This window comes from Anaerobium acetethylicum (genome assembly GCF_900096945.1).
Lineage (GTDB): Bacteria > Bacillota > Clostridia > Lachnospirales > Lachnospiraceae > Anaerobium > Anaerobium acetethylicum.
Map to the genome: position 1 here is coordinate 1 of NZ_FMKA01000016.1, position 87,254 is coordinate 87,254.

Annotated in this window: 84 protein-coding genes, 1 tRNA gene and 1 other annotated feature; of the genes, 84 read left to right on the top strand and 1 reads right to left on the bottom strand. The window is 44.4% G+C overall.

Going from position 1 to position 87,254, the window contains the following annotated elements; translation table 11 throughout:
• The 27 genes from BJR36_RS12265 to BJR36_RS12400 all read left to right on the top strand — a co-directional run.
• On the top strand, positions 1-279 hold a 279-nt coding region (locus BJR36_RS12265), incomplete at its 5' end, for a transposase (protein WP_207648864.1).
• 349 nt (positions 280-628) lie between these two features.
• Positions 629-802 (top strand): Flp family type IVb pilin, encoded by a 174-nt coding sequence (locus tag BJR36_RS12270; RefSeq protein ID WP_091234750.1) that lies wholly within the window; start codon positions 629-631, stop codon positions 800-802.
• Positions 803-905: 103 nt separating this feature from the next.
• Positions 906-1,475 carry an A24 family peptidase gene (locus BJR36_RS12275; RefSeq protein ID WP_091234753.1) on the top strand — a complete coding sequence of 190 codons (570 nt, stop codon included), beginning with the start codon at positions 906-908 and terminating at the stop codon, positions 1,473-1,475.
• Positions 1,476-1,561: 86 nt separating this feature from the next.
• Entirely contained in the window at positions 1,562-1,951 is a 390-nt protein-coding gene (locus BJR36_RS12280; protein WP_169823684.1) for a TadE/TadG family type IV pilus assembly protein, read from the top strand.
• 76 nt (positions 1,952-2,027) lie between these two features.
• Entirely contained in the window at positions 2,028-2,744 is a 717-nt protein-coding gene (gene cpaB / locus BJR36_RS12285; protein ID WP_091234759.1) for a Flp pilus assembly protein CpaB, read from the top strand.
• Between the two features lie 5 nt (positions 2,745-2,749).
• Positions 2,750-3,925 (top strand): CpaE/TadZ family protein, encoded by a 1,176-nt coding sequence (locus tag BJR36_RS12290; protein ID WP_139133552.1) that lies wholly within the window; start codon positions 2,750-2,752, stop codon positions 3,923-3,925.
• A 17-nt stretch (positions 3,926-3,942) separates the two neighbouring features.
• Positions 3,943-5,328: a TadA family conjugal transfer-associated ATPase gene (locus BJR36_RS12295; RefSeq protein WP_091234764.1), complete on the top strand. Its 1,386-nt coding sequence runs from the start codon at positions 3,943-3,945 to the stop codon at positions 5,326-5,328.
• A 2-nt stretch (positions 5,329-5,330) separates the two neighbouring features.
• Positions 5,331-6,308 (top strand): type II secretion system F family protein, encoded by a 978-nt coding sequence (locus BJR36_RS12300; RefSeq protein WP_091234767.1) that lies wholly within the window; start codon positions 5,331-5,333, stop codon positions 6,306-6,308.
• A 15-nt stretch (positions 6,309-6,323) separates the two neighbouring features.
• Positions 6,324-7,244 (top strand): type II secretion system F family protein, encoded by a 921-nt coding sequence (locus BJR36_RS12305; RefSeq protein ID WP_091234770.1) that lies wholly within the window; start codon positions 6,324-6,326, stop codon positions 7,242-7,244.
• A gap of 50 nt (positions 7,245-7,294) precedes the next feature.
• On the top strand, positions 7,295-9,835 hold the full coding sequence (locus tag BJR36_RS12310) for a vWA domain-containing protein (protein ID WP_207648865.1): 2,541 nt from the start codon (positions 7,295-7,297) through the stop codon (positions 9,833-9,835).
• The gene (locus tag BJR36_RS12315; protein WP_091234775.1) at positions 9,822-10,181 is read left to right on the top strand and encodes a DUF192 domain-containing protein; all 360 of its coding nucleotides are present in this window, start codon (positions 9,822-9,824) and stop codon (positions 10,179-10,181) included. The genes BJR36_RS12310 and BJR36_RS12315 overlap by 14 nt, the downstream gene beginning before the upstream one ends.
• Before the next feature lie 121 nt (positions 10,182-10,302).
• The gene (locus BJR36_RS12320) at positions 10,303-11,220 is read left to right on the top strand and encodes a pilus assembly protein TadG-related protein (protein ID WP_091234777.1); all 918 of its coding nucleotides are present in this window, start codon (positions 10,303-10,305) and stop codon (positions 11,218-11,220) included.
• A 568-nt stretch (positions 11,221-11,788) separates the two neighbouring features.
• On the top strand, positions 11,789-12,274 hold the full coding sequence (ybaK, locus tag BJR36_RS12325) for a Cys-tRNA(Pro) deacylase (RefSeq protein ID WP_091234780.1): 486 nt from the start codon (positions 11,789-11,791) through the stop codon (positions 12,272-12,274).
• A 316-nt stretch (positions 12,275-12,590) separates the two neighbouring features.
• Positions 12,591-13,370, top strand: a complete 780-nt coding sequence (locus BJR36_RS12330) for an ABC transporter ATP-binding protein (RefSeq protein ID WP_091234782.1) — start codon at positions 12,591-12,593, stop codon at positions 13,368-13,370.
• Positions 13,367-14,590 (top strand): ABC transporter permease, encoded by a 1,224-nt coding sequence (locus BJR36_RS12335; protein ID WP_091234785.1) that lies wholly within the window; start codon positions 13,367-13,369, stop codon positions 14,588-14,590. The genes BJR36_RS12330 and BJR36_RS12335 overlap by 4 nt, the downstream gene beginning before the upstream one ends.
• A gap of 654 nt (positions 14,591-15,244) precedes the next feature.
• Positions 15,245-16,711 (top strand): UDP-N-acetylmuramoyl-L-alanyl-D-glutamate--2,6-diaminopimelate ligase, encoded by a 1,467-nt coding sequence (locus BJR36_RS12345; RefSeq protein WP_091234791.1) that lies wholly within the window; start codon positions 15,245-15,247, stop codon positions 16,709-16,711.
• A gap of 119 nt (positions 16,712-16,830) precedes the next feature.
• Entirely contained in the window at positions 16,831-19,068 is a 2,238-nt protein-coding gene (gene priA / locus BJR36_RS12350; protein WP_091234794.1) for a replication restart helicase PriA, read from the top strand.
• 13 nt (positions 19,069-19,081) lie between these two features.
• On the top strand, positions 19,082-19,555 hold the full coding sequence (gene def, locus BJR36_RS12355; protein ID WP_091234797.1) for a peptide deformylase: 474 nt from the start codon (positions 19,082-19,084) through the stop codon (positions 19,553-19,555).
• An 11-nt stretch (positions 19,556-19,566) separates the two neighbouring features.
• Positions 19,567-20,496 carry a methionyl-tRNA formyltransferase gene (fmt, locus tag BJR36_RS12360; RefSeq protein WP_091234799.1) on the top strand — a complete coding sequence of 310 codons (930 nt, stop codon included), beginning with the start codon at positions 19,567-19,569 and terminating at the stop codon, positions 20,494-20,496.
• Positions 20,497-20,717: 221 nt separating this feature from the next.
• Positions 20,718-21,446 (top strand): zinc metallopeptidase, encoded by a 729-nt coding sequence (locus tag BJR36_RS12365; protein WP_091234801.1) that lies wholly within the window; start codon positions 20,718-20,720, stop codon positions 21,444-21,446.
• Positions 21,439-22,794 carry a 16S rRNA (cytosine(967)-C(5))-methyltransferase RsmB gene (rsmB, locus tag BJR36_RS12370; protein WP_091234804.1) on the top strand — a complete coding sequence of 452 codons (1,356 nt, stop codon included), beginning with the start codon at positions 21,439-21,441 and terminating at the stop codon, positions 22,792-22,794. Before BJR36_RS12365 ends, rsmB begins: the two co-directional genes overlap by 8 nt.
• Before the next feature lie 2 nt (positions 22,795-22,796).
• Complete coding sequence (rlmN, locus tag BJR36_RS12375) at positions 22,797-23,855, top strand: dual-specificity RNA methyltransferase RlmN (protein ID WP_091234806.1); 1,059 nt, start codon at positions 22,797-22,799, stop codon at positions 23,853-23,855.
• Positions 23,855-24,598, top strand: coding sequence for a Stp1/IreP family PP2C-type Ser/Thr phosphatase (locus tag BJR36_RS12380; RefSeq protein ID WP_091234809.1), 744 nt, complete (start codon positions 23,855-23,857; stop codon positions 24,596-24,598). The genes rlmN and BJR36_RS12380 overlap by 1 nt, the downstream gene beginning before the upstream one ends.
• The gene (gene pknB, locus BJR36_RS12385) at positions 24,592-26,652 is read left to right on the top strand and encodes a Stk1 family PASTA domain-containing Ser/Thr kinase (RefSeq protein WP_091234811.1); all 2,061 of its coding nucleotides are present in this window, start codon (positions 24,592-24,594) and stop codon (positions 26,650-26,652) included. Before BJR36_RS12380 ends, pknB begins: the two co-directional genes overlap by 7 nt.
• A gap of 1 nt (position 26,653) precedes the next feature.
• Positions 26,654-27,532 (top strand): ribosome small subunit-dependent GTPase A, encoded by an 879-nt coding sequence (rsgA, locus tag BJR36_RS12390; RefSeq protein WP_091234814.1) that lies wholly within the window; start codon positions 26,654-26,656, stop codon positions 27,530-27,532.
• Between the two features lies 1 nt (position 27,533).
• The gene (rpe, locus tag BJR36_RS12395) at positions 27,534-28,196 is read left to right on the top strand and encodes a ribulose-phosphate 3-epimerase (RefSeq protein ID WP_091234817.1); all 663 of its coding nucleotides are present in this window, start codon (positions 27,534-27,536) and stop codon (positions 28,194-28,196) included.
• A gap of 10 nt (positions 28,197-28,206) precedes the next feature.
• Positions 28,207-28,866 carry a thiamine diphosphokinase gene (locus BJR36_RS12400; protein WP_091234820.1) on the top strand — a complete coding sequence of 220 codons (660 nt, stop codon included), beginning with the start codon at positions 28,207-28,209 and terminating at the stop codon, positions 28,864-28,866.
• A gap of 154 nt (positions 28,867-29,020) precedes the next feature.
• Here the strand turns inward: BJR36_RS12400 and ychF are convergent, their stop codons facing one another.
• Complete coding sequence (ychF, locus tag BJR36_RS12405) at positions 29,021-30,118, bottom strand: redox-regulated ATPase YchF (protein ID WP_091234822.1); 1,098 nt, start codon at positions 30,116-30,118, stop codon at positions 29,021-29,023.
• Between the two features lie 415 nt (positions 30,119-30,533).
• On the opposite strand from ychF, the gene lgt reads away from it, so the two are divergent.
• The 57 genes from lgt to BJR36_RS12690 all read left to right on the top strand — a co-directional run bounded on the left by lgt (position 30,534) and on the right by BJR36_RS12690 (position 86,705).
• Complete coding sequence (lgt, locus tag BJR36_RS12410; protein WP_091234973.1) at positions 30,534-31,400, top strand: prolipoprotein diacylglyceryl transferase; 867 nt, start codon at positions 30,534-30,536, stop codon at positions 31,398-31,400.
• Positions 31,401-31,593: 193 nt separating this feature from the next.
• On the top strand, positions 31,594-32,025 hold the full coding sequence (gene mraZ, locus BJR36_RS12415) for a division/cell wall cluster transcriptional repressor MraZ (protein ID WP_091234825.1): 432 nt from the start codon (positions 31,594-31,596) through the stop codon (positions 32,023-32,025).
• A 67-nt stretch (positions 32,026-32,092) separates the two neighbouring features.
• On the top strand, positions 32,093-33,037 hold the full coding sequence (gene rsmH, locus BJR36_RS12420) for a 16S rRNA (cytosine(1402)-N(4))-methyltransferase RsmH (protein WP_091234828.1): 945 nt from the start codon (positions 32,093-32,095) through the stop codon (positions 33,035-33,037).
• 106 nt (positions 33,038-33,143) lie between these two features.
• Positions 33,144-33,662, top strand: a complete 519-nt coding sequence (locus tag BJR36_RS12425) for a cell division protein FtsL (protein ID WP_207648866.1) — start codon at positions 33,144-33,146, stop codon at positions 33,660-33,662.
• A gap of 15 nt (positions 33,663-33,677) precedes the next feature.
• Positions 33,678-35,696 (top strand): peptidoglycan D,D-transpeptidase FtsI family protein, encoded by a 2,019-nt coding sequence (locus BJR36_RS12430; protein WP_242875561.1) that lies wholly within the window; start codon positions 33,678-33,680, stop codon positions 35,694-35,696.
• A 436-nt stretch (positions 35,697-36,132) separates the two neighbouring features.
• Positions 36,133-37,089, top strand: a complete 957-nt coding sequence (gene mraY / locus BJR36_RS12435; protein ID WP_091234831.1) for a phospho-N-acetylmuramoyl-pentapeptide-transferase — start codon at positions 36,133-36,135, stop codon at positions 37,087-37,089.
• 15 nt (positions 37,090-37,104) lie between these two features.
• Entirely contained in the window at positions 37,105-38,466 is a 1,362-nt protein-coding gene (gene murD / locus BJR36_RS12440) for a UDP-N-acetylmuramoyl-L-alanine--D-glutamate ligase (protein ID WP_091234834.1), read from the top strand.
• 4 nt (positions 38,467-38,470) lie between these two features.
• Positions 38,471-39,634: an FtsW/RodA/SpoVE family cell cycle protein gene (locus BJR36_RS12445; RefSeq protein ID WP_091234838.1), complete on the top strand. Its 1,164-nt coding sequence runs from the start codon at positions 38,471-38,473 to the stop codon at positions 39,632-39,634.
• Between the two features lie 78 nt (positions 39,635-39,712).
• The gene (locus BJR36_RS12450) at positions 39,713-40,465 is read left to right on the top strand and encodes a cell division protein FtsQ/DivIB (RefSeq protein WP_091234843.1); all 753 of its coding nucleotides are present in this window, start codon (positions 39,713-39,715) and stop codon (positions 40,463-40,465) included.
• Positions 40,466-40,568: 103 nt separating this feature from the next.
• Positions 40,569-41,729, top strand: coding sequence for a cell division protein FtsZ (ftsZ, locus tag BJR36_RS12455; RefSeq protein WP_091234845.1), 1,161 nt, complete (start codon positions 40,569-40,571; stop codon positions 41,727-41,729).
• A 108-nt stretch (positions 41,730-41,837) separates the two neighbouring features.
• Positions 41,838-42,290, top strand: coding sequence for a transcriptional regulator NrdR (gene nrdR / locus BJR36_RS12460; RefSeq protein WP_091234848.1), 453 nt, complete (start codon positions 41,838-41,840; stop codon positions 42,288-42,290).
• Between the two features lie 190 nt (positions 42,291-42,480).
• Positions 42,481-43,221, top strand: coding sequence for a tRNA pseudouridine(38-40) synthase TruA (gene truA / locus BJR36_RS12465; protein ID WP_091234852.1), 741 nt, complete (start codon positions 42,481-42,483; stop codon positions 43,219-43,221).
• A gap of 40 nt (positions 43,222-43,261) precedes the next feature.
• Positions 43,262-44,248, top strand: coding sequence for a DMT family transporter (locus BJR36_RS12470; protein ID WP_242875562.1), 987 nt, complete (start codon positions 43,262-43,264; stop codon positions 44,246-44,248).
• Positions 44,229-44,765, top strand: a complete 537-nt coding sequence (locus tag BJR36_RS12475) for a hydrolase (RefSeq protein ID WP_091234855.1) — start codon at positions 44,229-44,231, stop codon at positions 44,763-44,765. Before BJR36_RS12470 ends, BJR36_RS12475 begins: the two co-directional genes overlap by 20 nt.
• Positions 44,766-44,873: 108 nt before the next feature.
• Complete coding sequence (locus tag BJR36_RS12480; protein WP_091234978.1) at positions 44,874-45,398, top strand: YqeG family HAD IIIA-type phosphatase; 525 nt, start codon at positions 44,874-44,876, stop codon at positions 45,396-45,398.
• Positions 45,399-45,424: 26 nt separating this feature from the next.
• Positions 45,425-46,303 carry a shikimate dehydrogenase gene (gene aroE, locus BJR36_RS20745; protein WP_242875564.1) on the top strand — a complete coding sequence of 293 codons (879 nt, stop codon included), beginning with the start codon at positions 45,425-45,427 and terminating at the stop codon, positions 46,301-46,303.
• Entirely contained in the window at positions 46,296-46,811 is a 516-nt protein-coding gene (locus BJR36_RS20750) for a shikimate kinase (RefSeq protein WP_242875565.1), read from the top strand. The genes aroE and BJR36_RS20750 overlap by 8 nt, the downstream gene beginning before the upstream one ends.
• 66 nt (positions 46,812-46,877) lie before the next feature.
• Positions 46,878-47,303, top strand: coding sequence for a type II 3-dehydroquinate dehydratase (gene aroQ / locus BJR36_RS12490; RefSeq protein ID WP_091234858.1), 426 nt, complete (start codon positions 46,878-46,880; stop codon positions 47,301-47,303).
• 73 nt (positions 47,304-47,376) lie between these two features.
• Positions 47,377-48,453 carry a M24 family metallopeptidase gene (locus BJR36_RS12495; RefSeq protein WP_091234862.1) on the top strand — a complete coding sequence of 359 codons (1,077 nt, stop codon included), beginning with the start codon at positions 47,377-47,379 and terminating at the stop codon, positions 48,451-48,453.
• Positions 48,454-48,631: 178 nt separating this feature from the next.
• Positions 48,632-49,189, top strand: a complete 558-nt coding sequence (gene efp, locus BJR36_RS12500) for an elongation factor P (RefSeq protein ID WP_091234866.1) — start codon at positions 48,632-48,634, stop codon at positions 49,187-49,189.
• 624 nt (positions 49,190-49,813) lie between these two features.
• On the top strand, positions 49,814-50,800 hold the full coding sequence (locus BJR36_RS12510) for a DUF5688 family protein (RefSeq protein ID WP_091234873.1): 987 nt from the start codon (positions 49,814-49,816) through the stop codon (positions 50,798-50,800).
• Positions 50,801-50,936: 136 nt separating this feature from the next.
• Positions 50,937-51,009 (top strand) — tRNA-Arg (locus BJR36_RS12515).
• Between the two features lie 32 nt (positions 51,010-51,041).
• Positions 51,042-51,818 carry a hypothetical protein gene (locus tag BJR36_RS12520; protein WP_091234877.1) on the top strand — a complete coding sequence of 259 codons (777 nt, stop codon included), beginning with the start codon at positions 51,042-51,044 and terminating at the stop codon, positions 51,816-51,818.
• Between the two features lie 88 nt (positions 51,819-51,906).
• Positions 51,907-52,171 (top strand) — a binding site (T-box leader).
• A 219-nt stretch (positions 52,172-52,390) separates the two neighbouring features.
• The gene (locus BJR36_RS12525) at positions 52,391-53,419 is read left to right on the top strand and encodes an ABC transporter substrate-binding protein (protein ID WP_091234881.1); all 1,029 of its coding nucleotides are present in this window, start codon (positions 52,391-52,393) and stop codon (positions 53,417-53,419) included.
• A 54-nt stretch (positions 53,420-53,473) separates the two neighbouring features.
• On the top strand, positions 53,474-54,358 hold the full coding sequence (locus BJR36_RS12530) for an ABC transporter permease (protein WP_091234902.1): 885 nt from the start codon (positions 53,474-53,476) through the stop codon (positions 54,356-54,358).
• Positions 54,351-55,124, top strand: a complete 774-nt coding sequence (locus BJR36_RS12535; protein WP_091234905.1) for an ABC transporter ATP-binding protein — start codon at positions 54,351-54,353, stop codon at positions 55,122-55,124. The genes BJR36_RS12530 and BJR36_RS12535 overlap by 8 nt, the downstream gene beginning before the upstream one ends.
• 57 nt (positions 55,125-55,181) lie before the next feature.
• Positions 55,182-55,694, top strand: a complete 513-nt coding sequence (locus BJR36_RS12540; RefSeq protein WP_091234908.1) for a dUTP diphosphatase — start codon at positions 55,182-55,184, stop codon at positions 55,692-55,694.
• Between the two features lie 130 nt (positions 55,695-55,824).
• Complete coding sequence (locus tag BJR36_RS12545; RefSeq protein WP_091234912.1) at positions 55,825-56,805, top strand: beta-ketoacyl-ACP synthase III; 981 nt, start codon at positions 55,825-55,827, stop codon at positions 56,803-56,805.
• A 186-nt stretch (positions 56,806-56,991) separates the two neighbouring features.
• Positions 56,992-57,861, top strand: coding sequence for a DegV family protein (locus BJR36_RS12550; RefSeq protein WP_091234915.1), 870 nt, complete (start codon positions 56,992-56,994; stop codon positions 57,859-57,861).
• A 169-nt stretch (positions 57,862-58,030) separates the two neighbouring features.
• Positions 58,031-58,255, top strand: a complete 225-nt coding sequence (locus BJR36_RS12555) for a FeoA family protein (protein WP_091234917.1) — start codon at positions 58,031-58,033, stop codon at positions 58,253-58,255.
• Complete coding sequence (feoB, locus tag BJR36_RS12560; RefSeq protein WP_091234920.1) at positions 58,252-60,246, top strand: ferrous iron transport protein B; 1,995 nt, start codon at positions 58,252-58,254, stop codon at positions 60,244-60,246. Before BJR36_RS12555 ends, feoB begins: the two co-directional genes overlap by 4 nt.
• An 89-nt stretch (positions 60,247-60,335) precedes the next feature.
• Positions 60,336-60,491 (top strand): FeoB-associated Cys-rich membrane protein, encoded by a 156-nt coding sequence (locus BJR36_RS12565; protein WP_091234923.1) that lies wholly within the window; start codon positions 60,336-60,338, stop codon positions 60,489-60,491.
• A gap of 1 nt (position 60,492) precedes the next feature.
• Positions 60,493-60,957: an acyl-CoA thioesterase gene (locus BJR36_RS12570; protein ID WP_169823686.1), complete on the top strand. Its 465-nt coding sequence runs from the start codon at positions 60,493-60,495 to the stop codon at positions 60,955-60,957.
• Positions 60,954-61,949 carry a Gfo/Idh/MocA family protein gene (locus BJR36_RS12575; protein WP_091234926.1) on the top strand — a complete coding sequence of 332 codons (996 nt, stop codon included), beginning with the start codon at positions 60,954-60,956 and terminating at the stop codon, positions 61,947-61,949. The genes BJR36_RS12570 and BJR36_RS12575 overlap by 4 nt, the downstream gene beginning before the upstream one ends.
• Positions 61,950-62,037: 88 nt before the next feature.
• Positions 62,038-62,289, top strand: a complete 252-nt coding sequence (locus tag BJR36_RS12580; protein WP_091234927.1) for a CPF_0552 family protein — start codon at positions 62,038-62,040, stop codon at positions 62,287-62,289.
• 184 nt (positions 62,290-62,473) lie between these two features.
• Complete coding sequence (gene acpP / locus BJR36_RS12585; protein WP_091234929.1) at positions 62,474-62,707, top strand: acyl carrier protein; 234 nt, start codon at positions 62,474-62,476, stop codon at positions 62,705-62,707.
• A 1-nt stretch (position 62,708) separates the two neighbouring features.
• Positions 62,709-63,635, top strand: coding sequence for an enoyl-[acyl-carrier-protein] reductase FabK (gene fabK, locus BJR36_RS12590; protein WP_091234930.1), 927 nt, complete (start codon positions 62,709-62,711; stop codon positions 63,633-63,635).
• Between the two features lie 96 nt (positions 63,636-63,731).
• Positions 63,732-64,661 carry an ACP S-malonyltransferase gene (gene fabD / locus BJR36_RS12595; RefSeq protein WP_091234932.1) on the top strand — a complete coding sequence of 310 codons (930 nt, stop codon included), beginning with the start codon at positions 63,732-63,734 and terminating at the stop codon, positions 64,659-64,661.
• 3 nt (positions 64,662-64,664) lie between these two features.
• A complete protein-coding gene (fabG, locus tag BJR36_RS12600; RefSeq protein ID WP_091234933.1) occupies positions 64,665-65,405 on the top strand; it encodes a 3-oxoacyl-[acyl-carrier-protein] reductase in 741 nt (246 codons plus the stop codon).
• A gap of 65 nt (positions 65,406-65,470) precedes the next feature.
• Positions 65,471-66,706, top strand: coding sequence for a beta-ketoacyl-ACP synthase II (fabF, locus tag BJR36_RS12605; protein ID WP_091234935.1), 1,236 nt, complete (start codon positions 65,471-65,473; stop codon positions 66,704-66,706).
• A gap of 18 nt (positions 66,707-66,724) precedes the next feature.
• Positions 66,725-67,177 (top strand): acetyl-CoA carboxylase biotin carboxyl carrier protein, encoded by a 453-nt coding sequence (gene accB, locus BJR36_RS12610; protein ID WP_091234937.1) that lies wholly within the window; start codon positions 66,725-66,727, stop codon positions 67,175-67,177.
• Positions 67,178-67,188: 11 nt separating this feature from the next.
• Entirely contained in the window at positions 67,189-67,611 is a 423-nt protein-coding gene (gene fabZ, locus BJR36_RS12615) for a 3-hydroxyacyl-ACP dehydratase FabZ (protein ID WP_091234939.1), read from the top strand.
• A gap of 9 nt (positions 67,612-67,620) precedes the next feature.
• Complete coding sequence (locus BJR36_RS12620) at positions 67,621-68,961, top strand: acetyl-CoA carboxylase biotin carboxylase subunit (RefSeq protein ID WP_091234941.1); 1,341 nt, start codon at positions 67,621-67,623, stop codon at positions 68,959-68,961.
• Positions 68,962-68,976: 15 nt separating this feature from the next.
• Positions 68,977-70,755: an acetyl-CoA carboxylase carboxyltransferase subunit alpha gene (locus BJR36_RS12625; RefSeq protein WP_091234943.1), complete on the top strand. Its 1,779-nt coding sequence runs from the start codon at positions 68,977-68,979 to the stop codon at positions 70,753-70,755.
• Between the two features lies 1 nt (position 70,756).
• Positions 70,757-71,818 (top strand): NAD(P)H-dependent flavin oxidoreductase, encoded by a 1,062-nt coding sequence (locus BJR36_RS12630; protein WP_091234947.1) that lies wholly within the window; start codon positions 70,757-70,759, stop codon positions 71,816-71,818.
• A 357-nt stretch (positions 71,819-72,175) separates the two neighbouring features.
• Entirely contained in the window at positions 72,176-72,901 is a 726-nt protein-coding gene (locus BJR36_RS12635) for an SIR2 family NAD-dependent protein deacylase (RefSeq protein ID WP_169823687.1), read from the top strand.
• A gap of 306 nt (positions 72,902-73,207) precedes the next feature.
• On the top strand, positions 73,208-74,290 hold the full coding sequence (leuB, locus tag BJR36_RS12640; protein WP_091234951.1) for a 3-isopropylmalate dehydrogenase: 1,083 nt from the start codon (positions 73,208-73,210) through the stop codon (positions 74,288-74,290).
• A gap of 82 nt (positions 74,291-74,372) precedes the next feature.
• Complete coding sequence (gene ilvD, locus BJR36_RS12645) at positions 74,373-76,037, top strand: dihydroxy-acid dehydratase (protein WP_091234953.1); 1,665 nt, start codon at positions 74,373-74,375, stop codon at positions 76,035-76,037.
• A 59-nt stretch (positions 76,038-76,096) separates the two neighbouring features.
• Positions 76,097-77,779: a biosynthetic-type acetolactate synthase large subunit gene (ilvB, locus tag BJR36_RS12650; RefSeq protein WP_091234955.1), complete on the top strand. Its 1,683-nt coding sequence runs from the start codon at positions 76,097-76,099 to the stop codon at positions 77,777-77,779.
• A 278-nt stretch (positions 77,780-78,057) separates the two neighbouring features.
• Complete coding sequence (gene serC / locus BJR36_RS12655) at positions 78,058-79,143, top strand: 3-phosphoserine/phosphohydroxythreonine transaminase (RefSeq protein ID WP_091234958.1); 1,086 nt, start codon at positions 78,058-78,060, stop codon at positions 79,141-79,143.
• Positions 79,144-79,161: 18 nt separating this feature from the next.
• Positions 79,162-80,325, top strand: coding sequence for a phosphoglycerate dehydrogenase (locus tag BJR36_RS12660; protein WP_091234960.1), 1,164 nt, complete (start codon positions 79,162-79,164; stop codon positions 80,323-80,325).
• A gap of 144 nt (positions 80,326-80,469) precedes the next feature.
• Positions 80,470-81,711 (top strand): DUF1015 domain-containing protein, encoded by a 1,242-nt coding sequence (locus tag BJR36_RS12665; RefSeq protein WP_091234963.1) that lies wholly within the window; start codon positions 80,470-80,472, stop codon positions 81,709-81,711.
• A 261-nt stretch (positions 81,712-81,972) separates the two neighbouring features.
• Entirely contained in the window at positions 81,973-82,746 is a 774-nt protein-coding gene (locus BJR36_RS12670) for a peptidylprolyl isomerase (protein ID WP_091234965.1), read from the top strand.
• A gap of 231 nt (positions 82,747-82,977) precedes the next feature.
• A complete protein-coding gene (locus tag BJR36_RS12675) occupies positions 82,978-83,544 on the top strand; it encodes a hypothetical protein (protein ID WP_091234967.1) in 567 nt (188 codons plus the stop codon).
• A 108-nt stretch (positions 83,545-83,652) separates the two neighbouring features.
• Positions 83,653-84,330 carry a response regulator transcription factor gene (locus BJR36_RS12680; RefSeq protein WP_091234969.1) on the top strand — a complete coding sequence of 226 codons (678 nt, stop codon included), beginning with the start codon at positions 83,653-83,655 and terminating at the stop codon, positions 84,328-84,330.
• Positions 84,330-85,793 (top strand): sensor histidine kinase, encoded by a 1,464-nt coding sequence (locus tag BJR36_RS12685; RefSeq protein ID WP_091234970.1) that lies wholly within the window; start codon positions 84,330-84,332, stop codon positions 85,791-85,793. Before BJR36_RS12680 ends, BJR36_RS12685 begins: the two co-directional genes overlap by 1 nt.
• A gap of 132 nt (positions 85,794-85,925) precedes the next feature.
• Positions 85,926-86,705, top strand: coding sequence for a hypothetical protein (locus tag BJR36_RS12690; protein WP_091234971.1), 780 nt, complete (start codon positions 85,926-85,928; stop codon positions 86,703-86,705).
• Positions 86,706-87,254: the final 549 nt, after the last annotated feature.

Here is an 87,254-nt window from a genome sequence, read left to right on the forward strand (position 1 = left end):
GGAACGGAATTCCTCCGCCTGTTCCTGCGGCATATACTCCCCAAAGGATTCAACCGTGTACGTTTCAGCGGCTTTCTGACAAACAGCCAGAAGACCAAGAAACTGAAGCTGATCCACCGGCTACGAAATACCATTTACAAAGGAAATCCCGTCAAAGAGCTGAAGACTGCTGATCTGATGATGCTATTATTTCAGCGTGATATCTGCCATTGTTCCAAATGCAGCGGAACGCTGATCCACCTGCCAAGAGGTGTTCCATTGACAGCCTTACAATTCTGATAATGACCAACTAAAAAGTCGCCTGAAACAGGACGGCTTATGAAGCATGCCATAAACAGGATATATTTTCGCTATATCGTCCTCCAACAGAAGATTTATCTGATCTGTTTGCCTGAGGAATGGCATATCCACACCTATTGGCAGACCTTCAAAACTGCATATACCGTCCGCATGCGTGACTTGGTTCAAAGGAAAAGTACTAAATCAGGGGCTTGAAGTATTTCTCAAGCTCTTGATTTTGAGCCCCTGACTTAGAACTTTTCTAATCTATTTCTTGAACAATATAACTTTTTCATCTAGCTAATGTTAATACTTATATTAGCTAAAGAAATAGGAAGGAGAAAGCGTTATGACATTAATTAGAAGATTATTTAAGGAAGAAGAAGGACAGGGAATTGTAGAGTATGCGCTGGTAATAGCAGTGATTTCATTGTTAGCAATAGCGACAGGTCCAACATTGGTAGCGGCCATACAAACTGCGTTTACTAAAATTTCAAATAAAATTAATAACCCAACCACTTGATTTGAAAACAAGTTAAACAGTAAATGGTTTTCTTTGTGATATTGATCATCTCCATTATCAAATAGGGATGATCAATATCAGTATTTAAAATGAGGTGAGTACCATGCAGATTGATATGAACAGATACGTACTGATAACGACTCTTCTCCTAGCAGCCTATCTGGATATTAAAGATAGAAAAATCCCGAATGTTTTGACCTTTCCGGTTATTCTTTGGGGCCTGGTTTCATCAACCATAATCAGCGGTTTCAATGGATTTCAATTCAGTTTGTTTGGATTCCTGTTTGGAATGGCTGCTTTTTTTATACCATTTGCATTGGGCCTCATAGGAGGCGGAGATGTAAAACTTATGGGAGCAGTGGGAGCTATAATGGGATGGGAGTTCACTCTGTCTGCGTTGCTGTATACTGCAATGGCAGGAGGAGTAGTTGCATTACTTGTTTTGATTTGGAATAAGAAATTTTTTAAGGTGATTTTAAATTGTTTCTGTTTGGCATTCAATCCGTTACTGGGTTGGTTTTATAAAAAGACGTTGAATCGATCGGTTTTAAAGGTACAGACATATACTGAAACCGTTAAAGCGGAACGAAAAAAAATGTATATTCCTTATGGTGTTGCGATAGCGATAGGGACCTTTTTAGTGTTGAGTGGAGCTGTTAATAGAATAATATAAGTCTGATCTTTGGAAAATAAAATGTTAATTATATGAAATACGAAAATAAAATTGAGTCCAGTATACCAGAGACGAAGGTGGTATCTATGAAAAAATGGAGAAATTTGAAGAAAAATGAAAATGCGCAAGCGCTGGTCGAATTTACTCTTGTTCTTCCAATCCTGATTCTGCTTGTATTAGGGATGATTGAATATGGATGGTTACTGAATGGCAAGATAACCTTGAACGGTGCTGCTAGGGAGGGCGCCCGAGCAGGAGTCGTGCTGGAGACGACGGAAGCTGCACGGAAGGTAGAAGTGATAAAGGTTATGAAAGCTGCTGCGGATTTGAGTGGACTGACTATTTTGGATACGAGTGATGCTACGGGAAGTGATTATCTGGTAGTAACAGCTAATGCAAAAATCAAATCCATTATCGGTCTTTATGTACCGGATGAGGTTGCTATGACATCTATAGTAAAAATGAAAATAGAGTAAGAAGTCGGGATAGAAATAAGCAAAGTTAAAAGTAGGTTTTTAAATCGATAAGACTAATTTCGAGGGGGGATATAGTATGAAGGTTAACAAGAAAGTTTTGATTCTGGCTATTATTCTTGGACTTATTACTGTAGGTACTACATATTATTACATCAGCAGTATTGAGACCGAAGGGGCAGAACCCGTTGCACTTACAGAAGTAGTAGTGGCAGTTGATACGATTCCGGAGCATGTAAAAATTATGGAGGAGATGCTGACAACGGCATCCCTGCCAACAGAGGCGGTGCATCCTGAGGCTGTATTACAGAAGGATCAGATAATAGGAGCAATCGCAAATTCGGAAATCGTGAAAGGGGAGCAGGTGCTTTCCAGCAGGGTGGCAACAGACAGCTCTGCATCATCTCTTTCCTACAGTGTTCCTGAAAATATGAGGGCAATAACGCTTCCCATGACAGAGGTGTCAGGAGTAGGCGGATACATAGAATCGGGCGACAGGATCGATATTATTGTAAGCTATGCGGATATTGAGATCAATCCCATGAAGGTGGTCTATACGCAGCTGCAGAACATTGAAGTTCTGGCTGAGGGACCCTCGGCTGTTGTAACTGAAGAACAGCAGAGCGGAGTAGCCACTTCATTAACAGTACTTGTAACGCCGGCGCAGGCGGAAGTTCTGGCATTTGCAAATATGAATGGAACCTTCCAGTTTACCCTTCGTAACCCGGTCGACAATACGAAAGCTGACCTGCAGCAGTTCGGTTCTGAAAATTTTAATACTTGGAGAGACAGGTGAATGGGATGGATAAAATAAAAGTGCTGGTACTGGATACGGTTGGCGAAGAGAGAAATAAAATGGCGCAGATGCTCCTTAATGTGGAATATATTGCATTGATTGGCGAAGTGGAATCATCAACAGAGGCAGCGGAACTGATTGAGAATAATAGCATAGACGTTGTACTCGTAGGTTCCGAAGTTGAAGATGACGGATATGCGGTTTCGGAAAAACTATATTCAGAATATCCCGAACTGGCAATCGTTATCATGGAGGAGAAACTTCAGGAAGAGACAATGCATAAAGCTATTTTTTCAGGTGCGAAGGACGTACTGATCAGGCCGATTGTACCTGCAAAACTGATTGACTCTATCTATAAAGCCAACCAGCATATGAAGACAAAGGTATTGGTCCATAAGGAGTCTGCACCGAAAACAAGGAGACGAGCAGCGGTGGGGCAGGTCTATACAGTATTCAGTACAAAAGGCGGAGTCGGAAGAACCTTTATTGCAATCAATCTTGCTGTTGCACTTGCAAAAACAACTGGTAAGCGGGTTGTTCTGGTGGACCTGGATCTGGATTTTGGCAATGCAGCATTGGCATTGAATATTGTTCCAAAATTCACCATAGCTGATATCGTGGATGACATCAGGAATATCGATCAGGATTTTATCGAGAGCTATCTGATTCCCCATGAATCCGGAATCAAAGTGCTGCCGGCAAATGCCCAGCCAATGATGAATGAGTTCATCAATGCGGGGGACATCGACGTAATCCTGAAGACATTGCAGAATGCATTTGATTACGTTGTGATAGACATGCCGGGAGGCTTTTCGGAGACAGTGAATCCAGCTTTTGCAGTGGCAGATAAACTGCTTATTGTAACAACACCGGAAGTTGCATCTGTCAGAAATGTGAAAGCAGCTCTGATTACGTTAGGAGAACTGAATTATCCAAAATCTAAGATTAAGGTAATATTGAACAAAGTAGCCAAGGGCGACAGGATAAAACTGAAGGATGTCGAGACCACATTGAACCAGGATGTTATGGCGGCACTGAGAGCCGATTATAAGGAGGTTATCTCTTCACTCAACCTGGGGATTCCTTTTGTGATCAAAAATTCATCGAGGCCTTTGACAAAGGATTTTGTTACTTTGGTGAAAAAATTAGTCGATAATGCAGAATTGAAGAGACGTAAATAAGAGAGGAGGTGGACTCCATGAATTTTGCAACCTATGGAATAAATGGGAATATCAGCAGCTTTGAAAAGGAACCAAAAGTTGATGTCATGGCAAAAAGAAAAAAGGAACTGGAGGATATTGCAAACCAGGTGCTTGATACTGTCATTGATGAAATCATACTTTCACCAAACGATTCAGAGGCGGTTCAGAAGAAAACCGCTTCCGATAAAATTAATGAGGTTCTGAATAATTATCTCAATGAATCAAAAACGCATCTTTCTCTTGTTGATAAACAGAAAATCAATGTTCTGGTAATGGATGAGATTTTTGGATATGGACCTATTACGAACCTGCTGAATGATCCGACTGTTACAGAAGTAATGGTAAACGGTCCTGATAAAATCTATATTGAACGTTCTGGAAAGATTGAAAAGACGGAGAATGCATTTCGTGATAACAAGCATGTCCTTCATATTATTGATAAGATCGTTGCTCCTTTGGGAAGAAGGGTGGATGAGAGTTCGCCTATGGTTGATGCAAGACTTCCCGACGGTTCCAGGGTGAATGTCATTATTCCTCCTCTGTCCATAAAGGGTCCTACCATTACAATCAGGAAGTTTGCCGTTGATCCCTATATGATTGATGATCTGATTGCCTTCGGGACACTGAATACGGACATGGCTAAACTGCTGAAAGCCAGCGTGAAAGGAAGAATCAATATAATCGTATCGGGGGGAACTGGAAGTGGTAAAACCACATTCCTAAATGTATTGTCAAGCTTCATACCTGATAATGAGCGAATTGTTACGATTGAAGATGCCGCAGAGTTGCAACTCAAACAGGAACATGTGGTAACGCTTGAAAGCAGACCTTCCAATATTGAAGGAAAAGGAAGGATTGGTATCAGGGATCTGGTGGTCAATGCCCTTCGAATGAGGCCTGACAGGATTATTGTAGGTGAGGTAAGAAGCGGGGAGGCACTGGATATGCTTCAGGCCATGAATACAGGCCATGACGGGTCGATTACGACAGTACATGCCAATACCCCGAGAGACAGCCTTTCCCGTCTGGAAACCATGGTAATGATGTCTGGTATGGAACTGCCCTCAAGGGCAATCAGAGAACAGATTTCTTCCGCAATCAACCTTGTCGTCCATGTATCCAGATATTCGGATGGTACCAGAAAGGTATCGAAGGTATCTGAAATACTGGGTATGGAAGGAGATACCATTACCATTCAGGACATCTACGTGTTCAGGCAGGATGGATTCGATGAACGTGGCGGCATTATCGGCAGGCATGTTCCGACAGGAATCGTACCAGGGTTTCTGGATAAAATAAGGGAACACGGTGATAATATACCGGTCAGTATATTTAAACCCCAGGAGCAGGCTTCAGACAATAGTATAAAAAGGAGGTACTAAAAATGTTAAAGTTCGTGCCAGTCATTTTAATAATGACATTTTTAACAACAGTACTTCTTGTCTATGGCTTATATAGCGTGTTTTATAGAAAAAGAATAGCCATTTTACACCGGCTTGAGACTAGCACGCAAGAGACCGGGGGATATGCCGGTGAAGTTTCAGCTGCAAAACCTACGACAAGGGAGCAGATGGGAGGAGTCTTCAATCTGATTGCAAAAATACTTCCACGAAAGGAGTACCTGGAACATAAAAAAGCAAAACTTGCCCAAGCGGCAATATTAATGAGACCCGAGGAATTTTTGGGGATTTCAGCATTAACAGGGCTTGTGGCTGGGTTGCTGATGTTTTTGGTAAGTCAGAATATCATAGTGGTGCCCATAGGATTTTTTGTTGGATTTAAGATTCCAGATCTGTTTCTTGACCAGGCAAAAAGGAAAAGATCCAGGAAAATCAATAACCAGCTGCCGGAGGCACTTACCATTGTGGCAAATGGACTCCGTGCCGGTTTTAGCTTCAACCAGTCAATGTCAGTTGCATCAAAGGAACTTGAAAATCCAATTGCAGATGAATTCGGCAAGGTCATAAGAGAGAATTCCCTTGGCAAACCAATAGAGGAGGCTCTTGTCGATATGTCGAGGAGGACCGAGGATGAGGATATTGATATGTTCGTGACGGCGTTAATCATACAGAGGCAGGTAGGGGGTAATCTTGCGGAGATTCTGGATACCATATCGGAAACCATCAGGGAGAGGGTAAAGCTGAAGGGAGAAATCAAGACCCTTACGACTGAGGGCAAGTTTTCAGCCGTTATCATAAGTATACTGCCCATCGCAATCGCAGCAGCTATGTCTATTTTGAATCCGGGGTATATAGGCACTCTGATTACTCATACAATTGGTATTGCACTGATTGTTGCAGCTGTAATTATGGAGATTATAGGAATCTATCTATTGGGGAAAATTGTGGATGTTGATATCTAGTGAGAAGGTGATGATATGGATCTAATGATATACTTTCTGGTTTTTCTGACAGCTGCTTTGCTGGTAATCAGTGTTTATGAAGTGGTTTTCAGCCAGAGAAGGATGGTTGGAGAGAGATTAGATGCTGTAAAGATGATGTCGGATGAAGATGACGGCAATGAGTTTAAAGAGCCTTTCATCAACAGGGTCATTAAGCCTGTCTATCAGCGTATAATCAGAATGATAGGAAACGCAGCTCCGCGGTCAATAAAGGAAAAATACACCCAGATGATACTGACTTCCGGCGCAGGTAAAAATGTAACGGTCAATAGCGTGATGATGACCCAGATCATGCTGTCTCTGGTATTTGGAGGGTGCATATATCTTGCTTTCAGATATCTGAGAGGAAGTACTAACATGCAGGCATTATTTTTAGCCTTGATGATTGGGTTTTTTCTGCCACTGTATTCGTTATATGCAGATTCAGTGAAAAGACAGGAGAAAATCAGAAGATCGCTGCCTGATCTGCTTGATCTGCTTTATGTAAGCGTAGAAGCCGGGCTTGGATTTGACATGGCGCTGAAAAAATCCTCTGAGAAAATGAGCGGACCTTTGAGTGAAGAGATTAATAAGACGTTGAATGAAATATCAAGAGGCAGGGGAAGGGAGGAAGCTTTCAGAGGGCTCTCATCCAGAACAGGAGTGGAAGATCTGAATGCATTCATAACAGCTGTCATACAGACGGAACAGCTGGGATCCAATATCGCAAACATGCTGAGAATCCAGTCAATGTCCATGAGGCAGAGGAGGAGGCAGAGGGCAGAGGAACGTGCAGCCAAGATACCTGTAAAAATGCTGTTCCCACTGATCTTCTTTATGTTTCCGTCATTATTTGTCGTTATTCTGGGACCGGCAGCAATAAACATATTTGAAAACTTCATATCGCTAAACAGGTAAAATCGAGACAGAGGGGATGTATGACTATGCGGAACGTTTATAAATTCATCATGATATCATTGATAATAGCCAGCTTTCTAGCAAGTGACTTTATCGTTGCAAAAGGTGAAGAGGTACAGGAACTGGTGCCGGAAACCTTAGCAGTATCATTAGTGATTGATACGTCCGGAAGCATGGCAGATACAGACCCTCTGAAACTGCGTGAAACGGCAGCTAATATTTTTATCGATCTGCTGAGTCCGGAGGACTATCTGGGGATTATCACGTTTGATACGGCTACAACAGTCGTGCAGCCTCTACAGAGGATAAATGATTCAGCCGGAAAAGCCATGTTCAAGCAGAACCTGGCACCAAATATTGAATCCAGAGGAGATACGAACTACAAGGTAGCTTTGGATGAAGCCTTTAACCAGCTGGCGGGGCTGCAGGAGAGTAATGTCAGGAAGGTGGTTGTGTTCATAACCGACGGCGAGCCGGATCCTGACAGCAGAAGAAAGAACGAGCCGGGATTTATGGATGCTTACATGGAGTCCCTGTGGGGAAGCGTTCAGAATTTTGCAGTCAATAAATTTCCTGTATATGCCATTGGGTTCAGTGAAGGAATCAGAGCGGATGTTTTATCAAGAATTGCTTCCGACACAGGTGGAGACTTTAAGGTTCTCAGTGATCCGGTCACCCTGGCATCCAGCTTTTTTGACATTCTTGGAAATCTAAAAAACCGGAAAGGGTTCATAAACCAGACTATGGAATTGAATGCCGATTCGGGATTTGATATCACCCTGGATGAATATACAAGCCAGTCCACTATAGTCATTGCCAACCGCGAAGGTGCTGCATATGAGGTGGAAATCAGGAATCCAGGTGGTGAGATCAGTAATGAAACAGCCAATATCAATAAAACAGACAAATACACAATCATAACGATGAACAATCGGGATAGTGCCTCCTACGGGAACTGGAGGCTGAACCTACGGGGGACCGGCATAGTGGATGTTTTCGGTGACAGGGATCTGAATATCAAATCCTGGCTCGTATCCCCCCTTGTATCATCCCAGCACCCTGTTAAGGAGCCGGTTAATATTGAAGTCAACGTTACCGGCGAATTGAAGGATGGAATATCGGCAATTGCGTATGTTACAGGTGCAGACGGATCCGGTGCAGAAGAGATTGTTTTGGAAAATGAGAACGGGATATTTACCGGAACTTATGATAAGACAGAGACGCCGGGAACATATTCCATTGAGGTCCGGGTTCTGCTGAACGAAGAGATTATCACATCGACTCAGGAAACGTTCAATGTCAGAATACTGCCGGTGTTGAAAAATAATTTCTATATGAAAGAAGAAGGCTACAGGGTAGGAGAGGTCATCGGTATAAACTCCAGCTTGAATATGAGTGAAACAAGATTGAAACAGGGCGGGGATTTAACCATAACCAACTACAGCCTGCTGATAAGTCATGAGGACGGCACCTCAGAGCAGATTATTTTGACGGATGACGGCCAGGAAGCGAACAGGGACATATTGCCCAATGATGGTATCTGGTCAGGGCAGATAACCCTTGTAAAGGCAACTACTGCAAAAGCGACCCTGATTGTTACCGGAATCTATAAGAACGAGAGCTTTGTTCTGGAAAACAGTCTGGGTACTTACAAGATCATGCAGCCCGGTGAAATTGTAATCGAACGGGAAGAAGAGGCGTTTTCCCTGATCAAGGGAGCCACACTTTCAATTCCGATTACCATAACAAACAGATCGGAATTTCGGGAAACCCTAAATTTCGCTATTGATGAGCAGGTTGGAAAACTGGTTCGTGATAAATTCATTCTTGAGCCGGGAGAAACAAAAGAAACTGCGATTGAGATCGAACTGAACAGAGATACCGGAGAAGGAAACCATGTTTTTGACATTTCTTTGAGGACAGAGAATGAGCTGACAGTTTTAAGTACGGACTATTTGACCTGCAAGGTGGAGGTTCTTTCCGGACTGCAGGGATATTTGAGAACTACGACGACATTCATGCAGAGAACATTTGAATCGCTTCCGATGCCGGTTCTTATCCTTGCTGCTGTTCTGATATTGATATTGCTGATATTTTTAATAGGAGGGGCAGTACTTTACAGGCGGATATATCTGGGGGCAAAAATAATTGGCGGACAGATGATTTGTCAGCCCAGGATTGCAGATGCTTCAGATGAGATAAGCAGCAGGTTTAATTTTGAAAGACTGAATAAGGATAAGATTATAATCAGTTTCAATGAGAAGAACGAGAATGCCGATTATCGCATCAAGGATACCGGATTCACTTATGATCTTATCATTACATCCGAAGTGAAAAAAGTAAAAAGTGCAGTCCTTGCAGGATGGAGAACATTATTCGGGAAGTCAGTGCCAGTAGAATATTTTATTAAGGCAACGGTTCCTGGCATACTTGAAAAGGACGGGGAGATACTGACGGGTAAGATGTTGGTAGACAATGATGAGTTTGAATCAGGAAACTATATATTCCGCTATACGATGCCTGCTGGAAGACAGATTGAAAAAAAAGAAGCGGGCAGCAATATCCTGGAGGGACGAGATGAAAAAGGTTAAAGTCTATAATGCTTCGAAGAACAGAATAATATTAGGCGAAGCGGAAATCGCAGATACATTTTTCACCAGGTTTCGTGGACTGCTTGGAAGAAAAGGGCTTGCGGCGGATGCTGGGCTGATCATCAATCCGTGCAACAGCGTGCATATGATAGGAATGCGGTTTCCGATTGATGTGATTTTTGTTAATCGCGATAACAGGATCTGCCATATTCAGCATTCCATGAGAAAGATGTCGGTAAGTCCGGTTGTCAGGGGAGCAAGATTTGTGATCGAGGCACCAGAAGGGATTTCGAAGAGGCTGAATATTGAAATGGGTGATGAGATTAAAATCATGATTATGGAATGAAGGGGTCGTACTGAAAAGAGTAAGGACGGTGGCATAAGAAATTCGTGAAACTACTGCTTATTTCTTTGATAAAAGAAGGCCGCATATGAGTGGGCTGGTATAAGTGAAAGGTGGGATCAGAATGAAAAAGCTAAAGAAAATAGTCAAAAATGAAGATGGTCAGGCATTGGTATTTTTTGCTTTATTACTTGTGGTTCTATTGGGGGTTGCTGCATTAGTTGTTGACGTGGGGATGATGAGGGTCACAAAAGTTGAAATGCAGACTGCTGCTGATGCAGCGGCACTAGCCGGAGCGCAGGATTTGCTGAACGGAGGTGATGCTGAAGGTACTGCAGTATATTATGCTGAAAAAAACGGTGCAGAGAATACAATGCTTCCAGAACAAGAAGATCCAACCAAGATTGAAGTTGTTTGTAAAAAAAATGTGAATTATACATTTGCTAGAATTTTGGGATTTGAGAAAAAAGAAGTATCCGCCCGTGCAGTTGCTGATATAAGCTCTGTGAAAAGCGCTTCTGGTGTTGTCCCTTTGGGCGTGGAAAGCCAAACTCTTGAATATGGCCAAACCTATGTTTTGAAAGAAAACGCTGGCGCTGGCCCGTATCATGGCAATTTTAATTGTTTAGCACTTGGTGGTCAAGGTGCGAATGTTTTTGGTAAGAATCTTAAGTTTGGGTATGATGGTATACTAACGATTGGGGATAAGATTGATACGGAACCAGGCAACATGGCTGGTAAAACAGCCGAAGGATTAAGCTACCGCATTAATCAAGATCCAACGGCTACGTTTGAAACTGTAAAAAAAGGATCTGCTCGCATTTGTGTTGTACCGGTAGTGAACACGCTGGAAGTAAATGGAAGGAAAGAAGTTACAATAGTGGGTTTTGCCGTTTTTTTTCTTGAAAGCAGTGGTACGACAGGGAATGGAAATAATGCGGAAGCTTATATCAATGGCAAATTTATGGAAATGGTGATAGGAAATTCAACCGGAGGTGCGGCGACTAGTTATGGAGCATATAAAGTAAAACTTATAGAATAAGGGGACTTAGTTAACTCCTGTTAATGTTTTCATTGAGATATCTTTACTAAATGCAAGCGATTCAAAACATAACTTCTACAAAAAAAAGAATTCCGAAATGATACATGGATATTTCAAAGGAATTCTTTTTTTTGTTCTTATTTAGAAACTGCATTTTTCAAGTGATTCTTTTAAAAATAGCAGCTAAGTATCGTTAAATTCTGAATGATTATGTTTTGTTTAAATAAAAAGAAATAGTGACATACAAAAACGCAAGTTTAATACAATTATATGCAATTATTTTAAATAATGGAAATAAATAATATATGGATTTTGATTCGATTCCATTTTTGCTTATTTGGGATGCTTATGAAGGATGGTATCCAGATAGTCCAGATATGCTTTTAGGTATGTGAAATAAGAATTGATTGTGCTGTCAGTAAGAAAACGAAGGGGAAATCTTCATATTATAAAAATGGTGGATGGTAACATATACCTAGGCTAGCCATAGTGCTAGCGATTTGGTACAATTGTGATTAGTAACAAATAATACTGTTTTATCAGTTACGGAACGGGAGGCACCAAAACAATGGCAAAACAAAAAGAAATCAAAACAAACGCCATGAGAATTCTGGATAAACTTAAGATAGCATACACCCACCAGTCATACGACTGTGATGAATTTATAGATGGGATTGAAACCGCAGACAAACTGGGTTTTCCCCATGAACTGGTGTACAAGACCCTGGTAACTGTGGGAAACAGCAGGGAATATTTCGTGTTTGTGATTCCAATTGCAGAGGAGCTGGATATGAAGAAGGCGGCCAGGGCAGCAGGTGAGAAATCTGTTGCAATGATACCTGTGAAAGATATCACATCCATAACCGGCTATATGCGGGGCGGGTGTACGGCAATCGGGATGAAGAAGCAGTACAGGACCCTGATCAGCAATACAGCAGAAAGCCTGGAAAACATCTATATCAGCGCCGGGAAAATCGGTGTGCAGATGAAGATCAGGCCGGAAAACTTTATCAAGGCGGCCAATGCGTCCTATGGGGATATTATTGTAAGATAGTAACTGTTCAGAACTCCTGTCTCGCAAGGTGTTTTTATGCTGATTTTGCATAAGAACCCGAGACATTCGTGCGCCAAATTGCTGGTTTTGCAATTTGTGTGCCTCATATGTGACTATGAAGGACGTAGTCCTGAATAGTCACATATGATAGACTGATACAGCAGCCAAGTGTGCAGGCGTCATCTTTCATCCATGTGGCGACGAAGGACATAATCCTTAGCAATTAAAGACTTAGGATTTTAACTGGAACACAATGCAGAACGAAAAGGGAATTAAGCAAAAATGGAAAACCATAGAAAGGAGAACACGCATTCATATGATCGAAATCAATAATCTCACAAAAATCTATAAATTAAGCAGAAAACAGATGCACCAGGTAAAGACAAAAAAGAACATGACAACAGCCATTGAAAATCTCAGCCTCAGGGCAGAAGATGGCCAGATATTCGGGCTCCTCGGTCCCAACGGGGCAGGAAAGACGACGGCTTTAAGGTGCATCGCAACTCTTCTAAAACCCACAGAGGGAGAGATCAGGGTTTCAGGCTTCGACACGGTGACCCGGTCCCAGGACGTCAGGAAGAAGATCGGCTTCCTGACAAACGACATCAAGCTGGATCCGCAGTTCTCGCCCAGGTACCTCTTCGAATTTTTTGGACGGCTCCATGGAGTTTCCAAAGACGAGGTGGATGCCCGGAGAGAGGAGCTTTTTGAATACTTCGGAATCACAGGATTTCAGGACAAGAAAGTGGATGAGCTGTCGACAGGCATGAAGCAGAAGGCGGCGATTGCCGTGAGTCTGGTCCATGACCCGGAAGTCATTATTTTTGACGAGCCTACGAACGGTCTGGACATCGTGACTGCAAGGAGCGTTACGGATTATCTGAAAATGCTGAAAGGCAGGGGAAAGCTTGTCATAATCTCCACCCATATCATGACGGAGGCTGAAAAGCTCTGTGACAGGATTGCAGTGATTATAGAAGGAAGAAAAGTCATCGAGGGGAGCCTTGATGAGATTCTGGAATCCACGGGCACGGAGAATCTTGAGGAAGCATTTTTCGAATTATACAGACAGGTGAATGGAGGGACGGCACAATGAAGGGAATCGGATACATCATGAAAAAAGAACTGACCAGGGTGTTTTCGGACAAGAAGCTGGTGCTGTCGCTTTTTGTTTTCCCAGTCGCGCTGATCATAGGAATGTATGCGCTGATCGGAAACCTGACAGCAAACGCAGAGGAAAATGTAAACGCCCACGAGCCTGCCGTATATATACAGAACAGCCCGGACGACTTCAGGGAAATCCTTGAATCGGTCAAAGGAGCCGGGGATCTGAAGTTCATGGATGCAGGGGATGATCTGGAAGTCGCAAAGGAAGAGATCAGGCAGGGAATAGCGGAACTGATCATCGTTTTCGATGAAGGATTTGCAGAGGCGGTGCAGGACTATAAGACCGGAGATGCGATACCCCAGATCAGGACATTCTATAATCCGTCGGAGGAGTATTCCGAAGCAGCCAGAAGCTTCTATCTGAATGGCATCATCGAGCCTTACAGGCAGACGATACTGGCAGGAAGAATAGGTGACGTAGAGCGGATAACTGTATTTACCATCGATTCTGACAATCCGGATATGATGATTCAGGACGAGGAGAAGGCAACAGGGAAAATGCTCGGAAGCATGCTGCCCTATTTCATAACTCTGATCCTGTTTGCAGGGGCCATGAACCTGGGAATCGATGCAATAACCGGGGAGAAGGAAAGGGGAACGATGGCAAGCATGCTGATATCTCCTATTAACAGGAGCTCTATCGTGCTTGGAAAGGTGTTTTCCCTTATGATACTATGCGGGCTGTCGGCAGCGATCTATGTCATTTCCATGGTACTGGCCCTGCCCCACATTTCCACTACATTTGGAGGCGGGGATATCCTGGAAGGCATGACAATCAGGTTCACCCCGGTGCAGATCATCGAAATGATCTGTATAGTCGTGGTACTTGTATTCCTGTATGTGGCAATCATATCCCTGGCTGCAGTATTCGCAAAAACAGTCAAGGAAGGCACAGCTTATGTCACCCCGATCTACATTTTCGTGCTCGGAGCAGGCATGGTGACCATGTTCAATCAGGGAGATTCTGCACTTTATTATTATATGATTCCCCTGTACAACAGTTCCATCGCCCTCAGGGATCTCTTCGCGAGAGACCTGTCCCTGCTGGAATTTGCAATTACCTTCATCAGCACCCTGGCGGCGGGCGGAATCCTGACGGCAGTAATCGTAAAAGCCTTCAACAGCGAGAAAGTGATGATGAATGCATAAGAGTTACTGGTTTTGCAATTTGTGTGCATCATATGTGACTATGAAAGACATAGTCCTGAATAGTTTATGAGAACCGAAATTCGTAACAGCATAGCCGGATAATAGAACGGACAGGACAAATCCAGATTTGGATTTATCCCGTCCGTTTATGTATTGCATGGTCTTACATGCAGCAGATGCATGCACAGACAGAAGGCGAGAGACATCCCCCCAGCTATCTGGAGGGATGCCTGCCGGATTACAGAACAGTAATCAGATAGGAGAGGCATTCAAAAACAGTCCTGAAACGGATAGAAAAAACGCCTCTATATATAAAGACGTATGAGAAAGCAAAACATCACGCGAAAACATAAAAAAATTTAAAAAATTTATGTTTATTGTTACGAAAGGTGGATGAATGTCATTGGTCGCCCCATTTCTGTGCATCGCGCAGCGTGTTACTGGTCACAGAGTGAACAGTAACGTCATAAAAACCCCGCCACCTTCGCGCCCATGTAAAATCTTGAAAAGTCGGAATACTTGTGTTATCCTAAATAGTATTGATTATATGGCAGATGTTGAAGTGTTGACAGCCTGCCAGGCACGAAATGGAATAATGGAAGAGGGCGGATTTCTGTGTCCGTTCCGAAAATGTGAAGAGGAGAATGGTATAATATGGCTGAATTGAAATATTTACTGGAACGTCTTTCGTACGAAACACTTTGCGGAAGCGTGGATATAGATGTAACGAAGGTTGTATATGATTCAAGGAAAGTAGAAGAGGGTTCTCTTTTTATATGTATAAAAGGTGCCGTTTCCGATGGGCATGAATTTGGAAAGCAGGCGGCTGAGAAAGGTGCAGCGGCCATCGTGATCGAGGATGATATCGAACTGCCGGAAGGCATAACGGTTATCAAAGTGAAGGACACCAGATATGCGCTGGCTCTCATTTCGGCGGCATATTTCGGGCATCCGGCAGAAAGCCTGAAGGTCATCGGCATTACGGGAACCAAGGGAAAGACCACGACCACCTACATGATCAAATCGATTCTTGAGAGCACCGGCCATAAGGTCGGACTGATTGGAACCATCGAGGCAATCATCGGCGACGAGGTGATTCCGGCTGCAAATACGACACCTGAATCCTACATCGTGCAGGAGTACTTCAGGAAAATGGTGGATGCAGGCTGTGACGCCGTGGTAATGGAGGTTTCCTCACAGGGGCTTATGATGCACCGAACTGCCGGGTTTGTTTTTGATATGGGAATCTTTACGAATATCGAGCCTGACCATATCGGGCCTAATGAGCATGAGAGCTTCGAAGACTATATGGCATGCAAAGGCCTGCTGTTCAGGCAGTGCCGCACGGGAATCATCAACAGGGATGACGTGCACTGGGAAAAGGTCATCGAGGGCCATACCTGTGAAATCGAGACTTTCGGATTTTCTAAGGAAGCTGACTTAAGGGCTGCAGATACAAAACTCGTTTCCCATCCTGGCTACCTGGGGATATCCTACAATGTGGAAGGGCTCATGAATTTCCCTGTGGAGATCGACATACCCGGAAAGTTCAGCGTCTACAACTCCCTTACGGCAATCGCAGTGTGCAGGCATTTCAACGTGCCGGTCGAAAATATACAGAAAGCCCTGAAGACCGCCCAGGTAAAGGGAAGAATCGAAATGGTAAAGGTGTCCGATGACTTCACCCTTATGATCGATTACGCACACAATGCAATGAGCCTGGAAAGCCTTCTTGGCACCCTCAGGGAATACAAGCCGGCCAGGCTGGTATGCCTCTTTGGATGCGGGGGAAACCGCTCGAAGCTTCGCCGGTATGAGATGGGAGAGGTCTCAGGAAGGCTTGCCGACCTGACAATCATCACATCCGACAATCCGAGATCCGAGGAGCCCCAGGATATCATTAACGACATCAAGACAGGAATCGAAAAGACAGACGGGAAATACATAGAAATCTGCGACCGCCGGGAAGCCATAGAATACGCAATCCGTAACGGGCAAAAAGGCGACGTCATCGTCCTCGCAGGAAAAGGCCATGAAGATTATCAGGAAATCAAGGGCGTCAAATATCCCATGGACGAGAGAATTATCATAAAGGAAATACTTGAAAAAGCGCACCTATGAAGGACGTAGTCCTGAATAGTTACCGAAAAAATCAAATAGCAGCCGCTTAAAGCACAGAAAAAAAGAAACCAGATAACAGCCGGTCACGGCACAGAGCAAACGGGAAGACAGGTGAGTCGGTGCAGAAGAAATATGCAGATATCATAGTAGACATATCACACGAGAAGCTCGACAGAACCTTCCAGTACGAAATACCCGGGGAACTGAGCGAACAGGCAGTCATAGGGGCGGCAGTGGAAATACCCTTCGGGAATGGCAACCGCATGATAAAAGGCTATATCGTGGGGCTGTCTGACAAGCCTGAGATAGAGGCTTACAGGATCAAGAAAATCGCAGACATAAAGCCGGAAGGCGTTAAGGTCGAAAGCCAGATGATCAAGCTTGCAGGATGGATCAAGGAAAATTACGGGTCCACTATGAACCAGGCCCTGAGGACGGTTGTTCCCATGAAGGAAAAGGTCAAGGCGAAGGAAAAACGCTGCATCATGCTTCTGGCTGACGAGGAAGAAGCTCACAGGCTGAAGGCCCAGTACGAAAAGAAGCACAGTACTGCAAAACTCAGGCTCCTGGAGGCGCTGATAGAAAATAAGACAATCAGTTATGAAACAGCAGCAAGGGACCTGAAGGTTTCGGCCACCGTGATCAAAGCTTTTGAAACAGAAAATATTGCGGAAGTCATTTCGGAAAACGTCTACAGGAACCCGGTCCGGGAGAGGGACCAGGATCAATATGACATCGAGCTGAATGCAGAACAGAAGTTTGTTGTGGAAGCCATCATGGATGACTACGATAAGGGGATCCATAAGACCTGCCTCATACACGGCATAACGGGAAGCGGCAAGACGGAAGTCTACATGGAGCTCATCGACAGAGTGCTTAAAAAAGGAAAGCAGGCAATCGTGCTGATTCCGGAAATCGCCCTGACCTACCAGACGGTCATGAGATTCTGCCAGAGGTTCGGGAACCGGGTATCGATCATAAATTCCAGGCTCTCCAAGGGAGAAAAGTACGATCAGATCCTGCGGGCTGAAAGAGGGGAGATCGATGTGATAATCGGTCCCAGATCCGCTCTTTTCACCCCTTTCAGAAATCTGGGCCTTATCGTGATCGACGAGGAGCATGAGGCGACCTATAAAAGCGAGACGATTCCCAAATACCATGCCAGAGAGACCGCAATCAAGAGGGCGGAGCTGGCCGGAGCTACAGTGGTCCTTGGGTCGGCGACCCCGTCGGTGGATGCCTATTACAGGGCGCAGAAGGGCGAGTACCGGCTGTTTGAAATAAATGCCAGGACAAATGAAGCGGAGCTCCCCGAGGTATATACCGTGGACCTGAGGGAAGAGCTGAAGTCCGGAAACAGATCGATACTCAGCCGGAAGCTCAGGGAGCTGATGGAGGACAGGCTGAGGAAGAAAGAACAGATCATCCTGTTCATAAACAGGAGGGGGTATGCAGGCTTCGTATCCTGCAGATCCTGCGGCCATGTGATGAAGTGCCCCCACTGCGATGTATCCCTGTCGGAGCACAGGAACGGAAAGCTGGTCTGCCACTACTGCGGACACGAGGAACCTTCGGTCAAAAAGTGTCCCGGCTGCGGATCTTCCTATATAGGTGGCTTCAGGGCGGGAACCCAGCAGATCGAGGATGTGGTAAAAAAGGAATATCCGGATGCCCGGGTCCTGAGGATGGATATGGACACCACCAGGGAAAAGGACGGCCATGAAAAGATACTTTCCGCATTCGCGGAAGGGAAGGCAGATGTGCTGGTAGGCACCCAGATGATCGTGAAAGGCCATGATTTCCCAAATGTAACCCTTGTGGGTGTTCTTGCGGCAGACCTTTCCCTTCATTCGAACGACTACCATGCGGGCGAACGGACCTTCCAGCTGCTGACCCAGGCTGCCGGCAGGGCAGGAAGAGGCGGAAAAGCCGGAGAGGTCGTGATACAGACCTACAGTCCGGACAACTACAGCGTGACTGCAGCCGCAAAACATGACTATGCCAGCTTTTACAGGGAAGAGATTGCATACCGGAGTCTGATGGGCTATCCGCCTGTTTCGAACATCCTGGCAGTGCTGGTTTCGTCAAAGAACAACGAAAAGGCTGCAGAGACGGCGGAATATCTCAAGCAGATGATCATAAGGGATTTTGCAGGAGAAAGGCTCAGGGTAATCGGCCCGGCCGATGAAAGCATTTCCAGGGTAAATGATTTTTATAAAAAGGTAATCTATATCAAAAACGAAGACTACACCCTTTTGACAAGGGTTAAGGATAATCTGGAAAAATACGCAGATGAAGGGGATTTGGGAAGGGAAGTGTATGTGCATTTCGATTTCAACCCCATGAACTCATATTAAAGGAGGATACAAAATGGCAATAAGAACTGTAAGAATTATGGGAGACGATGTATTAAGGAAAAAGGCAAGGGAAATAGATGAAGTGACGCCGAAAATCAGGACCCTGATCGACGATATGTTTGAAACCATGTACGACGCAATGGGAGTGGGCCTGGCGGCTCCACAGGTAGGAATGCTGAAGAGGATTGTCGTCATAAACACTGACGGAACGCCCTATGTGCTGATCAATCCCCGTATCGTGGAGGCTTCCGGCGAACAGACGGGAGATGAAGGCTGCCTCAGCGTGCCCGGAAAGGCTGGAACGGTTACCAGGCCGGATTATGTAAAGGCCATAGCATGCGACATCGACATGAAGGAATTCACCTTAGAGGGTACCGGACTGATGGCACGTGCAATCTGCCATGAAATTGACCATTTGGATGGAAAACTGTATGTGGACATGGTTGAAGGAGATCTTCACGAAGTCACATATGATGATGAAGACTAGGGGGTAGTACAATGAAAATCGTATTCATGGGAACACCCGATTTTTCAGTCGGGACATTGGAAAAGCTCATAGAAGCAGGACATGAAGTCCTGGCGGTGATCACCCAGCCTGATAAGCCAAAGGGCAGGGGAAAGGCCATGCAGCATACACCGGTCAAGGAGGCTGCCCTTCGCCATGGGATACCTGTCTACCAGCCGGTCAAAGTGAGGGAACCGGAATTCATAGAAATCCTGAAAGGCCTGAATCCTGAAGTGATCGTGGTTGTCGCTTTCGGACAGATCCTTCCAAAATCCATACTCGAAATGCCAAAATACGGCTGCGTGAACGTGCATGCATCCCTGCTTCCGAAGTACCGCGGTGCGGCTCCGATCAACTGGTCCATCATCGATGGAGAAGAAGTGACGGGAGTCACGACCATGAAGATGGATGTCGGGCTTGACACCGGCGACATGATCATGAAGACAGCAGTGACAATCGAAAAGGATGAGACAGCAGGCAGCCTTCATGACAAACTGAGCATGGCAGGCGCGCTTCTCTGCGTGGAGACCCTCAGGAAGCTTGAAGACGGGACAGCTGTCTTTGAAAAGCAGGATGACAGCCTTTCGAATTATGCGAAAATGCTGGATAAAAATCTGGGAAAGATTGATTGGAGAAATGATGCGGCTTATATCGAACGCCTGATCAGAGGGCTCAATCCATGGCCTTCCGCTTACAGCAGCTTTGAAGGGAAAACCCTGAAAATCTGGGCGGCCGAAGTAATCGAGGATGAGGCGGATGGTAAGGCCGGAGAAATCGTGGCTGTCACGAAAAACGGCATACAGGTTAAGACGGGAAAAGGGATCCTTGAAATCAGGGAGCTCCAGCTCGAAGGAAAGAAAAGGATGGAAGCAGGGGCTTTTTTAAGGGGTTATCCTGTCGCAATCGGAACAATTTTAGGATGACGTGAAAAGTAGAGTTTTGGAATCAATGTCCAGGACTTTACTTTTTGCACGTTATTATGGCCTGCGTGGGAAAAACACGGACAGGCAAAGGTCTAAAATAAATATTAAATAACAGTGAAAAGCAGGATTTTCTAAAATAACTGTTATATAATAGGAACTATTCGGAACTACTGCTTTGCAGGGTGAATTTTATAATCTCATATCAATTAAGGAGGAAATTTATGTTGAATATTTTAGGAGCTTATTATAACACTGGATACATGAACTATTGGGATCCAACCTATATTCTGGTAATCATAGGAGCGGTCATATCCCTGATCGCTTCAGCAAAGGTCAAAACGACATTCGCGAAATATTCGAAAGTTAGGAGCAAGGCCAGGATGACAGGCGCCGAGGCGGCCAAGAGGATCCTGAATGCTTCGGGAATCTACGGAGTCAGAATTGAAAGGGTGGCAGGCAGCCTGACGGATCACTACGACCCGAGAGACAAGGTCTTAAGGCTTTCCGACGCCGTTTACGGAGATACTTCCGTGGCAGCAATCGGGGTGGCAGCCCACGAGTGCGGACATGCGATTCAGGATGAAAAGGGTTATGCCCCTCTTGTATTGAGGAGCACCCTGGTTCCTGCGGCAAACTTCGGTTCGAAGGCCGCATGGCCTCTCATCATACTGGGCGTCGTAATGGGATCGCTGCAGCCGCTGATTTTCATCGGGATTCTGATGTTCTCGATTTCGGTACTGTTTACCCTGGTAACGCTCCCGGTAGAATTCAACGCTTCAAGAAGGGCCATCGCAGTCCTTGGAGATACGGACATTCTGAACCGCGAGGAATTGAAAGGCACGGAAAAGGTACTCACTGCAGCCGCACTTACCTATGTTGCCAGCGCGGCAGCGGCAATCCTTTCCCTCCTGAGGCTTATCCTGATATTTGGAGGAAGAGACCGTGACTAAATCAGTAAATTCAAGGGAGCTTATCCTCGGCATTTTGATGGATGTAACAAGGGACGGGGAATACAGCCATATCGCAATCCGAAATGTGCTGTCAAAGTACCAGTACCTGGACAAACAGGACAGGGCTTTCATCACGAGGATTACCGAAGGAACAATCGAGCAGATGATACTGCTCGATTACATCATAAACCAGTTTTCAACGGTGAAGGTCAATAAGATGAAGCCCGTAATCCGCAACATTCTCAGAAGCGCCGTATACCAGCTGAAGTTCATGGACAGCATACCGGCTTCGGCAATCTGCAATGAGGCTGTGAAGCTTGCAACTGCCAAAGGCTTCTCGAACCTGAAAGGGTTTGTAAACGGGGTTCTGAGAAATATCAGCAGGAACCTGGATGACATTATATATCCGGGTGAAGACGGGGATGAGATCCTGTATCTGTCTGTGAACTATTCCATGCCCGAATGGATTGTGAAAAAGTGGTATTCGGAATACGGGTTCCTGCAGACCAAAGCAATGCTTGAGAGCTTTCTCATGGATCGGAATACGAGCATAAGATGCAACCTGAACAAGATTTCGCCGGAAGATCTTATGAAGAGGCTGGAATCTGAACACGTGAAGGCGGAAAGATCCGAATATCTGGACTATGCCATTGAAATCAGCGGATATGACTACCTGAATGCGGTGCCTTCCTTCAGGGAGGGCCTTTTCCAGGTGCAGGATGTGAGCTCCATGCTGGTATCAGAGATAGCGGCCCCCAAAAAGGATGACTATGTAATAGATGTCTGTGCCGCACCCGGAGGAAAATCCCTCCACATCGCTGAAAAGCTGGCCGGAACAGGCCATGTGGAAGCCAGGGACCTTACGGAATACAAAGCAGGCATGATAAGAGAAAACATAGAACGGGCAGGAGCATTGAATATTGAAGCAATGGTCGCGGACGCCTGCGTATTCGACAAAGAATCAGTGGAAAAAGCGGATATACTGATCGCAGACCTGCCATGCTCCGGACTCGGCGTAATCGGACGAAAGACAGACATTAAGTATAAGATGACTCCTGAGAAGCAGAAGGAGCTTGTACAGCTTCAGAGAAAAATTCTGGGTACTGTAAAGGATTACGTGAAAAAAGGCGGAACGCTGATTTACAGCACCTGCACAATCAATCCCGAAGAAAATCTTGAAAACGTTAAATGGTTCACGCAGGAATATCCGTTTACGATGGAATCGATTGATCCATATATCTGTGAAAAACTGCAGTCTGTGGAAACAAAACAGGGGTACCTGCAGATGCTTCCGGGAATACATCACGGCGACGGATTTTTTATCGCAAGACTGAAAAGGAATGAATAAGGATGGAAAAGATAGACATTAAATCATTGAACCTGAACGAACTCCAGGATGAAATGAAGGAGATCGGGGACAAGCCCTTCAGGGGAAAACAGATATACCAGTGGCTCCATGTCAGGCTTGTTGAGAATTTCAGCGACATGACGAATATTTCGAGGGAACTTCAGGAGAAGCTGGACGCCCGCTATCACCTGACGGCACTGAAGCCTGTAGAGGTCCAGATTTCAAAAATAGATGGAACAAGCAAATACCTTTTCAAGCTCGAGGATGGAAATGTCATAGAAAGCGTGCTTATGAAGTACAAGCATGGAAATTCCGTGTGCATCTCGTCCCAGGTCGGCTGCAGGATGGGGTGCCGTTTCTGCGCCTCCACGATCGGAGGTCTCGAGAGGAGCCTGACGGCTTCTGAGATGCTCGATCAGATATACAGAATACAGAGCGATTCCGGAGAGAGGGTGTCGAATGTTGTGGTCATGGGAACAGGCGAACCCCTTGACAATTACGACAACCTGCTCAAATTCATACATCTCCTTTCTGACGAGAATGGCCTGAACATCAGCCAGAGGAATATCACCGTATCGACCTGCGGCATCGTTCCTAAAATCAGGGAACTGGCAGACGAGAACCTGCAGATCACCCTCGCTCTTTCTTTACATGCTTCAAACGATGAAAAACGAAAGGCGCTTATGCCGATTGCCTTCAAATACACACTGAAGGAAGTGCTTGATGCATGCAGGTATTATTTTGCCAAAACGGGAAGAAGGATCACCTTTGAATACAGCCTTGTCGGAGGGGTAAATGATACCGACCGTGATGCGAAGGAACTGATTGCTTTGATCAAGGATATAAACTGCCATGTAAACCTGATTCCGGTCAATCCCATAAAGGAAAGAGATTTTGTCCAGTCACAGAAGAAGGTGATTGAGAATTTCAAAAATAAACTTGAAAAAAATGGGATAAATGTTACTATAAGAAGGGAAATGGGCAGGGATATAGACGGTGCCTGCGGCCAGTTAAGAAAGAGCTTTGCCGACCGGGCAGAGAAGAAAGGTGAAGAAAAGTAATGAAGTCATTTTCGATTACAGATGTTGGGAAAAAACGCAAAATGAACCAGGATTATGTATTCACTGCTGATTATTCAATCGGAAATCTTCCGAATTTATTTATAGTAGCAGACGGGATGGGCGGACACAATGCAGGCGATTTTGCCTCCAAGTACACTGCGGAAACCCTTCTTGAAGCTGTCAGAAGCAGCCAGGAGAAAACGCCGGTTAAGATCATGGAAGAGGCTATTCAAAAAGCAAACAGAAGCCTCATAGAAAAAGCAGAAGAAGACCAGAACCTTGCAGGCATGGGGACGACTCTGGTTGCTGCAACAATCGCAGAGGGCTGCCTTTATATCGCCAATGTTGGAGACAGCAGGCTTTATGTAGTCGGTAAGGAGATCAGGCAGATCACCAGAGACCATTCCCTTGTGGAGGAGATGGTCCGCATGGGTGAAATCAGGCGGGAAGATGCCAGAAGCCATCCGGATAAGAATATCATCACCAGGGCGATCGGAGCAGGCAGCGATGTGACTGCTGATTTTTTTGAAGTCGATCTGGAAAACGGAGACATGATTCTGATGTGCACCGATGGGCTGACAAATATGATGGAAGATGAAATGATTATGGAAATCATGAAAAAGCCAGCTGATCTGGGAGCCAAAGCAGAGGAACTCGTTGAGACAGCTAACAGGAACGGCGGAAAAGACAACATCGCCGTATTGATAATAGAACCATTTTCAGGTGAGGTGAACAGATGTTAAGAGAAGGAATTTTGCTGGGCGGCAGATATGAGATTATCGGACAGATTGGCTCAGGCGGAATGGCAGTGGTGTACAAAGCCAAAGACCATAAACTGGGAAGGTTTGTGGCGGTCAAAGTACTGAAGCGCGAGTTCAGCGAGGATCAGAATTTCGTGCAGAAATTCAAGGTCGAAGCCCAGTCGGCAGCAGGACTTGTGAATGCAAATATCGTCAATGTTTTCGACGTCGGAAATGACGGCGATGTCTATTATATCGTAATGGAACTTGTTGAGGGAATTACGTTAAAAGAATACATCCAGAAGAAAGTCAGATTATCTGTAAATGAAGCTGTCAGCATCGCAATCCAGGTTGCCATGGGAATTGAAGCAGCTCATAAGAACCATATCATACACAGGGATATCAAGCCCCAGAATATCGTTATTTCAAAAGAAGGAAAAGTCAAGGTGACGGATTTCGGAATTGCCCGGGCCGCATCTTCGGAAACGATCGTCTCCAACGTCATGGGATCTGTCCACTATACATCCCCGGAACAGGCAAGAGGCGGATACTGCGATGAAAAGAGCGATATTTATTCTCTGGGAATCACCATTTATGAAATGCTTACGGGAAAGCTTCCCTTTGACGGGGATACGACGGTGAACGTTGCGATCAAGCATCTGCAGGAAGAAATTGAGCCGCCAAGGACGTTTGTTCCGGATATACCAGTCAGCCTCGAGAAGATTGTTCTGAAATGTACCCAGAAAAGCCCGGACAGAAGATATGCGGATGCAGCAGAGCTGATCTCAGATCTGAAACAGTCTCTTGTGGAGCCGGAAGGGGATTTTGTTAAGATAATCCCAATCAACAATTACGGACAGACCAGGACGATGACTCCCCAGGAAGTTGCAGATATCAAGAAAGAAACGGGCAGAATCAGCCTGGGAGACGAACCAGGGCTTTATGAGGAAAATCCGGAGGAGGAAGAGGACGCAGACATCAATCCGAAACTGGAGAGACTCATGACTGTTCTGGGAATAGTCGCTGCGCTGATCATCGCATCCATCGCAATCTACCTTGCAGGAAGCGCCGCCGGACTTTTTAAACACAGCAGTTCACCGAAAAAGGAAACGACGCAGCAGGAAACAGAGAAGGAAGAGACTGAAGAAAACGGCGATATTGTTGAAATGCCAGATCTTGCAGGCATGACAGTGGATGAAGCTACGGAGGTCCTCAACAAACTCGGACTTGGAATCAAGGTCGATTCCTATGAATTTTCAGAAACATTTGAACCGGATACCATAATCAGCCAGGATATAGCCGAAGGTGAAGAGGTTGAGAAAAACACCACAATCAAAGTGGTGGTAAGCGAAGGTACGGAGGTTTTTGATCTTCCTTCAGTGGCAGGCCTGGAAGAAGAAGCTGCAAAAAACAAACTGGAGGACAACGGGCTGACCGTGAAAAGGGAATATGAGTATGACGATTCGGTGGAAACAGGATGCGTGATCTCAAGTTCTCCGAAGGCAGGAACGAGCGTTAAAGAAGGCGACACTGTAACGCTTATCGTCAGCAGGGGTAAAGAAGTGGTCGAAGCTTCGGTTCCGGACATCAAAAATCTCAGCGAGTCAGATGCGAGAGCTAAGATTACGGCAGCGGGCCTGACGGTCGGAACTGTGTCGGAGGCAAACAGCGAAACGGTTGCCGAAGGCCGGGTGATCAGCCAGAGCCCTGCAGGCGGGGCGACCCTGGAGAAAGGGAAGACGGTTGACTTTGTACTCAGCCTTGGACCTGAAGATGTACCGGAAGTGGCATATGATGTCACAATAGAAATCGACAGCATCGAATTTCCTGAGGGAATGACGGATGCGGCTGTAATCATCCAGTTTAGCCAGACCTCTCTGGATGGATCAAAGGTAGTAAAAGAACTTTACAGCGGCACCACCAGCGATGCATCTTCCATACCGTCAACCTACACGGTTGCCGGACTTCCTGGAGTAACTACGGGAACGGTCAGTGCATTTATGAACGGAAAGTCCGTCAGTGTAACTTACGGATTGACCTTCAAAGAAGTGAATTGATATGCAGGGGAAGATAATTAAAGGGATTGCCGGATTCTATTACGTCCACGTTGCGGGAGCCGGAGTCTACGAATGCAAAGCAAAGGGCATCTTCAGAAAACAGAAGATAAAGCCCCTGGTTGGAGATAACGTGGCCATCGATATCCTCGACGAAGCTGAGAAAAAAGGAAATATCAATGACATCCTTCCGAGAAAAAATGAACTTATACGGCCGGCGGTCGCAAACGTCGATCAGGCCCTGGTGATTTTTGCCATAACAAGGCCCAGCCCGAACTTCAACCTTCTTGACCGGTTTCTCATAACCATGGAGAGGCAGGGGGTCGAGACCATTATCTGCTTCAATAAGAAGGACATTGCCCAGGACAGTGAAATTGAGCAGCTTCAGGACATATACAGGAAATGCGGCTACAGGATCGTATTTACAAGCACGGTGGATGGAGTGGGACTGGACAAGTTAAAGGAGCTGATGGAAGACAGGACTACGGTTGTGGCAGGACCATCAGGCGTTGGCAAGTCATCCATTATAAACATACTTCAGCCGAAAGCCGGAATGGAGACAGGCGGGTTAAGCGAGAAGATCGAAAGAGGAAAACATACCACCCGCCATTCGGAAATCATCAATATTGAAGGAAATACCTATATTATGGATACGCCGGGATTCAGTTCCCTGGCACTGCTTGATTTCACCAAAGAGGAGCTCAGGGATTATTTCATCGAGTTTGAGGAATATGAGCCTGCATGCAGATTTCAGGGCTGCAGCCATATCAATGAACCTGACTGCGGAGTGAAGGCAGCCCTGGAAGCTGGGGATATCAGCAGAACAAGATACAGCAACTATGTTGAAATGTACAATGAATTAAAAGACCAAAGGAGATATTAGCATGTTAATAATGGCACCGTCGATTTTATCGGCAGATTTCAAGAACCTTGGAGAAGATTTAAGAAGAATAGACAAAGCTGGAGCTGAATATGTCCATGTTGATGTCATGGATGGGGAGTTCGTACCAAGCATCTCGCTTGGAATGCCCGTGATCAAGTCGGCAAGAAGCGCGACTGACAGGGTTTTCGATGTGCATCTGATGGTAAACAATCCGGAAAGATACATCGATGATTTTGTGGAGTGCGGAGCAGATCTGATAACGATCCATGCGGAAGCCTGCAACCATCTAGACAGGACCATCAACCAGATCAAGGACAAGGGAGTCAAGGTAGGAGTATCGCTGAATCCAGCTACGCCACTGTGTGTTCTGGACTATGTCCTGGACAAGCTTGACATGGTCCTGATCATGTGCGTGAACCCGGGATTCGGCGGACAGAAGTACATAGAAAGCTCAACGAGAAAGATTAAAGAGCTGAAAAAAATGATTGATGACAGAAATCTTGAAACTGATATCCAGGTTGACGGCGGCGTTACTGTTGACAACGTAAGGATGATAATCGAAGCAGGCGCCAATATTATCGTAGCAGGTTCGTCGGTATTTAACGGCAACATTGAGGAAAATATGGAAAAATTCCTTGCAATCTTTAAGGAATACGAGAAATAGGGAGCTTGCCATGAAGACTCTGATTGTGAGCGGAGGCAGCATCAACCGTGAATTTGCGCTGGACTTCTGTGCCGGGCAGGAGTGGGACCGAATCATAGGCGTAGATGCAGGAACGGAGTTCCTGTTCAGGAATGGTCTTCTTCCGACTGATCTGGTAGGGGATTTCGATACCATATCCAGAGAAGTGATGGACAACTACCAGGACAGGCCGGATGTAAACATAAGAAGATACAGGCCGGAAAAAGACGTGACGGATACCCAGGCGGCAGTTGAGCTTGCCCTTGAATACGGGAGCAGCGAGATTTATATAATCGGCGGACTGGGCGGAAGGATGGATCACACCCTTGCCAATATCAATATTCTGACAATTCCCCTCGAACACGGCGTCCCCTGCTATCTCGTGGACGAAAGCAACAAAATCTGCCTTCTGGACCATGGAATGGTGCTGAAAAAGTCGGATCAGTACGGGAAATACGTTTCCTTCCTGCCGCATACGACAGAAGTGAAAGGCCTCACGCTGAAAGGCTTCAAATATCCTCTGACCAACCACACCCTTACCTGCAGGGACAGCCTGGGCGTCAGCAATGAAATCGCAGAAGAGGCGGCGGAGGCGGACTTTTCGGAAGGCATACTGATCATGATTCAGTCGAGGGACTGGAAAGACAGATAAAAATCAGGGAAAAGACAGAAAGCCCTAACGGAAACGTCATGACAGAAAAAAATGTAACAGAAAAAGTTATAATAAAAAAACGCAATAGAAAAAGTTATAACAGAAAAAGCGCATATCAGAATGATATGCGCTTTTTCTGTCAGTTGACAGGATTTTATACGTTGAATCTGAACAGAATGACATCTCCGTCCTTAACCACATATTCCTTGCCTTCAAGCCTTACGAGGCCTTTTTCCTTGGCTGCCGCATAGGAGCCGGCATTCAAGAGTTCCTGGTAGTTTACGACTTCGGCGCGGATGAATCCACGTTCAAAATCGGAGTGGATTTTCCCGGCAGCTCCCGGAGCTTTGGTTCCCCGTGTGATTGTCCAGGCCCTTGTTTCCTGTTCTCCGGCAGTCAGGTAGCTGATGAGGCCTAGGATGTGGTAGCTTGCTTTGATGAGCTTTTCAAGGCCTGACTCTTCAAGTCCCAGTTCCTCAAGGAACATCTTCTTTTCGTCTTCTTCAAGCTCTGCGATTTCCTGTTCGATCTGCGCGCAGATTACAAACACTTCGCTGTCTTCAGAAGCGGCATACTCTCTGACTTTCTTCACGAAATCATTGGATGCGCCGTCGTCTGCGAGATCATCTTCCATTACGTTTGCAGCAAAGATGACAGGTTTGTAGGTGAGGAGGTTGAATGACTTCAGTAATTCCAGTTCCTCATCATCGTCAGTCTCAAAGCTTTTTGCAAGCTTGCCTGCTTCAAGATGTTCCTTGATCCTTGTAAGGAGATCGAGTTCCTTGGCAAGCGTTTTGTCATTCTTTGCGCCCTTTGCTGTCTTGGAGATACGTCTTTCGAGGATGTCGATATCTGAAAAAATCAGCTCGAAGTTGATTGTTTCGATGTCGCGAAGCGGATTTACGTTTCCGTCGACATGAACGACATTGGCGTCTTCGAAGCAGCGAACTACATGCACGATGGCATCAACTTCGCGGATGGTTGACAGGAACTGGTTTCCAAGGCCTTCGCCCTTAGATGCTCCTTTTACAAGACCTGCAATATCGACGAATTCGATTACGGCAGGAAGAATCCTTTTTGATTTGTAAAGGTCTGAGAGGAGCTGCAGCCTTTCGTCAGGAACAGTAACGATTCCTACGTTAGGGTCTATGGTACAGAACGGATAGTTTGCTGATTCTGCTCCAGCTTTTGTTAATGAGTTGAATAAGGTGCTTTTTCCAACGTTGGGCAAGCCCACGATACCTAATTTCATGATTAATCCCTTTCTATGACGAATTATTTATTATGATTGTTTAACAGTAATGTTTTGCAAACATGTTTCAGACGGCAGCCAGACATTCCTGCGCCGTATTGCTGACCGGTTTTTACACCTAGTACAGTTTAGCATATTTCGAAGAAAAATCAAGAGGATTTAGGCATAAGCTTAGCAGTCCAGTCAGAAATGGAATATCAGCTTTGACATTGATTTTTAGTGGTTGAAAGAGTAAAATGAAAAGTAACTGTTCAGAACCCCTGTCTCGCAAGGTGTTTTTATGCTGGTTGTGCAAGGGCAAAATTGTGGGTTCTGCAAGCTGTGTGAACCATATCCGGTTATAAAGGACATCGCCGGGATTGATGCAGACAGAGTTCGGAATGAAAAAATGAAGGCAGAAGAGGAGACCATATTGATGAATGGAATGATTAGATTTCCCAATCTTGGGATAGAGCTTGAAAACGTAGGTAAAACAATTTCCCTGTTCGGATTTGAAATTGCCTATTACGGCATCATAATAGGGCTGGCTATGCTTGTGGGGATTTTCCTGGCAGAGCGGGATGGAAAGGCTACGGGGCAGAATCCTGAGAATTATACGGATTATGCCATTTACTGCATCATTTTCTCAATCATTGGGGCAAGGCTGTATTATGTGATGTTCGCCTGGGAAAATTATAAAGACAACCTCTTAAGCATTTTCAACCTGAGAGAAGGTGGCCTTGCCATATACGGCGGCGTCATTGCAGCAGTGATAACACTGTTTGTGTTTGCAAGAATCAGGAAGCTGTCCTTCTGGCAGATGGCAGATTCGGGCTGCATCGGACTGGTCGCAGGCCAGATCATCGGAAGATGGGGTAATTTTTTTAACAGAGAGGCGTTTGGCGGATATACGGAAAACTTTTTTGCAATGCAGATTCCGCTGACGGATGTAAGAAACTCGGATCTGACGGCAGAGATCCTGGAGAATATCAAGAACATCGGCGGTATCGAGTTTATCCAGGTGCATCCTACGTTCCTGTATGAGTCCCTTTGGAATCTTGGGGTGCTGATTTTCATACTCTGGTACAGGAGAAAGAAAAAGTTCCATGGTGAAGTGTTTCTCATCTACCTGCTGGGATACGGAATCGGCCGTGCATGGATAGAAGGCCTGCGCACTGACCAGCTTCTGATTCCCGTTCTGGGGCTTCCTGTTTCCCAGGTTCTCGCGGGAGTGCTTGTAGTTGTTGCGGCAGTGCTGATCGCGGTCAACAGAAAAAGGGCAAAAACCAGCGAAAACAGCTAAAATATGAAAAAACAGCTCCGGGAACCTACCGTTCCCGGAGCTGTTTTTTTGAAAAAAATTCCTAATACTATTGCTATTTCCCTATCGTTAGGCTAAAATATCTTTATAAGTGGTGAGAAGTGGTAGAAAGTGGTAGATAATGGCGAAGATGTGGCAGCAAGTGGCATACCATTTTGAAAGAGGGTGCAGCTAGATGTTTATGGGCGAATACAATCATACGATTGATTCAAAGGGCAGACTGATTATCCCTTCCAAATTCAGAGAAGTATTAGGTGATGAATTTGTAATAACAAAGGGATTGGATGGCTGTCTGTTCGTGTACCCAAATGACGAATGGCAGGCTTTCGAAGAGAAACTGAGAACACTTCCGCTTACCAATAAAGATGCAAGGCAGTTTTCAAGATTTTTCCTGGCCGGAGCGGCAGCCTGTGAAGTCGATAAGCAGGGAAGGATTCTGCTTCCGATGGTTCTGAGGGAATTTGCAGAACTGGAAAAAGACGTGGTTCTCGTGGGCGTCCTGAGCAGGATCGAAATCTGGAGCAAAGCCAGATGGGAAAACAGCAATGTATTTGACGACATGGACGAGATTGCAGAACATATGGCAGATTTAGGACTGAGCATATAGAAACATGCGGGGATTTAACGGACAGCCGGAAGAGGCATCCCAAAAACCTGACATCAGGAGGATAAACATGAGTTTTGAACATAAATCTGTACTATTAGATGAGACGATAGAAAATCTGAATATAAAACCGGACGGAATCTATGTGGATGGCACCCTTGGAGGCGGCGGGCATGCATGGCATGTGTGCAGCAGGCTTTCGGAAAAGGGACGGTTCATAGGGATCGACCAGGACGAGGCGGCAATCAAAGCAGCCGGCAAGAGGCTTGAGGAGTTCGGTGACAAGGTTACGATCATAAGAAGCAATTACTGTGACATGAAAGAAAAGCTTCATGAAATCGGAATAGATAAAGTGGATGGAATATTGCTGGATCTTGGAGTTTCATCCTACCAGCTGGATACAGTTGAAAGGGGCTTCACCTACAGGGAAGACACGGCTCTTGACATGAGGATGGACCAGCGGCAGGACAAGACAGCAAGGGATATCGTGAATGACTACAGTGAATTCGACCTGTACCGCATAATCCGGGACTACGGCGAAGATAAATTTGCAAAAAACATTGCCAAGCATATAGCGAGAGCGAGAAAAGAAAAGCCGATTGAAACAACGGGGGAACTCATCGAAATCATCAAGGGAGCGATTCCGATGAAGCTGTGGATCAACAGCGGGCATCCGGCCAAGAAGACTTTCCAGGCACTCCGGATAGAGCTCAACAGGGAACTGGAAGTCCTGAAGAATTCCCTTGACGAGATGATAGATATCCTGAATGAAGATGGCAGGATATGCATCATAACATTCCATTCACTGGAAGACAGAATCGTGAAGACGATTTTCAGAAAAAACGAGAATCCTTGTACATGTCCAAGCGACTTTCCGATATGCGTTTGCGGGAACAAGTCAAAGGGCAGGGTCGTGACAAGAAAGCCAATCGCGCCTGGTGAAGAAGAGATCGCAGAAAACAAAAGAGCGAAAAGTTCAAAATTAAGAGTTTTTGAAAAACATGAAAACAGATGATTCATATAGACAAAATCAGCTTATTTGCAGAAACAGACGGCTGAAAGCATCCGGTTGACAGCAGGGAATATTGATCGGAAATACTACATGCAGGGGGAGAAACAATATGTCGGCAGTTCAGAGAAACAGGTATATGACAGAAAGAAATACGGGTTATGTAAATGGAAATGTTGTCAGACAGCATGCTGTTCCGTTAAGGGAACAGAGAATCGGTGAAATTGAGAAGGATGAGTCACGCAGAAGGGCCGCAAACAGAAACAGAGAGAAAGCACTGCAGATGAATGCCGGCTATGTATTCTTTTTGGCAATCGCAACTATCATCACACTGTCAGCTTCTACGCTTTATCTGATGTTCCAGTCTGATATCACAAACAAAATTTCCAATATCGCAACCCTGGAAAGCCAGCTTGCTGATTTGAAATCAGATAATGACGAGGCTTATGGCAGAGTAACCCGTTCTGTGGATCTGGAATATGTAAAGCAGGTCGCGATCGGTGAACTTGGAATGGTTTATGCAAGTGAGGAGCAGGTAGTGCTCTATGAAAGCACAGAAGATGATTACGTCAGGCAGTATGCAGACATCCCTTCAGATGAGAAGTCCGGCCTTTCATCTTTGTTGAAATAGAAGCAGGTGTAGAAATTGAAGAATAAAGCAGTTAAAGTAAAGAAATTCACTCGCAGAATGCAAAAAAAACTTGCAGTATTATTTATTATGATCATGCTGGCTTTAATTGGATTGGCAATGAGGATAACCCAGATACATGCCCAGAACGGCGAGAAATATGCAAAGCAGGTACTTTCGCAGCAGGAATACGACAGCAGGACCCTTCCTTATAAGAGGGGGGACATCGTAGACAGGAAAGGAACTGTAATCGCCACAAGCGAAAAGGTCTATAATGTCATCGTGGACTGCAAGCTGATCAATTCTGATGAAGACTACGTGGAGCCGACGATAGCCGCTTTGATCAAATGCTTCGATGTTGAGGAGGCTGTTTTAAGGGAGGCCTTGGCGACAAGGGCAGACAGCCATTATTATGTCATGAAGAAGCAGCTTAGCTATGAGGAAATCCAGGATTTCGTCGTTTTGATGAATGACAAGGAGAACAACCCGGACATAAAGGGCGTATGGTTTGAAGAAGAATACCTCAGGAAATACCCGTATTCGACTCTTGCATCTGATCTCATCGGATTTACAGCCAAGGACAATGTCGGATACTGGGGGATTGAGGAATACTATAGCGAAACGCTGAACGGCACCAACGGCAGGGAATACGGATATCTGAATGATGATTCGAACCTTGAAAGGACCATCAAACCGGCTACGGACGGAAATACGGTCGTGTCGACAATTGATGTGAATATACAAAATATTGTAGAAAAGCATATCAAGATCTTCAATGAGACCCATAATTTTGACGAAAGCGGATTGGGAAGCAAGAATACGGCCGTAATCATTATGGATCCCGATACGGGTGAAATACTTGCAGAGGCAAGCTACCCTGATTTTAATTTGAACGAGCCATATGATCTGTCATCGCTTTATACAGAAGAAGAAGTAAACGCGATGAGCAGCGAAACAAAAATGGAAACATTGAACGCCTTGTGGAGGAACTACTGCATCAGCGATACATTCGAACCAGGTTCGACTGCCAAGCCGTTCACGGTTGCGGCAGGTCTTGAGACGGGCAAACTTACAGGAAATGAAACATATGTCTGCGACGGAAGCGAGACTGTAAGCGGAAGCAAAATCAGATGCGTGAAAAGGACCGGGCACGGATTGGAAACGATTGAGCAGGCAATCATGAATTCCTGCAATGATGCCCTGATGCAGATGTCTTATGCCATCGGCATTGATACATTTGCGAAATACCAGAGCGTTTTCGGTTTCGGTAAAAAGACGAATGTGGACCTTCCGGGAGAGGTGAATGCAGCCAATCTGATGTATACGGCAGACACGATGACTGCAGTTGACCTGGCTACGAACTCGTTCGGCCAGAACTTTAATGTCACTATGACCCAGCTTGCTGCCGGATTTTCATCGCTTATTAATGGCGGATATTATTTCCAGCCTCACGTGGTCAATAAAATTCTGGATGCAAACGGGGGGACTGTCAAAACGATCAACCCGGTACTGCAGAAACAGACTATATCATTAGCCACATCTGAAAAGGTAAAACATTATCTTTACATGACGGTGCAGGAAGGTACCGGTAAAAGCGCAAAGGTTGACGGATACTCCATGGGTGGAAAGACAGGTACTGCAGAGAAGACACCGAGAGGCCAGGGGAACTATCTTGTCTCTTTCATTGGCTTTGCACCGGCTGATAAGCCTGAAGTAGTCATCTATGTCGTAATCGACGAGCCGAATATTGAAAATCAGGCACAGAGCTCAATGGCAACGAATCTCGCCAAGGACATCATGACTGAAGTATTGCCTTACATGAATATATTCCCGGATCAGGAAACAGCCGCAGAAGCAGAAGCAGCAGAAGCAGCAGAACCGGCTGCCGGCGGCACAGAGGCTGCCACTGAAACCCAGGCGGAAACGCCAGCTGGAGAGTCGGAAACCCCTGCATCCCAGAATCAGGGCAGCGCAGAAGAGAACCTTGATCCTGAGACAGGCGAATCCCTTGATCCAAATGCAAGTATATTTGAGTAGGAAAGTGAAAGCTTCTAAATACCTTTTCGGGACCGCATGACTGTCTGGTTTCCTTCAAATCCCATAAAAGTGGAACCATATATCAAACACTTTTATGGGATTTGTTTGTTTTAACGGGAGTTCGGTTACTGTTCACTCCGTGACCAGTAACACGCTTCGCGATGCACAGAAATGGTTGAAATGCACCATTTCGTGCTGTAATCCTCGGGTTTTATGTGACTTTCGCTCCGCTGCACTCACAAAAACACCTCGCGCCGGATGACGTATGAACAGTAACGGAGTTCGCTCATATATACACGAACCAGGTGATACAGGGTTGATAAATGGCAGAAAAAGAACTATACTAGTTGAAGATTGCAGAAGCAGAGGATAAAACGGTAAATTTTCCGGGAAAACATCCGATGTATAAATAGAAAAGAAATTAAGAGGTGCAGAAATGAACAATTCATTTGTAATGCCGGCTCTTATTGCATTTGGCGTAAGCACGGCATTGAGTCCGGTAGTAATACCATTTTTAAAGAAGCTGAAATTCGGTCAGAACGTCAGAGATGACGGGCCTCAGTCCCATCTGAAGAAAAGCGGTACCCCCACAATGGGCGGGGTCATCATACTGGCGGGAATCCTGGCTTCATGCCTGTTTTATGTGAAAGATTATCCGAAAATAATGCCGATCCTTCTGATGACCCTTGGGTTTGGAATAATCGGATTTCTGGACGACTATATAAAAATCGTTAAAAAACGTTCCGAGGGGCTGACTCCCAGACAGAAAATGTTCGGACAGCTGCTTGTTACAGCAGTATTTGCCTTCTACATGCTGAAAATTTCGGATGTGGGCCTTGAGATGCTGGTTCCGTTCTCGGGCGGAAAATTCTGGGATATAGGGATTTTGGCAGTTCCTTTGATGTTCGTTGCCATCCTGGGCACTGTCAACGGGGCTAATTTTACAGATGGTCTTGATGGCCTTGCTTCGACGGTAACAGTCGTAGTAGCAGGCTTTTTTACATTTACTGCATCAGCAGCGGGAAGCGGGATAGAACCAGTAACGGCTGCTGTCCTGGGAAGCCTGATGGGATTCCTGCTGTTCAATGTCTACCCGGCGAAGGTATTCATGGGAGATACGGGATCACTGGCACTGGGTGGCTTTGTTGCTGCAACCGCCTACATGCTGAGGATGCCGCTGTTTATACTGATCGTTGGAATCATCTATCTTGCAGAGGTTATTTCGGTAATGCTTCAGGTCACTTACTTCAAGAAGACTAGCGGCAAGAGGCTGTTTAAAATGGCTCCGATACACCATCATTTTGAACTGTGCGGATGGTCAGAGACGAGAGTAGTTGCAGTGTTTTCAATAATAACGGCTGTGTTATGCCTTGTGGCGTTGCTGGCCCTGTAAATACGGAGGGAAGAAATGGACTTTAAAGGTAAAAGGGTACTGGTAGCAGGTACCGGACTTAGTGGAATCAGTGCAGCCCGGCTGCTTGAAAAGAAACATGCAGAAGTCATTCTGTATGACGGGAACGAAGCCCTGAAGGAAGAAGACATAAGGAGCAGGTTCGAGGAAGGAACGGAAGCGGAAATCGTCATAGGAGAACTTCCGGACAGAATCGTCGATGCACTTGACCTGACGGTGTTCAGCCCCGGGATTCCTCTGGACACACCGGCTGCTGTCAAGCTGAAGACGAAGAATGTTAAAATCTGGGGAGAAATCGAGCTGGCATACCAGGCAGGAAAAGGCAGGGTAGCTGCAATCACCGGTACGAACGGAAAGACCACCACCACAGCCCTGGTGGGAGAGATCATGAAGAACTATTTTGACAGCGTTTATGTCGTTGGAAATATAGGTACTCCTTATACGGGCGCGGCTCTCGAAATGACGGACGACACGGTTACTGTAGCAGAAGTCAGCAGCTTCCAGCTTGAGACGATTGAGAACTTCAGGCCGGATGTAAGCGCGATCCTCAACATCACGCCCGACCATCTTGACAGACATAAGACGATGGAGAACTACATTGCGGAGAAAGAAAAGATTGCAATGAACCAGAGGAGCACAGACACCTGCGTGCTGAATTTTGACGACGCGGTGACCAGAAAGTTCGGGGAAGGCCTCCAGACGAAAGTACTTTATTTCAGCCGTTTTGAAGAGCTTCAAAAGGGCGTGTATCTGAAAAGCGGGGCGATCTGCTACAATGATGGCAGCCGCATAACGGAAATATGCCGGCTTGATGAACTGAAGCTGCTGGGAAGCCATAATCATGAAAATGTAATGGCGGCAGCTGCAATCGGTATCAGCATGGGCGTTCCAATGGATGTAATCAGAAAGACGGTTAGAGAATTCGTAGCTGTCGAGCACAGAATCGAGTATGTGGCAGAAAAGAATGGCGTCAAATATTATAATGACTCAAAGGGAACAAATCCCGATGCTGCCATAAAGGGCATTCAGGCAATGGTCACTCCGACACTTCTGATCGGCGGAGGGTATGACAAGAATTCGGAATACGAAGAATGGATTGAGGCTTTTGACGGCAAAGTCAAGCTGCTGGTACTGATCGGCCAGACCAGGGAAAAGATTGCGAAGGCAGCAGCTGACTGCGGATTTACGAACGTAAGGTTTGCAGACAGTTTGGAAGAAGCTGTTAAGATCTGCGCTGCCGAGGCAGTCAGCGGAGATTCGGTTCTGCTGTCGCCTGCATGTGCAAGCTGGGGGATGTTTAAGAACTATGAAGAACGAGGCAGAATGTTCAAGGAGTATGTCTATCATTTAGAGGGGTGATTAAGTGGCGCAGAGAATCAGAGAAAGACGAAGGAAAAATAAAGAAGGCCTGTATTTCGATTACAGCCTCCTGTTCATAGTGATATTCCTGGTGAGTTTCGGGCTGATCATGCTTTACAGCGCAAGTTCCTTCGAAGCCCAGGTCAAATTCGGCCACTCGTCCTATTATTTAAAAAAGCAGCTTTTATGTACAGCAATAGGGTCTGCGTTTCTGATCATTCTGACTTTGATCGATTACCGATTCTGGCGTTTCCTGAGGATTCCCATCTACATTGTCGGCCTGTGCCTTATATTTCTTGTAAGGACACCACTTGGAATTACGGCAAACGGCGCAACCAGATGGGTCAGCCTGCCGGGCGGATTTTCCTTCCAGCCTTCTGAAGTCGCAAAGGTCGCCGTCATCATATTTTTCTCGGATGCTCTCTGCAGACTTGGAAAGAGCATACAGAAACCATCGTCTCTGGTCAAGCTGGCCATATACGGAATGCCGTTTCTCCTGGCGATCATGTTCCTGACAGACAATATGAGTACGACAATCATACTGGCGGGAATCATTTTTGTAATGATATTCGTTGCGACGCCACAGTACGGAAGGTTCGTGGTCCTGGGACTCGGGGTGCTGGCTATTGCAGGAGGAATGATTTATGCCATTTCGGCAGAACTGATACCTTCGGAAATCAGCTTCAGGCTTGTAAGGATACAGACATGGCTGAATCCTGAGGCATATGCCCAGGAAGGTGGGTTTCAGACCATGCAGGCATTGTATGCAATAGGTTCCGGCGGCGTATTTGGAAAAGGGCTTGGTAAAAGCATACAGAAGATTGATTTCCTCCCGGAAGCCCAGAACGATATGATATTTTCAGTAATCTGCGAAGAATTGGGCGTGGTCGGTGGAATTGCTGTAATACTCCTGTTCCTGCTTCTGCTCTGGAGGTTCATGATCATTGCCAATAATGCCCCTGATCTTTTTGGTTCCATGCTGGTGGTAGGAGTAATGAGCCATATAGCCCTGCAGGTAGTCTTCAATATAGCCGTTGTTACCAATACCATTCCGAATACGGGTATAACACTTCCGTTCATCAGTTACGGAGGGACTTCAGTAATATTCCTGATGGCAGAGATGGGGCTTGTGCTCAGTGTATCAAAGAGGATCAGGCTGGAAGACTAAATAAGGATGAAATCATGCAGCTTGAAAGGACAAAATCCTGGACGGCTGTAAAATCAGAAAGGAGGTGGCGGCATCCGGATGGAAGTAAATGGAAAACAGAAAGGAAGCACAAAGCTCGGGAAGGCAGTATTGATCATGCTGGGAGCGGCACTTGTTTTAGCGATACTCGTGCTGGGGGTCTTTACGATTACCGGACTTGAGATTGAAGGAAACGAGCATTATTCAAAGAAAGAACTTGAAAAGCTTCTTATGCAGGAAAAGTTCGACAGCAATTCCCTCTATTTCTATTGGAAATATAAGTACGGAGAACCGGAAGAAATCCCTTTTATTGATACCATTGAAGTGGAAATGCTGTCGCCCCACAAGCTGAAGGTCACTGTTTATGAAAAGGATATAGTGGGTTATGTTGAATATCTTGGAAACTGCATGTATTTTGACAAGGACGGAATCGTTGTAGAAAGCTCGGGTGAAGTGGTGGAGGGCTTTCCGCTGGTTAAGGGGCTGTCTTTCGATCACATGGTCCTTCACGAAGCGCTTCCGGTTGAGGATGCAGAGGTGTTTAAAATCATACTTAATCTGACGCAGCTTTTCAAAAAGTATAGCATCAAACCCGACAAGATTTATTTCAGCGACGACCTGCAGATGACACTCTTTTTTGACAAGGCAAGAGTCCTGCTGGGGGATGATGGAAATATTAATGAAAAGATTGTGAGGCTGCAGAACCTGCTGCCTGGTCTGGAGGGACTTGAGGGCAGCCTGCATATGGAAAACTTTAGTGAGAATACCGAAAACATAACATTTGAAAAAAAGTCAAAGGCAGTGCAGAATTAATTGCCGAAAACAAAAATTTGGGTTGATAAATTTTCAAATAAAAGATATTATATAAAGTAAAGATGTAACTTGGGACAAAGTAATTGTTGAAGGAGGAAATACCTTGCTTGAAATTATGACTAATGAAGCTGAATCTGCTGCAAAGATTATTGTAATCGGTGTGGGTGGGGCAGGCAATAATGCTGTAAATAGAATGGTTGAAGAAAATATCGGGGGTGTTGAATTTATTGGAATCAATACCGACAAACAGGCGTTGCAGCTTTGTAAGGCACCAACCCCTATCCAGATAGGTGAAAAACTCACAAAAGGCCTTGGCGCAGGAGCAAAACCTGAAGTTGGCGAAAAGGCAGCTGAGGAAAACGAAGATGAACTTGCACAGGCTATGAAGGGTGCAGATATGGTATTTGTAACCTGTGGAATGGGCGGCGGAACAGGAACAGGAGCAGCCCCTGTAGTTGCAAAGATAGCGAAAGACATGGGAATCCTGACGATCGGTGTCGTTACAAAGCCTTTCAAATTTGAAGCAAAGACAAGAATGAACAATGCGCTTTCAGGAATTGAAAAACTGAAGGAAAGCGTTGACACCCTGATTGTAATACCAAACGACAAGCTTCTTGAAATTGTTGACCGCAGGACGACAATGCCAGATGCCCTTAAGAAGGCAGATGAAGTGCTTCAGCAGGCGGTTCAGGGAATTACAGACCTGATCAACCTTCCGGCACTGATCAACCTGGACTTTGCTGACGTGCAGACGGTAATGACAGATAAAGGAATTGCCCATATCGGTATCGGAAAAGCAAAAGGCGATGACAAAGCGATTGAAGCTGTTAAACAGGCTGTCGCAAGCCCTCTGCTTGAAACAACAATCGCAGGAGCTTCTCACGTAATCATCAATATTTCCGGCGATATCACCCTTATGGATGCTAACGATGCAGCAAGCTATGTACAGGATCTGGCAGGAGACAATGCCAATATCATTTTCGGTGCTATGTTCGATGACACATATCCAGATGAAGCCAGCATAACGGTTATAGCAACGGGACTTGACTCAGCTCCTTCAGGAGTGGCTATGTCAAGCTTCTCATATACAAACAGCAATTTTACAGGTGCGGCGGCAAAGAAGCCTGAGGCAGGATTTGCATCAGCAAAGACTCCGTCATTCACAAACCCTGTTTCAGGAATGATAAAACCACAGGCACCTGAAAGTGCTGTGGAGGAAAGAGCGATCAAGATTCCAGAATTCCTTCAGAAAAACAGAAGATAAGAGAGCATTATATGATCAGCACCTCCGGAGAACCGGCGGTGCTGATTGTTTGTGACTGTGAGGATGCTGTCCTGAACAGCAAAGAGGCGATTGTGGAGGAGAGAAAAAATGAAATGTCCATACTGTAATCAGGAAACCACGAGGGTAATAGATTCAAGGCCCGCAGACGACAACAGTTCGATAAGGCGGCGCAGGCTCTGCGATGAATGCGGAAAGCGCTTTACTACATACGAGAAAGTCGAGACGATACCGCTCATAGTTATAAAGAAGGACAATAACCGGGAGCAGTACGACAGATCGAAGATTGAGGCAGGTGTCCTCAGGGCATGCCATAAAAGGCCTGTATCGGTGAACCAGATCAATGCTCTTGTGGATGAAGTCGAAACAGAAATCTTCAACCGTGAGGAAAAAGAGATAGAAAGCAAGCTGATTGGGGAAATCGTAATGGACAAGCTGAAGGATCTGGAGGCAGTAGCCTACGTACGATTTGCGTCGGTCTACCGCGAATTCAAGGATATCAACACCTTTATGAACGAACTCAAGAAGATATTAGATAAATAATCCGGAATAGTTACATATAACCGGTAGTCCGGCAGTAAGCCGGTGAATAGGAGTAATTCCTGCAATTTCCACGGCAGGGGTATAAAAGCAGCAGACAATAAGACAGCCGCACACTGACTTATTGTCTGTTGCTACGAGTGGGCAGGCATGAGGGCAGCCTTCGGACAGAGGGCTGCCATAAGGAGAAAAAATGAAAAATAATTATATGATAATTCTCAGATACGATGGCAGCCGATACGACGGATGGCAGAAACAGGGGAATACATCGAATACGATACAGGCCAGGATAGAATCCGTGCTGGAAAAAATGACAGGAGAACCTGTTGAAATAGCAGGATCCGGGAGAACAGATGCAGGTGTACATGCGTATGCCCAGGTTGCCAATTTCCACATACGGGAGAATCTGGATCCGGGAGAAATAAAGCGGTATCTGAACGAGTATCTTCCTCAGGATATCAGGGTCATGTCGGCGGAAAAGGCAGCGCCAAGGTTCCACAGCAGGCTGAATGCGGTATCGAAGAAATATGTCTATGTGATAGACAATGCAGCGGTCGCAGATCCGTTCAGAAGAAAATATGCTTTTCACCATCCGGGACGGCTGGATATAGAAGTGATGAGGGCTGCAGCTGCATACATGACAGGAGAGCATGATTTCAGGAGCTTCTGCTCCAATAAGAAAATGAAGAAATCCACTGTGCGCACAATCTATGGAATCACCATAGAAAGAAAAGGTGAAGAAATCCATATTGTGGTGGACGGAGACGGTTTTCTGTACAATATGGTAAGAATCATCGCCGGAACCCTGATAGAAGCAGGGGAAGGCACCAGGCAGCCAGCGGAAATCAGCGATATCCTTGAACACAGGGACAGGGCATTTGCAGGCCCCATGGCGCCGCCTCAGGGACTTTTTCTGATGGAAGTAAAGTATTAAAATTTGCATGAAATAGATGCGGACAGGGACGTCTGCAGGAATGGAAGAAACGGACACAATGGAAAAGAAACGTAAACAAAAGATGACAGGACATCTTCTTGCCCTGGCTACAATCAGTGTATGGGGGGTTACCTTCATCGCTTCAAAAATACTGCTTGCATATTATAACCCGGCACAGATCATTCTGATGAGGTTTTGTATTGCATATATTATTCTGGTAATTGCAACAATTTTGAACAAAGATAAGATTGGAACGGGAAAACCGCGGAATTGGAAGGATGAAGCTGGATTTTTCGTTCTCGGGATAACGGGAGGTTCCCTGTATTTTCTGTGCGAGAACCAGGCCCTGGTCTATACCCTGGCAACCAATGTCAGCATTATATTGTCAGCAGCACCCATTTTAACAGCGATATGCGCTCATTTCTTTCTGCATGACGAGAAAATGAGGAAGGAAATCATGACCGGATTCATCGTGTCATTTGCCGGTGTAATGCTTGTTGTCTTCAATGGTACCTTTGTGTTAAAATTAAATCCATTAGGTGACACCCTGTCCATCGGTGCGGCGATCTGCTGGGCTGTCTATTCGGTTATGCTGAAAAATTACCTGCACCGGTATGACAATGTGTATATTACAAGGAAAGTCATGTTCTATGGCATGCTTACCACAATACCCCTGATAGCGGCATATGGCGGAAGTTTTGACTTTCGGGCGCTTTTAAAGCCTTCGGTCATCCTGTGCCTGCTCATTCTGGGGATACTGGGAAGCTGTGTCTGCTATATCGCATGGAATATTGCTATAAAATATATAGGGGTAGTGACCACGAATAACTATATTTACTTCAGTCCTTTTGTAACCATGCTGGCCGCAGCAGCCGTTCTGGGGGAGAAGGTTACGCCCATCGGACTGATTGGAGCCGTTCTTATAACATGCGGAGTCATAATTTCTGAAAAGAAGCAGTCCGGCATAGCCGCCGACAGTGACAACAAAGGAAGGGGAGGATACACGTATGAGGATAAAAATGGATGAAACAGCTGCGCTGATTATTGATTATCAGGAGAGGCTTGTTCCGGCAATGCATAACAAGGATGAGCTTATAAGAAATTCGAGGATTCTGATAGAAGGCCTTCAGGTGCTTGGAGTGCCCCTGATTGTCAGCACCCAGTATAAGAAGGGGCTGAAGGAGACGATTCCGGAAATTTCTGAGGCGGCATCTGGAGCTGAGACAATTGACAAGATTTCGTTCAGCTGCTTCGATGAGGAAAAAATCAGGGAAGCCTTTAAAGGCAGAAAGACAATCATCGTCTGCGGAATAGAAGCGCATGTATGCGTGCTTCAGACCGTGATCGATCTTTGCGCCGCAGGCTATCATGTCGTTCTTGTAGAGGACTGCATCGATTCGAGAAGAGAGAATGACAAACGTATTGCGCTCAGGAGGGCGGAAGCGGAAGGCGCCATGCTGACCACATATGAGGCAATCCTGTTCGAGCTCACACGCTATGCCGGAACTGACAGGTTCAGGGAAATATCCGCCCTTGTCAAATGATTCGGTTTTTTTATCTCATAAGAAAGTTCGTCCTGTGAGATAAAAAAACGCTCCGCGAGGAGGCGCATGGAACTGACATCAATTAGAAAATGGAGGAGCATCATGAAAATATTTGAAAAATTCTACCCGGATGAATATACGGATTCAACATATATTGTTGATTATAAGGAACTCTATGACGAAGGCTACAGGGGGATCATATTTGACATAGATAACACCCTGGTGCCCCATGGAGCCAAGGCCGACGAAAGGGCGAGGAACCTTTTTAAACACCTGAAGAAGCTCGGATTTAAAGTATGCCTCCTGTCAAATAATAAGGACAAGAGAGTAAGGCCCTTTAATGACGCCGTGGATGCCATATACATCAGCAATGCGGCGAAGCCGATGGTGAAGAACTATCTCAGGGCCATGGAGCTCATGGGCACAAAGACTGAAAACACGATTTTCATCGGAGACCAGCTTTTCACAGACATTTACGGAGCAAAAAGGGCGGGCCTGCGGACGATCCGTGTAAGCCCCATACATCCGAAAGAAGAAATCCAGATCGTTCTGAAAAGACATCTCGAGAGGATCGTGATTCACGTTCATAAAAAAGAAATGAAGAACAGTGAACGCAAGAAGGACAAAAAATAACAAACTGAAGATCCGGGGGATAAAAAATGATTGATCAGATTAATGGGATGACAAGGACCTGCGGGCTCATTGGAAATCCCGTAGAACATACGCTGTCGCCTGTAATCCACAACAGCCTGGCATCCAGAACGGGAATAAACCTGGTCTATGTGCCATTCCATGTGGAAGAGGGCGGTCTCGAAAATGCTGTGAAAGGCGCATACGACCTTAATATATTAGGCATGAATGTAACGGTCCCGTACAAGACGAAGGTTATGGAATACCTTGCTGAAATTGATGATGATGCCCGCAGAATCGGTGCCGTGAATACCCTGGTCAGAGTACCGGGCGGCTATAAGGGCTACAATACAGACCTGTCAGGCCTCTATCGGGGAATGGTATCCGATGGAATCAGGATAGAAGGCGAAACGGTTATCATACTCGGAGCCGGAGGGGCAGGAAAGGCAGTGGCAAGTTTGTGTGCCGCAAAGGGAGCAAAAAAGATATACATTCTGAACCGCAGCCTGGACAAGGCAGAAGAGCTGGCCTGTTCCATTAACAGGGAATTCGGCCGGGATATCGTGATTGCGCTTGGGATATCTGAATACGGAAGAATCGAAGAAGACAGCTGCCTTGCTATACAGACGACTTCGGTGGGGCTGCACCCCGATGTCGATGTATCGCCCGTTGATGACAGGGATTTCTTTGAAAAAATCCATACAGGCATAGATATCATTTATAAGCCTGCAGAGACGAAATTCATGAAACTGGTGAAGGTCCATGGAGGGAACGCCTATAATGGCCTGAAGATGCTCCTTTATCAGGGGATCATCGCTTATGAACTTTGGAACAGGGTGGAAGTTGATGAGAATACGGCAGGATGGATCTACTCTCTGCTAAAAGAGGAGCTGGGGATAAATGAATAATATTATATTGATTGGATTTATGGGTTCAGGCAAGACAAGCGTTGGAGAAAAACTTGCAGATCAGCTGGGAATAAGGTTCGTCGACACCGATGAGGTGATCGAGAAAAAATATGAGAGAAGCATATCGTCGATATTTGCGGAACATGGCGAGCCGTATTTCAGGCTTCTTGAAACTGCTGTCCTGGAAGAGCTTTCGGGGGACAGCGAACCATTTGTAATGTCGGCAGGCGGAGGCCTTCCTGTACAGGATAAGAACCATGAGTATTTGAAAAAAATAGGCACCACTGTATATTTAAAGGCAAAAAAAGAAACCCTTGTCGAAAGGCTGGAGGGAGATAGGACCCGCCCGCTTCTGCAGGGAGGCGCCCTTGAGGAGAGAATAGAGGCTCTTATGAAAGAAAGGGAGCATATATACGAGGCCGTCGCAGATCTGTCTGTGGAAACGGATGGCAGGGAAACTGAGAAGATAGCAGAAGAGATTATTGCCAGGGCGGTACAGAGGCCTTAGAAGCGGTAAAAACAGCATCATGGAATGACGAAATGAAGGCTATTGAGCAGAGAAAGGGGAATATCTATGAAACTTTTAGTGATCAACGGACCAAACATCAATTTTCTTGGAATCAGGGAAAAAGGAATATATGGAAACGAAGACTATGCGTATCTCAAAGATATGATAAAAAGGAAAGCTGAGGAGACTGATTCGGTCATCGAGGTATTCCAGAGCAACCATGAAGGTGAAATAATTGACAGAATCCAGGCGGCATACAGCGATGGAACGGAAGGCATCATCATCAATCCAGGGGCATTCACGCATTACAGCTATGCAATCCGTGATGCGCTTTCATCGATTGAACTTCCGAAAATTGAAGTGCATATTTCAAATGTCTACAAGAGAGAGGAATTCAGGCACAAATCTGTTACTGCGCCAGTGTGCACGGGACAGATAGCAGGACTCGGCCTGAAAGGATATCTTCTTGCTGTAGATGCCCTGATCGTCTAGAAAAACGTAACCATTTAGGACCCCAGTCCTGAATGGTTACCAAAAAAACAGCACTACAAAGGATGGTAGAGAAATGAACAGCAGATATGAAAAAATAATTGGCCTCATAAATGAAAAGAGCCTGGACGCTGTCTGGATTACAGATGCGGCAAATATGAGATATTTGAGCGGCTATACTGGGGGAACGGGAAGCCTGTATATTTCTAAAAACAGGAAAGCGATCCTTACGGATTCAAGATATACGACCCAGGCCCGCCACGAGAACAGAGGATTTGACGTCATTGAGGTAAGCGGAAGCGACCCTTATGTAACAGCGCTGAACAAGCTTCTCCAGGAGGATAAAGTCAGGAATATCGGGTTCGAAGACGAAGTGATGATCTATTCCCAGTATAAGAAATACAAGGAGATGGGAAAGGCTGAAGAATGGGTTGCACTGGGAGGTGCAGTCGACAGCCTCAGGGTCATCAAGACGGCCGACGAGCTCAAGTCCATAGAAAAAGCAGAAGCCATAGGCGACAAGGCCTTTAATTTTATACTGGGCATTATAAAGCCTGGTATGACGGAGATTGAAATAGCCGTGGAGCTTGAATGTTTCATGAAAAGGAACGGAGCGGAAGGCCTCAGCTTCGATTCCATAGTCGCTTCCGGCGTCAATTCATCAATGCCCCATGCAACACCGGGACACAAAAAAATAGAAAAGGGCGATTTCGTCACAATGGATTTCGGCTGTGTATATGAAGGATACTGCTCGGACATGACAAGGACCATAGTGATTGGCAAGGCAGATGACAAGCAGAAGGAAATATACAATCTTGTTCTTGAAGCTCAGACAGCCGCCCTGGAGGCGGTGCGCCCCGGCGTATCGGGTGCATCTATAGACAAGGTTGCAAGGGATATCATTGCCGCTGCCGGATATGGAGAGTATTTCGGACACGGTCTGGGACACAGCGTGGGGCTGTATATCCATGAAAATCCGAGGCTTTCACCCCTTGACTCCACAATCATTCTTGAAAACATGACAGAAACTGTAGAGCCTGGCATCTATATCCCGGATAAGTTCGGTGTAAGAATAGAGGACCTTGTAGCTGTGACGGCAGAAGGGTGCGTCAATTTCACGCATTCACCGAAGAACCTCATAGAAATACGGTAACAGGAAGCGGCAGTGACGCAAAGATTACGGATGTGTGCAGGTGACTTGTTTTTCTAAAAGCAGGCGTCAATCGGGCCTCATAAAAAAACAGTTGAAAAAATAAACGGTTTATTATAGAATGATATGAAGTGGGGAATTACTTGATTCTCTGATCGTAATTTTAAGGAGGAATATCAGAATGATATCAGCAGGAGATTTTAGGAATGGTATAACAATAGAAATGGACAACAGTATTTATCAGATTATTGAATTTCAGCATGTAAAACCTGGTAAAGGTGCTGCGTTCGTAAGAACAAAGCTTAAAAATATCATCAATGGCGGTGTTACGGAAAAAACTTTCAGGCCACAGGAAAAATTCCCACAGGCTCGTATTGACAGAAATGATATGCAGTACTTATATTCAGATGGCGATTTATTCCATTTCATGGATGTAAATACATACGAACAGATCGCATTAAATGAAGATGCAATCGGCGATGCTCTCAAATTTGTCAAAGAAAATGAAATGGTTAAAATCTGTTCCCATAACGGCAACGTATTTGCAATAGAGCCACCATTATTCGTTGAGTTGGAAATCACTGATACAGAACCAGGCTTCAAAGGCGATACAGCTCAGGGAGCAACAAAACCTGCTGTAGTTGAAACAGGAGCTACTGTTTATGTTCCTTTATTCGTGGAACAGGGAGATAAGATCAAAATCGATACAAGAACAGGCGATTACTTATCAAGAGTATAGTTTGAATTTTTTTGTCTCATAGGAGACTTCGTTCTATTTAATTGGATAAAGTCAATGGTCTTCCGGCACCAGCTGCCGGGAGGCTGTTGATTGCTTATTCCAAGCCAGCCGGTCCGGCTGCCTTCATAATTAAAAAAAGATGCAGGAAACTGCAGAATCTGCGCTACAATATATTCTATAAATCTAAACGGCATACAATTCTTTTTTATAATCTGGTTATCTTCCGAATTCGGAAAAATCTCAATATTTCAATTTCATAAATAGCTTCTTTCAATCATATCTTCTTGTCATAGCGGCAGGAATCTTTCTTATGCAATATCTCGGCAATGACTCTTAATATCCAATCTGAAATGTATCCAACAAAAATCATAATAGGTGTTTTTAATAAATGTCATCAAAAAATAAATAGGATATAGATTGCCTTTCTACTTCCGGACAACGGAGGCCAAAAGGACTATATAGATAAAAAGTACGAGCAGAAGCCGTACTGAAAAGCAGGAAAGGAGAAGTGTTCCGCCACAGATGCAGCGGAATGATTTGTTTTAGAGTAACTGTTCAGGACATTGGCTCTGAACAGTTATGTGTTAGAAACTATAAGACTGAAAAAACAGGGGGAGGATTTAAATGGAGTATAATGAATTTTTAGAATTTGTAAAAGGGAATATGATACACAGGATGGGGGATGAGGTGAAAATCGCCATAAATCCTGTGGTGAAAAATAATTCCATACAGCTTGACGGCCTGTCTATACTGGGGGAGAATGAGAATATATCTCCGACAATTTATCTGAACAGCTATTTTGATGAGTACAAAGCGGGAAGAAAAACAGAGTCAATCATCGAGGAAATCATAGGGATCTACGAGAGCAACAAAATAAATTCACGTATAAGCGTAAATTTCTTTACCGATTTTGAAAACGTAAAGGAAAAAATCATGTTCAAACTGATCAATTATGATAAGAACAGTGAACTTCTTGAAAAAATTCCGCATGTAAAATTTCTGGATCTTGCGGTGGTGTTCTATTGCCTGCTGTCGGAAGGTGTTTTTGAAAATGCCACAATTCTCATACATAAAAGCCATATGCAGATGTGGAATACGGATACGGAACAGCTTTTCCGTATTGCGACTGAAAACACGCCGCGCTGCCTGGTAAGCGATCTCAGAAACATGGAGGATGTGATGAGAGAGATGCTGACTCCGGAGCTGAAGGATGAACTGAAAGAAGCTGTCAGGCAGGATGCGGAAGACGATTGTGGAATTTCGATTTCAGAAGAGAAAGTTGATGAATTTGTGGGCCAGCTGTTCTCTCCATCTGGAGGAAATCCGGAAAACGCTATGTACGTGCTTTCAAACCAATCCAAAATCAACGGCGCGGCATGCATGCTATATGAAGATATTCTGAAGGGACTTGCGGATGAGCTGGACAGGGATCTTTTTATTCTCCCAAGCAGCATCCACGAGGTGATTATTGTTCCAGCCAACGATTCCAATCCACGAGGCGATCTGTGCAAAATGGTCAGGGAAGTCAACGAGACCCAGGTCGCAGAGGAAGAGATCCTTTCGGATATTGTATATTTTTACAACAGGAAAACCGGGGTTATCACCATGTAAGGAGAAAGACATGTCCCTCAAAACGGGACATGTCTTTCTTTTTGTGTCTTTTCTGTGATTTTTTTATTAAAAATTCATTATGGAATTGCTTAATTGCGTATTTTGTTGTACAATAGAGGACGTAGTGTTTTATCCTGCACTCGTAGCTCAGGGGATAGAGCTGTGGTTTCCGGTACCACGTGTCGGGGGTTCGAATCCCTCCGGGTGCATTTAAGGAATTGCTTGCAATTCAGGAGGAATAATGAAAGCAACAAAAAGAAATACGAAAAAAACAAATAGAACAGCAGAATCTCAAAACGGAAGCATGATCAAAGAATTTTTCAAACGAAATTTCAGATACATTACCGTAGCAGTGGGGTTCGTCATACTGGTTATAATCCTGGTTGTAAGTACAGGTGATGATAAAGACGACAAAGAAAAAGAGAAAACTGATATAGTTGAGGAAACAACAGCAGAAGATTCCGCGGAACCTGAAACTGAAACAGAAGAAGCGACAGAGGAAGAAACAGCAGAAGAGGTATCAAATGATCTTCTGACTGACGCATATCCGGATATCAATGCCTTGGTTGCCAGCTACTTTACTGCGATAACAAACAGTGATCTTGCTACCCTTAGCCAGATTGTCGTTCCGCTGAGTGAAGCGGAGCAGAACGCTCTTGTGCAGAAAAAAGAGTATATAGAAAGCTATAATAATATAGTATGCTATTCGAAAGCAGGTCCTGTTGAGAATTCCCATATCATATTTGCTTACCATGAAATCAAATTCATCAATATAAATACGATGGCTCCCGGATTGGAACTTTTCTACGTCATGACGGATGAGAGCGGAAAGCTTTATTTTAATAACGGAGAGATTGATGCCGACACCGAAGCGTATGTAAATGCCATAATAGAAGAGCCGGACGTAAAAGCCTTATTCGACACTGTGAATACAAAGTATCAGGAGGCACAGGCGGCAGATGCGGATCTGAAAGCCTTTGTTGAACAGCTTGCAGCCGTAGCAGGAACGGCACAGTAGACAGAACGAAAAACTTGACAATTGTGCATAATTGTATTAATCTTAATTTATGATTTGTGTCATTTTTTGAAAGACAGGATTAAACATAATGAAACCGATGAGAAAGAGTAGTAAGCTTTTGTACGACATTAAAGAGAGCCGTAAATGCTGGGAATGCGGTATGTAGTCTTTTGCTGAATGGACTTTTGAGGGCAGCCTGAAATTGTAATAAAAGTATGCGCTGTCGGGAACCAAACCCGTTATCAATCAGGCTTGTATAATTCAGGCAGTTGACCTGACTGTACATGACAGAGAGGACTTTACGTCAATTTGAGTGGTACCGCGATAATAAGTATATTATTACCGTCTCAAGCATTTGCTTGGGGCGGTTTTTTTATCTCACAGGATAGTTCGTCCCAGGTGATGATAAAAACCGCGTGGAGGCAGACTGATTATTAAAATTCGAAAAACAAGGAGTTGGTTGTATGGAAGACGGTTGGTGGAAAACAGCATAACATTTGATATAGCAGGAAAACACCTGCAAGAAGACACAGAAAAACAGACAGATTGTCAGAAGAAAAAGGAGAAAAAAGATGAAAAAGAAATTTTTAGCAGTTTTATTATGTGCAGCGATGACAGCAGTAGCAGCTACAGGATGTTCAGGAGCAGACAACAACGGAACAAAAACAGAAACTACAAAAGAAACCACATATACCATAGGGATCTCGCAGTTTGCAGAACATGGATCACTGGATAACTGCAGAGAGGGATTTCTTGCAGGGCTGGCAGAAGAAGGGATTGTAGAAGGCGAGAATCTGAAAGTTACAGTTGAAAACGCCCAGGCAGATACAGGAATCGCGAACCAGATTGCACAGAATTTTGTGGCAAACAAGGTAGATCTGATTTGTGCAATTGCTACCCCGAGCGCCCAGAGTGCATATAATGCTGCCAAAGATGCGGATATACCGACAATCTTCACAGCAGTAACAGATCCTGTTGCGGCGGAACTTGCCGATGAGGATGGAAATCCGGCAGGAAATATCACAGGAACAAGCGACAAGCTTCCAGTGGAAAAGCAGCTTGCCATGATCAGGGAAATCCTTCCTGAAGCAAAAACAATCGGTATTCTGTATAATACAAGTGAAGTGAATTCGGAAGCGGCAATAGCAGAATATGAAGCGGCTGTAGGCGAATTTGGATTCAAGCTTGAAACAGTAGGCGTTAGCGCAGCCGCGGACATCCCGCTGGCAACAGACAGCATATTGGAAAAAGTAGACTGCATCAACAATCTGACAGACAACCTGGTTGTCAGTTCACTTCCTACAATTCTTGCAAAAGCTTCAGAGAAGAACATCCCTGTATTTGGCAGCGAAGTTGAACAGGTAAAAATAGGATGCCTTGCGTCAGAAGGCCTTGACTACTACAAGCTTGGAATGCGGACAGGAAAAATGGCAGCTGCAGTTTTAAAGGGAGAGAAGAAGGCAGGCGAAATGCCTTATGAAATAATTGAAGAGAGCAGCCTGTATTTCAACTCAAAGGTTATGGAAAATCTCGGGCTGGAAGTGTCAGAGGATGTAATAGGAAGAGCAGCTGAGAAATTCACGGAAATTTCGGCAGAATAAAAAAGAAAAACGTATTTCCGAAAATATGTAATCGGAAAATTGGAGGAATCAGAAATGTCTATACTTTTAGGGGTTTTAGAGCAGGGCATCATATATGCAATCATGGCGCTGGGAATCTACATCACATACAAAATACTGGATTTTCCTGACCTGACGGCAGACGGAAGTTTTCCCCTTGGTGCAGCCGTTACAGCAGCCGTGATGGTAAAAGGGGTCAATCCTTATCTGGCGCTTGTGATTGCCTTTGCGGCAGGCGTGCTGTCAGGCATTGTAACAGGAATCATACACGTGAAGCTGAAAGTAAGGGATCTTCTTTCTGGCATTATTGTAATGACCGGGCTGTATTCCGTGAATTTAAGGATTGCGGGAAAGTCGAATGTTCCTATATTCAATATGGAGACGATCTTCGACAATGCTGGATTAAACAATGTCTTGCCGGAGTCTGTTGCAAGCTATCAGACCCTCTTCGTTGTCGTGGCGGTAGCTTTAGCCAGCAAATTTGCACTGGATGCTTATCTGAAGACGAAATCAGGATATCTGCTCAGGGCGGTTGGAGACAACTCTGTAATAGTAACGACTCTGGCAAAGGACAGCGGTTTCGTGAAAATACTGGGTCTTGCCATAGCGAACGGTCTGATTGCCCTGAGTGGAAGCGTCATGTGCCAGCAGCAGCGTTTTTTTGAAATATCAATGGGTACGGGTACAATGGTGATCGGCCTTGCCAGCGTCATTATTGGAACAAACCTGTTTAAGAATTTTTCGAAAGTCAGGGCGACGACGGCTGTTATAATCGGCGCTGTCATTTATAAGGGATGCGTAGCGGCAGCGATTAAATTCGGCCTCAGCGCAACGGACATGAAACTTGTAACTGCGGTCCTGTTTTTAATAATCCTGGTACTGAGCAGGGGCAGGGTAAAGAAGGTGAAGAACAATGCTTGAGCTTAAAAATATCAACAAATATTATAATTCTGGAACAGTCAACGAGATGTGCCTGTTCAACAATTTCAACCTTACAATAAAGGATCATGAATTCGTGTCCGTAATCGGCAGCAACGGCTCCGGCAAAACCTCGCTCCTCAACATTATCTGCGGCAGCATCGCTACAGACAGCGGAAATTTAATCATGCAGGGCAGCGACATTACCGGAGAAAAGGAATTCAGGAGATACAGGAAGATCGGAAGAGTGTATCAGAATCCTGCAATGGGAACATGCCCGAGCATGACCATCCTGGAGAACATGTCCCTTGCTGACAATAAGGGTAAGCCTTATAATCTGGGTTCCGGAACAAACAGGAAGCGGGCTGAATTTTACAGGGAAAGCCTCAGGCAGCTGAACCTGGGACTTGAGGATAAGATGAACGTAAAGGTAGGTTCCCTTTCGGGTGGACAGAGGCAGGCAATGGCGCTTCTGATGTCGACAATGACACCTATAGAATTCCTGATTCTGGATGAGCATACGGCGGCTCTGGATCCGAAAACAGCTGAGACCATCATGGAGCTTACTGATCAGATCGTTAAGGAAAAGAAGCTCACAACAATCATGGTAACGCATAATCTCAGATATGCATTGGAATATGGCAACAGGCTCCTCATGATGCATCAGGGCGAAGCGGTGCTGGATAAATCAGCTGCAGAGAAAGCGGAAATGAGTATTGACGACCTTCTCGGCGTGTTCAACCAGATCAGTATAGAATGCGGAAATTAGCGGTTTGAGTGAAGCGGCGAAAAAAGCCGGAATTTACGAATACAGGAGGAATGAAATATGAATAGAATAGCAAAATTCCATAAAGTCAGCAGGGAACAGTTTTTCGAGGACTACAGGGATACGTTTGGTGAAACGGATGATGAAAAGCTGTATGCCATATACGAGAATATCAGGCTGCCCAGAAGGGCTACAACAGGCTCGGCCGGCTATGATTTTTTCAGCCCGGTCCCATTTGAACTGATGCCCGGGCAGACAATTAAAATACCTACCGGAATCAGGGTAGAAATCGATGAGAACTGGGTTCTGAAATGCTACCCAAGAAGCGGGCTTGGATTTAAGTTCAGGCTGCAGCTGAATAATACTGTAGGGATTATAGACAGCGACTATTTTGAATCTGAAAATGAAGGCCATATTTTCTCGAAACTGACGAATGACAGCAATGAAGGAAAGATACTTGTCCTCGACGCGGGGGACGGATTTATGCAGGGTATTTTTATCGAATATGGCATTACCGTTGATGATGAAGTCACGGAAACCAGAAACGGCGGATTTGGAAGCACCGGAAGGTAATCTGGAAAGCTTGCAGGCAGCATATGCAAGAGGTTCTGAATAGTTACAAAATAGTTGACAAATCTTTTACATCGGTTTATACTTTGAAAGTAAAATAGTTTGATAATCAAAATAAATGATGGGGAATAAAATGACAACTAAAATAATAGGTACGGGAAGCTTTCTTCCTGAAAATATAGTAACCAATGAAAAACTGACAACGATAGTTGAAACCAGCGATGAATGGATCAGCAGCAGGACAGGCATAAAAGAAAGAAGAATCGTGTGCAGAGAGACGACTTCCGGTATGGCTTCTGAAGCGGCAAAGCGTGCAATTGAGGATGCGAAGATAGATCCTGCGGAAATAGATCTTATTATTATGGCTACCTTTACACCTGACAGAAGCATGCCTTGTGGTGCGTGCGATGTCCAGAAAGAAATCGGAGCTGCAAAAGCAACAGCATTCGATCTTAATGCAGCCTGCTCGGGCTTCCTTTTTGCGCTTAATACGGCTCACGCATACATATCCGCAGGATTATGCAGGACAGCTCTGGTCATGGGTGCTGAGACACTGTCGAAGGTACTTGACTGGACTGACCGTGGAACCTGTGTCCTTTTCGGAGATGGCGCCGGAGCTGCGGTTGTGCAGGCTTCCGATACAGGAATTATCAGTATGGTAACCGGGGCAGACGGAACGAAGGGTGACGTGCTGACATGTGACGGAAGAAGGGTCATAAATCCTCTGACTGCAGGTCTGGACGACGTTGAGTCTGGAGCCGATGAAGCATACATAAAAATGAATGGCCAGGAAGTGTTTAAATTTGCCGTGAAGAAGGTGCCTGAATCGATAGAGGAGCTTCTTGAGAAATCAAGGACTGCAATTGAAGACGTGAAGTATTTCATCCTTCACCAGGCAAACAAGAGGATTATTCATTCTGTAGCAAAAAGGCTGAAGGTTTCTGAAGAAAAATTCCCGATGAATCTTGATTCCTGCGGAAATACTTCGGCTGCCAGCATACCGATTCTGCTTGATGAAATGAATAGAAAAGGTCTGCTGAACCCAGGGGATAAGATTGTTATGTCCGGATTTGGCGGAGGACTTACATGGGGAGCCGTTATCCTTGAATGGTAGCCAGTGTGCATGATTTCCTGTAATTAATGATATTCGAAAGCCTCAGCCCGTGGATTGTCCCGGTGCTGGGGCTTTTTTTCGGTTTTAAAAGTACAGATGTGTATCGGATTATTGCAATTTACCGTATTTTGTTTGGAAAACTTATGGTATAATACTATTATTAGAAAAACAGAGAGGATGTTTGAAATGAAAGATTTTATGATAACGACAGAAAATACTGCTGATCTGCCTGATAAATATGTCCTGGAAAATGAATTGGGAATAATGGCCCTCACATATATGATTGATGGTAATGTCTACGATAAAGACAATTCACTTCCTTACAAAGAGTTTTATGACAGAATACGTAACGGCTCTATGCCGACTACGTCGCAGATAAATCCGGAAACCGCCAGGGAAAAGTTCCAGAGCATTGTCGACAAAGGAATGGATGTCCTTCATATATCGTTTTCTTCGGGGCTCAGTGGAAGCTATAATAGCGCAAGAATCGCAGCGGAGGAAATGAAGGAGGAAAATCCGGACGCCAGAATAATTGTTGTGGATTCCCTGTGTGCATCTCTTGGACAGGGCCTTATTGTCCATAAGGCAGTGGAAATGAAAAAGGCAGGAAAAACCCTGGATGAAATTGTGAAATGGCTTGAGGAAAACAAGCTCCACATATGCCACATGGTGGCAGTCGATGACCTTAACCACCTTTACCGCGGAGGACGCGTCTCAAAATCAGCCGCATTTATCGGAACCATGATCAATGTCAAACCTCTTATTCATGTAAATGACGAGGGAAAACTGATACCTATAGCAAAAGTAAGAGGCAGGAAGAAATCGCTTACTGCACTTGTAGACAGTATGGAAGCGCAGATGGGCTCATGCAGAGAGCAGAATGATATCGTATTTATCAGTCATGCAGACTGCCTTGAGGATGCTGAATTTGTTGCAGCACAGATCAGGGATCGGTTCGGGATTGAAAAATTCATAATCGATTTTATCGGACCAGTCATAGGCTCCCATACAGGCCCGGGAACTGTAGCAGTGTTCTTTATGGGTGAAAAAAGATAAAACTTAAAAGTTGAGAAACAGCCGTCCGGACGAAAGCAATAGCAAGTCTGGGCGGCTGTTTTTGTACTATAGGAGCATGTCCTGCAGAACAATGGAGTTGACAATCGTTATCATCCGGGGTTATAATGTTCAATGTAAATGATAACCATTATCAATAAGAGGTGCCTAAATGACTTTACTGGATGGAAAAGCAGGCGAAAGCTACAAGGTCAAAGAACTTATGACTGATGAAGATGTTATGAGAAGGCTGGAAGTTCTTGGAATCAATGAAGATACAAATGTGAAGATTTTAAATAGAAAAAGAAATGGCTCCATGATTATAAAAGTCAGGGGAAGCCGCCTTGCCATAGGAAGAAATATCGCAGCATGCATAGAAGTAAGGGAGGGCGAATGATGGAAGATTATATACGCGTTGGATTCGTCGGGAATCCCAACTGCGGCAAGACAACTCTCTTTAATGCGTTTACGGGGGCAAAACTGAAGGTTGCGAACTGGCCTGGAGTTACAGTTGAAAAAAAAGAAGGCGAAACAGAATACAAAGGGACGAAAATCAAACTTATCGATCTTCCGGGAATCTACAGCCTTACATCGTATTCTATAGAAGAAAAGGTCTCCAGGAAATGCATTATGGAGGACGATGTGGACGTCATAGTAAATATCGTCGATGCATCATCTCTTGAGAGAAACCTGTATCTGACAACCCAGCTCCTTGAACTGGGAAAACCTTTGATCCTTGCACTCAATATGATGGATATCGTTGAGGAAAGAGGGATGGAGATCGACCTCCACAGGCTTCCGGAGCTTCTGGGAGGAATTCCGGTAGTTCCTGTCTCTGCAAGAAAGCGGACTGGTCTCGATGTTCTGATGCATGCGGTCGTGCACCATTACGATGAAGGCCCTACAGGCCATCTTGTGGATTATGGCCCGGAAATTGAGGAAAAGATAGAAAAACTGAGGATTATTCTGAAAGCTGAATATCCGGAAATCAGAAACAGCCGCTGGCATGCCATAAAGCTTCTGGAATATGATGATGAGGTAACTGAACAGTATCCCCTTAATGCAGATGAAATTATAGACAGGAACTATGAAAAAGAAATCATTAACAAGAAATATGATTTTATCGAGGAAGTGCTGGAGGACACGCTTTTTAAGAAGGATGAGAAAGAACAGTCGACAGACAGAATCGATTCGATACTGACCCATAGAATATTCGGTATACCGATATTCCTGACGATCATGGCTCTTGTTTTCTTTCTTACATTTACAGTGGGAGACATGCTGAAAGGCGTCTTTGAAATAGCGCTGGCAGGATTTTCACAGACAGTATATGGTTTCCTTACAGGAGCAGGAGCTGCAGCCTGGATGGTATCCCTGATAGTAGACGGAATTATAGCAGGCGTTGGTGGAATCCTTACCTTCCTTCCCAATATATTCATACTCTTTCTGGCCCTGGCGGTACTGGAAGACAGCGGCTATATGGCCCGCGTTGCCTATGTTATGGATGGGATTATGGGAAAAGCCGGCCTTTCGGGAAAGGCTTTTCTGCCCATGGTTCTTGGTTTCGGATGTACGGTTCCTGCCATAATGGCGACCAGGACCCTGGAAAGCCGTAAGGAAAGGGTGAAGGCGATCCTGATTACTCCATTCATGTCCTGCTCGGCGAAACTGCCCATATACGTTCTGTTTGCTGATATGTTCTTTGAGCAGCAGGCGATGATCGTGGCATATTCACTCTATGTGGCAGGACTCCTTTCGGGAATTCTTGTTGCGCTGGCTGTCAACAAGCTGGACAGGAAAAGAGAGCAGCGCTCCCTCCTGATCGAACTTCCGGAATACAAGGCACCGAATGCAAGGACCATATCCATCTATGTCTGGGAGAAGACAAAGGAGTATCTCGTAAAAGCGGGAACTACGATTTTTATAGCTTCAATCATAATATGGTTTATACTCAACTTTAATATGGATGGAATGACTGCTGATATATCGACAAGCATCGGAGCCTCTCTGGGCAGGCTTCTGGAACCGGTTCTGAAACCGGCGGGGCTTGGCATGTGGCAGATAGGCGTAGCGCTGATTTCCGGCCTTTCAGCCAAGGAAGTGGTGGTATCCAGTTTTGCAGTGCTTTTCGGGATTGGAAATGTCAATTCCGGGGCCGGGATGGTCGAGCTCGCTACGGCTCTCCAGAGCAATGGATTTGGAGCTTTGAATGCGTATTCGCTTATGATATTCGCTCTTTTTTATACGCCGTGCATAGCAACGATTGCTACCATCAGGAAAGAGACCGGTTCTTTCAGGGTTACGGCATATATGGTAATATTCCAGCTTGTTTTTGCATGGATCGCGGCTGTTGTTGTGTACCAGGGCGGCATGCTTTTCGGCTTTTAAAAAGATATCGGTGCAGTAAAGGGAAAACCTGGTTGGCGGATAAGGATAATCGTCCGGATGGGCGGTTGCAGATAAAGGAGTGATCTGGGATGGATGTAACAATCGGACTTGCAGTTCTCATAACTGTTTATGCAGGGTTTGTCATCATAAAAAAGATTAAGGATATAAAAAAAGGAAAATTTTGCAGCTGCAACTGCGATTCATGCCCTTCAAAAAACTGCGGAAAAAAAGGAAAGGATGTCTGATATGAGCGAGCTGAAAAAAGCAAGAAAAATGTCCTATTCAAGAGTGGAATCAAGCGTGCTGATGCTGCCGGACCAGGCAAATGCCCTTGGCAATGTTCACGGCGGAGAGCTCATGAAACTGATGGATAACGTGGCGGTTATGGCGGCAATGAAGCATTCGGGAGGAGCAGCGGTGACTGCCAGGGTTGATGAACTGGTATTTCATGAGCCGGTCAGCATCGGAAGTATCGTAACCTGTATAGCCCAGGTGGCTTATGCCGGACGAACTTCCATGCAGGTGAAGGTTACCGTCTATGTTCATGATCTGAAAAAGTATACGGAACCGAGAATTGCACTCAGTTCATTTTTTTCAATCGTGCACCTGGGAGATGACAACAGGCCGAAGGAGGTTCCGGGTCTTATTGCCGTAACAGAGGAAGAAAAGGTGCTTTATAAAGCCGGAGAGGAAAGGTATCCAAAGAAATGAAGATAAGATTTGGAATAGCAGGAACGTCTGCAATAACAGAAAGATTTTTAGGGGCTGCGGCAGGAAATCCTGATTTTGAACTTAAGGCTGTCTATTCAAGGGAACTTGAAAGAGCGGAATCCTTCGGAAAAAAATTCGGAGCAACACTTTTTTTTGATGATCTTGAAAAAATGGCGGAATCAGATGAGGTGGATGCGGTCTATATAGCATCGCCAAATGCCCTGCATGCATCTCAGTCCATACTCTGTATGAAACATGGCAAGCATGTCCTGTGCGAGAAGCCTTTTGCTTCGAATCAGGCAGAAGCAGAGGACATGATAGAAGCAGCCAGACAAAACGGGGTGCTCCTGATGGAGGCCATGAAGACCACGCTGACTCCTAATTTTCACACGGTGAAGGATCATCTTTATAAGATCGGAAAAGTAAGGCGTTATTTTGGAAATTACTGCAGGGTTTCCTCGCGTTACGATAACTACAAAAAAGGAATTATAGAAAATGCCTTCAAACCTGAACTTTCCAATGGCAGCCTCATGGATATCGGCGTGTACTGCATCTATCCCATGGTTTCCCTTTTCGGGGAACCGGAATCGCTGAAGGCCCAGGGAATCCTTCTTGAGACGGGTGTGGACGGACAGGGAACAGTGGTTTTCAAATATGACGGAATGGAAGCTGTCATCCAGCACTCGAAAATCACCACCTCATACATACCGTCTGAGATACAGGGAGACAAGGGAAGTCTGATCATCGACAGCATCAATAACTGGAGAAGTGCCAGGATACGCTATCTTGACGGAACTTTTGAGAAGATAGAACTTGAGGACGAGGAAGAGCTCATGCATCATGAAATCAGGGAAATGACAGATCTTATCAAGAACGGAAAACTTGAATCGGACCAGAACACCCATGAGAATTCGAGAATTACAATGAAGCTGATGGACGAGGCGAGAAGGCAGATCGGGCTGTCCTATCCTGCTGATGAAAAGCTTGAATGATTATCCTGTTATTGGTATAATATCTGTACGGTAAAAGCTTATTTTGAATAATACCGAATCATAAAAGATGAATATGGAGGGATCTGTAATGTCAAAAGTAATATTAGGTATTAAAGTCCAGGAACGTGTCAACACGGTAAGCGAAGTACAGAAGCTTATTTCAAAACATGCATGTGAGATCACCACACGCCTTGGTCTTCACGAGGCTACGCCAGATACCTGCAGCACGGAAGGTATCATCGTTCTTGAATTCAGGGAAGGTGCCGAAGAATCAGCATACGAACTGGAAAAAGAACTCACAGGATACGGACATGTAAATGTACAGAAAATGGTTTTTTAAAGAAATAGAATAGGAATGTTTCATGTGCTCCCCCGCCTGCAATTGTCAGGCGGGGGAGTCCGCGTTCGATAAAAAACAATTGACAAATGCAGGCCGAGACTATATACTTTGAATGTCAAACTATTTGCACATCAAACTATTGATGCGAAAAAATATAATGTTTAATTAAAAGGAGATTATTACAATGTTAGAAAAAATGAAAGAAATTATCGCAGGACAGTTAAACGTAGATGAATCAGAAGTAAATGTAAACACATCTTTTAAAGACGATCTTGGAGCAGATTCCTTAGACTTATTTGAACTTGTAATGGCTTTAGAAGAAGAATACAATGTTGAAATTCCGGCTGAAGATTTAAACGTGCTTACAACAGTAAGTGAAGTTATGGAATACTTAAAAAACAAAGGTGTTGAAGAATAATATGAAGACTAGAATTACGGAATTATTAAACATAGAGTACCCTGTCATACAGGGTGGTATGGCCTGGGTCGCAGAACACAGTCTGGCAGCAGCTGTATCAGCAGCAGGCGGATTCGGATTGATCGGCGCAGCAAATGCACCCGCTGAGTGGGTGCGTGAAGAAATCCGTAAAGTAAAGGCACTGACAGACAAACCGTTCGGCGTTAACATCATGCTCTTAAGCCCGCATGCTGAAGCAATCGCTAAGGTTGTTGTTGAAGAAGGGGTTGCTGCGGTCACTACCGGAGCTGGAAATCCTGAAAAGTATATGCAGATGTGGAAGGATGCAGGAATCAAAGTAATTCCTGTCGTTGCTTCAGTAGCGCTTGCAAAAAGAATGGAAAAATACGGTGCGGATGCTGTTATAGCGGAAGGCTGTGAATCAGGCGGACACATCGGCCAGCAGACTACCATGGCTCTTGTTCCACAGGTTGTTGATGCGGTAAGCATACCGGTTATTGCAGCAGGCGGAATTGCAGACGGCAGAGGTTTTGCTGCGGCTATGATGCTTGGAGCTGAAGCGGTGCAGATGGGTACCAGATTTATAGTTGCAAAGGAATCCATTGTACACCAGAACTACAAAGACAGAGTGATGCTGGCAAAAGATATAGATACAGAAGTGACAGGAAGAAGCACAGGACATCCTGTACGTGCCCTACGCAATAAGATGACCAGAGAATACCTCAGGCTTGAAAAGGAAGGCGCATCTTTTGAAGAATTGGAATACCTGACCCTTGGATCGCTGAGGAAGGCCGTTATGGAAGGAAATGTTTCCGAGGGCACGCTTATGGCAGGACAGAGCGCAGGTATGGTAAAGAAAGAACAGACCTGTTCAGAGATTATTCTTGAAATTGTGGATGAGGCAGAGAGACTGCTTAAACTGAAATAACTGGAAGTTTTCAATAAACGTTTACAATACAGAAATACAGACAAAAACTGCTATGACGCACATAAATATTTTGAAGGTCAAGTAAAAGGAGAATACATGAGTAAAGTTGCATTTGTTTTTCCAGGACAGGGAGCCCAGTATCCTGGAATGGGAAAAGAATTTTATGAAACAGAAGAAGCCAGCAGGCGCATATTTGATAAGGCATCAGAAATCACCGGAATTGATATGAAGGAGCTGTGTTTTACGGAAAATGACAGGCTCAATATAACTGAATACACGCAGGCAGCAATGCTTACAACTTCCGTTGCCATATTAGAGGTGTTAAAGGAAAGAGGGATCACTCCCGACGTCAGCGCAGGGCTGAGTCTTGGAGAATATGGCGCTCTTGTAGCTTCCGGAGTATTGTCCTTTGAAGAGGCCTGCAGCGTTGTAAGGCAGAGAGGAATCCTCATGCAGGAAGAAGTTCCGGCAGGAGTCGGAGCCATGGCAGCAATATTGGGTATGGATCCTGAAAAGATTGCGGAGATCTGTGCACAGACGGAAGGAATCGTACAGATTGCAAATGATAACTGTCCGGGCCAGATTGTAATCTCCGGTGAAAAGGAAGCAGTTGAAAAAGCAAATGCGGCTCTTCTTGCTGCAGGAGCAAAACGTGCCATTATGTTAAATGTAAGCGGCCCTTTCCACTCAGCCATGCTTGAGGGGGCAGGAGCAAAACTTAGGAAGGTCTTAGAACCTGTAGAAATCCTGGATTTCAAAATTCCATATGTTTCGAACGTGACCGCTGAATATGTGACGGACGGATCCAAAGTCAAAGAGCTTCTTGAAAAACAGGTTTATTCATCTGTTAAATGGAGGCAGAGCGTTGAGAAGATGATTGAAGACGGAGTCGACACTTTCATTGAAATAGGACCAGGCAAGACCCTTACTGGCTTCGTAAAGAAGATAAACAGAGGAGTCAGGTCATTCAACGTTGAAAAGCCTGAAGATATGGAAAAAGTAATAGAGGGATTGAAAGGGGAATAATACATGCTTAAGGATAAAATCGCATTAGTCACAGGCGCATCCAGGGGAATCGGACGTGAAATCGCAATTTCCCTTGCTGCAAACGGTGCTCTTGTAGTAGTCAACTACAGCGGCTCGGAAGCCCGTGCTGAAGAAGTTGTTAAGGAAATCGAGAATAACGGAGGCCGTGCGGCGGCATACAAATGCAACGTCGGCAGTTTTGAAGAAACAGAAAAGATGCTGCAGCATATCATTAAGGAATACGGCAGTATTGATATACTTGTAAACAATGCAGGAATTACAAGGGACAACCTCATCATGAAGATGAAAGAGGCAGATTTTGACGAAGTAATCGAGATTAATTTAAAAGGAACATTCAACTGCATCAAGCATGCAGCGAGACAGATGCTCAAACAGAGAAGCGGGAAAATAATCAATATCTCATCCGTTTCAGGTGTATTGGGAAATGCGGGGCAGGCCAATTACTGTGCTTCTAAAGCAGGAATCATAGGTCTTACAAAATCCACAGCAAGGGAACTTGCATCCAGAGGAATTACTGTGAATGCAGTAGCACCTGGATTCATCCAGACTGAAATGACGGATGTATTATCTGAAGAAGTGAAAGAGAAAGCAACGGAGCAGATTCCGTTAAAGAGATTCGGAAGCACAAAGGACATTGCTGAAATCGTATGCTTTTTGTCATCAGACAAGGCAGGCTACATCACCGGACAGGTCATCAGCGTAGACGGCGGAATGGCAATGTAGGCAGTACCGGAGCATATGGAATCAATGCTGGATCGTATATATTTTTGTAAATAAGGAGAAAACAGATGAAGAGAGTAGTCGTTACAGGTATGGGTGCAATCACCCCTATTGGATTAAATGTTGATGAATTCTGGGGAAGTGTAAAGGAACAGAAGATAGGATTCAGAGAAATTACCAGATTTGATATAACGGAATACAAAGCAAAATTAGCGGCAGAAGTAGTTGGATTCGATCCGAAAAACTTCATGGATTTCAAAGCGGCAAAAAGAATGGAGTTGTTCTGCCAGTTCGGAGTAGCAGCCGCAAAAGAAGCCATTGAAAATGCCGGGCTTGATATAGAAAAAGAAGATCCTTACAGGGTCGGAACAGCCGTAGGTTCAGGAATAGGAAGCCTTCAGGCAATGGAAAGGGAACATACGAAATTACTGGAAAAGGGACCTGCAAGAGTGAACCCTCTCCTTGTGCCGATGATGATTTCAAATATGGCGGCAGGAAACGTTTCCATACAGTTCGGATTAAAGGGAAAAAGCATTAACGTAGTTACTGCATGCGCAACAGGAACCAATTCAATCGGTGAGGCATACAGAAGCATCCAGTGCGGAGATGCAGATGTTATGGTCGCAGGCGGAACTGAAGCTTCAATCACACCGATCGGCGTGAGCGGCTTCACTGCACTTACTGCACTTTCTACATCGACAGATCCAGCAAGATGTTCCATTCCTTTTGATAAAGAGAGAAGCGGATTCGTTATGGGAGAGGGCGCAGGCGTAGTAGTTCTGGAATCTCTTGAACATGCAAAAGCAAGAGGAGCAAACATTCTTGTAGAAATCGTGGGATATGGAACGACAAGCGATGCATACCATATTACTTCTCCGGCAGAGGATGGCGAAGGCGCAGCAAGAGCCATGATGAATGCAGTAAAAGAAGCTGGCGCAGCTCCTGAAGACATCATGTACATCAATGCCCATGGAACAAGTACCCATCATAACGATCTGTTTGAAACAAGAGCCATCAAAAAGGCTTTTGGAGACCACGCTTATAAGATGAAAGTCAACTCTACAAAATCCATGATCGGACACCTTCTTGGTGCTGCAGGAGCAGTTGAATTCATAACCTGCGTGAAATCCATACAGGAAGGCTATATCCATGCGACCGCAGGATATAAGGTTAAGGATGAGGAAATTGACCTCGACTATGTAACTGGAGAAGGCGTTGCAATGGATATTGAATACGCACTTAGCAATTCGCTTGGATTCGGCGGACACAACGCAAGCATCCTTGTTAAAAAATACAGCGAATAGATCTGGAAGGAGTTCAAAATGGATTTAGAAAGCATACTCAAATTAATAGATAAAGTATCGGCGTCTTCACTCAGCAGTTTTACTCTTGAAGAAGGCAATATGAAAATTTCACTGTCAACCAACAAAGGCGGACAGATAGTGGCGGCGGCAGAAGGAATCGCAGCAGCACCTGTTCAGGTTCTGGCATCTGCACCTGTTGTCCAGGAGTCAAAGGCAGAAGTTTCAGATGAAGGAAATTATGTAAAGTCACCTCTGGTTGGAACTTTCTATGCTGCATCCTCACCTGACGTGGAAAATTTCGTTAAGGTAGGAGACAATGTTAAGAAAGGCCAGGTTCTGGGAATCGTTGAGGCAATGAAACTCATGAATGAAATCGAATGCGATTTTGACGGACAGGTGGAAGCCATCCTTGTTGAGAATAACCAGATGGTTGAGTACGGACAGAAATTATTCAAGATCAAGACAGTTTAGGAGCTGAGCAGATGTTAGATATAAAGGAAATAATGGATATAATACCTCACAGGCAGCCGTTTCTGCTTATCGACCGCATTGAGGAACTGGAACCTGGAAAAAAAGCGGTAGGCCGCAAATGCGTTACTTACAATGAGCCTTTTTTTAACGGCCATTTCCCAAGTGAACCTGTTATGCCGGGAGTCCTTATCATTGAGGCCCTTGCTCAGGTAGGCTGTGTCGCAATGTTGAGCCTTGATGAAAACAAAGGTAAAACGGGGTATTTCGGCGGAATCAATTCGGCCAAATTCAAGAAAAAAGTAGTCCCGGGTGACGTGCTCACACTGGAAGTTGAAATAATAAAGCAGAAGGGGCCGATCGGAGTCGGAGCCGCAAAAGCTTACGTGGATGGAAAAGTTGCAGTTGTTGCAGAACTTACATTTGCCATCGGATAGGAGAACTCTATGTTTAAGAAAATTCTAATTGCCAACAGAGGCGAAATTGCAGTACGTATTATCAGAGCCTGCCGGGAACTTGGAATAAAGACAGTAGCAGTATACTCGGAAGCGGACAGGGAGGCACTCCATACGCAGCTTGCGGACGAGGCGGTATGCATTGGTCCTGCAGCGGCTTCTGAAAGCTACTTGAATATGGAAAGGATACTCAGCGCCACCATATCAACCGGCGCTGATGCTATTCATCCAGGATTCGGATTTTTGTCAGAGAACAGCAGGTTTGTTGAAATGTGTTCCAAATGCAACATAACCTTTATCGGACCTTCTGCTGAAATCATCAACAAGATGGGTAATAAGTCAGAAGCCAGAAAAACCATGATCGAGGCGGGTGTTCCTGTAGTTCCAGGGACGAAGGATCCGGTCTTTCAAGCAGAGGAAGGGAAAACCATAGCTGACGGCATGGGATATCCAGTCATCATCAAGGCCTCCTCAGGCGGCGGCGGAAAAGGCATGCGTATCGTAACTGCCAGCGAAGAATTCATCGGGTGCTTCAATACTGCACAGAGGGAATCTGTAAATGCATTCGGTGACAATACCATGTATATTGAGAAATATATAGTAAGCCCGAGGCATATCGAGTTCCAGATACTTGCTGATAAATACGGAAACGTAATACAGCTTGGAGAGAGGGACTGCTCGATCCAGAGAAGGCATCAGAAGCTGATTGAGGAATCACCTTCAAGTGCCATTACTCCTGAACTGAGGAAGCAGATGGGCGATACTGCGGTAAAAGCGGCAAAAGCTGCAACATACGAAAATGCAGGAACGATTGAATTTCTTCTCGATAAGAATGGTGATTTCTATTTCATAGAAATGAACACGAGAATTCAGGTTGAACACCCGGTAACTGAAATGGTAACCGGATTAGACCTTATCAAGGAACAGATCAGGATTGCCGAAGGCCAGAAACTTACCATTAAGCAGGAAGATGTTTTGATCAGAGGTCATGCAATAGAATGCAGGATCAATGCTGAAAATCCGGCAAGGAATTTTATGCCTTCGCCTGGAACAGTTACAAACATGCATCTTCCGGGTGGAAACGGCGTCAGAATAGATACGGCACTTTATAACGGATACAAAATCCCGGCACATTATGACTCTATGATAGTAAAAGTCATTGTCCATGATGTGGACAGGATTTCGGCAATAAATAAAATGAGAAGCACCTTAGGCGAAGTCGTAATCGAGGGTATTACGACAAACATTGATTTCCAGTATGAAATTCTGAGCAATGAAGCATTCCAGGCAGGAGATGTCAATACCCATTTTATTCAGGAGTTTTTTGAATAGACAGGAGAATAAGATATGTTACTAAAAGATATGTTTAAAAAGCCAACCTATATTACCATAGGTAGAAAAGAGGAACCGCAGGAAAGCAGAGGGTCAAAACAGCAGGTTGAGGCTGAAAAGAAGACTGCTTCCGAACCTCGTGTTCCTGAAGGCTTATGGACGAAATGTGATAAATGCGGAGAAATGCTCTATACTGAGGATGTCATAACCAATAATTATACCTGTCATAAGTGCGGCAGTTATTTCAGGATTACCGCCGATACAAGGATCAGCATGGTCGTCGACAGGCACAGCTTTAAGGAGTGGGATACAGGCCTTTCAAGCGGAAATCCGCTGGATTATCCGGGATATGATGAAAAGGTCGAGAATCTCCAGTCAAAAACGAACCTGGATGAAGCCATCATTACAGGTATAGGAAAAATAAAAGGAATGGACGCAGTCATCGGAGTATGCGACTCAAGGTTCCTCATGGGGAGCATGGGCCATGTTGTCGGAGAAAAAGTGACAAGAGCTGTTGAAAAAGCGACGGAAATGAAGCTGCCGGTCGTAATATTCGCCTGCTCAGGCGGAGCAAGGATGCAGGAAGGCATCGTTTCACTGATGCAGATGTCAAAGACATCCTCTGCATTGAAAAAACACAGTGATGCAGGACTTCTGTATATTTCAGTGCTGACAGATCCTACAACAGGCGGCGTTACAGCAAGCTTTGCAATGCTTGGAGATATCATTCTTGCAGAACCGGGAGCCCTGATAGGCTTTGCGGGACCAAGGGTTATCGAACAGACAATAGGACAGAAACTTCCGGAAGGATTCCAGAGAGCCGAATTCCTGGTGGAACATGGACTTATAGACGGAATTGTAAAACGAGAGAATTTGAAGGATACTCTCGCAAAACTGCTTTACATGAACCAGAAAGATGGGGAATTTGAATGGCAGAAAACGGAAACAAAAGATGACGGGACAGTATCAGGCATAGAGAAAGCAAAAACACCAGTACAGACAGCAGAATCTGCAATCACCCCATGGGAACGCGTGCAGATGGCGAGGATGGCTGGGCGCCCAACGAGCCTTGATTATGTAGGCGCGGTTTTCACGGATTTCATTGAGCTTCATGGAGACAGGAACTTCAGGGATGACGGAGCCATTGCCGGAGGCATCGCGCTTCTTGACGGACGCCCGGTTACGGTGATTGGACAGCAGAAGGGCAGAAATACAAAAGAGAATATCAGCAGAAATTTCGGAATGCCATATCCGGAAGGGTATAGAAAAGCCCTGCGCCTTATGAAACAGGCAGAAAAATTCAACAGGCCTGTCATCAACTTTATCGATACGCCTGGAGCTTTCTGCGGTCTTGAGGCTGAAGAAAGAGGACAGGGAGAAGCAATTGCAAGAAACCTGATGGAAATGTCGGGCCTTACTGTACCTGTTCTCAGCATTGTAATTGGTGAAGGCGGAAGTGGCGGAGCGTTGGCCCTTGCGGTTGGAAATGAGGTATGGATGATGGAGAATTCCATCTATTCCATTCTCTCTCCTGAAGGCTTTGCTTCTATCCTTTGGAAAGACAGCAAGCGTGCCGATGAAGCGGCAGGAGTAATGAAGATTACTGCTGAAGACTTAAAGAAACTAAACATAATAGAAAAAATCATACCGGAGACGGAACCTGCAACAGATAAGACCGTTCCTGCAATATCAGCCTTCATGAAAGAGAATATGATCGAATTCCTGAAAAGGTATGAAAGCATGGGCAAGGGACAGCTTGTAGAGCACCGATATGAAAGATTTAGGAGAATGTAGAATGAATTGTAAACCTTTGGTAATCGGTGATTTGACAGCTAAGATCCCTGTAGTGCAGGGCGGAATGGGTGTGGGCATCAGCCTTCACCGTCTGGCCGGTGCAGTTGCAGCTGAAGGCGGCGTTGGCATTATTTCTACGGCACAGATTGGATTCAAAGATCCGGAATTTGACAGGAATCCTCTGAAAGCCAATTTGAAAGCAATAGGCGAGCAGATACTGAAAGCCAGAAATATTGCCCCAAAAGGCATTATCGGGGTTAATATCATGGTGGCGACAAAGAATTATGAGGAATACGTCAAAGCTGCTGTCAAGGCTGGAGTGGATCTGATAATTTCAGGAGCCGGCCTGCCTGTTACGCTTCCGGAATTTGTGGAAAAATCCAGAACGAAGATAGCGCCTATCGTATCATCTTTAAAATCTGCTTCAGTAATCTGCAAGCTTTGGGACAGGAAATATCATAAGGCTCCGGACATGGTCGTGATAGAGGGACCCCGGGCAGGCGGACACCTTGGTTTTACAGTTGAGCAGCTTGAACATATTGACGAAATGGATTTTGACGGCGAAATACGCTCTATAATCGCTCTGGTCAGCGAATATGGGGAAAAATACAACAAGCATATTCCTGTTGTTGTTGCAGGCGGCATCTATGACAGGTCTGATATGGATCATTATCTGGAGTTAGGTGCGGACGGAGTGCAGGTAGCTACAAGATTTGTTACCACATACGAATGCGACGCCGACATGGATTATAAGATGTCATATATCAATGCAAAAAAGGAAGATATCAAGATTGTAAAAAGTCCGGTAGGTATGCCAGGCAGAGCGATCATGAATCCCTTTATGGAAAAGACAAAGTTGGAGAGGGTTCCGGCTGCCAAATGCCGTCAGTGTCTGGCTCACTGCAACCCGGCTGAAATTCCATACTGCATCACAGATGCACTTATAAATGCGGCAAAAGGGGATGTTGAAAATGCCCTTCTTTTCTGTGGCGAAAATGCATACAAAGCTGAGAAGCTCGAGCATGTCAGCGATATTATGAAAGAATTTTCATGCGAAAAATAGGATGAATGCAGATATGGCCCGTTTCAATCAGAGCGGGCTGTATCTGCATTTTTTAAACAAAACATACCATAAATAGTAAAAAGCATCAGATGTGCAATTATCTGAAATTAGTGGTGTTTATATGAAATAATGGAATATATTTGAATAATAAAGTTGATTTAAAATAAAGAGAGGTTGAATAAATATAAGTTTATGCTATAATGTTAATTACAAGACAATGTTAATTGACTTTTCACGCTGGGGGGCAGCCGGAAGTTATTTCAGCCATTGCTTTTTTATGTAAAACTGGTAATAGTTTTATTCACAAGTGAATATCAGAATTATTACAACTTTTGTGAGGTCATGGGAGGACTGATTATGAGTTTGACAGAAATTCGGAAAATAATTAATGATAGCGACAATATTGTCTGCTTATGCGGGTTAGGGATGAATAGCGAATGCGGTTTTCCGGACCACAGGGTGCCGGGAGAGGCTTATGACATCGAACTGAAATATGGACATTCACCGGAGGATTTATTCAGCTCCTTGTTTTATACGGTTAGAACAAAGCAGTTTTTCCAGTATTATAAAAACGAAATCCTGTGTCTGGATCGAGAGCCTGGGGCGGCATTCTATTCACTTGCAGAGCTGGAAAAGACCGGAAAGCTGCGGGCAACCATCACAAGAAGCTTCTACAGCCTTCCGCAGAGGGCAGGATGCAAAAAGGTGATCGAGCTGTTGGGCAGTATTTACAAAAACACCTGTCCGCATTGTGGAACGGAGTATACAGTAGATTTTGTAAAAAGTGCTTCAAGCGTGCCTTTATGTCCGGAATGCCAGAAAACCATACGCCCAGGCGTTTGCCTTTACGGGGAGATGGTGGACAACCAGCTGACAACGAAATCTGCTGAAACCATATCGAAGGCCGATGTGCTGCTGGTTCTTGGAACGAACCTGAAATCGCGTTTGTGTGAACAGAGGCTTAAGTACTTCAATGGAAGTAAAGTAATCCTTATCAATGAGGAAGAGCATTATTCGGATGATCTGGCAGATTACGTAATCCATGACAAGGTAAATGATGTGCTGCCTTATCTGGTAAGTTAGGAAGAACCGCTGGAATAAAGATTTCCTGTTAAAATGATAAACTGATAAAAATCCGGACTCTGAGGGGTCCGGATTTTTATGCCTTATGAACCAGTTCGATTTAGCTGAAAACTGCCATAAAGCATTGCGTTAACGCTTTAATTGGTAAAATTGCATAAAAATACACGTAACAAGTGCTGAAAGATGTCCCGTACAAAACCGAAAATCCTTGTATAAGTGTTGAAATATGGCGGCAAATAATATATTATATAAACAATAGTCTTTTATGGATGGTATTATAAGGAACAATAAGAAAGGAAGATATGTATGAATTACAACGTTACAGTAATTCCCGGTGACGGAATAGGACCGGAGATTGTCAGGGAAGCACAGAAGGTATTGGATAAAATCGGAGAAAAATTCGGACATTCTTTTAATTATACAGAGGTTCTGATGGGTGGAGCATCAATTGATGTCCATGGAGTTCCGCTTACGGATGAGACTTTGGCGGTCGCAAAAGCAAGTGATTCTGTTTTGCTTGGCGCAGTCGGAGGAGATGTTGGAAATTCAAAATGGTATGATATTGCACCGGAACTGCGTCCGGAAGCGGGATTGCTTGCCATAAGGAAAGGCATGGGGCTGTTTGCAAATATCAGACCTGCATATCTGTATGAAGAGTTAAAGGATGCATGTCCTTTAAAAGATGAAATCATCGGCGACGGGTTTGACATGGTCGTAATGAGGGAGCTTACAGGCGGTATCTACTTCGGGGAAAGAAAGACAGAAGAAGTTGACGGAGTTATGAAAGCGACTGACATACTGTCTTATGACGAGAATGAAATAAGAAGGATTGCAGTCAAAGCATTCGAAATCGCTATGAAAAGGGATAAGAGGGTCATCAGCGTCGATAAGGCGAATGTCCTTGACTCTTCCAGGCTCTGGAGAAAAGTGGTTGCAGAAGTAGCAAAAGATTATCCGGAAGTACAGCTGAGCAACATGCTGGTAGACAACTGTGCGATGCAGCTTGTCAGGGATCCGAAGCAGTTCGATGTAATTCTGACTGAAAACATGTTTGGAGATATACTTTCAGATGAAGCGAGCATGGTTACCGGCTCGATCGGAATGCTGTCATCAGCAAGCCTTGGAGCTACAAAATGCGGACTTTATGAACCAAGCCATGGTTCAGCGCCGGATATAGCAGGCAAAGATCTTGCAAATCCGATTGCCACCATCCTTTCGGCAGCCATGATGCTGAGATATTCCTTTGACCTTGATCAGGAAGCAGATGCAGTTGAAGCAGCTGTGAAAAAGGTGCTGGAAGACGGATACAGGACGGGAGACATTATGTCTCAGGGCATGAAGCAGGTCGGAACAATCGAAATGGGAAGTCTGATCGCCGAAAGAATATAAAAGTATATAAGGAAGCTTTTCCTGAATTTGCATAAAATTCCGGAAGATTAAAATCACAGATAAGCAGAAAGAAGGAATAATAATGAGAAGTGAAGCAGTTACCCAGGGAGTTCAGCAGGCTCCACACAGATCTTTATTCAATGCGTTAGGCATGACAAGTGAAGAAATGAAAAAACCGCTTATCGGTATTGTAAGTTCATATAATGAAATCGTGCCTGGTCACATGAACCTTGATAAAATCGTTGATGCCGTAAAATTAGGTGTTGCCATGGCAGGCGGAAATCCAGTTGTTTTCCCTGCAATTGCAGTATGTGACGGGATTGCCATGGGGCATATCGGAATGAAATATTCTCTTGTTACAAGGGACCTGATTGCTGATTCGACAGAAGCGATGGCAATGGCTCATCAGTTTGATGCCCTTGTAATGGTTCCGAACTGTGACAAGAATGTCCCGGGACTTCTGATGGCTGCAGCAAGAGTAAATATCCCTACTATCTTTGTAAGCGGCGGCCCTATGCTTGCGGGAAGGGTAAAAGGAGAAAAGACCAGCCTTTCAAGCATGTTCGAGGCAGTCGGCTCATACAATGCAGGAAAGATTTCAATGGATGAACTTGAAGAATTTGAAAACAAGGCATGCCCTACCTGCGGTTCCTGCTCGGGAATGTACACGGCTAACAGCATGAACTGCCTGACGGAAGCTTTAGGCATGGGCTTAAGGGGAAATGGAACGATCCCGGCAGTATATTCAGACAGAATCAAACTTGCGAAACATGCGGGCATGAAGATAATGGAATTATTAGAAAAGAATATCAAGCCAAGAGACATCATGACAAAAGAAGCATTCTTAAATGCACTGACAGTTGACATGGCACTTGGATGCAGCACAAACAGTATGCTGCACCTTCCTGCAATTGCACATGAAGTCGGAATTGAGCTGGATCTTGAAATTGCAAACCAGATCAGTGCCAAGACACCGAATCTCTGCCATCTTGCCCCTGCAGGACATACATACATGGAAGATTTGAATGAAGCAGGCGGAGTTTATGCAGTCATGAATGAACTCACCAAAAAGGATTTATTGTATACAGATCTTATAACAGCAACGGGAAAGACAGTCGGTGAAAATATTGCAGGCTCTGTGAACAGAGATCCAGGAGTAATCAGACCGATTGAGAACCCATACAGCGAAACAGGCGGAATCGCGATTCTCAAAGGTAACCTTGCTCCAGATACAGGCGTTGTAAAGCGCTCTGCAGTTTCACCTGAAATGATGATTCATGAAGGCCCGGCAAGGGTATTTGACTGCGAAGAGGATGCAATCGCCGCAATCGATGCAGGGAAGATCAACCCGGGAGATGTTATCATAATCAGATATGAAGGACCAAAAGGAGGCCCTGGAATGAGGGAAATGCTCAGACCTACTTCCGCAATCATGGGGATGGGACTTGGAAACAGCGTTGCCCTGATTACCGACGGACGTTTCAGCGGCGCTTCCAGGGGAGCGGTGATCGGACATGTTTCACCTGAAGCCGCAGTAGGCGGACCAATAGCGCTTGTTGAAGAAGGCGATATCATCACAATAGATATAAATGCCAACAAGCTTGATTTTGCAGTATCTGATGAGGAATTGGAAAAGAGAAGAGAAAAATGGCAGCCTAGAGCGCCGAAGATTACGACTGGATATCTTGCAAGATATGCTGCAATGGTAACCTCTGGAAACAGAGGGGCTGTTTTGGAAATTAAGTAGCCATTCAGCTGTGCCGGACGAAAGCTGCAGCGAGCTATAGAAAAAAAGGAGATGAGCAGATGAAATTGAACGGATCAGAAATAGTGATCGAATGTTTGAAAGAACAGGGTGTTGATACTGTATTCGGATACCCGGGCGGTACAATACTTAACATATATGATGCGCTGTATAAGCACAGTGATGAAATCAGACATATCCTGACGTCGCATGAGCAGGGTGCTGCTCATGCAGCAGATGGATATGCACGCTCCACCGGGAAAGTCGGCGTATGTCTGGCTACTTCAGGCCCGGGCGCAACCAATCTTGTTACCGGAATCGCGACTGCTTATATGGACTCTGTGCCTCTGGTTGCGATTACAGCCAATGTTGCAGTTCCGCTTCTTGGAAGGGACAGTTTCCAGGAAATCGATATCGCAGGAGTCACAATGCCGATTACAAAACACAATTTTATTGTGAAAGATATTGCAATGCTGGCAGAGACCATTAGAAAAGCATTTGAGATCGCGCAGTCCGGAAGACCGGGCCCTGTGCTTGTAGATATCACAAAAGATGTCACGGCAGCTACCATGAAATATACACCTGCCGTTCCTAAGAAGATAGAGAGAAAAACTGATGAAATAAAGGAATCTGACATTGAAAAAGCCATCAAGCTGATCAACCAGTCCAAAAAGCCGTTTATCCTCGTTGGTGGCGGAGCGGTGATTTCAGGAGCAGCCGAAGAGGTGACTGAATTCGCACATAAGATACATTCGCCCGTTACGGACACGCTGATGGGCAAGGGTGCATTCAGCGGAGAGGACGAACTCTATACGGGAATGCTTGGTATGCACGGAACCAAGACGGCAAACTTCGGCGTTACCGAATGCGACCTGCTTATTGCGATAGGAGCCAGGTTCAGCGACCGTGTTACGGGTAATGCCAAAAAATTTGCATATAATGCAAAGATTCTGCAGATAGATGTTGATCCTGCGGAAATCAATAAGAACGTCCTCGTTGATGCAAGCATCACGGGAGATGTGAAGGAAATACTTGCAAAACTCAATATAAGGATCGAACAGCATAACAGGGAAGAATGGGTAGGCCATATCATGGAACTCAAAGAAAAATACCCACTTAAGTATAACCCTGAAATTCTTACCGGACCTTATGTGATTGAGGAACTCTACAGGATCACTGACGGGGATGCAGTCATCACTACAGAAGTTGGACAGCATCAGATGTGGTCAGCCCAGTATTACAAATATAAAAAACCAAGGACGCTCATCACCTCCGGCGGTCTCGGAACAATGGGATACGGACTTGGAGCATGCATCGGCACAAAGATAGCAAATCCAGACAAGATCGTTGTAAATATAGCAGGTGACGGCTGTTTCAGAATGAATATGAATGAGATCGCTACAGCAACACGCTATAATATACCGATTATCCAGATCGTATTGAATAACCATGTTTTGGGAATGGTCAGACAGTGGCAGACGCTGTTCTATGAAAAGAGATATTCGGCAACTGTTCTGAATGACTCAGTGGATTTTGTTAAACTGGCCGAAGCTATGGGCGCTGAAGGAATCAAGGTCACAAAGAAAGAGGAAGTTGAACCAGCGATCAGAAAAGCAATCAGTCTGAACAAACCGGTGGTTATCGAATGTGTTATTGACAGCGATGATAAGGTATGGCCTATGGTGCCGGCTGGCGCTGCTATCGAAGAATCTTTCAACGAGGACGATCTTAAAAACAGGAAATAATCCTCAGACACTGTGATGAAATACCTGGAATAAGCCGTTTTTAAAATTGATTATTAGAAAATATAATAAATGCAAATGTTTTTTGCGAAAAAGTTATTAATGCTATTGACTATAATTTAACAAGAGCGTAAAATAAAATTAATTTAGAGGTCGGCCGGTTATTGGGGCGGAATGGATCTTTAATTGATTTGGATCCTATGGCTTTAGCTCGGCAAAAGAGTAAAGCAGGTAGAGTACAGAGACTAATAAATATTGTGATTAAACAAGGAGGAAAAAAAGTGAGTAGAGTGTACAATTTTTCAGCAGGACCAGCGGTGTTGCCTGAATCAGTTTTAAAAGAAGCAGCAGCAGAGATGTTAGAATATAAGGGAACCGGAATGTCGGTTATGGAAATGAGTCACCGTTCGAAAGCTTATGAAGAAATCATTAAGACTGCAGAGCAGGACTTACGTGATCTGATGAACATTCCTGATAATTATAAAGTATTATTCCTCCAGGGCGGTGCATCACAGCAGTTTGCCATGATTCCTATGAATCTTATGAAGAACAAGGTTGCAGATTATATTGTTACAGGACAGTGGGCTAAGAAGGCATATGAAGAAGGAAAAATCTATGGCAAAGCAAACTGTATCGCATCTTCAGCAGACAAGACTTTTTCCTATATTCCAGACTGCTCAGATCTTCCGATCAGCGAAGATGCAGACTATGTATATATCTGTGAAAACAACACGATCTATGGAACAAAATTCAAGACGCTTCCTAATACAAAAGGAAAAACGCTTGTATCAGATGTTTCATCCTGCTTCCTTTCAGAACCAGTAGATGTATCAAAATATGGCATCATCTACGGCGGAGTGCAGAAAAACATAGGACCAGCAGGTGTTGTTATCGTTATCATCAGAGAAGACCTGATCACTGAAGATACACTTTCAGGAACGCCAACAATGTTGAAATACAAGATTCATGCAGACAATGAGTCACTTTACAATACTCCGCCTGCATACGGCATCTATATCTGCGGCAAGGTATTCAAATGGCTCAAAGAAATGGGCGGTCTTGAAAAAATGAAGGAACACAACGAAAAGAAAGCTGCCATTCTTTATGATTTCTTAGACCAGAGCAAGATGTTCAAAGGTACAGTTGTGAAAGAAGATCGTTCACTGATGAATGTTCCTTTCGTAACCGGAAGCGATGAACTTGATGCGAAATTTATCAAGGAAGCGAAAGCGGCAGGATTTGAAAACTTAAAAGGACATAGAAGCGTTGGTGGTATGAGAGCAAGCATCTACAATGCAATGCCGATTGAAGGCGTTAAGGCACTTGTGGAATTCATGGGTAAATTCGAAGCAGAAAATTCAAAATAGACAGCCGGAGGTATTTATATGTTTAAGATCAATTGTTTGAATCCGATAGCCGCTGTGGGTATGGATTTGTTTTCAGATAAATATACAGTTACAGAGGATTTTGCACAGGCAGATGCAGCACTTGTAAGAAGTGCAAGCGTTCATGAACTGGAGCTTTCTGAACAGCTTCAGGCAATAGCAAGAGCTGGAGCAGGCGTCAACAATATTCCGCTTGATAAATGCGCAGACAAGGGCATTGTGGTATTCAATACTCCTGGAGCAAATGCAAACGGCGTAAAAGAACTTGTAATCGCCGGACTTCTTCTGGCATCACGTGACATCGTAGGCGGAATCAACTGGGTTCAGTCAGTAAAAGATGATGAAAACGTTGCTAAACTTGCAGAAAAGAATAAATCGAAATTTGCAGGAACTGAAATCAAAGGAAAGAAACTTGGTATTATAGGACTTGGAGCAATCGGCGTTCTTGTTGCAAATGCAGCAAACCGTCTCGGTATGCAGGTGTATGGCTATGATCCTTTTATCTCTGTAGATGCTGCATGGAATCTTTCAAGGGATATCAAACACATCAATAATGTGGAAGATATCTACAAAGAATGCGATTTCATTACAGTGCATGTTCCGCTGCTTGACAGCACAAAGAAGATGATCAACAAAGAAGCAATCAGCATGATGAAGGACAATGTTGTAATCCTTAATTTTGCAAGGGATCTTCTCGTTGATGAAGTTGACATGGGAGAGGCATTAGCTGCAGGAAAAGTGAAAAAATATGTAACTGATTTCCCGAATCCGACAACAGCAGGAATGCCGGGAGCACTTGTTATTCCTCATCTCGGAGCTTCTACAGAAGAATCAGAAGACAACTGCGCAATCATGGCTGTCAAAGAAATCAAGGAATACCTGGAAAACGGAAATATCAAAAATTCCGTTAACTATCCAGCATGTGATATGGGGATATGCACATCGGCTGTCCGTATTGCAATCAATCACAAGAATATACCGAACATGCTTGGACAGTTCACAAGCATTCTGGCTTCAGCCGGAGTGAATATCTCTGACATGATCAATAAGAGCAGGGGTAATTATGCGTATTCGTTACTTGACGCAGAAACTGCAGTTGCAGATGATGTAATAAGCCAGTTAAAAGCAATTGACGGAGTTTTAAAAATAAGAGTAATCAAATAAGATATAGCGGAGTCGGCAAGGCCATCTGGCCTCCCGGTGCGGCTTATAAATAATCCGGTTATTATTTTAAATAGTAATCGGATTATTTTTCAGATATCAAGACATTGGAAAACAGAAAAAAGTAATTTAACAGGAGTGATAGATATGGCGATAGTGAAACCGTTCAAGTGCATCAGGCCTAGACAGGACCTGGCTTCTAAAATAGCAGCATTACCGTATGATGTATATAACAGGAACGAAGCTTTAGAAGAAGTTAAAAAGGAGCCGCTTTCATTTTTGAAAATCGACAGGGCAGAAACCCAGTTTGATGACTCGGTCGATACTTATGATGAAAGGGTTTATCAGAGAGCACATTCCACATTATGGGGAATGATTGAAGAAGGTCTTTTTGAACAGGATGGAAAAAAATGCTATTATATATATGAGCTGACAATGGCTGGAAGAGCCCAGACAGGTATCGTAGCATGTGCGTCAATTGACGATTACGAAAACAATATCATTAAAAAGCACGAAAACACAAGGGCTGACAAGGAAATCGACCGAATCAACCATGTGAACATCTGCAACGCACAGACTGGCCCGATTTTTCTGGCTTACCGCTCTAATGAAGCGATAAACGCCGTAATAGAGGCTGTCAGACAGAATGCTCCGGTTTACGACTTTACATCGGATGACGGTGTTAGGCATGCAGTATGGAAAATAGAAGAAGACAGTAAAATAAATGCGGTTGGGGATGCTTTTGCGGCGATTAACGATATTTATATAGCTGACGGTCACCACAGGGCTGCTTCGGCGGTTAAAGTCGGAAAAATGAGAAGAGAAGCAAATCCTGGATATACCGGAGAAGAGGAGTTCAACTTCTTCCTTTCTGTGCTGTTTCCGAACGATCAGCTTATGATATTGCCATATAACAGGGTTGTTAAGGATCTGAACGGCCTTTCCAGGGTAGAATTCCTTTCAAGAGTTGGAGAACTGTTTGAAATCGAAAACCTTGGAACGAAAGCATATGCGCCTGAATCGAAAGGCTGCTTTGGAATGTTTCTTGAAAAAGAGTGGTACAAACTGGCTGCGCATAAGAATCTACTTTCAGAGGACCCTGTAGAAGGGCTGGATGTCTCAATACTCCAGAACAGCATTCTGGCTCCGATTCTTGGTATAGGAGATCCCCGTACGGATAAAAGAATTGATTTTATTGGTGGGATAAGGGGTCTTGAAGAACTGGAGAAAAGAGCTGGATCAGATATGAAATTGGCGTTTTCCATGTATCCTACATCAATTGATGAACTGTTTGCGGTGTCTGATGCAAATCTGCTGATGCCACCCAAATCCACATGGTTTGAACCTAAGCTTAGAAGCGGATTATTTATACACAGCCTGAGCGAATAGAATACAAGAAATACCAGCCCCGCGGAAAATTTCTTTTCCTGCGGGGATTTTTAGTGCAATAGCCATTAGATTTCATGAGGTCTGGATGAAAAATATGGATAATGGGTATCGTTTCTGATAAAATATAGAAAATGCCTGTGGGCAAAAAAGCGTCAGGCAGAAAAGGAGCATTTGTTTGATGGAAAACAAATGAAATCATGCTATGGATGACGTTGGATAAATAGTTGTCAAGAAATATTGAAAAGAATGAGAGGTAGAAAAATGAAAAAGAAAATTTTAATTTTAGGAATGGTATTATGTATGTTTGCAGGAGTGGCTGCATGCGCAAAGGAAGACAAGGTTTCGAAAACAACCCAGGAGGAGACTGCAGAGGAGAAGGAAACGACAGAGGAGAAGGAAGCAACAGAGGCAGAAGAATCTTCAGAGGATACAAAAGAGACAGGTGATGCAGGGCAGTTCCTTGCACCTGAAACAGGCGAAACGGTTGCTGAAATGACAGTGAAGGATCACGGAATCATAAAAATCAGGTTTTTTAATGAAATAGCACCAAAGGCAGTTGAAAACTTTATAACCCACGCCAAGGAAGGCTACTATGATGGTCTGACGTTCCACAGGGTAATGAATGACTTCATGATACAGGGGGGAGATCCTTCCGGTAATGGAACAGGCGGCGAAAGTATATGGGGTAAAAATTTCGAAGATGAGTTTTCCTATCTTCTTTTCCCTTGCAGAGGTTCGTTGTGTATGGCGAATGCAGGCGAAAATACAAATGGAAGCCAGTTTTTTATAGTTCAGACAGGAGCAGTTGATGCCGATATAATAACACAGATGGAAGAGGCGGATTTTCCGGAATCCACAATACAAAATTATGAAAACAATGGAGGAACGCCATGGTTATGGGGAAAACATACGGTTTTCGGACAGGTGTTTGAAGGACTTGAGATAGTTGATGCAATCGCCCTTACAGAAACAGACAGTAATGACAAGCCTCTTACTCCGGTCGTTATAGAAAAAATCGAAATTAAGGAATATTAAAGTACGGAAACTGTGATGCGAATAAGGATATCCGCATATGTTACATTGGTGAAATACAGGTAACTGTTCAGAACACCTGTTTTGCGAGGCGTTTTTATGCTGACTTTGCATAAAAACCTGAGTTATGTATGCGCCAAATTGCTGGTTTTGCAATTTGTGTGCATCATCTGTGACTATGAAGGACGTAGTCCCGAAAAGTTACAAATACTGGAAAGAAGGAGCTTGCCAGATATGAGAGCGAAACGAATAGAAAATCAGGGAAACGAGAAAATAATAATAGGCGGTTTTGAATTTGCTGATGAAAAATCTGCCTTCGAAGCAAAAAGAGAATTAGAAGGAATAGAATATGTGACAGGCAGGGCGAATTTCGAAAGTCCTGAAGCAGCACTGAGTGTTTATGATAAAATCATAGAGAAAAAGCTGTTCAAAACACCTGTTGGATACAGCTATCTATATGAGGTTCAGAAATATCTAAAATCTTCGGGGGTTGTCGATCAAAGCAGGATTGTAGCAATACCTGCAGACATGGCATCAGAAGAGGAAAAGAAAGACATATATCAAAACGATAGTGCGGATTGTTATAGAAAAAGATACAGGTTTTCATTATATCTGAATGTAATAATGATTTTTATTATCATTGCAATGTTTTATATAACATTAACCGGCGAGAACCTGAACATTATTAATTATAAAAACCATCTTACCGACAAGTATGCGGAATGGGATCAGGAACTGACAGAAAGAGAGGCTGCTGTCAGGTCTCTCGAACAGAAATATGAAGGACAAAGTCCTGAATGATTACAATTCACAAAGAATACATATTTATCTGCTATAATCGCACGTAAGACAAGACAGCAAATATACGCTTTTTGTGATTTGTATATTGATATTATGGAGGTTGTGATAATGGATCAATTGAAAATACTCGTGGTGGATGATGAAGCCAGGATGAGAAAACTGGTAAAGGATTTTCTTGTAAAACAGAATTTTGAAGTACTGGAGGCAGAGGATGGAGCAAAAGCTCTCGAGATTTTCTATGCTGAAAAAGAGATAGCTTTGATTATATTGGATGTCATGATGCCTAAAGTTGACGGATGGCAGGTATGCCGGGAAATCAGAGAATATTCGAAAGTCCCCATTATTATGCTGACAGCAAAGAGCGATGAGAGAGATGAACTTCAGGGGTTTGAAATTGGGGTCGATGAATACATATCGAAACCTTTCAGTCCGAAGATTCTTGTGGCCCGCGTAGAGGCGCTGTTAAGAAGAGCTAATGTTATAAGCCAGGAGGAAACGGTCAGTATCGGAGGAATCGCAGTAAATAAGGCGGCACATACGGTGACGATAGACACAGAACCAGTGGAACTCAGCTTTAAAGAATTCGAGCTTCTGACATATTTCATGGAAAATCAGGGAATAGCCTTATCCAGAGAAAAGATTCTGAACCATGTATGGAATTATGACTATTTTGGAGATGCGAGGACGATAGATACCCATGTCAAGAAGCTGCGAAGCAAGCTTGGCGACAAGGGCGAATATATAAAAACGATCTGGGGCATGGGCTATAAATTTGAGGTGGTTTAATGAGGCGTTCGATAAAAAAGCAGATTGCACTAATTTTTATAGGACTGATGACCTGCACTCTTTTAGCATGCTGGTTCATCAATAATGCATTTCTTGTGAATTACTATCTCGTCAACAAGGAACGGACACTGATGAAAGCCTATAATCGGATAAATGAAGCAAGCAGTGATAACAGGATGGATTCAGATGAGTTTGATATAGAATTCGAAAAAATGTACTCCACCGATAACATAGCGATTGTGATAATGGATCCGAGCGGAACAATAAAGAAATCGTCAATCAGCCAGGGGGAAATTCTGACAAGGCAGCTGTATGGATACATAGTCGGCAATCTGGATGTTGAGGTCGAGGTGTTAGAGAACAGCGAGAATTATATCGTGCAGAAAGTAACAGACCCGAGAAGCGGAAGCGACTATATGGAAATATGGGGGGCTCTTGATAACGGCAACCTTTTCATTATGAGGACGGCCATAGAAAGCATTAGGGACAGCGTAAGCATCTCGAACCGTTTTTTGGCATATACAGGCTTCTTTGCAATATTCGTGAGCGCTGCTGTGATCTGGTTCGTTACCAGGAGAATAACGGAACCCATACTGGAACTTGCAAAAATATCCGAAAGAATGACACATTTGGATTTTGAGGCAAGATATGAAAGCAGGGAAGAAAATGAAATAGGGCTTCTGGGAACCCATATCAATCAATTGTCGGATGCTCTTGAAAAAACTATTTCGGAGCTTAAAACAGCAAATAACGAGCTGCAGAGGGATATTGAAAACAAGATAAAGATAGACGAGATGAGAAAGGAATTCCTGTCGAATGTCTCCCACGAATTAAAAACGCCAATCGCATTAATTCAGGGATATGCAGAAGGTCTTAAAGAAGGAATCAACGATGACGCCGAGAGCAGGGAATTCTACTGTGAAGTGATAATGGATGAAGCGTCAAAAATGAACCAGATGGTAAAAAAACTTCTGACCCTGAATCAACTGGAATTCGGCAACGAAAAAATCGTAATGGAACGGTTTGATATAGCTTCTTTGATAAAGAATATCATACAGTCGTCCGATATACTGATCAGACAGAAGGGTGCCAAGGTTATTTTCAAGGCAGATGCCCCGGTATATGTCTGGGCAGATGAATTTAAGATAGAGGAGGTTGTAACAAACTATATAACAAATGCGCTGAATCACGTTGATCATGAAATGCTCATTGAAGTCAAGATAACTGAGACGGAAAAAAACGCAAGAATATCTGTGTTCAATACAGGTAAGACAATTCCGGAAGAGGATATCGACAATATATGGGGGAAATTCTATAAAATCGACAAGGCGCGAACAAGGGAGTATGGTGGAAGCGGTATAGGGCTTTCAATCGTAAAAGCAATAATGGAATCTCTAAACAAGGGATACGGGGTTAAGAACTACGAAAATGGTGTGGAATTCTGGTTTGAACTTGATAAATAATATAATAAAACGTATGTCGGAACACTGCCTATAAGCAAAAAATGTGTCTTTATAGCACGGGTATTCCCACGAGTGAGTGGATGTGGCAGATGAAAGGGATTTCAATAGTTCGATATATGCATGGAGGCGGTTATGAAAAAAACACTGGCTATATTGTTGACAGTTTTAATGGTAACAGGATGTGCGGAAATGGATGCAGACAAACTGACAAGTGAACAAAAAAATCTTGTAGCTGAGTATGCAGCAGGACTAGTAATAAAACATGACAGAAATCATGATGCGGCATCCGTTTCGGATATTCCGGAGGTAGTGTCTAATAAGGAAGTCAATATAGTAGACAGCGCCTATGATGCGAAGGAACAAGCTGATGAATCTATCAGAGAATATAAACAGGAGCCGTTGACAGAACAGCAGGCGGATAAGTCGAAAGAAGAAGCGGAAGAAGAAGCGGAAGAAGCGGATGAACCGGCAGCAGAGATGCAAATAGAAAAGTTCAGCCAAATCTTAGGGCTCTCCGATTGTACGATCCAGTATATGGGGTACGAAGTATGCGGCTATTATCCAAATGGAAAAGGGAATGGTGAGGAAGGAATAGTAGTTAATGCTACTGCCGGAACTCAGTTGTGCGTATTCAAATTCCAGATACATAATCGTTCATCCCAGGCTCAGGTCTGCGATATGCTTTCTGCAGACATGTCTTTCGGTTTTATGTTTAATGGAGAAAAGAGAGTTCCTGTCATGATTTCTCTTTTGCGCAATGATATGTCGGTTGTTTGTGAAACGATTGAAGCAGAGGCATCTACAGAGGCTGTTCTTCTGTGTGAAGTTGATTCTGACCTTCAAAGCATCATTAAGGAAGTTGATCTTCTTGTATACAAAAATGGTATTTCTGGTCTGGTTAAGCTCCAATAAAACAAAGGACCGGGGAATTGTTTTGAATTTCAAATGGCAGCGCCTCGCTTTAGTTCATCTAAAAGCGAGGCGTTTTTGTATATGTTAAGACAAGCAGGAATAAATCAAATAGCAGGAATGAAAAAATAGTTTTAAAATATTGACAAATATAAAAAATAATGATATTATATAAATCCGTCAGGCACAGAACAGCTTGTCAATAAGAAAAGTAAAAAAAGTGTTGACAAACATGAATGTGAATGATACAATTTTGTTCTACTCAGAGTAATTGTGAGTGAATATAAAAAGAATTCATAATAAATAAAAAAAGTGTTGACAATAACGTTTTTTGATGATATTATGTACAAGTTGCTGGTTACAGACCACAACACAGAACATTGATAACTGAACAGTGAAACAACCTTGAAAATTCAAAACCAGACAAAGTCTGGAAAAGAGATTTCATGATCGGTCAGGACTTAGTATCCGGCCAATCAAAGAACAGTGTCGAGAGACACGACCTAAAAAACAGTAAAATATGACCGAGTAGCATCGGCATATACGGAAAAA

Bases quoted from the DNA above. Each gene is read 5' to 3' on its own strand.
- BJR36_RS12270 (WP_091234750.1), top strand. From the start codon at position 629: ATGACATTAATTAGAAGATTATTTAAGGAAGAAGAAGGACAGGGAATT.
- BJR36_RS12275 (WP_091234753.1), top strand. From the start codon at position 906: ATGCAGATTGATATGAACAGATACGTACTGATAACGACTCTTCTCCTA.
- BJR36_RS12280 (WP_169823684.1), top strand. From the start codon at position 1,562: ATGAAAAAATGGAGAAATTTGAAGAAAAATGAAAATGCGCAAGCGCTG.
- cpaB (WP_091234759.1), top strand. From the start codon at position 2,028: ATGAAGGTTAACAAGAAAGTTTTGATTCTGGCTATTATTCTTGGACTT.
- BJR36_RS12290 (WP_139133552.1), top strand. From the start codon at position 2,750: ATGGATAAAATAAAAGTGCTGGTACTGGATACGGTTGGCGAAGAGAGA.
- BJR36_RS12295 (WP_091234764.1), top strand. From the start codon at position 3,943: ATGAATTTTGCAACCTATGGAATAAATGGGAATATCAGCAGCTTTGAA.
- BJR36_RS12300 (WP_091234767.1), top strand. From the start codon at position 5,331: ATGTTAAAGTTCGTGCCAGTCATTTTAATAATGACATTTTTAACAACA.
- BJR36_RS12305 (WP_091234770.1), top strand. From the start codon at position 6,324: ATGGATCTAATGATATACTTTCTGGTTTTTCTGACAGCTGCTTTGCTG.
- BJR36_RS12310 (WP_207648865.1), top strand. From the start codon at position 7,295: ATGATATCATTGATAATAGCCAGCTTTCTAGCAAGTGACTTTATCGTT.
- BJR36_RS12315 (WP_091234775.1), top strand. From the start codon at position 9,822: ATGAAAAAGGTTAAAGTCTATAATGCTTCGAAGAACAGAATAATATTA.
- BJR36_RS12320 (WP_091234777.1), top strand. From the start codon at position 10,303: ATGAAAAAGCTAAAGAAAATAGTCAAAAATGAAGATGGTCAGGCATTG.
- ybaK (WP_091234780.1), top strand. From the start codon at position 11,789: ATGGCAAAACAAAAAGAAATCAAAACAAACGCCATGAGAATTCTGGAT.
- BJR36_RS12330 (WP_091234782.1), top strand. From the start codon at position 12,591: ATGATCGAAATCAATAATCTCACAAAAATCTATAAATTAAGCAGAAAA.
- BJR36_RS12335 (WP_091234785.1), top strand. From the start codon at position 13,367: ATGAAGGGAATCGGATACATCATGAAAAAAGAACTGACCAGGGTGTTT.
- BJR36_RS12345 (WP_091234791.1), top strand. From the start codon at position 15,245: ATGGCTGAATTGAAATATTTACTGGAACGTCTTTCGTACGAAACACTT.
- def (WP_091234797.1), top strand. From the start codon at position 19,082: ATGGCAATAAGAACTGTAAGAATTATGGGAGACGATGTATTAAGGAAA.
- fmt (WP_091234799.1), top strand. From the start codon at position 19,567: ATGAAAATCGTATTCATGGGAACACCCGATTTTTCAGTCGGGACATTG.
- BJR36_RS12365 (WP_091234801.1), top strand. From the start codon at position 20,718: ATGTTGAATATTTTAGGAGCTTATTATAACACTGGATACATGAACTAT.
- rlmN (WP_091234806.1), top strand. From the start codon at position 22,797: ATGGAAAAGATAGACATTAAATCATTGAACCTGAACGAACTCCAGGAT.
- BJR36_RS12380 (WP_091234809.1), top strand. From the start codon at position 23,855: ATGAAGTCATTTTCGATTACAGATGTTGGGAAAAAACGCAAAATGAAC.
- pknB (WP_091234811.1), top strand. From the start codon at position 24,592: ATGTTAAGAGAAGGAATTTTGCTGGGCGGCAGATATGAGATTATCGGA.
- rsgA (WP_091234814.1), top strand. From the start codon at position 26,654: ATGCAGGGGAAGATAATTAAAGGGATTGCCGGATTCTATTACGTCCAC.
- rpe (WP_091234817.1), top strand. From the start codon at position 27,534: ATGTTAATAATGGCACCGTCGATTTTATCGGCAGATTTCAAGAACCTT.
- BJR36_RS12400 (WP_091234820.1), top strand. From the start codon at position 28,207: ATGAAGACTCTGATTGTGAGCGGAGGCAGCATCAACCGTGAATTTGCG.
- ychF (WP_091234822.1), bottom strand. From the start codon at position 30,118: ATGAAATTAGGTATCGTGGGCTTGCCCAACGTTGGAAAAAGCACCTTA.
- lgt (WP_091234973.1), top strand. From the start codon at position 30,534: ATGAATGGAATGATTAGATTTCCCAATCTTGGGATAGAGCTTGAAAAC.
- mraZ (WP_091234825.1), top strand. From the start codon at position 31,594: ATGTTTATGGGCGAATACAATCATACGATTGATTCAAAGGGCAGACTG.
- rsmH (WP_091234828.1), top strand. From the start codon at position 32,093: ATGAGTTTTGAACATAAATCTGTACTATTAGATGAGACGATAGAAAAT.
- BJR36_RS12425 (WP_207648866.1), top strand. From the start codon at position 33,144: ATGTCGGCAGTTCAGAGAAACAGGTATATGACAGAAAGAAATACGGGT.
- mraY (WP_091234831.1), top strand. From the start codon at position 36,133: ATGAACAATTCATTTGTAATGCCGGCTCTTATTGCATTTGGCGTAAGC.
- murD (WP_091234834.1), top strand. From the start codon at position 37,105: ATGGACTTTAAAGGTAAAAGGGTACTGGTAGCAGGTACCGGACTTAGT.
- BJR36_RS12450 (WP_091234843.1), top strand. From the start codon at position 39,713: ATGGAAGTAAATGGAAAACAGAAAGGAAGCACAAAGCTCGGGAAGGCA.
- nrdR (WP_091234848.1), top strand. From the start codon at position 41,838: ATGAAATGTCCATACTGTAATCAGGAAACCACGAGGGTAATAGATTCA.
- truA (WP_091234852.1), top strand. From the start codon at position 42,481: ATGAAAAATAATTATATGATAATTCTCAGATACGATGGCAGCCGATAC.
- BJR36_RS12470 (WP_242875562.1), top strand. From the start codon at position 43,262: ATGGAAGAAACGGACACAATGGAAAAGAAACGTAAACAAAAGATGACA.
- BJR36_RS12475 (WP_091234855.1), top strand. From the start codon at position 44,229: ATGAGGATAAAAATGGATGAAACAGCTGCGCTGATTATTGATTATCAG.
- aroE (WP_242875564.1), top strand. From the start codon at position 45,425: ATGATTGATCAGATTAATGGGATGACAAGGACCTGCGGGCTCATTGGA.
- BJR36_RS20750 (WP_242875565.1), top strand. From the start codon at position 46,296: ATGAATAATATTATATTGATTGGATTTATGGGTTCAGGCAAGACAAGC.
- aroQ (WP_091234858.1), top strand. From the start codon at position 46,878: ATGAAACTTTTAGTGATCAACGGACCAAACATCAATTTTCTTGGAATC.
- BJR36_RS12495 (WP_091234862.1), top strand. From the start codon at position 47,377: ATGAACAGCAGATATGAAAAAATAATTGGCCTCATAAATGAAAAGAGC.
- efp (WP_091234866.1), top strand. From the start codon at position 48,632: ATGATATCAGCAGGAGATTTTAGGAATGGTATAACAATAGAAATGGAC.
- BJR36_RS12510 (WP_091234873.1), top strand. From the start codon at position 49,814: ATGGAGTATAATGAATTTTTAGAATTTGTAAAAGGGAATATGATACAC.
- BJR36_RS12520 (WP_091234877.1), top strand. From the start codon at position 51,042: ATGAAAGCAACAAAAAGAAATACGAAAAAAACAAATAGAACAGCAGAA.
- BJR36_RS12525 (WP_091234881.1), top strand. From the start codon at position 52,391: ATGAAAAAGAAATTTTTAGCAGTTTTATTATGTGCAGCGATGACAGCA.
- BJR36_RS12530 (WP_091234902.1), top strand. From the start codon at position 53,474: ATGTCTATACTTTTAGGGGTTTTAGAGCAGGGCATCATATATGCAATC.
- BJR36_RS12535 (WP_091234905.1), top strand. From the start codon at position 54,351: ATGCTTGAGCTTAAAAATATCAACAAATATTATAATTCTGGAACAGTC.
- BJR36_RS12540 (WP_091234908.1), top strand. From the start codon at position 55,182: ATGAATAGAATAGCAAAATTCCATAAAGTCAGCAGGGAACAGTTTTTC.
- BJR36_RS12545 (WP_091234912.1), top strand. From the start codon at position 55,825: ATGACAACTAAAATAATAGGTACGGGAAGCTTTCTTCCTGAAAATATA.
- BJR36_RS12550 (WP_091234915.1), top strand. From the start codon at position 56,992: ATGAAAGATTTTATGATAACGACAGAAAATACTGCTGATCTGCCTGAT.
- BJR36_RS12555 (WP_091234917.1), top strand. From the start codon at position 58,031: ATGACTTTACTGGATGGAAAAGCAGGCGAAAGCTACAAGGTCAAAGAA.
- feoB (WP_091234920.1), top strand. From the start codon at position 58,252: ATGATGGAAGATTATATACGCGTTGGATTCGTCGGGAATCCCAACTGC.
- BJR36_RS12565 (WP_091234923.1), top strand. From the start codon at position 60,336: ATGGATGTAACAATCGGACTTGCAGTTCTCATAACTGTTTATGCAGGG.
- BJR36_RS12570 (WP_169823686.1), top strand. From the start codon at position 60,493: ATGAGCGAGCTGAAAAAAGCAAGAAAAATGTCCTATTCAAGAGTGGAA.
- BJR36_RS12575 (WP_091234926.1), top strand. From the start codon at position 60,954: ATGAAGATAAGATTTGGAATAGCAGGAACGTCTGCAATAACAGAAAGA.
- BJR36_RS12580 (WP_091234927.1), top strand. From the start codon at position 62,038: ATGTCAAAAGTAATATTAGGTATTAAAGTCCAGGAACGTGTCAACACG.
- acpP (WP_091234929.1), top strand. From the start codon at position 62,474: ATGTTAGAAAAAATGAAAGAAATTATCGCAGGACAGTTAAACGTAGAT.
- fabK (WP_091234930.1), top strand. From the start codon at position 62,709: ATGAAGACTAGAATTACGGAATTATTAAACATAGAGTACCCTGTCATA.
- fabD (WP_091234932.1), top strand. From the start codon at position 63,732: ATGAGTAAAGTTGCATTTGTTTTTCCAGGACAGGGAGCCCAGTATCCT.
- fabG (WP_091234933.1), top strand. From the start codon at position 64,665: ATGCTTAAGGATAAAATCGCATTAGTCACAGGCGCATCCAGGGGAATC.
- fabF (WP_091234935.1), top strand. From the start codon at position 65,471: ATGAAGAGAGTAGTCGTTACAGGTATGGGTGCAATCACCCCTATTGGA.
- accB (WP_091234937.1), top strand. From the start codon at position 66,725: ATGGATTTAGAAAGCATACTCAAATTAATAGATAAAGTATCGGCGTCT.
- fabZ (WP_091234939.1), top strand. From the start codon at position 67,189: ATGTTAGATATAAAGGAAATAATGGATATAATACCTCACAGGCAGCCG.
- BJR36_RS12620 (WP_091234941.1), top strand. From the start codon at position 67,621: ATGTTTAAGAAAATTCTAATTGCCAACAGAGGCGAAATTGCAGTACGT.
- BJR36_RS12625 (WP_091234943.1), top strand. From the start codon at position 68,977: ATGTTACTAAAAGATATGTTTAAAAAGCCAACCTATATTACCATAGGT.
- BJR36_RS12630 (WP_091234947.1), top strand. From the start codon at position 70,757: ATGAATTGTAAACCTTTGGTAATCGGTGATTTGACAGCTAAGATCCCT.
- BJR36_RS12635 (WP_169823687.1), top strand. From the start codon at position 72,176: ATGAGTTTGACAGAAATTCGGAAAATAATTAATGATAGCGACAATATT.
- leuB (WP_091234951.1), top strand. From the start codon at position 73,208: ATGAATTACAACGTTACAGTAATTCCCGGTGACGGAATAGGACCGGAG.
- ilvD (WP_091234953.1), top strand. From the start codon at position 74,373: ATGAGAAGTGAAGCAGTTACCCAGGGAGTTCAGCAGGCTCCACACAGA.
- ilvB (WP_091234955.1), top strand. From the start codon at position 76,097: ATGAAATTGAACGGATCAGAAATAGTGATCGAATGTTTGAAAGAACAG.
- BJR36_RS12660 (WP_091234960.1), top strand. From the start codon at position 79,162: ATGTTTAAGATCAATTGTTTGAATCCGATAGCCGCTGTGGGTATGGAT.
- BJR36_RS12665 (WP_091234963.1), top strand. From the start codon at position 80,470: ATGGCGATAGTGAAACCGTTCAAGTGCATCAGGCCTAGACAGGACCTG.
- BJR36_RS12670 (WP_091234965.1), top strand. From the start codon at position 81,973: ATGAAAAAGAAAATTTTAATTTTAGGAATGGTATTATGTATGTTTGCA.
- BJR36_RS12675 (WP_091234967.1), top strand. From the start codon at position 82,978: ATGAGAGCGAAACGAATAGAAAATCAGGGAAACGAGAAAATAATAATA.
- BJR36_RS12680 (WP_091234969.1), top strand. From the start codon at position 83,653: ATGGATCAATTGAAAATACTCGTGGTGGATGATGAAGCCAGGATGAGA.
- BJR36_RS12685 (WP_091234970.1), top strand. From the start codon at position 84,330: ATGAGGCGTTCGATAAAAAAGCAGATTGCACTAATTTTTATAGGACTG.
- BJR36_RS12690 (WP_091234971.1), top strand. From the start codon at position 85,926: ATGAAAAAAACACTGGCTATATTGTTGACAGTTTTAATGGTAACAGGA.